This is a genomic window from Dermatophilus sp. B7861-1, from assembly GCF_058996045.1.
The window spans coordinates 1614371-1729713 of record NZ_CM180082.1 but is presented as its reverse complement, the minus strand read 5'-3'; the positions used below and the strand labels follow the sequence as shown (position 1 = coordinate 1729713).

The 115343-nt window shown below is 60.0% G+C and carries 102 protein-coding genes, 1 other RNA gene, 1 CRISPR repeat array and 1 riboswitch (2 of these 105 running past the window's edge); of the genes, 78 read left to right on the top strand and 25 right to left on the bottom strand.

Going from position 1 to position 115343, the window contains the following annotated elements:
- The 3 genes in view from aroC to aroB are tightly spaced (each overlapping or abutting the next) and all read left to right on the top strand, a layout consistent with a single transcriptional unit that may run on beyond the window.
- A protein-coding gene (gene aroC / locus AC2T9U_RS07670; protein WP_208303186.1) for a chorismate synthase crosses the window boundary here: on the top strand, positions 1 to 90 show its 3' portion. The gene continues 1131 nt to the left of window position 1, outside the view; only the last 90 of its 1221 coding nucleotides appear in the window; its start codon lies off the left edge, out of view; the stop codon is at positions 88 to 90.
- Positions 87 to 635, top strand: a complete 549-nt coding sequence (locus tag AC2T9U_RS07665) for a shikimate kinase (RefSeq protein ID WP_306746499.1) — start codon at positions 87 to 89, stop codon at positions 633 to 635. The genes aroC and AC2T9U_RS07665 overlap by 4 nt, the downstream gene beginning before the upstream one ends.
- The gene (aroB, locus tag AC2T9U_RS07660; RefSeq protein WP_115029765.1) at positions 632 to 1783 is read left to right on the top strand and encodes a 3-dehydroquinate synthase; all 1152 of its coding nucleotides are present in this window, start codon (positions 632 to 634) and stop codon (positions 1781 to 1783) included. Before AC2T9U_RS07665 ends, aroB begins: the two co-directional genes overlap by 4 nt.
- 14 nt (positions 1784 to 1797) lie before the next feature.
- On the opposite strand, the gene AC2T9U_RS07655 is transcribed toward aroB, so the two are convergent.
- The gene (locus AC2T9U_RS07655; protein WP_493695709.1) at positions 1798 to 3471 is read right to left on the bottom strand and encodes a peptide ABC transporter substrate-binding protein; all 1674 of its coding nucleotides are present in this window, start codon (positions 3469 to 3471) and stop codon (positions 1798 to 1800) included.
- Positions 3472 to 3611: 140 nt separating this feature from the next.
- Between AC2T9U_RS07655 and efp the strand changes: the two genes are divergently transcribed.
- From efp to AC2T9U_RS07640, 3 genes are all read left to right on the top strand, one after another.
- Entirely contained in the window at positions 3612 to 4172 is a 561-nt protein-coding gene (gene efp / locus AC2T9U_RS07650) for an elongation factor P (RefSeq protein WP_028327977.1), read from the top strand.
- The gene (nusB, locus tag AC2T9U_RS07645) at positions 4172 to 4672 is read left to right on the top strand and encodes a transcription antitermination factor NusB (RefSeq protein ID WP_084441436.1); all 501 of its coding nucleotides are present in this window, start codon (positions 4172 to 4174) and stop codon (positions 4670 to 4672) included. Before efp ends, nusB begins: the two co-directional genes overlap by 1 nt.
- A gap of 188 nt (positions 4673 to 4860) precedes the next feature.
- Complete coding sequence (locus AC2T9U_RS07640; RefSeq protein WP_181816005.1) at positions 4861 to 5796, top strand: LysR family transcriptional regulator; 936 nt, start codon at positions 4861 to 4863, stop codon at positions 5794 to 5796.
- On the opposite strand, the gene buk is transcribed toward AC2T9U_RS07640, so the two are convergent.
- From buk to AC2T9U_RS07600, 8 genes are all read right to left on the bottom strand, one after another.
- Complete coding sequence (gene buk / locus AC2T9U_RS07635) at positions 5786 to 6847, bottom strand: butyrate kinase (protein WP_493695708.1); 1062 nt, start codon at positions 6845 to 6847, stop codon at positions 5786 to 5788. The genes AC2T9U_RS07640 and buk overlap by 11 nt on opposite strands.
- The gene (locus tag AC2T9U_RS07630) at positions 6844 to 7743 is read right to left on the bottom strand and encodes a phosphate acyltransferase (RefSeq protein ID WP_493695707.1); all 900 of its coding nucleotides are present in this window, start codon (positions 7741 to 7743) and stop codon (positions 6844 to 6846) included. Before AC2T9U_RS07630 ends, buk begins: the two co-directional genes overlap by 4 nt.
- Before the next feature lie 40 nt (positions 7744 to 7783).
- Positions 7784 to 9196, bottom strand: coding sequence for a dihydrolipoyl dehydrogenase (gene lpdA / locus AC2T9U_RS07625; RefSeq protein WP_493695706.1), 1413 nt, complete (start codon positions 9194 to 9196; stop codon positions 7784 to 7786).
- 5 nt (positions 9197 to 9201) lie between these two features.
- Positions 9202 to 10473: a dihydrolipoamide acetyltransferase family protein gene (locus AC2T9U_RS07620; RefSeq protein ID WP_493695705.1), complete on the bottom strand. Its 1272-nt coding sequence runs from the start codon at positions 10471 to 10473 to the stop codon at positions 9202 to 9204.
- Positions 10474 to 10482: 9 nt separating this feature from the next.
- On the bottom strand, positions 10483 to 11460 hold the full coding sequence (locus AC2T9U_RS07615; protein WP_208303193.1) for an alpha-ketoacid dehydrogenase subunit beta: 978 nt from the start codon (positions 11458 to 11460) through the stop codon (positions 10483 to 10485).
- Positions 11461 to 11462: 2 nt separating this feature from the next.
- Positions 11463 to 12575 carry a pyruvate dehydrogenase (acetyl-transferring) E1 component subunit alpha gene (pdhA, locus tag AC2T9U_RS07610; RefSeq protein ID WP_493695704.1) on the bottom strand — a complete coding sequence of 371 codons (1113 nt, stop codon included), beginning with the start codon at positions 12573 to 12575 and terminating at the stop codon, positions 11463 to 11465.
- Between the two features lie 188 nt (positions 12576 to 12763).
- Entirely contained in the window at positions 12764 to 14449 is a 1686-nt protein-coding gene (pgi, locus tag AC2T9U_RS07605) for a glucose-6-phosphate isomerase (protein WP_493695703.1), read from the bottom strand.
- Positions 14450 to 14582: 133 nt separating this feature from the next.
- Positions 14583 to 14927, bottom strand: coding sequence for a GrpB family protein (locus AC2T9U_RS07600; RefSeq protein ID WP_493695702.1), 345 nt, complete (start codon positions 14925 to 14927; stop codon positions 14583 to 14585).
- 87 nt (positions 14928 to 15014) lie between these two features.
- On the opposite strand from AC2T9U_RS07600, the gene pyrR reads away from it, so the two are divergent.
- The 40 genes from pyrR to AC2T9U_RS07400 all read left to right on the top strand — a co-directional run bounded on the left by pyrR (position 15015) and on the right by AC2T9U_RS07400 (position 61442).
- The gene (gene pyrR / locus AC2T9U_RS07595; RefSeq protein WP_115029785.1) at positions 15015 to 15611 is read left to right on the top strand and encodes a bifunctional pyr operon transcriptional regulator/uracil phosphoribosyltransferase PyrR; all 597 of its coding nucleotides are present in this window, start codon (positions 15015 to 15017) and stop codon (positions 15609 to 15611) included.
- Positions 15611 to 16567 (top strand): aspartate carbamoyltransferase catalytic subunit, encoded by a 957-nt coding sequence (locus AC2T9U_RS07590; RefSeq protein WP_208303196.1) that lies wholly within the window; start codon positions 15611 to 15613, stop codon positions 16565 to 16567. Before pyrR ends, AC2T9U_RS07590 begins: the two co-directional genes overlap by 1 nt.
- Positions 16564 to 17913, top strand: coding sequence for a dihydroorotase (locus AC2T9U_RS07585; protein ID WP_493695701.1), 1350 nt, complete (start codon positions 16564 to 16566; stop codon positions 17911 to 17913). Before AC2T9U_RS07590 ends, AC2T9U_RS07585 begins: the two co-directional genes overlap by 4 nt.
- Before the next feature lie 41 nt (positions 17914 to 17954).
- Positions 17955 to 19265 carry a glutamine-hydrolyzing carbamoyl-phosphate synthase small subunit gene (gene carA / locus AC2T9U_RS07580; protein WP_493696944.1) on the top strand — a complete coding sequence of 437 codons (1311 nt, stop codon included), beginning with the start codon at positions 17955 to 17957 and terminating at the stop codon, positions 19263 to 19265.
- A complete protein-coding gene (gene carB / locus AC2T9U_RS07575) occupies positions 19265 to 22597 on the top strand; it encodes a carbamoyl-phosphate synthase large subunit (RefSeq protein WP_493695700.1) in 3333 nt (1110 codons plus the stop codon). The genes carA and carB overlap by 1 nt, the downstream gene beginning before the upstream one ends.
- Positions 22594 to 23478, top strand: coding sequence for a dihydroorotate dehydrogenase electron transfer subunit (locus AC2T9U_RS07570; RefSeq protein ID WP_493695699.1), 885 nt, complete (start codon positions 22594 to 22596; stop codon positions 23476 to 23478). Before carB ends, AC2T9U_RS07570 begins: the two co-directional genes overlap by 4 nt.
- Positions 23478 to 24497, top strand: coding sequence for a dihydroorotate dehydrogenase (locus AC2T9U_RS07565; RefSeq protein WP_493695698.1), 1020 nt, complete (start codon positions 23478 to 23480; stop codon positions 24495 to 24497). The genes AC2T9U_RS07570 and AC2T9U_RS07565 overlap by 1 nt, the downstream gene beginning before the upstream one ends.
- A 40-nt stretch (positions 24498 to 24537) precedes the next feature.
- The gene (pyrF, locus tag AC2T9U_RS07560; protein WP_493695697.1) at positions 24538 to 25404 is read left to right on the top strand and encodes an orotidine-5'-phosphate decarboxylase; all 867 of its coding nucleotides are present in this window, start codon (positions 24538 to 24540) and stop codon (positions 25402 to 25404) included.
- Between the two features lies 1 nt (position 25405).
- Positions 25406 to 25753 carry a chorismate mutase gene (locus AC2T9U_RS07555; protein WP_115029798.1) on the top strand — a complete coding sequence of 116 codons (348 nt, stop codon included), beginning with the start codon at positions 25406 to 25408 and terminating at the stop codon, positions 25751 to 25753.
- A 253-nt stretch (positions 25754 to 26006) separates the two neighbouring features.
- Positions 26007 to 26324: an integration host factor, actinobacterial type gene (gene mihF, locus AC2T9U_RS07550; RefSeq protein ID WP_028327960.1), complete on the top strand. Its 318-nt coding sequence runs from the start codon at positions 26007 to 26009 to the stop codon at positions 26322 to 26324.
- Position 26325: 1 nt separating this feature from the next.
- A complete protein-coding gene (gmk, locus tag AC2T9U_RS07545; RefSeq protein WP_208303201.1) occupies positions 26326 to 26883 on the top strand; it encodes a guanylate kinase in 558 nt (185 codons plus the stop codon).
- Between the two features lie 103 nt (positions 26884 to 26986).
- Positions 26987 to 27250: a DNA-directed RNA polymerase subunit omega gene (rpoZ, locus tag AC2T9U_RS07540; protein ID WP_028327958.1), complete on the top strand. Its 264-nt coding sequence runs from the start codon at positions 26987 to 26989 to the stop codon at positions 27248 to 27250.
- Between the two features lie 151 nt (positions 27251 to 27401).
- Positions 27402 to 28733: a bifunctional phosphopantothenoylcysteine decarboxylase/phosphopantothenate--cysteine ligase CoaBC gene (gene coaBC, locus AC2T9U_RS07535; protein WP_493696943.1), complete on the top strand. Its 1332-nt coding sequence runs from the start codon at positions 27402 to 27404 to the stop codon at positions 28731 to 28733.
- Between the two features lie 159 nt (positions 28734 to 28892).
- Complete coding sequence (gene metK, locus AC2T9U_RS07530) at positions 28893 to 30113, top strand: methionine adenosyltransferase (protein ID WP_208303202.1); 1221 nt, start codon at positions 28893 to 28895, stop codon at positions 30111 to 30113.
- Positions 30114 to 30321: 208 nt separating this feature from the next.
- Entirely contained in the window at positions 30322 to 32436 is a 2115-nt protein-coding gene (locus AC2T9U_RS07525; protein ID WP_493695696.1) for a primosomal protein N', read from the top strand.
- Between the two features lie 124 nt (positions 32437 to 32560).
- The gene (gene fmt / locus AC2T9U_RS07520) at positions 32561 to 33505 is read left to right on the top strand and encodes a methionyl-tRNA formyltransferase (protein WP_115029804.1); all 945 of its coding nucleotides are present in this window, start codon (positions 32561 to 32563) and stop codon (positions 33503 to 33505) included.
- Positions 33502 to 35082, top strand: a complete 1581-nt coding sequence (locus AC2T9U_RS07515; RefSeq protein ID WP_493695695.1) for an RsmB/NOP family class I SAM-dependent RNA methyltransferase — start codon at positions 33502 to 33504, stop codon at positions 35080 to 35082. Before fmt ends, AC2T9U_RS07515 begins: the two co-directional genes overlap by 4 nt.
- An 82-nt stretch (positions 35083 to 35164) precedes the next feature.
- Complete coding sequence (gene rpe, locus AC2T9U_RS07510) at positions 35165 to 35824, top strand: ribulose-phosphate 3-epimerase (RefSeq protein WP_208303205.1); 660 nt, start codon at positions 35165 to 35167, stop codon at positions 35822 to 35824.
- Positions 35824 to 36492 carry a nucleoside/nucleotide kinase family protein gene (locus tag AC2T9U_RS07505; protein ID WP_493695694.1) on the top strand — a complete coding sequence of 223 codons (669 nt, stop codon included), beginning with the start codon at positions 35824 to 35826 and terminating at the stop codon, positions 36490 to 36492. The genes rpe and AC2T9U_RS07505 overlap by 1 nt, the downstream gene beginning before the upstream one ends.
- A 43-nt stretch (positions 36493 to 36535) precedes the next feature.
- Positions 36536 to 36678, top strand: a riboswitch (FMN riboswitch).
- A 160-nt stretch (positions 36679 to 36838) separates the two neighbouring features.
- Positions 36839 to 37996 (top strand): bifunctional diaminohydroxyphosphoribosylaminopyrimidine deaminase/5-amino-6-(5-phosphoribosylamino)uracil reductase RibD, encoded by a 1158-nt coding sequence (gene ribD, locus AC2T9U_RS07500; protein WP_493695693.1) that lies wholly within the window; start codon positions 36839 to 36841, stop codon positions 37994 to 37996.
- Positions 37997 to 38608 (top strand): riboflavin synthase, encoded by a 612-nt coding sequence (locus AC2T9U_RS07495; protein ID WP_493695692.1) that lies wholly within the window; start codon positions 37997 to 37999, stop codon positions 38606 to 38608.
- Positions 38608 to 39909 (top strand): 3,4-dihydroxy-2-butanone-4-phosphate synthase, encoded by a 1302-nt coding sequence (gene ribB, locus AC2T9U_RS07490; protein ID WP_208304369.1) that lies wholly within the window; start codon positions 38608 to 38610, stop codon positions 39907 to 39909. The genes AC2T9U_RS07495 and ribB overlap by 1 nt, the downstream gene beginning before the upstream one ends.
- On the top strand, positions 39909 to 40376 hold the full coding sequence (gene ribH, locus AC2T9U_RS07485; RefSeq protein WP_493695691.1) for a 6,7-dimethyl-8-ribityllumazine synthase: 468 nt from the start codon (positions 39909 to 39911) through the stop codon (positions 40374 to 40376). The genes ribB and ribH overlap by 1 nt, the downstream gene beginning before the upstream one ends.
- Positions 40377 to 40436: 60 nt before the next feature.
- A complete protein-coding gene (gene pnuC, locus AC2T9U_RS07480; protein WP_493695690.1) occupies positions 40437 to 41159 on the top strand; it encodes a nicotinamide riboside transporter PnuC in 723 nt (240 codons plus the stop codon).
- Positions 41160 to 41168: 9 nt separating this feature from the next.
- Positions 41169 to 42254, top strand: coding sequence for a methylenetetrahydrofolate reductase (locus AC2T9U_RS07475; RefSeq protein ID WP_258553097.1), 1086 nt, complete (start codon positions 41169 to 41171; stop codon positions 42252 to 42254).
- Between the two features lie 212 nt (positions 42255 to 42466).
- Positions 42467 to 45277, top strand: a complete 2811-nt coding sequence (gene cas3, locus AC2T9U_RS07470; protein WP_493695689.1) for a CRISPR-associated helicase Cas3' — start codon at positions 42467 to 42469, stop codon at positions 45275 to 45277.
- Positions 45274 to 46983: a type I-E CRISPR-associated protein Cse1/CasA gene (gene casA, locus AC2T9U_RS07465; RefSeq protein ID WP_493695688.1), complete on the top strand. Its 1710-nt coding sequence runs from the start codon at positions 45274 to 45276 to the stop codon at positions 46981 to 46983. The genes cas3 and casA overlap by 4 nt, the downstream gene beginning before the upstream one ends.
- Positions 46980 to 47609 (top strand): type I-E CRISPR-associated protein Cse2/CasB, encoded by a 630-nt coding sequence (casB, locus tag AC2T9U_RS07460; protein WP_493695687.1) that lies wholly within the window; start codon positions 46980 to 46982, stop codon positions 47607 to 47609. The genes casA and casB overlap by 4 nt, the downstream gene beginning before the upstream one ends.
- Before the next feature lie 36 nt (positions 47610 to 47645).
- Positions 47646 to 48764, top strand: a complete 1119-nt coding sequence (cas7e, locus tag AC2T9U_RS07455; RefSeq protein ID WP_493695686.1) for a type I-E CRISPR-associated protein Cas7/Cse4/CasC — start codon at positions 47646 to 47648, stop codon at positions 48762 to 48764.
- Positions 48764 to 49480 carry a type I-E CRISPR-associated protein Cas5/CasD gene (cas5e, locus tag AC2T9U_RS07450; RefSeq protein ID WP_493695685.1) on the top strand — a complete coding sequence of 239 codons (717 nt, stop codon included), beginning with the start codon at positions 48764 to 48766 and terminating at the stop codon, positions 49478 to 49480. Before cas7e ends, cas5e begins: the two co-directional genes overlap by 1 nt.
- Positions 49480 to 50136 carry a type I-E CRISPR-associated protein Cas6/Cse3/CasE gene (gene cas6e / locus AC2T9U_RS07445; protein ID WP_493695684.1) on the top strand — a complete coding sequence of 219 codons (657 nt, stop codon included), beginning with the start codon at positions 49480 to 49482 and terminating at the stop codon, positions 50134 to 50136. The genes cas5e and cas6e overlap by 1 nt, the downstream gene beginning before the upstream one ends.
- Before the next feature lie 7 nt (positions 50137 to 50143).
- On the top strand, positions 50144 to 51106 hold the full coding sequence (gene cas1e / locus AC2T9U_RS07440) for a type I-E CRISPR-associated endonuclease Cas1e (protein WP_493695683.1): 963 nt from the start codon (positions 50144 to 50146) through the stop codon (positions 51104 to 51106).
- Complete coding sequence (gene cas2e, locus AC2T9U_RS07435) at positions 51100 to 51465, top strand: type I-E CRISPR-associated endoribonuclease Cas2e (protein ID WP_208303218.1); 366 nt, start codon at positions 51100 to 51102, stop codon at positions 51463 to 51465. Before cas1e ends, cas2e begins: the two co-directional genes overlap by 7 nt.
- 30 nt (positions 51466 to 51495) lie before the next feature.
- Positions 51496 to 54940: direct repeats of the CRISPR family, unit length 28 nt; unit sequence GTGCTCCCCGCGCCTGCGGGGATGAGCC.
- Positions 54941 to 55522: 582 nt separating this feature from the next.
- Positions 55523 to 56296, top strand: coding sequence for a sensor histidine kinase (locus AC2T9U_RS07430; protein WP_493695682.1), 774 nt, complete (start codon positions 55523 to 55525; stop codon positions 56294 to 56296).
- Positions 56293 to 56976, top strand: a complete 684-nt coding sequence (locus tag AC2T9U_RS07425) for a response regulator (RefSeq protein ID WP_493695681.1) — start codon at positions 56293 to 56295, stop codon at positions 56974 to 56976. The genes AC2T9U_RS07430 and AC2T9U_RS07425 overlap by 4 nt, the downstream gene beginning before the upstream one ends.
- 145 nt (positions 56977 to 57121) lie before the next feature.
- Entirely contained in the window at positions 57122 to 58072 is a 951-nt protein-coding gene (locus tag AC2T9U_RS07420; RefSeq protein ID WP_493695680.1) for an ABC transporter ATP-binding protein, read from the top strand.
- 5 nt (positions 58073 to 58077) lie between these two features.
- A complete protein-coding gene (locus AC2T9U_RS07415) occupies positions 58078 to 58827 on the top strand; it encodes an ABC transporter permease (RefSeq protein WP_493696942.1) in 750 nt (249 codons plus the stop codon).
- A complete protein-coding gene (locus tag AC2T9U_RS07410; protein ID WP_493695679.1) occupies positions 58824 to 59579 on the top strand; it encodes an ABC transporter permease in 756 nt (251 codons plus the stop codon). Before AC2T9U_RS07415 ends, AC2T9U_RS07410 begins: the two co-directional genes overlap by 4 nt.
- Before the next feature lie 110 nt (positions 59580 to 59689).
- Positions 59690 to 60103 carry a PH domain-containing protein gene (locus AC2T9U_RS07405; RefSeq protein ID WP_493695678.1) on the top strand — a complete coding sequence of 138 codons (414 nt, stop codon included), beginning with the start codon at positions 59690 to 59692 and terminating at the stop codon, positions 60101 to 60103.
- 163 nt (positions 60104 to 60266) lie between these two features.
- Positions 60267 to 61442: a SpoIID/LytB domain-containing protein gene (locus AC2T9U_RS07400; RefSeq protein WP_493695677.1), complete on the top strand. Its 1176-nt coding sequence runs from the start codon at positions 60267 to 60269 to the stop codon at positions 61440 to 61442.
- Positions 61443 to 61504: 62 nt separating this feature from the next.
- Here AC2T9U_RS07400 and AC2T9U_RS07395 read toward each other — a convergent pair whose 3' ends face one another.
- Positions 61505 to 62212, bottom strand: a complete 708-nt coding sequence (locus AC2T9U_RS07395) for a TIGR03089 family protein (RefSeq protein ID WP_493695676.1) — start codon at positions 62210 to 62212, stop codon at positions 61505 to 61507.
- Positions 62213 to 62777: 565 nt separating this feature from the next.
- On the opposite strand from AC2T9U_RS07395, the gene AC2T9U_RS07390 reads away from it, so the two are divergent.
- Positions 62778 to 63047 (top strand): WhiB family transcriptional regulator, encoded by a 270-nt coding sequence (locus AC2T9U_RS07390; protein ID WP_028327938.1) that lies wholly within the window; start codon positions 62778 to 62780, stop codon positions 63045 to 63047.
- Positions 63048 to 63078: 31 nt separating this feature from the next.
- On the opposite strand, the gene AC2T9U_RS07385 is transcribed toward AC2T9U_RS07390, so the two are convergent.
- Entirely contained in the window at positions 63079 to 63516 is a 438-nt protein-coding gene (locus AC2T9U_RS07385; RefSeq protein WP_493695675.1) for a metallopeptidase family protein, read from the bottom strand.
- Positions 63517 to 63579: 63 nt separating this feature from the next.
- Here AC2T9U_RS07385 and AC2T9U_RS07380 point away from each other — a divergent pair, with 63 nt between their 5' ends.
- The 15 genes from AC2T9U_RS07380 to secA all read left to right on the top strand — a co-directional run bounded on the left by AC2T9U_RS07380 (position 63580) and on the right by secA (position 81913).
- Positions 63580 to 64008, top strand: a complete 429-nt coding sequence (locus tag AC2T9U_RS07380) for a DUF3499 domain-containing protein (protein WP_095068594.1) — start codon at positions 63580 to 63582, stop codon at positions 64006 to 64008.
- 9 nt (positions 64009 to 64017) lie between these two features.
- Positions 64018 to 65433, top strand: a complete 1416-nt coding sequence (locus tag AC2T9U_RS07375; protein ID WP_493695674.1) for a phosphomannomutase/phosphoglucomutase — start codon at positions 64018 to 64020, stop codon at positions 65431 to 65433.
- 125 nt (positions 65434 to 65558) lie between these two features.
- Entirely contained in the window at positions 65559 to 65762 is a 204-nt protein-coding gene (locus tag AC2T9U_RS07370) for a Trm112 family protein (RefSeq protein ID WP_028327935.1), read from the top strand.
- 120 nt (positions 65763 to 65882) lie between these two features.
- On the top strand, positions 65883 to 67061 hold the full coding sequence (locus AC2T9U_RS07365; RefSeq protein ID WP_493695673.1) for an SIS domain-containing protein: 1179 nt from the start codon (positions 65883 to 65885) through the stop codon (positions 67059 to 67061).
- A gap of 42 nt (positions 67062 to 67103) precedes the next feature.
- Positions 67104 to 68483, top strand: coding sequence for a mycothione reductase (locus AC2T9U_RS07360; RefSeq protein WP_493695672.1), 1380 nt, complete (start codon positions 67104 to 67106; stop codon positions 68481 to 68483).
- A 307-nt stretch (positions 68484 to 68790) separates the two neighbouring features.
- On the top strand, positions 68791 to 69255 hold the full coding sequence (locus AC2T9U_RS07355) for an Ig-like domain-containing protein (protein ID WP_493695671.1): 465 nt from the start codon (positions 68791 to 68793) through the stop codon (positions 69253 to 69255).
- A gap of 164 nt (positions 69256 to 69419) precedes the next feature.
- The gene (locus AC2T9U_RS07350; RefSeq protein ID WP_493695670.1) at positions 69420 to 70190 is read left to right on the top strand and encodes a hypothetical protein; all 771 of its coding nucleotides are present in this window, start codon (positions 69420 to 69422) and stop codon (positions 70188 to 70190) included.
- An 8-nt stretch (positions 70191 to 70198) separates the two neighbouring features.
- Complete coding sequence (locus tag AC2T9U_RS07345) at positions 70199 to 70882, top strand: class F sortase (protein ID WP_493695669.1); 684 nt, start codon at positions 70199 to 70201, stop codon at positions 70880 to 70882.
- A 246-nt stretch (positions 70883 to 71128) separates the two neighbouring features.
- On the top strand, positions 71129 to 72580 hold the full coding sequence (gene ahcY / locus AC2T9U_RS07340; protein ID WP_115029835.1) for an adenosylhomocysteinase: 1452 nt from the start codon (positions 71129 to 71131) through the stop codon (positions 72578 to 72580).
- Positions 72581 to 72801: 221 nt separating this feature from the next.
- A complete protein-coding gene (mtrA, locus tag AC2T9U_RS07335) occupies positions 72802 to 73479 on the top strand; it encodes an MtrAB system response regulator MtrA (protein ID WP_028327925.1) in 678 nt (225 codons plus the stop codon).
- A gap of 19 nt (positions 73480 to 73498) precedes the next feature.
- Positions 73499 to 75298, top strand: coding sequence for an MtrAB system histidine kinase MtrB (mtrB, locus tag AC2T9U_RS07330; RefSeq protein WP_493695668.1), 1800 nt, complete (start codon positions 73499 to 73501; stop codon positions 75296 to 75298).
- The gene (locus AC2T9U_RS07325) at positions 75295 to 77052 is read left to right on the top strand and encodes an LpqB family beta-propeller domain-containing protein (protein WP_493695667.1); all 1758 of its coding nucleotides are present in this window, start codon (positions 75295 to 75297) and stop codon (positions 77050 to 77052) included. Before mtrB ends, AC2T9U_RS07325 begins: the two co-directional genes overlap by 4 nt.
- 36 nt (positions 77053 to 77088) lie before the next feature.
- Complete coding sequence (locus AC2T9U_RS07320; protein ID WP_493695666.1) at positions 77089 to 77874, top strand: ComF family protein; 786 nt, start codon at positions 77089 to 77091, stop codon at positions 77872 to 77874.
- A gap of 298 nt (positions 77875 to 78172) precedes the next feature.
- Positions 78173 to 78814, top strand: a complete 642-nt coding sequence (gene hpf, locus AC2T9U_RS07315) for a ribosome hibernation-promoting factor, HPF/YfiA family (RefSeq protein ID WP_493695665.1) — start codon at positions 78173 to 78175, stop codon at positions 78812 to 78814.
- 378 nt (positions 78815 to 79192) lie between these two features.
- Complete coding sequence (gene secA, locus AC2T9U_RS07310) at positions 79193 to 81913, top strand: preprotein translocase subunit SecA (RefSeq protein WP_208303232.1); 2721 nt, start codon at positions 79193 to 79195, stop codon at positions 81911 to 81913.
- A gap of 83 nt (positions 81914 to 81996) precedes the next feature.
- On the opposite strand, the gene AC2T9U_RS07305 is transcribed toward secA, so the two are convergent.
- Both AC2T9U_RS07305 and AC2T9U_RS07300 read right to left on the bottom strand, forming a co-directional pair.
- Positions 81997 to 85281, bottom strand: a complete 3285-nt coding sequence (locus tag AC2T9U_RS07305) for a S8 family serine peptidase (RefSeq protein ID WP_493695664.1) — start codon at positions 85279 to 85281, stop codon at positions 81997 to 81999.
- Between the two features lie 251 nt (positions 85282 to 85532).
- Positions 85533 to 86078 carry an Rv3235 family protein gene (locus tag AC2T9U_RS07300; RefSeq protein ID WP_115029847.1) on the bottom strand — a complete coding sequence of 182 codons (546 nt, stop codon included), beginning with the start codon at positions 86076 to 86078 and terminating at the stop codon, positions 85533 to 85535.
- 188 nt (positions 86079 to 86266) lie between these two features.
- Here AC2T9U_RS07300 and AC2T9U_RS07295 point away from each other — a divergent pair, with 188 nt between their 5' ends.
- Positions 86267 to 86872, top strand: a complete 606-nt coding sequence (locus AC2T9U_RS07295) for a hypothetical protein (protein WP_493695663.1) — start codon at positions 86267 to 86269, stop codon at positions 86870 to 86872.
- Here the strand turns inward: AC2T9U_RS07295 and AC2T9U_RS07290 are convergent.
- A complete protein-coding gene (locus AC2T9U_RS07290; protein WP_493695662.1) occupies positions 86806 to 87057 on the bottom strand; it encodes a helix-turn-helix domain-containing protein in 252 nt (83 codons plus the stop codon). The genes AC2T9U_RS07295 and AC2T9U_RS07290 overlap by 67 nt on opposite strands.
- A 239-nt stretch (positions 87058 to 87296) precedes the next feature.
- Here AC2T9U_RS07290 and AC2T9U_RS07285 point away from each other — a divergent pair, with 239 nt between their 5' ends.
- Positions 87297 to 88604, top strand: a complete 1308-nt coding sequence (locus tag AC2T9U_RS07285) for a CpaE/TadZ family protein (protein ID WP_493695661.1) — start codon at positions 87297 to 87299, stop codon at positions 88602 to 88604.
- 120 nt (positions 88605 to 88724) lie between these two features.
- On the top strand, positions 88725 to 89126 hold the full coding sequence (locus tag AC2T9U_RS07280) for a DUF6912 family protein (protein ID WP_493695660.1): 402 nt from the start codon (positions 88725 to 88727) through the stop codon (positions 89124 to 89126).
- 11 nt (positions 89127 to 89137) lie between these two features.
- On the opposite strand, the gene AC2T9U_RS07275 is transcribed toward AC2T9U_RS07280, so the two are convergent.
- Together AC2T9U_RS07275 and AC2T9U_RS07270 are read right to left on the bottom strand one after the other, a co-directional pair.
- Positions 89138 to 89626 carry a DUF2505 domain-containing protein gene (locus AC2T9U_RS07275; protein WP_493695659.1) on the bottom strand — a complete coding sequence of 163 codons (489 nt, stop codon included), beginning with the start codon at positions 89624 to 89626 and terminating at the stop codon, positions 89138 to 89140.
- 10 nt (positions 89627 to 89636) lie between these two features.
- Positions 89637 to 90281 (bottom strand): hypothetical protein, encoded by a 645-nt coding sequence (locus tag AC2T9U_RS07270; RefSeq protein ID WP_115029859.1) that lies wholly within the window; start codon positions 90279 to 90281, stop codon positions 89637 to 89639.
- A 124-nt stretch (positions 90282 to 90405) separates the two neighbouring features.
- Between AC2T9U_RS07270 and AC2T9U_RS07265 the strand changes: the two genes are divergently transcribed.
- The gene (locus AC2T9U_RS07265) at positions 90406 to 91950 is read left to right on the top strand and encodes a sensor histidine kinase (RefSeq protein WP_493695658.1); all 1545 of its coding nucleotides are present in this window, start codon (positions 90406 to 90408) and stop codon (positions 91948 to 91950) included.
- 53 nt (positions 91951 to 92003) lie between these two features.
- Here AC2T9U_RS07265 and AC2T9U_RS07260 read toward each other — a convergent pair whose 3' ends face one another.
- Both AC2T9U_RS07260 and AC2T9U_RS07255 read right to left on the bottom strand, forming a co-directional pair.
- On the bottom strand, positions 92004 to 92252 hold the full coding sequence (locus tag AC2T9U_RS07260; protein WP_028327913.1) for a WhiB family transcriptional regulator: 249 nt from the start codon (positions 92250 to 92252) through the stop codon (positions 92004 to 92006).
- Complete coding sequence (locus AC2T9U_RS07255; RefSeq protein ID WP_181816009.1) at positions 92222 to 92368, bottom strand: hypothetical protein; 147 nt, start codon at positions 92366 to 92368, stop codon at positions 92222 to 92224. The genes AC2T9U_RS07260 and AC2T9U_RS07255 overlap by 31 nt, the downstream gene beginning before the upstream one ends.
- Before the next feature lie 846 nt (positions 92369 to 93214).
- On the opposite strand from AC2T9U_RS07255, the gene AC2T9U_RS07250 reads away from it, so the two are divergent.
- Positions 93215 to 94702, top strand: a complete 1488-nt coding sequence (locus AC2T9U_RS07250; protein WP_493695657.1) for a beta/alpha barrel domain-containing protein — start codon at positions 93215 to 93217, stop codon at positions 94700 to 94702.
- Here the strand turns inward: AC2T9U_RS07250 and AC2T9U_RS07245 are convergent.
- Positions 94663 to 94851, bottom strand: coding sequence for a hypothetical protein (locus AC2T9U_RS07245; protein WP_147279174.1), 189 nt, complete (start codon positions 94849 to 94851; stop codon positions 94663 to 94665). The genes AC2T9U_RS07250 and AC2T9U_RS07245 overlap by 40 nt on opposite strands.
- A gap of 131 nt (positions 94852 to 94982) precedes the next feature.
- Here AC2T9U_RS07245 and prfB point away from each other — a divergent pair, with 131 nt between their 5' ends.
- Both prfB and AC2T9U_RS07235 read left to right on the top strand, forming a co-directional pair.
- Positions 94983 to 96089 (top strand): peptide chain release factor 2, encoded by a 1107-nt coding sequence (gene prfB / locus AC2T9U_RS07240; protein ID WP_115029863.1) that lies wholly within the window; start codon positions 94983 to 94985, stop codon positions 96087 to 96089.
- A gap of 147 nt (positions 96090 to 96236) precedes the next feature.
- On the top strand, positions 96237 to 97121 hold the full coding sequence (locus tag AC2T9U_RS07235; protein ID WP_493695656.1) for a universal stress protein: 885 nt from the start codon (positions 96237 to 96239) through the stop codon (positions 97119 to 97121).
- A gap of 83 nt (positions 97122 to 97204) precedes the next feature.
- On the opposite strand, the gene AC2T9U_RS07230 is transcribed toward AC2T9U_RS07235, so the two are convergent.
- The 4 genes from AC2T9U_RS07230 to AC2T9U_RS07215 are packed head-to-tail and all read right to left on the bottom strand — an operon-like array spanning position 97205 to position 101067.
- The gene (locus AC2T9U_RS07230) at positions 97205 to 97576 is read right to left on the bottom strand and encodes a biotin/lipoyl-containing protein (RefSeq protein ID WP_028327910.1); all 372 of its coding nucleotides are present in this window, start codon (positions 97574 to 97576) and stop codon (positions 97205 to 97207) included.
- A 41-nt stretch (positions 97577 to 97617) separates the two neighbouring features.
- Complete coding sequence (locus tag AC2T9U_RS07225) at positions 97618 to 97911, bottom strand: hypothetical protein (RefSeq protein ID WP_493695655.1); 294 nt, start codon at positions 97909 to 97911, stop codon at positions 97618 to 97620.
- 51 nt (positions 97912 to 97962) lie between these two features.
- Positions 97963 to 99522, bottom strand: a complete 1560-nt coding sequence (locus AC2T9U_RS07220) for an acyl-CoA carboxylase subunit beta (protein ID WP_208303243.1) — start codon at positions 99520 to 99522, stop codon at positions 97963 to 97965.
- Positions 99523 to 99564: 42 nt separating this feature from the next.
- On the bottom strand, positions 99565 to 101067 hold the full coding sequence (locus AC2T9U_RS07215; RefSeq protein ID WP_115029869.1) for a methylmalonyl-CoA carboxytransferase subunit 5S: 1503 nt from the start codon (positions 101065 to 101067) through the stop codon (positions 99565 to 99567).
- Between the two features lie 214 nt (positions 101068 to 101281).
- On the opposite strand from AC2T9U_RS07215, the gene AC2T9U_RS07210 reads away from it, so the two are divergent.
- From AC2T9U_RS07210 to ssrA, 6 genes are all read left to right on the top strand, one after another.
- Complete coding sequence (locus tag AC2T9U_RS07210; protein WP_115032481.1) at positions 101282 to 102001, top strand: cell division ATP-binding protein FtsE; 720 nt, start codon at positions 101282 to 101284, stop codon at positions 101999 to 102001.
- A complete protein-coding gene (gene ftsX, locus AC2T9U_RS07205) occupies positions 101998 to 102903 on the top strand; it encodes a permease-like cell division protein FtsX (protein WP_208305791.1) in 906 nt (301 codons plus the stop codon). Before AC2T9U_RS07210 ends, ftsX begins: the two co-directional genes overlap by 4 nt.
- Positions 102904 to 103025: 122 nt before the next feature.
- Positions 103026 to 103505, top strand: a complete 480-nt coding sequence (gene smpB, locus AC2T9U_RS07200; protein WP_115029871.1) for an SsrA-binding protein SmpB — start codon at positions 103026 to 103028, stop codon at positions 103503 to 103505.
- Between the two features lie 40 nt (positions 103506 to 103545).
- Positions 103546 to 105555, top strand: coding sequence for a DUF2207 domain-containing protein (locus tag AC2T9U_RS07195; RefSeq protein ID WP_493695654.1), 2010 nt, complete (start codon positions 103546 to 103548; stop codon positions 105553 to 105555).
- A 114-nt stretch (positions 105556 to 105669) separates the two neighbouring features.
- Positions 105670 to 106083 (top strand): pyridoxamine 5'-phosphate oxidase family protein, encoded by a 414-nt coding sequence (locus tag AC2T9U_RS07190; RefSeq protein ID WP_115029875.1) that lies wholly within the window; start codon positions 105670 to 105672, stop codon positions 106081 to 106083.
- Positions 106084 to 106220: 137 nt separating this feature from the next.
- Positions 106221 to 106593, top strand: a transfer-messenger RNA (tmRNA) gene (gene ssrA, locus AC2T9U_RS07185).
- 81 nt (positions 106594 to 106674) lie between these two features.
- Here ssrA and trxA read toward each other — a convergent pair.
- Positions 106675 to 107061 (bottom strand): thioredoxin, encoded by a 387-nt coding sequence (trxA, locus tag AC2T9U_RS07180; RefSeq protein ID WP_208303247.1) that lies wholly within the window; start codon positions 107059 to 107061, stop codon positions 106675 to 106677.
- A gap of 2961 nt (positions 107062 to 110022) precedes the next feature.
- On the opposite strand from trxA, the gene AC2T9U_RS07175 reads away from it, so the two are divergent.
- Positions 110023 to 112380: a DEAD/DEAH box helicase gene (locus AC2T9U_RS07175; RefSeq protein WP_493695653.1), complete on the top strand. Its 2358-nt coding sequence runs from the start codon at positions 110023 to 110025 to the stop codon at positions 112378 to 112380.
- A gap of 87 nt (positions 112381 to 112467) precedes the next feature.
- Here AC2T9U_RS07175 and hutG read toward each other — a convergent pair whose 3' ends face one another.
- Positions 112468 to 113421, bottom strand: a complete 954-nt coding sequence (hutG, locus tag AC2T9U_RS07170) for a formimidoylglutamase (protein ID WP_493695652.1) — start codon at positions 113419 to 113421, stop codon at positions 112468 to 112470.
- Between the two features lie 177 nt (positions 113422 to 113598).
- Between hutG and hutU the strand changes: the two genes are divergently transcribed.
- Complete coding sequence (gene hutU / locus AC2T9U_RS07165) at positions 113599 to 115290, top strand: urocanate hydratase (RefSeq protein ID WP_208303251.1); 1692 nt, start codon at positions 113599 to 113601, stop codon at positions 115288 to 115290.
- On the top strand, positions 115287 to 115343 hold the 5' end (the start) of the coding sequence (hutI, locus tag AC2T9U_RS07160; RefSeq protein WP_493695651.1) for an imidazolonepropionase. It continues 1134 nt past the right edge of the window; 57 of the gene's 1191 nt are visible here — the first part of the coding sequence; it begins with the start codon at positions 115287 to 115289; its stop codon lies beyond the right edge, outside the window. Before hutU ends, hutI begins: the two co-directional genes overlap by 4 nt.

The window sequence follows — 115343 nt, the reverse complement described above, 5'->3', positions numbered from 1 at the left end:
GAGAAGTTTGGTGGGGACAGCGTGGTGGAGGCGCGGCGTAATGTGAGGGGATATTTGGAGGCTATGCCTGCTGGGAAGAGGACGTGGTGACTGAGCAGATGTGTGTTGATTCGTCGCTCATTGTTTTAACCGGGCCTCCGGGGGCGGGTAAGTCCACGGTGGGGCGGCTGTTGGCTGCGCGTTTGGGTGTTGATTTCGCTGATACGGATGTTCTTGTTACCCAGCGGGCTGGCAAGGATATTGCGGATATTTTTGTTGATGATGGGGAGGCGGCTTTTCGCGCGGTGGAGCGTGAGGTGGTTGCTGATGCGTTGGCGCATCGGTGTGGTGTGTTGGCGTTGGGTGGGGGAGCGGTGCTTGATCCGGTCTCGCAGGTGTTGCTGCGGGATCGGTGTGTGGTGTTTCTTGATGTGTCGTTGCGGTATGCGGGTAGGCGTACTGGGTTTGATCAGGGGCGGCCGTTGTTGGCGTTGAATCCGCGGGGGCAGTGGCTTGCGTTGATGGAGCAGCGGCGTCCGATTTATGTGGATGTGGCGACGGTGAGGGTTGATACCGATGGCAAAGAGCCCGATGAGGTGGTTGAGGCTGTTGTTGCGTTGTTGTCTGATGAGTTGAATAGCGGGGGAGTGCAATGAGTGTTGATGGTGTGCGGTGTGAGGGTGCTCGTAGCGTTATTCATGTGGGGCCTGCTGCGGGGGCGGGGGCGTATGACGTGGTGGTGGGGTGGGGGTTGGCTGCTGAGGTGGCTGCGTTGGTGATGAGTGCCGGTGGTGGGGGTGTGGTGGCTGATCCTGCTGCGAATCGTCCTGGGCGGGCGTTGGTTGTGCATGCTGGTGCGGTGGAGGGGTTGGCGCGGGAGATTGCTGGGCAGTTGCGGGGTGGGGGTGTTGAGGTGCTTGTGGTGTGTGTGCCTGATGGTGAGGCGGCTAAGACGGTGGGTGTGGCTGCGGATTTGTGGTCGCGGATGGGGCGGGCGGGTTTTACGCGTTCGGATGTTGTTGTTGGTGTGGGTGGTGGGGCTGTGACGGATTTGGCTGGGTGGGTTGCGGCGAGTTGGTTGCGTGGGGTGTCGGTGGTGCAGGTCCCGACGACGGTGTTGGGGATGGTGGATGCGGCTGTGGGGGGTAAGACGGGGATTAATACGGCTGAGGGGAAGAATTTGGTGGGGGCTTTTCATCCGCCATTGGGGGTTTTTGCTGATTTATCGGTGTTGCGGACGTTGCCGAAGGCGGATGTGGCGGCGGGTTTGGCTGAGGTGGTTAAGGGCGGATTTATTGCTGATCGGCGGATTCTTGAGTTGGTTGAGCAGGATCCTCTGGGGGCGGTGGATCCGGAGTCTGGGGTGTTGCGGGAGTTGGTGGAGCGCAAGATTGCGGTGAAGGCGGGGATTGTGACGGGGGATCTGCGTGAGGTGGGGGAGCGTGAGTTCCTTAACTATGGGCATACGTTGGCGCATGCTATTGAGAATCTTGAGGGGTATACGTGGCGTCATGGGGATGCGGTGTCGGTGGGGATGGTGTTTGCGGCTGAGTTGGCTTGTGCTGCTGGGTTGTTGGATGCGGCTGTGGTGCGGCGGCATCGGGATGTGTTGTCGGGTTTGGGGTTGCCGGTGGGGTATTCGGGGGCTGGGTTTGCTGATGTTGTGGAGGTGATGGGGCGAGATAAGAAGACGCGGGGGTCGACGTTGCGGTTTGTGGTTCTTGCTGGTGTGGGGGTTCCGCGGCGGCTTGTGGGGCCGGATGAGGGGCTGTTGCGGGAGGCTTTTGCTGCGGTGTCGGGGTGAGGTGTGGGAGTGGGTTATTGCGGGGGGCGGGTGATGTGCGTGTAGACGGGTACGCCGGTGGGGTCGGTGACGACGCCTGTGACGGCGGAGGTGGAGGTGGTGGTGGCGTTGAATGACCATAGGGGCAGGCTGGGTAGGCCGCGCAGGATGTAGCGTTCGGCTTCTTGGTGGGCGGCCATGGCGGCGGAGTTTTTGGTTGCTGCGTTGGCTAGGCGTAGGTGGAGTTCGGCGAGGGGGTCGGTGTAGGAGTTCCAGTTTTCTTGGGCGTCGGGGGAGTAGCGGGGGACGAGGAAGGCGCCGAGGTCGCGTTGGCGCATGCGCCAGGTGCGTAGGTAGGGGCCGTTGATTTTGCCGTTGCGGACTGCGTTGGCTAGTGCTTGTTCGTTGGGGTAGGGGCGGGTGTCGCAGGTGATGGGGAGGGTTTCGACGAGGGCGGAGCAGATGGCGCCGGCGGATACGGCTTCGGTGCCGTTGCTGAGGTAGGCGATGGTGATGTTGTGGGGTGAGTTGGGTGACCAGAGGGCGCGGGCTTGGTCGGGGTCGTGGATGCAGAGGGTTCCGCAGATGTCGTTGGAGTAGCCGTCGACGACGGGGGATGCTAGGTCGGTGGCGGGGGTGGTGGCGCCGTCGTAGTTGGTTTCGGTGATGGTGTTGCGGTCTAGGGCGGCGCCGATGGCTGCTTTGCGGTTGCGTCCTTCGATTCCTTGCCATTCGGGGGTGGTGGGGAAGTCGAGGGTTTGGTTCATGCCGACGGGTTGTTGTGCGACTTGGAGTTTTGCGTCGGTGGCTTCTTGGATGCGGTTGGGGGGTAGTTCGTCGATGACGTCGAGTTTTCCTGCGCGTAGGTCGAGGTAGGCGGTGTCGAGGTTGTCGTAGGTGTGGAATTCGATTCCGGTGTTGGCTACTTGTTGGGGGCTCATGTAGGTGGAGTTGGGGCGCAGGGTGTAGGTGCCTTTGCCGGTCCAGGGTTTTTCGAGGCGGTAGGGGCCGTTTCCGGTGGGTTTGGTGGCTAGGGCGGTGGGGTCGGTGCGTTGTTTGGCGGGGAAGGGGGCCATGGTGATGTCGGCGGAGAGTTTGTTGAAGCGTGGTGTGGGGGTGGTGAGGGTGATTTGGAGGGTGGTGGGGTTGATGACGTTGAGGCCGCTGAGGGGGTCGGTGTTTTTGGGGTCGTGTTCGTCGTAGCCTTCGATGAGGGTGAGGGGGGTGGCTACTCCGGTGGTTTTGGTGCGGGTTGCGGTAAGGGTCCAGGAGGCGGCGATGTCTTCGGCGGTGATGGGTGTTCCGTCGGCGAATTGGGCGCGGGGGTCGATTTTGGCGGTCCAGGTGGTGTGGTTGCTGGTGGTCATGGTGTTGGCGAGGCCGGGGACTGCTTTTCCTTTGGGGTCGATGGAGTAGAGACCGCGGTAGATGAGTTGGGCGATGCGGCGGGTGGCGTCGTCGGTGATGTCGGCGGGGAAGAGTGAGGGGCCTGCGGCGCGGGTGTTGGTGCGGATGGGTGTTTCGGGGGCTACTGGTGGTGGTGTGATGGGGGGTTGTGAGGGTGCGGTGGGGGTGGGGCTGGGGTGGGTGCAGGCGGTGGTGAGTAGGGTGCATGCGAGCGTGACGAGGATCCGCCGGTGTGCGCGGCGGCGGGTGTGGGGTGTTGGGATGGAACTGGGTCGTTCTTGTGTGTTCCCCCGGTTTCGCATGTAGCCACCTTGCCACGGGTGGGGTGGTGGAGGTGGAGGGCGGGGTGTTGTCGGTGGAGTCTGCGAAGGGCCGGTGGCGCGGATAGACTGGTGGGCCGAGATTTATTCGGACATCATTTTCGAAGAGAGAGTCGACTTACGTGGCAACGACGAACGATCTGAAAAACGGCATGGTGCTGGTGTTGGACAACCAGTTGTGGACTGTTATTGAGTTCCAGCACGTGAAGCCGGGTAAGGGTCCGGCTTTTGTCCGTACCAAGCTCAAGAGTGTGACGAGCGGTAAGACGGTCGATAAGACGTTTAACGCTGGCACGAAGGTCGAGACCAGCAATGTCGACAAGCGCTCGATGCAGTACTTGTACAAGGACGGCGACGACTACGTTTTCATGGATGGGAAAACGTATGACCAGTTGACGGTGCCGGGCAGCGTTGTTGGTGACGCGGCGAAGTACATGTTGGAGAACATGGAAGCCACGGTTGCTACGCATGAGGGTTCGGTGTTGTTTATTGAGCTTCCTGCGTCGGTGGAGTTGGAGATCACGTATACGGAGCCGGGTTTGCAGGGTGACCGGTCCACTGGTGGGACTAAGCCTGCGACGTTGGAGACGGGTGCTGAGATTCAGGTGCCGTTGTTCCTGGAGACCGGTACTCGTGTCAAGGTCGATACGCGTGATGGCTCGTACTTGAGCCGTGTGAACTGATGTCGCAGAGCTCTTCGGAGTCTGTTCGCAGTGGTTCGGGGGCGGGTAAGCGTTCTCGTTCGGGTAAGCCTGGCCAGGGGTCGGGTACGTCTGCGCGCAGTAAGGCTCGTCGTGAGGCTTTGGATATTTTGTTTGAGGCTGAGCAGCGGGGTAAGCGTCCGTTGGAGATGCTGGCTGAGCGGGTGGCGCATCCGGCGCGGGTGAATCCTCCGCGTGCGTTTGCGGCGCAGATCGTCGAGGGTGTGGCTGATCATTGGGCTGCTATCGATGATGCTATTTCGACGTATTCGCAGGGTTGGGCGTTGGATCGTCTTCCGGCGGTTGATCGTGCTGCGTTGCGGGTCGGGACGTGGGAGGTTCTGTACCACGATGAGACACCTGATGGTGTTGCCGTGGCGGAGGCTGTTGCGTTGGTGGCTGATTTGTCGACGGATTCGTCTCCGAGCTTCGTGAATGGTTTGTTGAGTCGTATCGTCGAGGTGAAGTCCACGTTGATGTGATCAGCGTGGTGTGTCAGGAGGGGCGTGCGCTGGTAGTGCATGCCCCTCCTGGCGTGTGCTGGTGATGTTGCAGGTGGATGTGTTGGTGATGTTGCGCTCGTAGGATTGCGGAATTGTGTTGCCGCGGCAGTGTTCTTTGAGGGTTGTTGTGGTGTGGGCGTGGTCAGGATTGCGGGGAGGTTGCCCAGGTGGATATTCGTCAGTTGCGCTATTTCCTTGCTGTGAGTGAGCGCAAGTCGTTGTCGAGTGCGGCGCGTAATTTGTATGTCACTCAGCCGACGTTGACGGTAGCAATGAAGAAGTTGGAGACGGATGTGCGGGCGAGGTTGTTTGTTCGTACTCCGGGGTCGGGGTATGAGCTGACGGAGGCGGGGCGGCGTTTGTATGAGGAGGGGTCGGAGATTGTGCGGCGGGTGGATGCGGTGGTGGATGAGATTCGGGCGATGGGGCAGCAGTCGCGTCCGCAGCTGCGGGTGGGGTTGACGGTGTTGTTTGCGGTGCAGCATATGCCGGCGATTTCGGCGTTTATTGCGGGGCACACCGATGTTGAAGTGACGTTGGTGCAGAGCGGTTCGATGCAGTTGCAGAAGGCTTTGGTGGCTGATGAGATCGATGTGGCGATTGTGAGTCACCCGATTGTGGAGCCGGAGATTACTGTGTTGTCTTTGCCTGAGGGGGCGGGGTCGTACAGGGTATCGGCGGTGATGCGTTCAGATAATCCGTTGGCGGGGCGGGAGTCGGTGACGTTTGCGCAGCTGCGTTCGGAGCGGTTTTGTGCGTTGTCGGAGCGGTTTGTGTTGGGGCGGGTGTTGCGTTCGCGTGCTGCGGAGGTGGGGTTTACACCTGCGGTGGTGTTGCAGGATGACAGTTGGGAGGTGCTGTTGAATGCGGTGCGTTCGTTGAATGCGGTGGCGTTGTTGCCTTCTGAAGTGGAGAAGATGTCGGTGGTTGAGGGGTTGTCGTGGGTGCCGTTGGACGATAAGGCAAACCGTTTTCCGATTGGTATTGCGACTCATGGCGCAGCGCAGCGCAATGGGGTGGTGGATGAGTTTGTCACGATGATTCGTCAGTGTGGGCGTTCGGCTGTGCTGCGCTCGGGGGTGGGGGATGAGGTTACGGGGTGAGGGTGTGGGCGTGTTCTTCGCCGTTGAGTACGCGTAGGGCTCCGGCAGCGAGGGCGGCCATTTCTGCTTCGCCGGGGTAGGGGTGTAGTGGGGCGATGAATGCGGTGCGTTCGGCGACGAGTGTGCACAGTCGGTTGGAGTGGGCCATGCCTCCGGTGAGGATGATGGCGTCGACGAAGCCTTTCATGGTGGTGGCTAGGCATCCGATTGCTTTGGCGATGTTCAATGCCATGGCTTCGAGGATGAGGGCGGCGTGGGTGTCGCCGTTGTCGATGCGGTCTTCGAGGACGCGTAGGTCGGTGGTGTCGGCGTGGGAGCGTAGTCCGGCTCGGGAGCGGACGAGTTGGGTGAATTCTTCGACGCTCATGGTGTTCAGGAGGGTGGTGACGGTTTTGAGGGGCAGGCCGCCGGAGCGTTCGGCGGAGAATTGGATTTCGTCGTCGGAGATGAAGTCGATGACGGTGCCGTGTTGGTGGGCGCTGGCGGAGCTGCCGCCGCCGATGTGGACGACGATGATGTCGCTGTTGGGGTAGCCCTTGCCGAGTTTGTTGGCCAGGTCGATGGCTACGGCGCGCATGTTGAGGTGGTGGCCGATGCTTTCGCGGTGGATTCCTGCGATGCCGGTGATGCGGGCGACGTCGGATATTTCGTCGACGGTGACGGGGTCGTAGACGTAGGCGGGGGCGTGGGGGATACCGAAGGTGGCTGCCATGATGCGGGCGAGGGGGCCGCCGAGGTTGGAGGCGTGTTGGAGGGTGGGGCGGTTGCGGACGATGTCTTCGAAGGTGTCGTCGACGGTGATGGCGCCGGGGGCGACGGGGCCGATGAGTCCGCCGCGGCCGACGACGGCGTCGAAGTTGTTTTCGCCGCGGTCGCGCAGGATTTTTTCGATGTCGTTGGCGCGGGTGTCGAGTTGGTCGATGACGTGGGTGGTGTGTGCGAAGTGGTGGGGGTTGTAGGTGATTTCTTCGCGGAAGAGTTCGGTGGTGTCGTTGTAGACGGCGATTTTGGTGGAGGTTGCTCCGGGGTTGATGGCCAGGATGTGTTTCATGCGTGGTCTCCGAGGATGCGTGCTAGGGCGATGGAGAGGTATTTCTCTTGGGCGGATGAGCTACGTGAGACGAGGATGATGGGTACGGCGGCGCCTAGGACGAGTCCGGCCATGGTTCCGTTGCCGAACATGCTGAGGGATTTGGCTACGGCGTTGCCAGAGACGATGTCGGGGGCGAGGAGAATGGAGGCGTCGCCGCGGATGCGACCTTTCCAGCCTTTTTCTTCTGCGTGGCTGGGCAGGAGTGCTAGGTCCAGGGATAGGGGTCCTTCGATGGTGATGTCGTTGGTGGCGTGGTTGGTGGTGAAGGTGGTTTGAAGTTCGGCGGAGGGTAGTCGGGGGATGGGGGTTTCGGCGGCTGAGAGCAGGGCGACTTTGGGGTGAGGCTGGCCTAGGAGTCGCATGATGTGGACGGCGTGGTTGATCAGGGGCATCATGTCTTCTTCGCGGGGTACGGTGACCATGCCGCCGTCGGTGATGGCGATGATGCGTCCGACGGTGGGGTTGTCGACGAGCATGACGTGGGATAGCAGGGGGCTGGTGCGGATGCCGGTTTCTCGGTCGACGACGGGTTTGAGGAATGTGCCGGTGGAGATGTGCCCTTTCATGAGGGCGTCGGCGTTGCCGGTGCGGGCTAGGCGGACGCCTTCGTTGGCGGCGTGGGTGTCCTCGGCGATGTCGATGAGGTCGTATTGGTCGGGGGTGAGGCGGTGGGCGAGTGTTTTTTCGATGCTGGTTGCCTCGTCGATGAGGATGGGGTGGATGAGGTTTTTGTGGGTGGCTTGGATGATGCTGTCGAGAACGTGTTCGTCGGCTGCTTTGACGACGGCGACGCGGGCGGCGGGAGTGGTGCTGTCTTGGCTGATGTTGATGAGGTCGTTCATTGTGATCGACACGGGGTGAAGCTCCTTGTGAGTTGTGTGTCGTGTGTGGCTTTTACTGGTGGATGGGGCGCCCTAGCGCGATTTCTGCGGCGTCCATGATGGCTTCGGTGGTGGTGGGGTGGGCGTGGATGGTCAGGGCCATGTCTTCGAGGGTGATGAGGTTTTCTATGCCGAGGGTGACTTCGCCGATGAGTTCTGAGACGTTGGGGCCGACCATGTGGGCGCCGATGAGGCGTCCGGTGGTGGTTTCGGCGATGAGTCGGACGAATCCGGTGGGGTTGTTCATGGATAGGGCTCGTCCGTTGGCGGCCAGGGGGAAGGTTGCGCTGGTGGTTTCGATGCCTGCGGCGGTGGCGGTGTCTGCGGTGTGCCCGACGGTGGCGATTTCGGGGGTGGTGTAGCAGACGGTGGGCATGGCGGCGTAGTCGACTGCTGCGCTGGCGTCGCCGCTGAGCGCTTCGGCGGCGATTTTTGCTTCGTAGCTGGCTTTGTGTGCCAGGGGTGCGCCAGCGACGACGTCGCCGATGGCGAAGATGTGTGGGTATGAGGTGCGGCCTTGGTTATCGACGTTGATCAGGCCGTGCTCGTTCATGTCCAGGCCGATGGCATCTAGGCCGATGCCGTCGGTGTTGGGGGTGCGTCCTACGGTGACGACGGCGTAGTCGGCGGTGATTTCGGTGGTGGTGCCGTTGTGTTCGTAGGTGATGGTGACGCAGGTGTCGTTTTCGCTTCTTGCGGTGGCTTTAGCGCCGGTGATGATCTGGACGCCTTTGGCTTGCATGTGTTGTGTCACCGGTTGGGTGAGGTCGTGGCCGAAGCCGTTCAGGACGCGGTCCATGCCTTCAAGGATGGTGACTTTGGTGCCGAAGTCGGCGTAGGCGCTGGCGAGTTCCATCCCGATGTAGCCTCCGCCAATCATGATGAGGGAGTTGGGGACCTGGGGAAGGTTGAGGGCGCCGGTGGAGTCTAGGACGCGTGGCCCGAAGGGGACGCTGCTGATTTCGATGGGGCGCGATCCGGTAGCGATGATGCAGTGTTTGAACCGGTAGGTCTGTCCGTAGACGTCGTCGAAGACGACGCGGATGTTGTGGTCGTCGATGAAGTGGGCTTCACCGGTGACCACTTCGACTTTGTTTTTTTTCAGTAGTCCAGCCACACCGCGGGTGAGTTTGCCGACGACCTGTTCGTTTTTCCAGCGTTGGGTGGCTGCGAAGTCCAGGGTGGTTTCGGTGTTGGTGACACCGAAAAGGTCGGGGGTGCGTGAGGCTGCGTAGTGGTGCCCGGCTTGGATGAGTGCTTTTGAGGGGATGCATCCGACGTTGAGGCAGGCTCCGCCGATGGCGTCGCGTTCAACGCACACCACGCTGTGACCGAGTTGGGCTGCACGGATGGCGGCTACGTATCCGCCGGGTCCTGAGCCGATGACGATGACGTCTGTTTCTGATGCGAAATCTCCGACAACCATGGTGTTCAGCTTTCGGCGAGGAGGAGGTCTGGGTTGTGTAGGAATTCTTTGAGGTCATTGAGTGCCTTTTGGGCGTCGACCCCGTCTATGAGGCGGTGATCGAAGGCGAAGGACAGTTTGCACACGGGGCGCAGAACGGGTTTGCCTTTTTTGTCGGGGAGAAATTCGTCCTCGAAGCGGCCGATGCCGAGGATGGCGGCTTCGGGGGCGTTGATGATGGGGGTGGACCACACGCCGCTGGTGGCGAAACCACCGACGTTGGTGACTGTCATGGATCCGCCACTCATGTCGGCGTTGGTGAGGGTGCCTGCTTTAGCGCGGTTGCTGAGTTCGGTGATTTCTCGGGCGATGTCGAAGAGGGATTTTCGGTCTGCGTCTTTGATGATGGGAACGAATAGGCCACGGTCGGTGTTGGTGGCGACACCGATGTTGAAGGTGTCGTAGTAGATGAATTCGCCAGCTGCCATGTCGACGCGGCCGTTCATGAGGGGGTTTTTCTTGAGCATGGCCACGCATGCTTTAACGATGTAGGGCGTGTAGGTGAGTTTTGCTTTGCGGGTGGCTGCGGTGTCTTTGAGCCGGTTGCGGTGGGCCACGAGTGCGGATACTTCGACTCGGTCGAGGATGGTGACTACCGGCACTGTGGTCACTACTTCGGTGAGTGCGCGGGCTGCGGCTTTGCGGATTGCGGACATTTTTTCGCGGCGTTGCCCGCTGCTGACAGTGGCGGGCAGTGGTGTCGATTCTGCCGCTGGGGTGCTTTTTTCTTTGGTGGTTGGTGCTGGGGTGGCTGGTTGTATGGAGGCACCGTTGGCTAGGTAGGCGTCGATGTCTTCGCGGGTGATTTTGCCGTGGTTTCCACTTCCGGTGATGCAGGTCAGGTCGACGTCTTTGGAGCGGGCGTAGCGGCGCACTCCGGGTACTGCCAGGGTGCGTATGTCTACGCTGCTGGTGGTGGCGCTCGCCGGTGGTCGGGGCGTGGTTGTGGTTGGGGTGATTGCGGGGGTTGCGGGGGTGGGGATTCCTGAGGTGGGGGTGTTGTCGTTGGTGAGGATGTCGGCGATGACGCTGCCGACGAGTGCTTTTTGTCCTTGGGGTACGTGGAGTTTGGTGATGGTGCCGGTGACGGGGCAGGGCAGTTCAGCGACGACTTTGTCTGATTCGACTTCGACGAGGATGGAGTCTTCGGTGATGGTGTCGCCTTCGGCGACGAACCATTTGGTGATTTCGGTTTCGTGGGTGCCTTCGCCGATGTCGGGCATGGTGAATTGGTACATCGGTTCTCCTCAGAACTGGACGGTTTTGCGGGCCGTTTCGACGATGTCGGCGGCGTTGGGCATCCAGATGGATTCGGCCATGCCGAAGGGGAAGGTGGTGTCGGGGGCGGTGACTCGGCCAACGGGTGCGTCGAGTGTCATGAAGGCGCGTTCGGTGATTTCGCTGATGAGTTGTCCGGTGATGCCGCTTTGGCGTTGTGCTTCTTGGCAGGCGATGGCGCGGTGGGTTTTTTCTACTGATTCCAGGACGGTGTGCATGTCGATGGGGGAGACGGTGCGTAGGTCGATCACTTCGGCGTTGATGCCTTCGTTGGCGAGGGTGGTTGCTGCGTTGAGGGCTTCGTGGACCATGAGGCCGTAGGCGATGATGCTGATGTCGGTGCCTTCACGCACGATGTTGGCTTTGTCTAGGGGGACGGTGTAGTGGCCGTCGGGGACTTCGCCTTTGACGGTGCGGTACATGCGGAGGTGTTCGAGGAAAAAGACGGGGTCGTTGTCTTCGATGGCGGAGATCATGAGGCCTTTGGCGTCGTAGGCGGTGGCGGGGATGACGACGCGTAGGCCGGGGATGTGGGACAGGAGTCCTTCGATGTTGTCTGAGTGCAGTTCGGGGGTGTGTACTCCGCCGCCGAAGGGGGCTCGGATGACCATGGGCATGGAGCGGGTGCCGCCGTAGCGGTAGCGGAATCGGGCGATTTGTCCGGCGATGGCGTCCATGGCTTCGAAGACGAATCCGCCGAATTGGAGTTCGGGTAGGGGGCGCCAGCCTTCGTTGGCGAGGCCGAGGGCCAGGCCCATGATTCCGGATTCGGCGAGGGGGGTGTTGAATACGCGGTCTTGGCCGTAGGTGGCTTGGAGGCCGTCGGTGATGCGGAAAACGCCGCCGTTGTGGCCGACGTCTTCGCCGAAGATGAGGGTGGTGGGGTCTTGGGCGAGTTTGAGGTCTAGGGCGGCGGTGATGGCTTGGGCGAGGGTCAGTTCAGCCATGATCAGTTGTTCTCCTTGGCTTGGTAGACCGCGATTTGTTCGGTGATGTTCTGGGGTGGGTTTTCGTACATGTTGGTCAGGAAGGTGCTGACTTTTTGGGCGGGGATTTTTCCCATGTCGGTGATGGCTTGTTTGACTTCGGCTTTGACTTGTTCGTCGATGTGGTGGGCCATGTCCTCGTTCCAGAGGTTTTTGCTGGTGAGATGGGTGGCTAGGCGGGTGACGGCGCTGCGGGAGATCCACATGTCGACTTCGTCGTCTTCGCGGTAGCGTTTGGGGTCATCGGACATGGTGTGGGCGCCGGTGCGGTAGGTGAGGGCTTCGATGAGGACGGGCCCGTTTCCTGCTAGTGCGTATTCGCGGGCTTGTTTAACGGCTAGGTAGAGGGCGATGGGGTCGTTGCCGTCGATGCGTAGGGAGGGGATGCCTGCGGCGACGCCTTTTTGGGCGATGGTGGCGGCGGCGGTTTGTTGGGTCAGGGGGGTGGAGATGGCCCATTGGTTGTTTTGGACCACGACGATCAGTGGTGCTTTGTAGATGCCGGCGAAGTTGAGTCCTTCGTAGAAGTCGCCTTGGGAGGTGGCTCCGTCACCGCAGTAGGCCATGACAACGTGGTTGTCGCCTTTTTTCTTTTTTCCTAGGGCTACTCCGGCGGCGTGGGGGATGGACCCGCCGACGATGACTTGGGGTGTCCAGGCTTGGAAGTCGGGTTCGTAGGTGTTGCCTTCGACGTGTCCGCGCCACCAGAGGAATGCTTTCCACATGGGCAGGCCGTGTTTGATGAGGGGGGCGATGTCTCGGTAGGTGGGGACGAGGAAGTCGCCTTTGTCGAGGGCGGCGAGTGTGGCGAATTGGCTGGCTTCTTGGCCGCCGCCGGGGGCGTAGTTGGCTAGGGTTCCTTGCCGGTTGAGCATGGTGATGCGCACGTCGAATGTTTTGGCCCATTGCAGGTCTTTCATGAGCTGCACGAGGGTGTTGTCGTCGATTTTTTGCGCGGCTTGGGGGTCGACGATGGTGCCGGTTTCGTCGAGCACTTGGATGATGGGGAAGTCTTCGGCGTAGGTGGTGACCAGATGGGCCAAATCGATGTTGGTCAGGGAGTGGGTGGTTGTCATGGGCTGCGCATCTCCTGCTTGTCGAGCGACCTTGTCAAGCACTGTATGAGCAGGTGATGTGGCTGATCCTGGGTTGGGGCGAGGAGTTTATAGCGGTGTTTTATGTACCTATGAGTCTGGGCGTGGGCATGAGTGCGGCCGGGTAGGTGAGTTCAGGACTTGCCTACCCGGCCGTGGTGGTTGCTGGGTTAGTTGCTGCGGTGGGCTTGGTAGTACTCGATGAGGGATTTGGTGGAGGAGTCTTGGTCGGCGAGGGCTTGGGCATCGCCGCCGACGGCGGGGGTGATTTGGGTGGCGAGTTGTTTGCCGAGTTCTACTCCCCATTGGTCGAAGGAGTCGATGCCCCAGACGATTCCTTGGGTGAAGGTGATGTGTTCGTAGAGTGCGATGAGTTGGCCTAGGACGCTGGGGGTCAGGGCGGGGGCCATGATGGAGGTGGTGGGTTTGTTCCCGGTGAATACGCGTGCCGGGACGATGTTTTCGGCGGTTCCTTCGGCGCGGACTTCGTCGGCGGTTTTACCGAAGGCGAGGGCTTTGGTTTGGGCGAAGAAGTTGGCGAGGAAGAGTTCGTGGACGTCTGCGCCTGCAGCGGTGCTGTCTTTGAGGGGGTGTGCGGGGGTGGCGACGGCGATGAAGTCGGCGGGGATGAGTTGGGTGCCTTGGTGGATGAGTTGGTAGAAGGCGTGTTGTCCGTTGGTGCCGGGTTCGCCCCAGAACACTTCGCCGGTTTCGGTGGTGACGGGGGTGCCATCCCAGCGCACAGATTTTCCGTTGGATTCCATGGTGAGTTGTTGCAGGTATGCGGGGAATCGGTGGAGGTATTGGGCGTAGGGAAGGACGGCGTGAGTGCTGGCGCCGAGGAAGTTGCGGTACCAGATGTTCAGCAGTCCCATGAGGGCTGGGACGTTGCTGGCTAGGGGGGTGGTGCGGAAGTGTTCGTCGATGGCGTGGAATCCGGCGAGGAAGTCACGGAAGTTGTCTGGCCCTAGGGCGATGGCTAGGGCGGTGCCGACTGCGGAGTCGACGGAGTAGCGGCCGCCGACCCAGTCCCAGAATCCGAAGGCGTTGTTGGGGTCGATCCCGAAGGCGCTGACTTTGTCCAGGGCGGTGGAGACGGCGACGAAGTGTTTGGCGACGGCTTCGGAGCGGGAGTTCTCGGAGCCGTCGATGGCGCCGTTGGTGGTGAGGGTGTCAAGGAGCCAGGTTTTGGCTAGGCGGGCGTTGGTGAGGGTTTCGAGGGTGGTGAATGTTTTTGAGGCGACGATGATGAGGGTGGTTTCGGGGTCGAGGTCGTGGAGTTTTTCGGCGCCGTCGGTGGGGTCAATGTTGGAGATGAAGCGGCAGGTGAGGCCTTTTTGGGTATAGGGCAGGAGGGCTTCGTAGGCCATGACGGGGCCGAGGTCAGAGCCTCCGATGCCGATGTTGACGACTGTTTCGATGCGTTTGCCGGTGACGCCTTTCCAATCACCGGAACGGACTTTGTCGGCGAATGCATAGACGCGTTCGAGGGTGTCATGGACGTCGGCGGTGACGTTTTGGCCATCCACGGTGAGGCTGGTGGTGGCGGGGGCGCGTAGGGCGGTGTGTAGGACTGCTCTGTCTTCGGTGATGTTGATGTGTTCGCCTGCGAACATGGCGTCGCGTCGTTCGGTGAGGTTGACCTGTTCGGCGAGGTGGATCAGGGCGGTGAGGATTTCGTCGGTGATGATGTTTTTGGATAGGTCGACGTGTAGGTCGGCGGCGTGGAAGGTGAAGCGTTTGGCGCGGTTGGGGTCGTGTGCGAACCAGGCGCGTAGGTCGGGGGTTGCTGTTTCCTTGAGCGTGGTTAGCTCGGCCCAGGCTGTGGTTGCGGTTGCATCAACGGGGGTGGTCATGCTGTGCACCTTCCGGTCGTTTCGTTCGTCGGTGCCCAATCGGCCGCTCGAAACGGTGTGAGAGGTCGGGGGCGTGAGCCGCGCATAGATGTGGCTGCTCTCGTTCTCCAGCCTAGTTGCAGGACAGGGAAAGTTACTGAAGTGCTTCGGGGTCATTGAGCAGGAGGATGGCCTGCCGGTCTGCCGCGCTGAGGTAGACGTTGCGGCGTGGTTGTTCATCCGGCGCCCAGAAGGCTTCTCGTCCCGTTACCCCGAGATCACCGCGGTGGGTGTACCCGGCTGCTTCCAGCTTGTCGATCGCGGCAGGAATCTCCTCGTCGCTAGCGACGAGGATGTCGATGTCCAGGGTAGGTTTGGCGGCCTGGCACGGACGTGGATCCCACGTGCGCCGTCCTGTTAGCACAGCCTGAGCAGGCCTGACCTCGACTGCGACGTGACGCCAGGTGTGTGGCGTGATTTGCACCCAGAGATGCCCCATGCACATGTATGGTGGCCTCGTTGACAACCCGTTAACTGACATCCTTTAAAGACCGTCCCGTGAGGCGGGTAAGGAGGTCTGTTCGCCATGGCGTCAGACAACAAGCATGCCCTGAAACAGGGTGAATCAGATCCGGCTATCGCCGAGACATTCCGCACAGTTCTTGGGCCAGATGAAATTGCCCGCGCTTTGCGCCGCATGGCCCACGAAGTCCTCGAAGCAAACAAAGGTAGTGAGGACCTCATCGTTCTCGGTATCCGCACTCGCGGAGTTCCTTTGGCTTGCAGGCTAGCCACGTTGATGACTGAGGTTGAAGGCCGCCCAGTCACAGTGGGCAACCTGGACATCACGCTCTACCGCGACGATCTGCGCAGCAACCCGACTCGCTCCCTAGAGGGCACATCGATCCCCACCGGAGGTATCGATGACAAAGTCGTGGTTCTCGTAGACGACGTTCTCTACTCGGGCCGTACTATCCGTGCAGCTCTGGATGCGCTCAATGACTTGGGGCGTCCTCGCGCAGTCCGCTTGGCAGTCCTGGTGGACCGTGGCCACCGTGAGCTACCCATCCGGGCAGACATCGTTGGTAAGAACCTGCCCACCTCCAGCAAAGAACGCGTTGCCGTGACGGTCTCAGAAACCGATGGGATCGATGAGGTCCGCATCTACGGAGGCGAGGCCTGATGCAACTGCCACACTTGCTCGACACCGAGGGTTTAAGCCGTCAGACCATCACGACCATCCTCGACACTGCCGAGGAGATGGCGCAGGTGCAGCAGCGGGAAGTGAAAAAACTTCCGGCACTGCGTGGACGCACCATCGTCAACATGTTCTTCGAGGACTCCACACGTACGCGGCTGTCTTTTGACCTTGCCGCTAAGCGCCTGTCCGCAGACACGATGGCTTTCACCGCCAAGGGCAGCTCTACTTCCAAAGGCGAGTCACTGCGCGACACGGTTCTTACCCTTAAAGCGATGGGTGTCGATGGGTTTGTCATTCGTCACTCCGTCTCCGGGGCACCCAAACTCGCAATGGAATGGAGCGGCCTGCCGGTTCTGAACGCTGGTGATGGGCGTCACGCTCACCCCACCCAAGCACTGCTCGACGCATTCGCGATGCGGCGAGCCTTGGGCGACTTGGAAGGCAAGCACGTCGCCATCGTTGGTGACTTGCTGCACAGCCGGGTGGTCCGCTCGAACCTGTACAGCCTGGCTGCTTTGGGAGCACGGGTCACCTTGGTCGCCCCGGGCACGCTATTCCCCGACGGGGTCCGTGACTGGGAAGTGATGGGTACTCCCGGTTTCACCTGCACCACTAACTTCGATGAGGTTGTCGAAGACGCCGACGCCATCATGATGCTGCGTGTGCAGCGTGAGCGCATGAGCGGTGGATTCTTCCCCTCCGAGAACGAATACACCGACAGGTGGGGCCTGACGCGCGAGCGACTGGCCCGCATGAAAGACAACGCGGTGATCTGCCACCCCGGCCCCATGAACCGCGGACTGGAAATCTCACCGGAGGCCGCTGACGCAGCGAACTCCCTCATCCTCGACCAGGTCTCGGCAGGTATCTCCGTGCGCATGGCCGTGCTCTACCACATCTTTTCCGGCGACCAGATGAGTGCAGGGGAGTCCCGATGACCAGCACGAACAACAACAACCGCACAGTCGTTATCACGAACGCTTCCCTGCTGGGAGAACGCAGCGCCGACTTGGTCATCACCGACGGTGTGATCAGTCAGATCACCGAGCCAGGCACAGCCAACGTCTCTGACGCCTTGACCATCGACGCTACCGGTCTCATCGCTCTTCCTGGCCTCGTCGACCCGCACACGCACCTGCGTGAGCCGGGCCGCGAAGACGCAGAGACCATTCTCACTGGTACCCGCGCTGCCGCAGTGGGTGGCTACACCGCCGTCATGGCGATGGCCAACACCACCCCGGTCACGGACACCGCAGCCGCTGCTGAGTGGGTCCACGACGCCGGTGTCGCCACGCCCTACTGTGACGTGCACCCGGTAGGCGCTGTCACTAAAGGACTCAACGGTGAAGAGCTAGCCGAGCTTGGATTGATGAATTCTTCCCGCGCTGGCGTCACCATGTTCAGTGACGACGGTAAATGTGTCGCTGACCCGGTGATCATGCGTCGAGCGTTGCAGTATGTCGCTGCTTTCGATGGCGTGATCGCTCAGCACAGCCAAGACCCGCGACTAGCTCCTGGATCTTCCTGCTGTGACGAAGGCCCCGTTTCTGGCCGGCTGGGGCTGCCCGGATGGCCCGCAGTCGCAGAAGAGTCGATTATCGCCCGCGACATCATGCTCGCTAAGTCCGCGGGCGCTCGCCTGCACGTGTGCCACCTGTCCACTGCTGGGGCTGTTGAGCTGGTCCGGTGGGGTAAGGCGCAGGGAGTCAACATCACTGCCGAAGCAACGCCTCACCATCTGGCACTGACTGCTGATCTGCTTGAGTCGTATGACTCCGTCTATAAAGTGAACCCGCCGCTGCGGTCGATGAAAGACGTTGAAGCGCTGCGTGCTGGGCTAGCAGACGGAACGATCGATATGGTCGGCACAGACCACGCTCCACACGCATTGGTCGATAAGCAGCATGACTTCGCGGTTGCCGCTAACGGCATGCTTGGCCTTGAAACCGCCCTATCTGTGGTCAGTGACGTGCTCGTCCACACGGGGGCTATGACATGGGCTGATGTTGCCCAGTCGATGTCTGTGCGACCTGCTGCTTTGGCTGGCCTGTCCGATCAAGGCCGCCCCCTGGAAGTGGGGGAGCCGGCCAATATCGCGCTGGTTGACCCGCAAGCCACGTACACCGTTGACCGTGAGGAGAGCGCCAGCATTTCGCGTAACAACCCGTGGCATGGACGCACCTTGCGTGGCCGTGTCCGCCACACTCTGCTGCGCGGCGTGCCTACCTTCCTCAACGGTGAACTCGCCGACCTGCAGGTAACCCCTCGAGGAGGGTGCGCGTGAGCGAGAAGACCGCCACTTTCTCTCTTGACGCCGGGGCGGCCATTCTCACTGAATTACAGCGAAGCCCGGCCGTTCTCGTTCTCGAAGACGGCCGGATCTTTCGCGGGCGTGCCTACGGAGCTATTGGATCCACCACCGGCGAAGCTGTCTTTAACACCGGCATGACCGGTTACCAAGAGACACTCACAGACCCCTCATATCACCGGCAAGTTGTTGTGATGACGGCCCCGCATATCGGCAACACCGGCGTCAACGACCACGATGTCGAATCACGACGAATCTGGGTGGCTGGATACGTAATCCGTGAGGCCGCCCTTCGCCCGAGTAACTGGCGTAGCCAACGTCACCTCGAGGACGAATTGCGTGAGCAAGGAATCGTCGGTATCTGCGGTGTCGACACCCGAGCGATTACCCGCCACTTACGCACTCAGGGTGCTATGCGTGTCGGTATTTTCTCCGGCACCGCCGCTGAACACAGCGACACGGAACTGCTAGAACAGGTCCGATCTGCGCCGCAGATGGCCGGGTCGGCCCTCGTCGATGAGGTCACCGTCGCAGCAGCCGTGGAGTACTTTCCCGAAGGTGAACCTGCCTTTGTGGTGGCGCTTGTGGATTTGGGTATCAAAGACATGAGCATCCGTAACTTCACGCGGCGTGGCGTGAAAGTTGTTGTGCTGCCTGCGAGCGCAACTTTCGATGATGTGATGTCTGTGCGCGGTGTTCACACCGAGCATGGCCCCGATGGTGTGTTCTTTTCTAACGGTCCGGGAGACCCCGCCACCGCAGACCACCAGGTCGATCTTCTCCAACAGGTTTTGCGCCACCGCATTCCCTACTTCGGGATCTGTTTCGGTAACCAAATCCTGGGCCGGGCTCTTGGGTTCAGTACCTACAAGCTGCGGTTTGGTCACCGTGGCCTCAACCAGCCGGTGAAGGTGTGCGCTACCGGCAAGGTCAATATCACTGCACAAAACCATGGTTTCGCTGTTGATGCCCCGATTGATGAGGACGTTACCGCTGCGGCGAATGCTTCCTACGGTCGTGTCCGGGTTTCTCACGTGGGCCTTAACGACAATGTTGTCGAGGGGCTGCAATGCTTGGATATCCCAGCGTTCTCCGTGCAGTTCCATCCCGAGGCAGCTGCTGGGCCCCACGACAGCCAATATGTTTTTGACCAGTTCATCGCTCTCATGGGGCAGGTGCACGGTGTCGAAGAAGTAGCCGCCGAGACCAGGATCATTGATCCCCTTATCGCCCAGATCAAAGAGGGCGTACATCAGCAGCCTCATCACCTGAGCGCCGGTGAGGCTGGCCAGGCAGCAGCGACCACCACGGAAGGAAAGGGTCACTGATGCCCAAACGTGATGACATCAATTCCGTTCTCGTCATTGGTTCTGGGCCGATTGTTATCGGGCAGGCCGCCGAATTTGACTACTCCGGTACACAGGCGTGCCGGGTGCTGCGCGCTGAAGGGCTGCGCGTGATCTTGGTTAACAGCAACCCGGCCACGATTATGACTGACCCGGACATCGCTGATGCCACATACATCGAACCCATCGAACCGAGCATTCTCGAACGCATCATCGCCAAAGAGCAGCCAGATGCGATCCTGGCTACTCTCGGTGGGCAAACCGCGCTCAATGCAGCTATTGCTTTGCACGAAAACGGCGTCCTCGACACATACGGCTGCTCCTTGATCGGGGCGAACGTAGAAGCTATCCAGCTCGGGGAAAACCGTGAGCTGTTCAAAAGTGTGGTCGAAAAAGTCGGTGCCGAGTCCGCGGCGTCACTCATCTGCCACACCATGGACGAAGTCCTTGCAGGTGCAGAGCAACTCGGCTACCCCCTCGTTGTTAGGCCTTCCTTCACCATGGGTGGACTGGGGTCAGGCTTCGCTTACAACGAAGAAGACTTACGCCGCATCGCTGGGGCTGGTTTGGATGACTCACCCACCACCGAGGTCCTTCTCGAAGAGTCCATCCTGGGCTGGAAAGAATACGAACTCGAGGTCATGCGTGACCACGCTGACAACGTCGTCGTGGTGTGCTCAATCGAGAACGTCGACCCAGTCGGGGTGCACACAGGTGACTCCATCACTGTTGCTCCCGCGCTGACCCTCACTGACCGCGAATACCAACGCATGCGTGACATTGGTATCGCCGTCATTCGTGAGGTCGGTGTTGATACCGGTGGCTGCAACATCCAGTTCGCGGTGAACCCCGTTGATGGGCGAATCATCGTGATTGAGATGAACCCGCGTGTTTCACGGTCTTCAGCGTTGGCTTCTAAAGCCACGGGATTCCCGATCGCGAAAATCGCCGCGAAGATGGCGATCGGGTACACCCTCGATGAGGTGCCTAACGACATCACGGAGAAAACTCCGGCTAGTTTTGAGCCGACACTCGATTACGTGGTCGTTAAGGTGCCGCGTTTCGCTTTCGAGAAATTCCCCGATGCCGAAGACGTTCTCACCACCACGATGAAATCTGTCGGCGAAGCGATGAGCTTGGGCCGTAACTTCACCGAGGCACTGCAAAAGGCGCTGCGTTCCACTGAACGCCAAGGGGCAGGGTTCCATTGGCGCCCGGGCACAATTCCTTCTCGGGAACAGGCCATGTGCCTACTGGAACAGGCGGCGATCCCTCGCGATGGCCGTATCGAACTGGTCCAACAGGCTCTGCGCGCCGGAGTCAGTGTTGAAGAGGTATTCGAGGCAACCAAGATTGACCCGTGGTTCCTTGACCAGATCGCGCTGCTCAACGCGGTAGCTGATCAGGTGGCGCGTAGCCAAAATAGCAGCGGCACCATCGACCCGCAGATTCTCCGGTTGGCGAAACGTCATGGATTTTCTGACGCCCAGCTCGCCGAAATCCTCAGCACTGATGAAGCAGTGGTGCGGGGGGTGCGTCATGCCCTGGGAGTACGCCCGGTATACAAAACAGTCGACACTTGTGCGGCAGAATTTGCTGCCAGTACGCCGTACTACTACTCCACCTACGACTGCGAAACGGAAATCGCCCCCCGTGAACAACCGGCGGTAATTATTCTCGGGTCGGGCCCAAACCGAATCGGTCAGGGAATCGAGTTCGACTACAGCTGCGTGCACGCCAGTTTCGCGTTGCGGGATGCCGGATTCGACACGGTCATGGTCAACTGCAACCCCGAGACCGTCTCCACGGACTACGACACCTCGTCGCGGCTGTATTTCGAACCGCTCACTCTCGAAGATGTCCTCGAAATCATCCACACCGAACGCCAGGCTGGCCCGGTAGCTGGAGTGGTCGTTCAACTGGGTGGACAAACCCCACTGGGGTTGGCGGCTGCGCTCAAAGCTGAGGGAGTACCGATTGTTGGTACCTCACCAGAAGCTATCGACCTCGCTGAAGACAGGGGGGCGTTCGGGCGGGTTTTGGAGGCAGCAGGGCTGCCCGCGCCGAGCAACGGCATCGCCTACAGCTCAGGCCAAGCCGTGGAGATCGCTGCGGGTATTGGATATCCGGTTTTGGTTCGTCCAAGCTATGTCCTGGGTGGTCGCGGTATGCAGGTGGTGTATGACGACCCGACCCTGATTGAGTACGTCGACCGTGCCACGTTCACTGACACCGAGCATCCTGTCCTTATTGACAGGTTCCTCGATGACGCAATCGAGATAGACGTTGATGCGCTTTTCGATGGGCACGAAATGTATCTCGGCGGCGTGATGGAGCACATCGAAGAAGCCGGAATCCACTCCGGTGACTCTGCCTGCGTGTTGCCGCCGATTACGCTAGGTCCTAGCGAAATCGAACGTATCCGAGAGTCCACTCGACTGTTGGGAGAAGGCATCGGTGTACACGGCCTGTTGAACGTGCAGTTCGCGTTGACCCAAGACATCCTCTACGTGCTAGAAGCCAACCCTCGCGCTAGTCGCACGGTTCCTTTCGTCGCTAAGGCCACAGGGGTCCCGCTGGCAGCAGCTGCTTCCCGAATTATGTTGGGCGCCACTATTCAACAGCTGCGTGAAGAGGGAATGCTCCCACAGGTAGGGGATGGATCCACCCTCACCGCCAATGCGCCGCTGTCAGTTAAAGAAGCCATCTTGCCATTCAAACGGTTCCGCACCGCCCAAGGTCGAGTTGTTGACTCTGTGCTCGGGCCGGAGATGCGTTCGACTGGTGAAGTCATGGGAATTGATGCCACGTACGGCGCCGCGTTCGCTAAAACACAGATGGGGGCGCTCGCGGGACTGCCTACTGCGGGTAGGGTTTTCGTTTCGGTGGCTGATCGGGATAAGCGTGCCATGATTTTCCCGATCAAACGCCTTCATGAGATGGGCTTCTCACTTCTTGCTACTGAGGGAACGGCGCAAGTGTTGCGACGGAACGGAATCCCCACCGAACCCGTTCGTAAACACAGTGAGGGTCGTGGACCTGGCGGCGAGCCAACAGTCGTGGAGGAGATCTTGGCGGGTAACGTCGACATGGTCGTGAACACCCCTGGCAGCGGTAAGGCTCGGGCGGATGGGTACACGATCCGCACGGCAGCTACGAGTCAAGGGCTCCCTATCATTACGACGGTGCAGCAGCTCGGTGCGGCAGTGCAAGGCATGGAGGCCCTGATGGCTGACTCGATCACGATCGGGTCTATCCAGGAGCACGCGGTGAAGCTGAATCAGGCTCAGCCGGTAAGAGAGGAGCGCGCATGAGTGCGCGACGCACGGTTCACGTCGAGGCTCGACTGGTAGCGACGAGACCAGCGGGTCATTACCAGTACATGACGTTCACTGCGCCAGGCTTGCCCGATCTGGCTAAGCCTGGGCAGTTCGTTGGTATCACTGTGGGTGGGCAGATGAGTGGCGCGTTGCTGCGTCGTTCTTTTGCCCTTCATGCGGTCAGTCCTGCTGCGGATCGTTCTGAAGAAGACATTCTGGACATTGTTGTTTCCCCCGCGGGTAAGGGCACGGACTGGTTGGCCAACCTGGAGGTTGGTTCGTACGTGGATTTGGTTGGTCCGCTCGGTAGGGCGTTCCCGTTGCCGCGTGAGCGGGTCAATTGTGTGCTTGTTGGTGGCGGTTATGGCAGTGCGCCGCTGTTTTGGTTGGCGGCGGCGCTGCGCGAGCGCGGTTGTCATGTCGAGTTCATTCTCGGCGCGGCCACGAATGACCGTCTGTTCGGAGCGGATAAGGCTGAACGATATGCCGATGGCGTCACCATCGTCACGGACGATGGTTCTCGTGGGCAGCAGGGGTGGGTTTCTGATCCACTTCCTGAGGTTATTCGCCGTAGTGATGCGTCGGTGGTGTACGCCTGTGGCCCGATGGGCATGCTTGAGTCGGTGACGCGGGTTGCTGGCGAGATGGGTGTGATCGCGCAGGTCTCTGTGGAAGAGGCCATGGCGTGCGGTATCGGTGTGTGCATGACCTGCACGATGCCGGTGACTGGGTCCGATGGGTTGACGCGGATGGTGCGTAGCTGCGTGGAAGGGCCCACTTTCCGCGGGGATCGGGTTCGTTGGGATGCGTGGAATGACGGGTACTGCCAAGTTCCTGCTGATGCGGTTGGTGCCCCAGGAAATGGAGGTCACTGATGTTTTCACGCAAACGTGACGCTGTGGTTGTTGATGAGACACCGGTCGCCGCGCGGGAGGCAGCCACTGAAGTTGACCTGACTTCTCAGCTGGGGCCATTGACGCTTGCGAACCCGGTCATGACTGCTTCTGGGTGTGCCTCTAACGGGCGGGAGTTGCACAACTTCTTCGACGTCTCCGCACTGGGGGCGTTTGTCACCAAGACAGTCCTTGCTGACCCGCGTTCGGGGCGGGGAACACCGCGCATGGCTGAGACTCCTTCAGGCATGCTCAACTCGATTGGTTTGCAGGGCCCGGGCATTGAAGCGTTTTGTGAGAAAGATCTTGCTTGGCTTGCCTCAGTGGGAGCACGGGCGTTGGTGTCGGTTGGCGGCAATGATGCCCGTGAGTACGCGCAGGTAGCCCAGACTCTGCTTGCCTGTGAGCACGCTGGAGCGATTGCGGGTATTGAGCTGAACATTTCGTGCCCCAATGTTGCTAACCGTGGGCTCGTCTTCGCTTGTGATCCAGTTTCTGCTGCCGAGGTTACTGAGCGGGTGCGGCGCGTCGTTGGTGAGACTGTTCCGCTGTTCGTCAAGCTCAGTGCCGATGTCACTGACCTAGTTGAGATAGCGCGCTCTGTGGTGCACGCTGGCGCCGACGGCTTGACCATGATCAACACTCTGCTCGGTATCGAAATCGATACGGTGCGGATGCGTCCCCACTTGGCTGGTGTTACGGGCGGGCTCTCAGGCCCGGCTGTGCGCCCAGTAGGAGTGCGGGCAGTGTGGCAGGTCGCTAATGCCATGCGTGATGGCCGTATACCTCCTCGTCCCATCATCGGAGTCGGTGGTGTGCGTACAGGCGCCGATGCGCTTCAGTACCTTGCTGCGGGTGCTGCGGCTGTTCAGGTCGGTACGGCCGTCTTCAATGACCCTCATGCGCCGGTGCGGGTGATTGAGGAGTTGGCGGCGGAGTTGGATGCGCGTGGATACACGACGGTTTCGGAGGTTGTTGGCGCCGCTCTTCCGCTTTCGTAATTGATCTGCCTATCTGAGCCCTATCTGCCCCGGAGAGTAAATGATGAGCACCACCGCTTCTTTTGGCGTGCGCTTGCGCGCAGCAATGAAACAGTACGGCCCGTTGTGTGTCGGTATTGATCCGCATCCGGGGCTCCTAGAGAAATGGGGCCTGAGCGATGATGTGCACGGGTTGGAGGTTTTTGCCGCGACGTGCGTTGAGGCTTTTGGTGGTTACGTCGCTGCGGTTAAGCCCCAGTCTGCGTTTTTCGAACGGTTCGGTAGTGCAGGTGTTGCCGTTCTGGAAGACACTTTGGCTGGCTTGCGCCAGGCGGGGACGTTGTCGATTCTCGATGTCAAGCGTGGCGATATTGGGTCGACGATGGCTGGATATGCCCAGGCGTATCTGGGTGAACAATCTTCGTTGCGGGCTGATGCGGTGACGGTCAGCCCGTACTTGGGGTACGAGTCACTGCGTCCTGCGCTGGATTTGGCTGAGCAGACCGGTCGGGGAGTGATCGTGTTGGCGTTGACTTCGAACCCGGAAGGTAAGTCGGTGCAGCATGCCAGTACTGCTGATCACAGTGTTGCTGGTGCCATTGTTACTGGTGCTGCTGCCGATAATGCCGCGGCGCGTGACTGTGGTGAATTGGGTCGAGTTGGTTTGGTTGTTGGTGCCACGGTCGGTAACGCTGTTGCCGATTTGGGCATTGATTTAGCTGCGGCGAATGCTCCGATTTTGGCTCCTGGTATCGGGGCACAGGGGGCTACTGGTGTAGATGTGCAGCGGGTGTTTGGTGCAGCTTGTCCGAATGTGTTGGCTAATTCCAGCCGCGGTGTGCTCTCTGTAGGCTCTGATGTGAAAGCTTTGCGCAGCAAAGCTATTGCGACCGCTGAGGAGCTTGCTGAGACGTTGCGGGCGCAGTGAGATGACCCAGGAGTCGTGTTCTGCCGCGAGTGAACCTGTTGGTCCTGCTGCTGACGGTGAGGGGCTCCCTCCTGAGCTGCTCGAGATTCGCCATTCGATTGACAATATTGATGCGGCGATTATGTATTTGCTGGCAGAGCGATTTAAGTGCACGCAGCGGGTAGGTGTTCTCAAAGCCGATTTCAACCTTCCTCCTGCTGATCCAGAGCGGGAGAAAGTGCAGATAGAGCGGTTGAGGGCCTTGGCTGTGGCTGCCAAGTTAGACCCAGGTTTTGCTGAGAAATTCCTCACTTTCGTCGTTGATGAGGTCATTCGGCACCATAAAGCCATCGCCGCAGGTGAGGCGTGAGGGGGTCTAGATGGCTTATCTCCTTGCGCAGGTCGCGGGGCGTCGATAAGTTTCCTTGTGATAGACAGCCTTGTGCGGGTGTGAAGTCGCTCGGTTTGGGGAAATCCGACCGGAAGGCTTTCCGCACATGGGATTGTATGTACAAAATTTGCATACAATCGCGCCGGAGCCGGTCACAGACTCCGCAGTGCCAGTCAATGACAAATCACCCCTCACCTGATGAACGGTGGGGGCTTCAGTCGAGGAGAGACACGTGGCTCTACCCCAGCTCACCCCCGAGCAGCGCGCCGCAGCACTCGAGAAGGCCGCAGAGGCCCGCCGGGAGCGCGCCGAAGTTAAGCACCGCCTGAAGAGCTCTCAGGGGTCCCTGACCGAGGTTATTAAGGAGGGGCAGACCAACGAGATCATCGGCAAGATGAAGGTTTCCGCTCTGCTCGAGTCCATGCCTGGAGTCGGGCGTGTGCGCGCCAAGCAGATCATGGAAGAGATCGGCATTTCTGAAACCCGTCGCGTCCGTGGACTTGGCGCCAACCAGGTCACGGCCCTGCTGGACCGCTTCGGCGAGAGCTGAGGTGTCAGACAGGCGGCGTCTCGTCGTTTTGGCGGGGCCGACAGCAGTAGGTAAGGGCACCATCGCGGCCTATATCCGCGAGCATCACCCTGAGATTCTGCTTTCGGTTTCCGCCACCACCCGCCCTCCGCGTGAGGGCGAGGTGGACGGCGTTCACTACCACTTCCTCGATCAAGAGGATTTCGCCGCTCGAGTCGAGGATGGGGAGTTCCTCGAGTGGGCGGTGGTGCACGGTCAGGCAAGCTACGGAACCCTGCGGGGGCCAGTTGAGGAAGCCCTCGATGCTGGTCGGCCGATGCTGTTGGAGATCGATTTGCAAGGTGCGCGCCAGGTGCGCGCCACGATGCCAGATGCGTTGTTTGTTTTTCTGGAGCCGCCGAGCTGGGATGAGCTTGTTGCTCGTCTTGTGGGGCGCGGCACTGAATCTCCAGCCGAACAGGAAGCCCGACTCGCTACAGCAAGGGTCGAGTTGGCAGCGCGCAGCGAGTTTGATGTGTCGATTGTCAACGACACGGTCGAGCGAGCGGCTGCAGAACTCGTATCATTGATCGATCCCTGATTCCGACGCGCCCTTCTCAGGCGTGCGTGATCTTCACGGTCAACTTTTGATGAGCGGCCACCGTGCGCTCGAGTTGGCCCCATCAGCGATGAAAGGACACTGCGTGGCAGGCACCGTTGCCGATCCAATCGGTATCACCAACCCGCCCATCGACGATCTGCTGGATGTGGCGGAGAGCAAGTACTCTCTGGTCATTTATGCATCCAAGCGTGCACGTCAGATCAATGCCTACTACAGCCAGCTCTCTGAGGGGCTGCTGGAGTACGTGGGTCCGCTGGTCGAAACCGAGGTCCGTGAAAAGCCGCTGTCAGTGGCTTTGCGTGAGATTAACGAAGGTCTGCTGACGTCGACTCCGGTCGAGGCCTGAGCGGTCGAACGAACCGTTCGTCGCGAGGAACGTGGAACGTCTAAAGGCGCGCTTCTCTGATGAGAGGCGCGCCTTTTGACGTCTGTGCTGTGGGTGCACAGTGTTGCGTTGAGAACATGGGATGCGGGGCAAAGAGGAATTGGTGACTGGTATGGACAGCAATGTTGGTGCTGGCCGGCGCGTAGTGCTCGGGGTAGGTGGGGGAGTTGCTGCATATAAGGCAGCTTTGTTGCTTCGCCTATTCACTGAGTCTGGTTTCAATGTGACGGTAGTGCCGACAGATTCGGCACTGCGGTTCGTGGGAGAGCCAACATGGTCAGCCCTGTCAGGAAACCCGGTGTCCTCGCAGGTGTGGGATTCGGTGGAGCAAGTGCGGCACGTGCTACTGGGGCAACGCGCTGATCTGGTGGTGGTGGCCCCAGCTACGGCTGACCTCTTGGCGCGCGCCGCGCACGGCATGGCCGATGACCTGCTGACTAACGTTTTACTCACTGCTTCGGGCCCCGTTGTGATGGCCCCAGCCATGCATACAGAGATGTGGGAGCATCCAGCAACGACTGCGAATGTGAACACCTTGCGCTCCCGAGGGGTGCATGTGCTTGATCCGGCTAGTGGTCGACTCACAGGTAAAGACACAGGTAAAGGACGTCTGCCAGACCCAGAAGACATCTATGCCGCGGCGCTAGAGGTCCTTGAGGGGGCTGAATCGGCAGCTGAGCAGAAACAGCAGCCGTTGCTTGCTGGGCTGCATGTCCTGGTGACAGCGGGCGGCACCAGGGAAGCGATCGACCCGGTGCGTTTTATCGGTAACCGCAGTAGCGGAAAGCAGGGGTATGCCCTGGCGGAGGTCGCTGTGCGCCTAGGTGCGCAGGTCACTGTGGTGGCAGCGAATGTGGCACTGCCTGATCCAGATGGGGCACGCGTCATTTCTGTCGAGTCGGCTGCACAGATGCAAGAGGCTGTCTTGGGGTGCACTTTCGGGGTTGATGAAGCCTCTGGGGGCGACGTTGCGCATGGAGTCGATAACCCGATCGACGTCGTGGTAATGGCAGCAGCAGTCGCTGACTTCCGGCCGCGTTCCATCTCTGAGACGAAAATTAAGAAAACCGATGAGACTGACCCCGCCGCGCAAACGCCCGATGCGCCCACCATCGAGCTCGTACGCAACCCTGACATCTTGGCTGGACTCGTCGCCGAAAGGCGTTCTCGCCGAACCGGACCTCTCCTGGTGGGATTCGCTGCAGAGACAGGTGACAGCGAAGGCACAGTTGTGGATTACGCCCGCGCCAAACTCCGCCGTAAAGGCGTGGACCTTCTCGTGGCTAACGAAGTGGGACACAATCTCACGTTCGGGAAAGACAGTTCCACAGTGCATCTGCTCGCCCCGGACTCAACCGGTGTCGTTACTATCGGACCCGCTGATAAACACGAGATAGCTCACGCTGTCTGGGCTCGGGTCCGTGAGATCCTGAACCAGCCGTAAACTCGAAACAGCGACGTTCGACCGCCGCGAGGGCCAGGTCCCACACCCGCTCTTATGCGGTACGGTACGGCCAGCCATCGCCGTTCGGCCGTCAACCGACGACAACTTCCAGGCGCAATCGACGCCGCCGGAGAGCCGGTGGCAGCAAGGAGAGCATTCGTGTCTCGACTGTTCACGTCCGAGTCCGTCACCGAGGGACACCCCGACAAGATCTGCGACCAGATCAGCGACTCCATCCTCGACGCCATGCTCGAGCAAGACCCCCGCGCTCGCGTGGCGGTTGAGACCATGGTCACAACCGGTCTCGTGCACGTCGCAGGAGAGGTAGCCACCAGCGGCTACGTCGACATCCCCAACTTGGTTCGCCGCACCGTTTTGGGCATCGGCTACGACTCCTCCGTCAAAGGTTTCGACGGTAAAAGCTGTGGCGTAGAGATCTCTATCGGCGAGCAGAGCGCCGACATCGCTCAGGGTGTCGACACCGCCTACGAGACCCGCACCAGCGGTGGCGAAGACCCCTTCGACCGTCAGGGCGCTGGCGACCAGGGCTTGATGTTCGGTTACGCCTGCGATGACACCCCCGAGCTCATGCCGCTGCCGATCTTCCTCGCGCACCGTCTGGCTGAGCGCCTCACCGACGTCCGCAAGTCCGGCAAGATGGAGTACCTGCGCCCCGACGGCAAAACCCAGGTCACCATCGACTACGACGGCGACAAAGCCATCAGCCTGGACACCGTTGTTGTTTCCAGCCAGCACGCCGAAGACATCGACCTCGAGAAACAGCTCCAGCCCGAGATCGAAGCAAACGTCATCCAGCCCGTCCTGGCTGAACTGGCTGACTCCGGCGTAAACCTGGACTGCTCGGACTACCGCACCCTGGTGAACCCCACCGGCAAGTTCGTTGTTGGTGGCCCCATGGGTGACGCTGGCCTGACCGGCCGCAAGATCATCGTCGACACCTACGGCGGCATGGCCCGCCACGGTGGTGGCGCCTTCTCCGGTAAAGACCCGTCGAAGGTTGACCGCTCCGCCGCATACGCCACCCGCTGGGTCGCCAAGAACGTTGTTGCCGCTGGCCTGGCCAAGCGCTGCGAGGTTCAGACCGCCTACGCCATCGGTAAGGCTCAGCCGGTCGGCCTTTACGTGGAGTGCTTCGGTACCGAAACGGTCCCGGTTGAGAAGATCCAAGCTGCGATCACCTCCGTGTTCGACCTGCGCCCGGCCGCCATCGTCGAGCAGCTGGACCTCCTGCGCCCGATCTACCAGGCCACCGCCGCCTACGGTCACTTCGGTCGTACCACCGCTGATGGCGTCGACAACCCCTTCACCTGGGAAAAGACCAACCGCGTCGAAGAGCTTCAGCGCGTCATCCGCGGCTGACCTTTTCGCCGCACAGCCCGCCTAAACCGGGCACCAAACAACGCCGGGAGCCGGTGGCCAGCACGCGACGCGTCAGCCACCGGCTCCCGCGCACACCCTCCAGGTTTTGTGACGGTGCACAACCCAGCAGAGGGCAACACTGACAGTGCAATGCGGTAAAAACGAGATAACACCCACAACCATGCCGATGTGACCGAAGGGGGTGTTTATGGCCAGCGAAGACGCAGCCCCAGATCTGCTTCACATGGGCCTGGACCTGGACACCGGGCCGGTCACAGTCACTAAAAAGACCCACGGGGGCGTTCCCCTTGCGCCTGAAAATCCAGTCGCTCGCGTCGTCGTCAGCCTTGGCCTACCGCAACTAGACCAAACCTTCGACTATCTCGTTCCAGCAACGATGGACCACAGTGCCCAACCAGGTGTACGAGTGTGCGTTCCCTTCTCCGGCCGAGAACTCAACGGATTCCTCATCGAACGCACAGACACCAGCGATCATCACGGCAGCTTCTCTCTCATCCGCCGTGTAGTAGGCAGTGAACAGGTCCTCACCCCTGAAATCCTCACACTCGCCCAAAAGATAGCCCACGCCCACGCAGGCACACTTGACGACGTCCTACGTCTAGCGATCCCACCCCGCCATGCCACCGCAGAACGCGACCTGCCCCTGACAAGACCAAACGACCTTGCCCCGTTACCGCCACCTACCAGCCAACCATGGCAGCACTATCCAGCGGGAGAGCATTTACTGCGGCACCTACGCGAAGGCGACAACCCTGCAGCGGCCTGGGTCGCCTCACCTGGCCTACCACATGACGAAGACTGGCCATACGCGTTCGCGCACCTGGCCGCCGCCACACTCAACTCCGGTCGCGGGGCCCTCATCGTTGCCCCAGACCACCGTGACGTCGCCACCCTGGACACCGCCCTAACCGCCGTTCTCGGGCCAGACCAGCACGTATGCCTCACCGCAAGTCAAGGCCCATCAGCCCGATACACGGCCTGGCTGAAAGTACTCCGCGGCCACGTCCGCTGCGTAGTCGGCACCCGCGCAGCAGCTTTCGCCCCCGTAACCAACCTCGGACTCGTTGCATGGTGGTCCGACGGTGACCACTGCCTAGCCGAACCACATGCTCCCTACCCGCACGTGCGCGACATCCTCCGCACCCGCCGCGAACTCAACAACTGCGCCCTGTTCGTTGGCGGCTGGACACGCACAACCCATACCCAAGCCTGGATCGATGACGGATGGATCCACCCCATCAGTGAAGACCCCACCCAGCGCCGCCACCGAGCCGCCCCCATCACCATCGCCGGTGAACATGCACAAGAAGAGCGCTACGGCCCCGGAGCCCACGCCCGCATCCCCTCACTAGCCTGGCGTGCTGCTAAAGCAGCACTGGCACACGGCCCCGTCCTAGTTCACGTCCCGCGACGCGGATACGTCCCGTCCATCCGATGCACCTCATGCGCGCTGCCTGCCCGCTGCCCCGACTGCCACGGGCCGCTGTCTTTTCCCACCGCTGACGCGCCGCCCACCTGCCGCTGGTGCGCCACGACAGTGCCGCGATACCAATGCCCGGACTGCCACGGCTTTCGACTACGGGCCACTGTCATCGGCAGTGAACGCACCGCTGAAGAACTTGGCCTAGCGTTCCCCGGCGTGCCCGTTCGATTCTCCGTCGGAGCAGACATAAAAGACTCAGTACCCCCCACTCCAGCCTTGGTTGTCGCAACACCAGGAGCCGAACCAGCTGTTGATGGTGGTTACGCAGCCACCATCATCCTCGACGCATGGTCCGCACTTGGGCATGCCTGCCTCGACGTCGGTGAAGAAGCGCTATCCCGATGGATGAGCGCCGCAGCACTCACCCGGCCACGCAGCCGAGGGGGGCGCGTCATACTCGCAGGCGTTCCCGACAGCACTGCACTAACTCCAGTAGAAGCTTTCGTGCGCTGGGCGCCGGAATGGTTTTCCAGTAGAGAACTAGCCGACCGCTGCGGCCTGGACCTGCCTCCGCTCATGTGGCCAGCCAAACTCACCGGCAACTACGGTGCCCTCACTGATGCGTTAAACACCATGCAAACAGACCTCCGTGACACTAATGCCCGCGTTTTTGGCCCCGCCCTGTTAGCCACGGGCGAGAGCAAAGATGAAGACACTCCCGTCTCGGAACGACCCGCAGTTGCCCTAGTAACTTGCGACCTCGAGCATCGAGAGCGTCTGGCTGTCCTCTTGGCTGCGATGCGCGCCACTCGAGCAGCCAGACAGGAACCACAGGTACGTGTTCGCGTTGGGGATGCTGACCTCGAAACCCTGGCCTGAGCGGCGAAGCATCGAACACAACCCCCGTAGACTGAGCGATCGACCTGACCGCCACCAACAACACACGACGCGACCCAACAGCGTGCCGCACCCCGTAGAAACACAGCAGGAAAGCAGGAATTTGATGCGACTTGTCTTCGCTGGCACGCCTGAAGTGGCAGTGCCTTCACTCCAGGCACTCTTGGAATCTGGTCACGAAATCCTCGCCGTTGTCACCCGCCCTGATGCCGCCGCAGGTAGGGGGAAAAGACTCCGCCCCAGTCCAGTGCGGGAAGTCGCTGAAGCTGCCGGTATCGAAGTACTGACGCCTGCCACTCCTTCAGAACCCGAGTTCGTTTCCCGCATGCGTGATCTCGCCCCAGACGCAGCCCCCGTGGTCGCTTTCGGGGGCCTTATCCCACCGGAAGTGCTTTCCATCCCCACACATGGCTGGGTAAATCTGCACTTCTCACTGCTGCCAGCATGGCGCGGAGCCGCCCCGGTGCAGCAAGCCATCATCGCAGGAGACACCGTCACCGGAGCCAGCACCTTCCTCCTCGAAGAAGGCTTGGATACAGGGCCAGTCATCGACACGCTGACTACGCAGATCGGGGAACATGAAACTTCCGGTGAACTGCTGGAGCGTCTTGCTCAGGAGGGAGCTGCTCTACTGGTGTCCTGCCTCGATGCCATCGAGGCAGGAACAGCCACGCCTGTCCCGCAACCAGAGGAAGGCGTCAGTTACGCCACCAAACTCTCACACGAAGATGCGCGACTGGACTGGTCAGTCAGCGCCATCGACCTGGACCGTCGGGCACGGGGCTGCACACCTACCCCTGGGGCGTGGACCTTGTTCCGTGGTGTCCGTTTGAGGGTGGGACAGATGCAGGTCGCGGCCCCTGGCGCTGTCGAAATTCCCGAAGGAGCCGAACCGGGGCGGCTTGTGGTGAGCAAGAGATCAGTCCATGTGGTGACTGGCGATGGAGTTGTTGAGCTGCAGCGGGTTCAGCCAGCTGGAAAGAAAATGATGGTGGCCAGTGACTGGGCGCGCGGCGTCCGTATCGAGGATGGGGAGTTGGTAGGACGATGAGTGACGCGCGTGGTCAGGGCAGGAACGGGGATCGGGGCTTTGAAGGACGAGGGCGAGTGAGGTACGGGGGGCGCGCCCGGGTCAATGATGCCTCGCGTCGTTCTGCGCAGCGCCCTTCGCAACGGTCTCGTCATGGCGATAAAGCACGTTCGGTGGCTTTCCAGGCGATGCGCGCCATCGATGAAGGGGCGTACGCGAACCTGGACCTTCCGGCGCGGCTACGTCGAGCAACGCTGCATCGGCAGGACTACGCGTTTGTCACGGAGCTTGTCTACGGCACTACGCGGATGCGGGGGTTTTATGACGCGGTGATCAGCGTGGCGGGTAGTCGTCGTGTTGAGGAGGTGGACGCGGATGTCTTGGCTGCGTTGCGTTTGGGAGTGCACCAGATTCTTGACATGCGTGTCCCAGTGCATGCGGCAGTCGATGAGACGGTTGCGCTGGTGCGTGGCGAGGTCGGTGTGGGAGCGAGCAAGTTCGCTAATGCGGTGTTGCGGCGGGTTAGTGAGCGCTCGCGGGAGCAGTGGTGCGAGCGTGTTGTTGAGGGGGTGGCGGATGAGGCTGAGCGGTTGGCGGTGTTGTATTCGCATCCGGCGTGGGTGGTGCGTGCGTTGCGGGCTGCGCTGATTGCTCATGGAAGTGTCTCTGGTGTGGATGCTGGGGATGAGGCAGGTGGTCGGGAGACTGTTCAGCAGGCGTTGGTGGAGCTGCTGGAGGCTGATAATGCTGGGGCGAAGGTGGCTTTGGTGGCGCGCCCTGGTTTGGCTGATGTGCAGGAGTTGGTGGAGGCCGGGGGTAAGCCGTTGCCGTTGTCTGCGTATTCGGTTGTTCTTGATGGTGGTGACCCTGGTCGTATTGCGGCGGTGCGTTCTGGGCGTGCGGCGGTGCAGGATCCTGGGTCGGTGTTGCTGCCTCCGGCGTTGGTAGGGGTTCCGGTGGATCCAGTTGCCGGTGGTGGTGAGCGTTGGCTGGATATGTGTGCTGGTCCTGGCGGTAAGGCGGGCTTGTTGGCTGCGTTATCGATTGGGTATCCGGGTGATGTGGCGGTGTTCGCTAATGAGGTGAGTGAGCATCGAGCTGAGTTGGTGGAGCAGGCGGTCTCGGCTGCGCAGGATGCTGGCGCTGAGGTGTTTGTTGGTGTTGGTGATGGGCGTTCTTTGGGTGTGGAGGAGCCTGGTGGGTTTGATCGGGTGTTGGTGGATGCCCCGTGTACGGGGTTGGGTGCGTTGCGGCGCCGTCCGGAGGCGCGGTGGCGGCGTGCTCCGCGGGATGTGGCGGAGTTGGCGCAGTTGCAGGGACAGTTGTTGGATTCAGCGATTGCTGCCACGCGTGCGGGGGGTGTGGTGGCGTATGTGACGTGTAGTCCGCATCCGGTGGAGACGGTGGATGTGGTGCAGGGTGCGCTGGGTCGGAATGCGCATGTGTCTGTGTTGGATGCTCAGCAGTGGGTGCGTGGCGCTGATGGTGAGCAGATTCGGGGGTTGGGTGCGGCACCGTATGTGCAGTTGTGGCCGCATGTGCATGGCACGGATGCAATGTTTTTGGCGTTGCTGCGGGTGGGTGATGTTGCTGGGTGAGGGTGTTGATGGTGGTGGTTGTGTGATCTGAGCGGTTGCGCGAGCGATGGAGCCTTGGGGGTGGGGGTTCTATCGTGGATTTGTGCAGATTTCACCGAGTATTTTGTCCGCGGATTTTGCTCATTTGGCTTCGGAGTTGCAGGCGATTGCGAATGCTGATTGGGCGCATGTGGATGTGATGGATAACCATTTCGTCCCGAATTTGACGTTGGGGTTGCCCATTGTGGAGTCGTTGTTGAAGGTGACTCCTGTTCCGTTGGATTGTCATTTGATGATTGAGGATCCGGATCGGTGGGCGCCGCAGTTCGCGCAGGCCGGTGCGCAGAGTGTGACGTTTCATGCGGAGGCTGCTGCTGATCCGGTGACGTTGGCGCGCGCTATTCGTGCTGCGGGTGCGCGGGCGTCGATGGCGATTAAGCCGGGTACGGATTTTGGTCCGTATGAGGATTTGTTGCCGGAGCTGGACATGGTGCTGGTGATGACGGTTGAGCCTGGTTTTGGTGGCCAGAAGTTTATGGCTGACATGATGCCGAAGGTGGCGCAGGTGCGTGAGGCTGTGCGTCGTCATGGTGGCGATATTTGGGTGCAGGTCGATGGTGGTGTGTCGGCGTCGACGATTGAGCAGTGTGCTGAGGCGGGCGCGGATGTTTTTGTGGCTGGTTCTGCCGTGTATGGGGCGGAGTCTGCGGCTTCGGCGGTGGATGAGTTGCGCGCGTTGGCTAACAAGCACAGGCATGTCTGATGCCTGAGGTTGTGGGGGTTGAGGAGGCGTTGGCTCGGGCGTGCCGGTTGGGTTTGGGGGCTTCGGCTAGTGGTGAGCGTTTTGTGTTGGGTTTGGTGGGGCCGCCGGGGGTGGGGAAGTCCACGTTTGCGCGGGCGTTGATGGAGTCGCTGTGGGGTGATGTGGATGCTGCGTTGTGCGGGATGGATGGTTTTCATCTGGCGCATGAGGTGCTCGCGGCTCGTGGTGATGTGGGTCGTAAGGGGGCGCCGGAGACGTTTGATGCTGAGGGGTATGTGAATTTGTTGCGGCGGTTGCGTGCTCGTGATGAGGAGGTGGTGTGGGCTCCGGTGTATGAGCGGGCGTTGCATAACGGGGTTGCGGGTGCGGTGGGGGTGCCGGCGTCGGTGTCGTTTTTGGTGACGGAGGGGAATTACTTGTTGTTGGATTCGGGGGCGTGGGCGAAGGTGCGTGGTTTGTTGGATGAGGTGTGGTTTGTGCAGGGGGATGAGTCGGTGCGGGTGCAGCGGTTGGTGCAGCGGCATCAGTTGCATGGTCGTTCTGCTGAGGCGGCGTTAGAGCGGGCGACTCGTGGGGTGGATGCGCAGAACGCGGTGTTGGTTGCGGCTACGCGGGATCGGGCGGATTTGGTGGTGGATGTGCGGGGTTGGGAGTGCACTGTTTGTTGAGTGGGTGGGGTGTGGCTGGGTGGGTGGTGGGATAGTGTGATTTGTACGTGCTCCGGGGTCGGTGTAATTCCGAGCCGGCGGTGAAAGCCCGCGAACCGAGTTTCTGCACTCTGTGTGCAGGGTCTTGGCCGATCTGGTGAAATTCCAGAGCCGACGGTGAAAGTCCGGATGGGAGGCAGTGCGTGCGGTGACGCTTGTGGCGCCTGTGTGGTGTCGTTGTGGTGTTGCTGTTGGCGGTTGATGCCGTGCGTGGTCACGTTGGTTGTGGCTGCGTGTTCGGTGCTGGGTCGACTCGTCGTGAATCCCGGAGTGCTGTGTGCGTTGCAGGCTCATCCGGGAGGTTTAGATGGTTGCGGCCGTGGTCGGGGCGCGTGATCTGGTTCATTTGCGTGCCGCGTTGGATGCTGCCGTGTTGGGGCCAGCTGCTGATCCGAATCCTCGTGTGGGTTGTGTGATTACGGATTCGGCTGGGGTGCAGCTGGGGGTTGGGTATCACCGGGGTGCTGGTACGGCGCATGCTGAGGTGGATGCGTTGCTCCGGGTGCGGGAAAGTGGCGTTTCACCGGTGGGGGGGACGGCGTATGTGACTTTGGAGCCGTGTAATCACACTGGCCGGACGGGACCGTGTGCGATGGCGCTGGTGGAGTCAGGTGTGTCTCGGGTGGTGGTGTTGCGTCACGATGCGGGTGTGTTGTCTGGTCGGGGTGCGCAGACGCTGCGTGCTGCTGGGGTGCGGGTGGATAGTGTGCCGCAGTGGTGCCGGGATGCTGGGCAGAGCGATGAGGCGCGGTGTGCGCGGGAGTTGGTGGCTCAGGCTGGTGACTTGGTGCGGGAGTGGGAATTTGCGGTGCTGCAGGGGCGCCCGTGGGTGACATGGAAGTTCGCGGCGACGTTGGATGGGCGTTCGGCAGCGGCTGATGGGTCGAGTAAGTGGATTACTGGTCCGCAGGCACGCGCGGATGTGCATGTGCGGCGTGCAGCGGCGGGGGCGATTGTGGTGGGTACGGGCACGGTGTTGGCTGATGATCCGGCATTGACGGTGCGTGATAGCTCCGGTGGGTTGGTGGGGCGGCAGCCGTTGCGGGTGGTGGTGGGGTGTCGTGATGTTCCTGGTGATGCGCGTGTTTTTATGACTGATCGGTCGGCGCCGTCGTTGTTGCCAGCGCTGCACCTGCGGACGCGGGATCCGCAGGTGGTGGTGGCGCAGTTGCATGCTCGGCAGGTGCGGCATGTGTGGCTGGAGGGTGGACCGACGTTGGCGGCGGCGTTTGTGCGGGCTGGGTTGGTGGATGAGGTGGTGGCGTATGTGGCACCGGCGTTGTTGGGCTCTGGGGTGGGGGCGGTGGGTGATCTCGGTGTTTCTTCGATGAGTCAGGTGCGTCGTTTCGAGTTGTGTGAGGTGGAGCGCGTGGGTGCAGATGTGCGCTGTGTGTTGCGTGTTCCGGGTGCGGTCCACGAGGAGCGAGTCAGTGGTGTTTCGGTTCCGGAAAGGTCGGTTGCGTAGATGTTCACGGGAATTGTTGAAGAGGTTGGTCAGGTCGTTGCGGTGCAGTGGTTGACGGATTCGGCTGTGCTGCGGGTGCGTAGCGCGTTGGCGACTTCGGATGCGTGTCCGGGTGATTCGATCGCGGTCAGCGGTGTGTGCTTGACGGTGGTTGAGGTGGATGGGGACACGTTTTCGGTGGATGTGATGCGTGAGACGTTGCTGCGTTCTTCACTTGATGGGGTGGAGCCGGGGGCGCGGGTGAATGTGGAGCGGGCGATGCCAGTCTCGGGTCGTTTTGGTGGGCATGTGGTGCAGGGGCACGTGGATGGGGTGGGGACTGTGCGTTCGCGCGTGCCGGGGCAGAGATGGGAGGTGGTTGCTTTTGATCTGCCGCAGCAGTTGCAGCGGTATGTGGTGCATAAAGGGTCGATTGCGTTGGATGGGGTGTCGTTGACGGTGAGTGCGTTGACGGCGACGGGGTGTGAGGTGTCGTTGATTCCTACAACTTTGGAGGCGACCACGTTGGGTCAGGTGGAGGTTGGGGACAGGGTGAATGTGGAGGTTGATGTGGTGGCCAAGCATGTCGAGCGGCTGTTGGGTCCGTGTGGCCAGGGTGTGGTGGGGGCGTGATGAGCGTGTCGGCGCAGTCTTTGGTTAATGGTGCCGCGGGGGAGTCCGTGGAGGGTTTGGCTTCTATTGAGGAGGCGCTGGAGGCGCTGCGGGCGGGGCGTCCGGTGTTGGTTTTGGATGACGCGGATCGGGAGAACGAGGGGGATGTTGTTCTAGCTGCAGCGACGGCGGATGCGGCGTGGGTGGCGTGGACTGTGCGGCATTCGTCGGGGTATTTGTGTGCGCCGATGACGCAGGAGCGGGCTGATGCGTTAGGGCTTCCCGCGATGGTGCAGGATAACCAGGATCCGCATGGCACTGCGTATGCGGTGACGGTGGATGCTGCTGTGGGGGTGAGTACGGGTATTTCGGCGGCGGATCGTGCGTTGACGGCGCGGTTGTTGGCTGACCCGCAGGCTGGTCCGCAGGATTTCACGCGGCCGGGGCATGTGGTTCCGTTGCGGGCCCGGCCGGGGGGTGTGCTGGTGCGGGGTGGGCACACGGAGGCGGCGGTGGATTTGTGTCGGTTGGCGGGGTTGCCTGAGGTGGGGGTGATTGGTGAGTTGGTGCATGATTCTGGGGAGATGATGCGGGCTGAGGCGGTGTTGGCTTTGGGGCGTGAGCATCGTCTTGCGGTGATCACGATTGAGGATTTGGTGGCGTATCGGCAGCTGCATGACCGGGTGCGGCCTGGTTCTAGGACGGTGTTGCCGACGGTTCATGGCACGTTCGACATGGTGGGGTATTTGGATGTGTTGACTGGTGCTGAGCATGTGGCGTTGATAGCGCCAGGTCCTGGTGGGGTGGGGGTTGATGCGCAGGGGGTGAGTACGGTGCGGGTGCATTCGGAGTGTTTGACCGGGGATGCGTTTGGGTCGCGGCGCTGTGATTGTGGCCCGCAGTTGGAGGCGTCGATGGCGCGTATCGCCCGTGATGGGGGAGTGGTGGTGTATCTGCGTGGCCACGAGGGCAGGGGGGTTGGTTTGTTGTCGAAGTTGGAGGCGTATGCGCTGCAGGATGAGGGGGAAGACACTGTGGATGCGCAGACGCGGCTGGGGTTGCCGATTGATGCGCGTGAATATGGTGCCGCGGCGGCTGTCTTGGCCGATGTGGGGGTGGACAGGGTGCGCTTGTTGACGGGTAACCCTGCAAAGGTGTCGGCGCTACGGCAGGCAGGTTTTGATGTGGTCGAGTCCGTGTCGGTAGCTACGCCTGTGACCAGTGAAAATGTTCGCTATTTGGAAACGAAGGCTCGCCGTATGGGCCATGACGTGATGGGCATACCGGAGGGCGCAACCTCCGAGGCCGGAAAGGATATGTGATGGCAGGTTTTGGGTCACCAGATTTGGATCACATGGATGGAGCAGGCCTGAAGGTCGCGATCGCCGCAGCCAGTTGGCATGACCAGTTCATGGATGCCCTCATCGCTGGCGCACAGCTGGCATGCGAAGAGGCCGGGGTGGCGGAGCCAACCGTGATCCGTGTGCCCGGAAGTTTCGAACTACCTGTTGTGGCAGCCAAACTCGCGGAGAACCACGACGCAGTCGTGGCGCTTGGGGTAGTGATTCGTGGCGGCACACCACATTTCGAATACGTCGCTCATGCGGTCACGACAGGGCTGACCCGAGTGGCGCTAGACAGCGGAACCCCGATCGGGTTCGGGGTTCTCACGTGCGACAACGAAGCCCAAGCCGCTGACCGTTCCGGCTTGAGCACCTCACATGAATCGAAAGGACACGAGGCCGCGCAGGCAGCAATTGCCACCGCCGTGGCATTACGTGACCTGTAAGCCTTCCCCCGTCAACACATATGGCGGGTTCCTCCTGAAGAAAGGCACGGCGAGACAGCTGTGAGCGACGTTTTACAGTCGATCTACGAGGCACAGATCGACGTGGCCGGTTACCCCCTGTACTGGCGAGAAATCATCGGCAACGGGTTCGGTTTAGCCTCGGCGATCGGCGGTATGCGCCGACGCGTATGGGCCTGGCCGGTCGGGATCTTCGGCAACATGATCCTGTTCACGGTGTTCGTTGGCGCCGCTGTCGGGTTCGCTGACGGCCGCCAGCCTCTGCTCGGGCAAGCGTTCCGGCAAGTGTTCTTTGTTCTCACCAGCGTGTACGGATGGTGGATGTGGCGCCGCCGCTCTGCAGGAAAAGCAAAAGACGCCCCAGCGATCGTGCCGCGCTGGGCCACCACTAAAGAACGCGCTACGTATGTCGCCACATGGGTCGTTCTCGTGGTGATCTGCCAGCAAATGTTCGCAATGATCGGAGCGGGCTGGCCCGCGCCGCGCTGGTATTACTGGACAGACGCATGGATTTTCGTTGGCTCATTCATTGCCACATACGCCATGGCCCGCGGATGGGTGGACTTCTGGCTGGCATGGGTGGCCGTAGATGTGGTGGGGGTGCCGCTGCTATGGCACAGCCAGTACTACCCATCAGCAGTGTTGTATGCGGTGTATGGCGCCTTCGTCATCGCTGGTTTCGTGGTGTGGCTGAACGCAGCCCGCAACGAACAAGCCACCGTCCCCCCACAAACCGAACTGGAGACCACCAGCGACGGAAGATAACCTTCGCGAGTGGATCAACCCGAGAACAACAACTCTCCTGCACTGACCGACGACGTAGCCGTGCGCCGCATGCTAGGCGACGCAACCGAACCCGAGCCAGGCCGACCCCCACGAGTACGGCCCGGCGCAACAGCCACAGCAGGCCCCGTCGCAACAATGTCAGAAGTCGGGGTAGCGCGAGTGAAAGAAACAATCGCTCACGCCAAAGGAGAACTGCTGTTCTTCGGCATCACCCCACCACGGCGCTCCACTGATCCAGAAAAACTGCCAGAAATCGCCGAACGCACCCTGGCCCGCCTGGACGGCCTCGCGCTGGACTCACTGATCCTGTACGACCTCGCCGACGAAAGCAGCCGCACCGAACAAGAACGCCCATTCCCGTTCTCCGAAACACACGACCCAGCCTCCTACCAAGCCGAATACCTACAAGCCTGGGAAGGGCACAGCATCATCTACCGTTCAGTCGGTAAATACACCCCAGAACAGCTACGCAGCTTCTTGCACACCGCACCTGCAGAAGTGTCCACCGTGTTCGTGGGGGCACCCTCAAAAAACACCCCCGTAAAAATGACCCTGCGGGACGCCTACGAGGTATACCGACACGAAAACTCACCGACGCGACTAGGGGCGGTTGCCATCCCCGAACGTCACGCTCGCCACGGAGATGAGCAAGATCGCCTCGTCATGAAACAACGACAAGGCTGTTCCTTCTTCGTCACCCAAGTCGTCTACGACCGAAGGTCCGCCAAAGACATGGTGTCCGACTACGCCCGCGCCTTACGCACCGAAAAAGACCTCCGCCCCGCCCCCATCATCTTCACCCTGTCCGTCTGCGGATCCCTGAAATCACTCGAGTTCCTACGCTGGCTCGGCGTAGACGTACCCCGATGGCTCAGCAACGAACTCGAAGACACCGACAACCCCCTGGCTCTGTCTGCCGCACATGCCATCGGAGCCGCACAAGAACTATCCCAATACTGCCGCCACCTAGGCATCCCCTTCGGATTCAACGTCGAATCAGTCTCCAGTCGAAAAGTAGAAATCGAAGCCTCCGTGCAACTCGCCCACGAAGTCTCCCAACTACTTCGACGCTAAAAACATCACCCAACCGTCAGCACATATCAACCCCTGCGTGCCCCGAACTGATGCCATATCCACGCAGGGGTGAGTGCGGTATCGGATACGCAAGCGCCAAATCCAAAGAAGAGCATCAGCGCAGGTCAGATGTAGCTAACCCCTAAAAATTTTAGTTAGATCCATCAAGGCTCCTGGGTATCCTTCACATAGGACCCACGCAAAGGAGCGCCATGGAGTCACAGCAGCCATCGCATGCATGGAGCACAGCCGTGCAAGCGATCTGGGGAAAAACAAATCCCCAACAAGACTCATGGCTGCCACTATGGCGCCACCTAGAAGACTCCGCCCACGTCGCAGAGCTCCTTTGGGATAACTGGCTCCCCACCGCCATAAAAAACACCATCGCCTCATCCCTCCCCGGCGGAAACATAGACGCCAAAATTCTCCTGAGCTGGCTCGCAGGCATCCACGACATCGGAAAAGCCACCCCCGCCTTCGCTGTCAAAGCTCCCGACATGACCGGCCGACTACACGCCGCAGGCCTGGACCTCAACGTCCCACTCACAGAAACACGCGCAGCCCCCCACGGCGCCCTCGGATACCTCATCCTCCGGGACTGGCTAGAGCAACAATTCGCGGCAACACCACGCGCCTCCGCCGCGCTCGCCGTTCCCGTAGGTGCCCATCACGGGGTACTTCCCAACTCCGGTGAATTAGAAACACTCCGGCAGCGCCCCGACTACCTAGGCGGCCCCGCATGGAAACAAGCCCGCACAGAAATTCTCAACCACATCACCGCACTGACCGGCGCTGACAAACGCCTCAACGACTGGGTAACCCGTCCCCTACCCGCCACAGTGCAGGCACTCGTAGCATCGACTGTAGTCGTGGCCGACTGGCTCGCCAGCGACGAAAATCGTTTTGGCTACGGCGACCGCTCTAACTGTGAAATCAACTGGGAGCTACTCGCCCTTCCCTCGCCATGGAGCCCAGTAAAACCCCCTAGCAACCCGATAGATCTCCTAACGCGACGATTCCCGTCCTTAGCTGGACACGAACCCACCCCAACCCAAACCGCAGCCATCCATGCCGCCTGGGCTGCCGAACGCCCCCCACTCATCATCCTTGAAGCAGAAATGGGCAGCGGTAAAACCGAAGCAGGTTTAGCAGCCGCGGAAATCCTCGCATACCGATTCGGTATGCAGGGCGTCTTCATGGCACTGCCCACAATGGCCACATCCGATGCAATGTTCGGCCGAGTCCGCTCCTGGATCGATTCCCTACCTGGCAACGGTGCCTTGAGCATGTTCCTCGCGCATGCTAAAGCCGGACTCAACGACGAGTACCAAGGTTTGATCGACGATCGGTGGATCACCGAAATACATGACGACGATGAGCCACAAACCCACGCGCTCGCTGCAGTGAACTCCTGGACCAGAGGACGCCGAAAAGGAGTACTTGCACCTTTCGTGGTCGGAACTATCGACCAGATACTTTTCGGTGCCCTGCGGAGTAAACACTTAGCACTGAGGCACCTGGCGCTTGCTGGAAAAGTACTAGTTATCGACGAGGTTCATGCCGCTGACACGTATATGCGTGAGTACCTAGCCGCAATACTCGTGTGGTTAGGCGCATATGGAGCCCCTGTCGTGCTCATGTCGGCAACCCTGCCTCAAGCCCAGCGCACGCAATTAGTGAATGCATATGCCAAAGGCGCTGCTCGAAGCACGCCGACATACCCTGTTCCTTCACCCACTCCAGACTTGGTCATACCGCAGGGATACCCGCGCACACTATTGCTGGACTCCTCTTTGCGAGAGATGGAAACCCCGCAAAAGTCGCATCGACCCCGCACCATCACAGTTGAAGAATTCTCCGACGACCCACAGTCTCTAGCGGCTCGGCTCACCAATGAGCTCGTTGACGGGGGATGCGTTGCGGTGATCCGAAATACGGTCAACCGGGCGCAAGCAACATGGCAATCCCTCCATAAGGCTCTGCCAGATACAGAAGTTCTGTTGGTGCACAGCCGCTTCCTGTCCGTTGATCGCGCTGCCCGTGAAAATGATCTACGCGCTCGGCTTGGCCGCGGAAGTTCCCGCATAGCTGGAACACGACCCCACCGTCTTGTCCTGGTCGGAACTCAGGTGCTTGAACAATCACTTGACATCGATGTTGACCTGATGGTGAGTGACTTAGCCCCAGTCGACTTACTGCTCCAGCGAGTAGGGCGCCTGCACAGGCACGCACACGGCAGCGATGAAAAAGACCGCCCACCACTCCTGCGAACCCCCCGACTTCTTCTCACCGGCGCTGATTGGCAAAGCATCCCTGTTAAAGCAGATGCAGGTTCAGAGCGGGTATACGGCAGCATCCAACTACTTAGAGCTGCGGCAACTATCCAACAACACGGCAACAAAATCCTTCTCCCACGAGACATCCCCACACTCGTTGACCGGGCCTACGCGCCGGATCTCACGCCTCCGCAAGGGTGGGAAAACGCGTGGGCACTAGCTGAGCAGCAAGAACTAGAGCGCGTCGAAAAAGCCAAAAGTAAAGCGGCTGCTTTCTTGCTCGGCCCCCCTACTAGTCATGAGGGTCTTCTGGCTCGCTCCGGATTCTTTGTCAAAGGAGACCCCGACGACGGCAATGGTGGCCGTAGTCAGGTTCGAGACAGCGAAGACAGCTTAGAGGTAGTCGTTGTGCAGCGTGTCAACGGGTCTATTAGGCCTATGCCAGGATCCGGTCTGCCCGAGAACACGACACTTCCACTCGATTTTCCACCCGAACCACGCATAGCCCGTGCCCTCGCTGGATGCACAGTCCGATTACCAGCATGGAGCACCGCCTCCGACATAGACAGCATCATCGCCGCCCTGGAAGACATGTCATTTCCCGGATGGCAACAGGACTGCCCATGGCTTCAAGGACAGTTGGTGCTTGTTCTCGACGAGCAGGGACGCGCACGTGTAGCGAACTTGGACGTCGCATACAAACCGGAAACAGGTCTCACCGTCACCATGTCCAGGGAGAACACATGACCATTGCGCCCACGACATCACCCACGGAATCCAAGAAAGAGCGCACATCCTTCAGCCTCCTCACCGAGCCGTGGCTCCTGGCCAGAAGCCAGTCAGGTGAAGTCGAACAAGTTAGCTTGCTGAAAGCATTTGAACGCGCCCACGAAATCACAGGCTTGGGTGGAGAAATCCCCACCCAAGAGGCAGCCTGTCTGCGCCTCATGTTGGCCATTCTCTACCGAGCCATCAACGTACCCGAAGGCGAGGAGATGGCAACGTGGGAACAGCTATGGGAACAACGCCGCCTACCTGTTGAACAGATCCACTCCTACCTACTAGGTCATGCTGATCGATTCGACCTGATCCACCCGCACACACCGTTCTATCAAGTAGCCGAACTACACACCGCCTCCAACAAAACATCAGGTCTGGGAAAAATCATTGCGGAGGTCCCAGATGGAGCACAGTTCTTCACAACCCGAGCAGGTCAAGCCATTGACCGGCTTTCTTTTGCTGAAGCCGCCCGCTGGCTTGTCCACGTCCACGCCTACGACTGCTCCGGAATCAAGTCCGGCGCAGTCGGTGACGATCGCGTTAAGGGTGGCAAGGGATACCCCATCGGGATCGGATTCACTGGCTGGCTCGGGTTGATCATCCTTGAAGGAAGAACTCTCGCCGAAACGCTACTCCTCAACCTTTCGCTGCGATTCTGGCGAGCTAATGACCTTCCACCTTGGGAACGTGAACCAAACAGCGCCGCGACAGATTTAACCCATCCACAACCCCAAGGGCCCGTCGAAGCTGCCACATGGCAAGGACGCCGAGTCAGACTCATTCACAACGGATTCGACGTGGTTGATGTTGTCCTGGCCAACGGCGACCCATTGATGCCGCAGAACCGTCAAACCGTAGAGCCGATGACGTCATGGAGATTCAGCGAACCACAAACAAAAAAAGCCAACGGAATAACAACGTATATGCCGTTAACACACCAGCCTTCGCGGGCCCTATGGCGCGGACTGGGAAGCGTCCTAGGAGAACGGACGAGCCAAGCCGCTACCAAAGCAAATGCTGCAGCTTTCCTGCGCGCCGGCAGCTTGGAATGGCTCTCCGACCTAGTCGATGACGGCATCGTCAAACGAGACTTCCCCATGCGGTTCCGAGCTATCGGCATGGAATACGGCTCACAAAGCGCGTCGGTTACTGCAGTGATTGATGACCGACTAGAACTCGCTCCCGCCGTCATTGCAGACCCCCTCGTGAGACGCCAAGCAATTGACGCTGTCGACGCCGCTGAGGAAGCAGTCCGAGCCCTAGGACGGTTGGCGACGAATCTCGCAGATGCCAGCGGGCGGCGTCTCTTGCCCGGCATGGAGGATGGGCCCCGGTCTAGGGCAGGAGAGATGGCCTACACCCTCCTTGACCTCCCATACCGAACATGGGTGGGGACATTAACAGCCACGAATATCGACGAACGTCGACAGGCATGGCAACAAACAGTCTGGCGCATCACCAATCGAGTAGCAGGCGAACTTGTACAGGCAGCAGGAACCCCAGCCTTGGTGGGGCGAACGGTTAACAGCAACTACCTCAATACACCTATCGCTGAGAACTTTTTTCGCGCAGCCCTCAAAAAAGCCCTCCCATACGCCTTCCCACAGGGAACACAAACCGACGAACCAGAACCAAAAGCTGAGCCATCGTCGGAGAACAAGGAGCAGCAATGATCGAGCCTCACTCATCCACACTTCAGGAAGAACCCGTCACCGCTGCACGGGACAAACCTTCTGAGCTAAGAAACTCCGTCGGCAAAGTCATTGCGCGCCTGCAAGCCGAGTACGCACGGCCCGGATCTCAACCATCGGCGTGGGCTGCAGCATCAATAGCAACCCTACGCAAAAGCGACCCCGGAAAGATCGAAAATGACCGAGGAGCATGGCCTCTCATCTACGCCTCTCTCCCAGAGCCGCTGCTCGGTCACGCAGATTCGGTGACACGTGAAGAAAGAGCTATGCATGCAACCTTGGTTTTATATGCCATCCACCAAAGTTCCCAACCAACAGGCATGCACTGCGCAGGCGTCCCCCTAGGACGAGCACTCCGACAACTCCCCGGAGCTGACGACGAACGAAGCCCCATCCTCAAACGATTCACCTCACTACTCTCTGCCCCCAGTTTTGAAGCCGCGATGTACCACCTTCGCGGACTGATCACGCTGCTCCGCCGAGAAAGAATCGGCCTGGATTACGTCGCGCTCTGCCAAGACCTGAGCAAGCTACAAACCCCTTCTAGCACGTCCACAATTCGCCGCCGCTGGGGACGAGATTTCTTTAACAACCGATCTGCCCAATAACACACCCCAACCTTCCCAACCTGACAGGAGATCAGCATGTCCACTATCTACGTCGATATTCACGTCCTTCAGTCCGTTCCACCGAGCAATATCAACCGTGATGACACCGGCACCCCCAAGAATGCTTTCTACGGCGGAGTGCAACGCGCACGAGTCAGCAGCCAGGCATGGAAAAAAGCCACACGCCAGGACTTTCGCCAGCACTTAGAAGCCAATCACCTAGCTTTACGCACTAAACGCGCCGTGCAACAAATCACTGAACGGCTCGTTAAAACGCATGGACTAGAGCACGAAGATGCAACCAGCCGTGCCGTCGAAGCCATCAGCCTCCTCGGATTCAAATTAGAAAAAGGACGGACTAAAAAAGACGACACCGCAGAATCGAATCTCACTGAGTACCTCACCTTTTTCAGCAACGCACAGCTAAACCGTTTCGCTGAAATCGCCGCCGCAGCTACCCCCGGGGAAAAGCTCGACAAGAAAGCACTCACCGAGGCTGCACGGGCACATCACGGCATCGAAGTTGCCCTTTTTGGGCGAATGGTCGCTGACGACAAACAACTGAATGTCGACGCTGCCTGCCAGGTGGCCCATGCCATCTCTACTCACGCCGCCACAGTGGAACACGACTACTACACCGCAGTCGATGACAAAGCACCGGCTGATAACGCTGGCGCAGGCATGCTAGGCACTGTCGAGTTCACATCCGCAACTTTCTACCGGTACGCAACCATCGCAATCGATCAACTCGTCACAAACCTCGGAACAGAGGAAGCAGCATTAGCAGCAACACGGGCATTCATCGATGCTTTCGTACGCAGCATGCCAACAGGAAAGCAAAACACGTTTGCCAACCACACCCCGGTCGATGCTGTCCTAGTGCAAGTGCGTAAAGCACCGACTAACTTTGTCGGTGCCTTCGAAGAGGCAGTCACCTCCGCCAGTGGCTACGTTGAGCCCTCTGCCCAAGCCCTGGCCGACTACGCGCATGAAGTAGAAACTCACTACGCAGAAAAACCCTTGGCCTCTTTCGTTGTCCGGGTGTCTCCCAAGGCAAAACCCCTTGATGACCTCGGTACGCGTTCCACGTTGGCTGACCTGGGCTCTGCCGTCATTGCGCATATCGCACAGCACACCGAGAACGGTGACGCCTGATGGCAGTATTACTGCTTCGCCTAGCTGGCCCCTTGCAATCGTGGGGGGATTCCAGCCGGTTCACGCAGCGACTCACCCGAAGCGAACCAACAAAAAGCGGTGTTATTGGGATGCTCGCTGCCGCGCAAGGAAGACGACGCAGCGACCCAATCGAAGACCTTGCACATTTGTTGTTCGGCGTGAGAGTCGATCAGCCGGGGCGCATCGTCCGGGATTTTCACACGGCAATTCGCTGGCAAGAGCAAAAACGAACGTCAATGCCACTGTCATATCGCTACTACTTGGCAGATGCCATGTTTGTAGCTGGCGTCAGCGGAGACCGAAGCCTTCTTGAAGGACTCAACGATGCGCTAAAAAATCCATCATTCCCGCTCTACCTCGGACGGCGCTCCTGTCCTGTAACAGGCCAGGTGAGCCTTGGCGTCCATGATGCTGATCTGGAAGAAATGCTGAGAGAAGTACCTTGGCAAGCCTCTACTTGGCATCGCCGCAGGCAAGGAAAAGAAGTTGATCTGCCTCTCTATCTAGACGTGGGGGCAACAACAGTCACAGATGACACGGTGACGGAAGTTGTCCGCGATGTCCCTGAATCATTTAACCCAATTCGCCGCGAATATGGCTGGCGCGAAGTGGTGCGAGTCCAGCCACAACGGGTTAAAAACCAGATCGGCCACGACCATGACATGGATTTCATGGCTGTACTTGGAGGTGCCTGATGTTTTTGACCCGATTTGGGATTAACACATCACGGCGCGGAGCGCGATATCTCCTCAGCGCCCAACAACGAATGCACGCGGCTGTGCTTGCAAGCTTCCACACACAAACCCCAGGCCGGATCCTATGGCGTATCGATTCCAACCCGATCAAAACTGATCTATTCATCGTGAGCCCACAACGCCCAGACCTCACTCACCTAGTCGAGCAGGCAGGATGGCCAACCACCGCTACCTGGGACACAGCTGATTACGCACCGTTCCTTGAACGCTTAGCAACAGGACAACAGTGGGCGTTCCGGCTCACAGCCAACCCAGTGCGCAACATAAACGCAGGCCCAAACGAGAGAGGAAAAGTAAAGGCACACGTCACTCCAGCACAGCAACAAGAATGGCTGACACGCCGTGCAGGCAAGTTCGGTTTCTCCATCGCTCAGACAGGAACCGGGGAACCAAGCCTGATAGTCAAAAATCGCAATACCGCTAGGTTCGAGCGCCGCCACGCCCAAGAAGGACGAAACGTCACGATCGCTATGGCGACATACGACGGCCTACTCCAGGTCACTGACGCTGATGCGCTACGAGAGGCATTAACCGAGGGGATAGGGCGGGCGAAAGCATACGGATGCGGCTTGATGACCCTGGCTAAAGCCCAATGAGGCTCATATGAAACCCATACCGGGTATGCCGCCACCTGACCTTACTCAGCTACAACGAGCCGAAGATCGACTTAGCTTCATCTATGTGGAACGGTGCACGGTTCACCGCGACGGCAACGCCGTAACAGTGACGGACGAGCGAGGAATCGTGCACATCCCATCAGCCACCCTGGGTGCTTTGCTACTCGGCCCAGGTACACGCGTAACTCACCAGGCAATGATGCTGCTAGCAGAGAGCGGCTCCACAGCTGTCTGGGTTGGCGAGCGAGGAGTCCGGTACTACGCGCACGGGCGCTCTTTAGCACGATCGTCACGACTACTGGAAGCGCAAGCAACGCTGGTAACTAACCAGTCTTCTCGCCTAGCTGTAGCAAGGCGCATGTACGCCATGCGTTTCCCAGATGAAGATGTGACTGGCTTAACAATGCAGCAGTTACGTGGCAGAGAAGGTGCCCGAGTGCGTCGCGCGTACAGGGAAGCTTCAAAAGCCACAGGAGTCCCATGGGGCCGACGTGACTATTCCCGGGAAGACTTTTCCAGCTCCGACCCCATCAACCAGGCCTTATCGGCAGCGACAACATGCCTGTACGGGATAACGCACGCTGTCATCGTTGCATTAGGTTGTTCACCCGGCCTGGGATTCGTTCACACAGGCCATGTCCGTTCTTTTGTATTCGACATTGCTGATCTCTACAAAGCAGAGATCGCGATTCCCACCGCTTTCGCAGTGGTAGCTGAAAAACCAGAAGACATCCCAGGAGAAACTCGACGTGCTGTCCGCGATGCCGTCTACGACGGAAAAATCCTCAACCGATGCGCACGAGATATCCGTTCCCTTCTCCTTCCTGATGACCCAGTCGACACAGCACAAGACTGGGACGACACCTCTTTCCTTTGGGATGGCGGTAACCGACAAGTAGCTGGCGGCACGGCATACGGCTTAGAGGACGAGGTTGACGTGCCGTGGTAGTCCTAGTCCTCACTGCCTGCCCAACAGGTTTACGCGGCTACTTAACGCGTTGGCTCCTCGAAATCAGCCCAGGTGTTTTTGTCGGGCACGTGAATTCACGGATTCGGGAAACCATGTGGCTGGAAGTTGTTGAACATGCCAAAGACGGAAGAGCACTCCTCGTTTATTCAGTGAAAGGAGAACAACACATCGAGTTCAAGGTGCATCGCCACGACTGGAACCCCATCGACTATGACGGCATCCAACTTATGAGACGCCCCACCGAACCAACCCAACTAGGAAGTGGCCTTCGCCATGGATGGAGCAAAGCCAGCAGATACCGGCGAGCTCAGACACGAAAACCAAAGCTGGAACCCTAAACACATAAAAGAATATGCTGGTCACGAAGTGTGCTCCCCGCGCCTGCGGGGATGAGCCCCGTTGGTGTTGGATACATCTAGCCTGCCGGAGGTGCTCCCCGCGCCTGCGGGGATGAGCCGTCAGGGGCGCGGCGTTAATGTCGTACACGGAACGTGCTCCCCGCGCTTGCGGGGATGAGCCCGCCAGGGTCGCCGGAGTGGTCACGTGTGGTGAGTGCTCCCCGCGCCTGCGGGGATGAGCCGCGAGCGCGACTTCGCCTGCCGGTAGTGTCCATGTGCTCCCCGCGCCTGCGGGGATGAGCCGCGTCAAGTTTTTTCTGCCCGGGGGTTTTCTTAGTGCTCCCCGCGCCTGCGGGGATGAGCCGCCCCTTCTGGCGGTAGGGATCTCGCTGCTGTGGTGCTCCCCGCGCCTGCGGGGATGAGCCGGCTGCCCCCATGAGTTTAAGTAGTGGGGTGAGGTGCTCCCCGCGCCTGCGGGGATGAGCCCCTGCGAGCAATGCGGTAATGAGTATGAAACCCGTGCTCCCCGCGCCTGCGGGGATGAGCCGCGTGGTTTTGGTTTCCCGTCGATGCCTGGCCAGTGCTCCCCGCGCCTGCGGGGATGAGCCCTAGTCACCACCCCGCAAGTAGCGGCGACCGCAGTGCTCCCCGCGCCTGCGGGGATGAGCCCGCAGCATCGCTAGGCGCTGACCCGGACGCCCTGTGCTCCCCGCGCCTGCGGGGATGAGCCCAAGGCCGTCGGCGGTAGATTCGACAGTACCCTGTGCTCCCCGCGCCTGCGGGGATGAGCCGGAACAAACCCGGAAGGGAGCAAGAAAATGAACGTGCTCCCCGCGCCTGCGGGGATGAGCCAACCTTTCAGAATCCGAGGATGCGGAGAGCTTCGTGCTCCCCGCGCCTGCGGGGATGAGCCGGCCTTGGGGTCCATGATGGCCCAACCGAAGATGTGCTCCCCGCGCCTGCGGGGATGAGCCCCAGCTATGACAAGCCGTCCACTACCCCGTGGGGTGCTCCCCGCGCCTGCGGGGATGAGCCTGAACCCGGCCGTGACCTGCTGAAGCTTGGCGGGTGCTCCCCGCGCCTGCGGGGATGAGCCCATCACCAGGACGAACACCCAACAGCTGACCGAGTGCTCCCCGCGCCTGCGGGGATGAGCCCACGGTGCTGGCTTGTGTCTGTGTCCCGGTTTCGTGCTCCCCGCGCCTGTGGGGATGAGCCCCTCACGATAAACAACAGCCTGGTCATTGATCAGTGCTCCCCGCGCCTGCGGGGATGAGCCGGCGCATCAGGAGTACATGAAGCGCCAGGACACGTGCTCCCCGCGCCTGCGGGGATGAGCCTGCCGCGTCCGCGTCCATGTCTAAACTCAGTGCGTGCTCCCCGCGCCTGCGGGGATGAGCCGGGGATTTCCGTCAACACCCGACTAGCTGGTTGGTGCTCCCCGCGCCTGCGGGGATGAGCCGCGCCACCTGCCTGCGTTGGTGGTGGCGCCCCCGTGCTCCCCGCGCCTGCGGGGATGAGCCGGACGCGAAGCGCAAACTTAAAGATCTTAAACGGTGCTCCCCGCGCCTGCGGGGATGAGCCCGCCGGTGTCGTTGATGATCTGGTCTACGAACCGTGCTCCCCGCGCCTGCGGGGATGAGCCGCGCCACACCGAACCTCATCGCAGCGTTACGGAGTGCTCCCCGCGCCTGCGGGGATGAGCCCTACAACCTAGCCCCCGGCAAGAGTGACACGGTGTGCTCCCCGCGCCTGCGGGGATGAGCCTGTCGGGGTTGAGGCGCTGACCCGTCGAGGGGTGTGCTCCCCGCGCCTGCGGGGATGAGCCGATGAGTTCTCCGCTTTGGACGACGACGATCTGGTGCTCCCCGCGCCTGCGGGGATGAGCCCCACCACCGGCACCCTCTGGTGGGTGACGATCCGTGCTCCCCGCGCCTGCGGGGATGAGCCGCCTTCGTTGCATACGAAGATAAGGCCTGATAGGTGCTCCCCGCGCCTGCGGGGATGAGCCCCGTGCAGAAACTCACCTACGGACTGATCGAAGGTGCTCCCCGCGCCTGCGGGGATGAGCCGTGGGATGGCGTGCCGCGGCTAGAGGAGTGCCTGTGCTCCCCGCGCCTGCGGGGATGAGCCCTCCAATGTCGGTGCCTTGAGCGGGCTTTCGAAGTGCTCCCCGCGCCTGCGGGGATGAGCCTGCTGGCTATCGATGATCTCAAAGCAGGCGAGCGTGCTCCCCGCGCCTGCGGGGATGAGCCGCCCCATACCTGAGAGGGGTAGGTATGGGGCTTGTGCTCCCCGCGCCTGCGGGGATGAGCCGTCTTCGATTTGGGTGTTGACGTATCCGGTCCCGTGCTCCCCGCGCCTGCGGGGATGAGCCCTGTAAAGGCCTGTACCGCACAACATTCCACTCGTGCTCCCCGCGCCTGCGGGGATGAGCCCTCGAGGAACGGACCCAATAAAACCACGTACGCGTGCTCCCCGCGCCTGCGGGGATGAGCCCGCTGAGTCTGGATTTAACCCTCGTGCTGTGTCGTGCTCCCCGCGCCTGCGGGGATGAGCCCGACGGTAGTCAATACGCTGCGTTACCAACCGAGTGCTCCCCGCGCCTGCGGGGATGAGCCGTTCATCGTGACGCGCATTGATGTGTACAGGTGGTGCTCCCCGCGCCTGCGGGGATGAGCCGAACACGTCGGAGTGGGTTGAGGAGACGACTGCGTGCTCCCCGCGCCTGCGGGGATGAGCCGGGTCTTGTGTGTGAGACCGGGCTTTCGCCGTCGTGCTCCCCGCGCCTGCGGGGATGAGCCCTAATGCCACGCTCTCTCGCCGCTGGACGCCGCGTGCTCCCCGCGCCTGCGGGGATGAGCCTGATCAGGCTGTTGTTTATCGGGAGGTTCGGGGGTGCTCCCCGCGCCTGCGGGGATGAGCCCTAGCAGGAGTACATGATGAAATCACTCACAGCGTGCTCCCCGCGCCTGCGGGGATGAGCCCGCCGGGCTGCCGGAACTCTTGACCGGACGTCCGTGCTCCCCGCGCCTGCGGGGATGAGCCCGTACGTGGATCCCCAAACCAAACCCAAGATAGGTGCTCCCCGCGCCTGCGGGGATGAGCCAGCCGCCAACTATCACGACGATATTGCACAGGAGTGCTCCCCGCGCCTGCGGGGATGAGCCCGGGATTTGGCCACGTCACGCGACCTTCGGTGGGTGCTCCCCGCGCCTGCGGGGATGAGCCTTAACCCGCACCGGGTCGCCATACTTATCCCGCGTGCTCCCCGCGCCTGCGGGGATGAGCCGGATGAGGTCGTAGTTTTCGCGATGTTCATTGAGTGCTCCCCGCGCCTGCGGGGATGAGCCGAGTCCTCGGAGATTGCTGAGGCGATCAGCGAGGTGCTCCCCGCGCTTGCGGGGATGAGCCGGCCTCGGCCGCGTCAAACGGGCTAGGGGCGCTGTGCTCCCCGCGTCTGCGGGGATGAGTCGACAAACCAGGAACAAGCGCAGTAGCCGTGTCACCTGTGAATCTGGTGAGTAGGTATGCGGGGCTTAGCTGGAGGGCCTTTCAAGGGATGTATAGCGGGATGATTCATACTCGGGGATGATGCCTGGTGCCGCCGAGGTGCCGTAGCGTCGTGGCTGATAGGCCCAACAGGGTTTTTCCGGGTTTGCCGAAGGGGAATCGAGGTGGCCTTGGCCCTGGAAAACGTGCGGTGTGGGTTTTTGGGTCCGGGCCGGAGTCTTTGGGGGAGGCGTCGATGCTAAAGCGAAAGCGTTGGCCTCTGCCGGATGTGCTCCTGGGGCTGGCAGTCGCAGTGGCTGGGCCCCCTTTTGCTGTCGTTTTCCAGCCTGCGCTGTGGGTGACGGTGCTCGTGTTTGTTGTATTCGCTGCCCTCGTGCCTGTGATTGCTATGCGCAGGAAACGGGCAAGTCTGTGCGTTGTGGCGGGGCTGGCGGCAGCCGCTGTGCTTGTGGCGATAACGCCGGTGATGTCACTGCATGTTGGGCTCGTGGTAGCGGTCACTGTGCACTCGGCTGCGGCTCGTCTTTCGTCCAGGTGGATGTGGATGACCCTCAGCCTTGTCACCTCGGTGATCGTTATCGCCGTGGCTCTTCGTCCCCACACCCCTGCTCTGATTATCGGTGCTGTGGTCACTCTGGCCATAGCAGCGGTCGCTGCGCTGACGGGGTTACTCAACCGGCGAGAACGTGAACATAACGAACAGGTTCTGGCCTTACAGCGTTCTGAAGAGCGAGCAGCTGTTGCGCGCGAACTTCACGATATTGTCGCCCATTCGCTGGGGGTCATTGCTGTGCAGGCAGAAGGTGCCCGGTACGCCGGGGGTGACAATCACCAGCTTGAACAGGAAACTCTCGAACGGGTTGCTGTTGTTGCGCGCACATCATTGCGCCGAGTTCGTGCGTTGGTTGTGGCGTTGCGCTCGCAGGATGAGCAATTGGCTTTGGTTCAGGGGGGTTTTGACCAGATCGAGGAGGTCATCCGGAACACCCAAGCGGCTGGCCTCGACATCTCCGCCGCCTTGCCGCAGCCGTGGCCAGTGGCCGACATGCTGGTCCAGGCGACTGTTAACCGCATCGTTACTGAGGGGCTAAGTAATGCTGCGCGCCACGGCTGCGGGCCAGTGAGCATCGATGTGCAGGTATTGGGCGCAACGATGGTGGTTGAAATCTGTAACCCCTGTAGCGGGTCATCGAAAGAACCCGGTATCGGGTTGGCGGGGCTGCAAGAAAGGGCACAGTTGATCGGCGGGTGCTTGAACAGTGCACCAGACCCCACGGGTGAGGTGTGGCTGCTCACTGCGGAGATTCCGCTGTCATGACCGTAATCAAGGTTGGGCTCGTCGATGATCAAGAGCTGTTTACTAGCGGTCTGGCGTTGATTCTTGATTCTCAAGAGGACCTTGAGGTGTGTTGGCGGGCAAGGAACGGGCGAGAAGCTTTGGATTGCCAGGGTGCAGTACGGGCGGATGTGACTCTTATGGATGTGCGGATGCCTGTGATGAACGGGATTCAAGCAATCAAGCAATGGTTTGGTGGCCGCGTGATCGTGCTAACCACCTTTGATGACGAGGACTACTTGACCGAAGCCTTGGCGCACGGGGCCAGTGGCTTTCTTGTTAAAGATTCTGCACCCAGAGACATTCTGGCTGCGGTGCGCACTGTGCACGCTGGTGATGCAGTCATTTCCCCGCGCTCAACGCGTCAGCTCCTTGCTCGGGTGCAGCCTGCGCTGCGTTCTTCAGCTGGTGTCACGGAGGCTACGCAGCGGGTTGGGTTGACGGCACGTGAAGTAGAGGTACTGACGCTAGTGGCGTCGGGGCTCAGTAATGCTGAGATCGCCGAAAAGCTCTGGATTTCTCTACCAACGGTCAAAACACATGTGAGTCAGGTCTTTCACAAAACGGGTAGTCGGGATCGTGTGCAGGCTGTGTTGTGGGCTTGTGCGCATGGGTTGATCGACCCGAGGCAGGCTCTGCGTGGCTCGGGCAGGAACGGATGAGATGTAGATATAAGCGCTGTGGTGAGTGGTTGTTCTCATCCTGGCGATGAAAGAACTCATGCTTGCGACTGATGTGCCGCTCTAGCCTCCGGATCAAGATGACAGGGAGGGAATTCCGGCAAACAGGCACATCGGAGATGCATCTATGAGCAGTGATTTAAGGGTTCAGCCCCGCGCGGACTTCACCGCAGGCAGCTGCGCCCAGGCAGCGATCCGAACCCAATCTCTGGTGAAGGAGTACCGAGGTATTCCTGTTGTGGACCGCGTATCGATCACGGTGCCCGAACGCAGTGTTTACGGCTTCCTTGGCCTGAATGGGGCAGGCAAGTCCACGACGATGAAGATGTTGCTTGGCCTGGTCAAGATTTCGCGTGGCCGGGCCACTGTGCTGGGGCGTGACATTCGCGCAGATCGCTCAGAGATCCTGGCCGCAACTGGTTCGCTGATCGAGGGTCCATCTTTTTACGGGCATCTAACCGGGGCGCAGAACATGGAAATTGTTCAGCGAGTCCGCGGCGCTAGGTCGGACATTTACGGGCTGCTTGCCTATCTCGGTTTGGAAAAAGCTCGCGATAAGAAAGTGCGCGAGTACTCGTTGGGGATGAAACAGCGTCTGGGAATCGCGATGGCTCTGGTAGCCGAGCCCCGACTTCTTATCCTCGATGAGCCCACCAACGGCCTAGATCCGGCTGGTATTCATGAGATCCGTGAGATGATCCGGCGTTTCCCGTCTGATCACGGTCTTACGGTGCTGATGAGCAGCCACATTCTCAGTGAGGTGCAGCAGGTCGCTGACAATATCGGCATCATCCACCGTGGCCGTCTGCTCTTTGAAGGGCCACTAGAGGCATTGCGTGGTGCCTCGCAGCTGCGGCTTCGGACCAGCAATGACAGTCTTGCCCACGCCTATCTCCGTGCGAACGGGGCCCTGCTGCAACCGGACTCCTTGACATTGCCGTGGCTGGATGACGCAGCAGTGGCCACGATAGTGCGCGACCTGCTCAGGCAGGGGATCGATGTATATCGCGTGGAGGGGCATGAGGAGACGCTAGAAGATGTGTTCTTGCGCATCACAGGTGAGGCGCAAGAGGGGTAGTGGTGATGATCTCCGTTGAACTGATGAAGTGGCGGGGTCGTCACATTTTGTTGATCAGTGGGCTGCTGACTCTTGCGCTGCTGACATGGGCGGGAATGGTAATTGTCAAGCTGCAGCGTGCTTCGATAACTCCCGCGGCTGGCAAAGTGGCAGCGAGTACGGCGCAGACCGGCACCCAGCTGATGTCGTCGCTGTTGCCAGTGCTAGTTGCGATTATTGCTTCTCGCATCGCCTCGATCGAGCACGAAGACCGGATGCTTCAGCAGTTGCGCAGCCTTGGGTGCTCCTCCTGGCAGAGCGCGGTGACCAAAACCATGCTGACGTGGGGGTTGGTGTCCGGTTTCCTGGGCATCTATTGGGTGCTGGTGTGTGTGATCGGTAGTGTCTTTGGTGCTGGTCCTTCCCTGGCACAACTGGTGTCTGTGCTTGCCTGCCTGGTTCTTGCAGGTTCAGCCCTCTCAGCGGTTCACCTTGGCCTTGGACTGGCATTCGAGAATCAGTGGGTCACTCTGGGCGCAGGGATTGTCGGTGGATTGTTAGGGAGTGCCTCGGCGCTGATGCCTGCGGTAGTGGCTGCGCTCACCCCGTGGACTCTTATCGGTGGCGCATCTCCGGTCCGGTTGACCATGATCGATGGGCATGCCCAATACAGCCATGTATCACCAGTGGCGCCATTGCTTATCGGTTTAGCCGGTGTGCCCCTGTGGTGGGGAGTATCTGCTGCGCTTATCGCCTGGAAAGCAGAAGAACAGTGATTGCTTCAGCCGTTGCGGTGTGGGGCACCGAGATGACCAAAACACGGGGATTGCTGGCCTATCTCGTTTCAATAGCTGTGTTTGCTGCCTTCAATATGGCAGGAGCAGCTGTCCACTACAGCAACAACCGAGCCCTCTTCGAGGCGCAGGAAGTCACCTACCGTGTGCTGTGGGGTCAGTCAGGAGTCATGTACGCCTACCTATTTCTGCCTATCGTGCTGGCATCCTGGGTGGCGATGGCAGTCAAGGTTGAACATGATGACCGCAATATGCAGCGCATGGCTGGGTACGCGGCCCTGTTCCGGCACGTGTTACCAGGCAAGCTGCTAGCAATCGCTGGGATAGCTGTGATCGGAACTGTCATCTATTGGGTGACCATGGTTGTGGCCGGCCTGATGCTGGGGTTTGGTCTCAACAGTGAGCTGGGAACAACTTTTCTGGCCGCTCTGTCTGGAGCTTTGGGGGCCGCTGCGGTCATGACAGTGCTGCTCTACGTTGCCATGCGAGCGCGGAGTTTCCTCACCCCTGTGGTGGTGGGGGTTATTGGTTCGGTGGCTGGCCTGGTGCTTGTTCTTGTGGCGCGGCCTCTATCGGTGTTTTGGCCGTTTTGTCTACCTGGCAATTTAATGTTCGTGCGTTCCGCTGGGCAGACCTGTCTGGCTGGCGCGGTTGGTAACGTAGCGATGGCGTTGCTGTGGATGGCAGCTGCGATTGCTGTGCTGGTAGCGCACCTGAGGTGGCGAGAATTCTGAGCCGCAGAGATAAGCATGCCCAGATGTGCTGAGCTGTGTGCGAGAAGGAGAAGGGAGAGGCGGTGGATCCGTATGCGACGTTCCGCCCGGTGCGGGGCAGGTGGGTTCCCGTGGCCGTTTCCGTCATCGTTTTTGTGTCGTTCACGTTCGCGGCGATAACGATCCAAGGTGCGCAATGGACACTGGTAGACCGCTTGTTCGTGTTTGCGTTGGGGGCGGGGATCGCATGGTTTTGCTCAAGATTCGTTGGGGTACGGGCGGTGCCTACGGAACAGGGGCTTATGGTTCGGAATCTGTTCCGTAAGAGACATTTTGAATGGGCGGAGATTTTGCGGGTCCAATTCGGCGGGGGAGGGCCCTGGGCATACCTGGATGTCATGGATGGGGAAGTTTTGGAAACAGTGAGTGTGATGGCGATCCAGAAAGCTGACGGCGCCAAGGCAATCAAAGAAGCCTCACGCCTGTCAGCGCTGGTGCAGTTCCACTCCAGCGCTGAACCACACCGGGACACCCCAGGGGCCTAGCCGTCACGCGGCTGGCTCCGCCAGTTGCAGGAAAGATGATTTCTGAATAGTTAAAGGGCTGCACACGCCAGCCGATGGGTCGAATGTGACTCGTACAACGCATAATTCTGTCCGTTTTCGACGACTCGCGGTCTCAGCTACAGCGGCAGCCATGCTGTTGCCGATGTCCGCTCCCGCGCATGCCGCCACCCGAGACACCGTAAGCCGCCCCACTAGTGGCGGCTTTGTTATTTCTGGGCAAGGGTTCGGTCACGGCCGCGGAATGAGCCAGTGGGGCGCATATGGTGCAGCAACCGCTGGGCTTAACTGGAGCCGGATCTTGGACTTCTACTACCCGGGCACCGTGCGCTCTAAGCTCCCCGAAAGCACAATGCGTGTTTGGCTGAGCGCAGATAACGACGGTGACACCCGCATCGCGCCGGCACGCGGAATGTCCCTCACTGTGGGAGCAACCCGAAGGGCACTCCCATCGGGTAACGGATACCGGGCATGGCGCGCAGTCCGCTCCGGTAAAACTCTCAACGTCCAGTACCTCAACAACGCAAACACCTGGCGGCCATACACCACAACCACGGGTTCAGCTGTCATCTTTGCCACAAATTCAGGACTCGTGGACGTTCTCCTGCCAGGTGGAAATGTCAAACGAGTACGCGGATCGGTTTCTGCCGTCAGTGACCGCGCCGCCACCTCGGGGATGCGCACCGTCCTGAACTCCAGCATGGAGTCCTACCTGCGCAGTGTCGTCCCCAACGAAATGCCCGCCTCTTGGCACCCGAACGCTCTGGCTGCACAAACGGTCGCTGCCCGCACCTACGCGGCCGCATACCGCACTAACCAACGAGCCAGGAAAGCTACCTGGGATATCTGCGACAGCACTACCTGCCAGGTTTTCAAAGGCGTCGCAAACACGAGCAGACGCGGAACTCGCACGCCCGGTGAATACACCTCAACCGACGCCGCGATCAAAGCCACAACGGGAACGGTGCTACGCACCCGAAACAAAAACTTCGCTTTCGCTGAATTCTCTGCCAGCAATGGCGGATGGACTGCCGAAGGTGGCCCGTATTACCAGGTATCAAAAGCAGACCCATACGACGGTCGAATGAAAAACCCGAATTCCAGCTGGTCTGTCACCATCTCCCCAGCGAAAATGGACGCAGCATTCGGGGTAGGGACAGTGCGCTCGCTGCGGATCACACAACGCGATGGGCACGGCGCTCGCGGTGGGCGGGTGTTGAGTGTCTTGGTGTCTGGTTCACGGGGAACGAAGACTGTTTCTGGGGATTCGTTCCGGTGGGCGCTTAGGTTGCGTTCTGATTGGGTGTCGTTCGCTGGGTGATTTTTCAGTGAATAGATGTTGTTGCCGGGAGCGGGCCATGTGGGGCGCTCCCGGCAATGGTGTTACAGGTGGTGCAGGTTGGCTCGTTCGATTGTGGCGAGTCGGTTGAGGTCTTCTGTGGTGTCACTGGTGACGATGGATCCTCCTGCCGCTAGAACTGAGGTGATGAGGGTGAGTGTCTGCATTCGGGATGTGTCTGCTGACAGGGGGAGCAGGAGTCGTTCTGGTGAGTGGGGGCTGATGAGGTCGTTGTAGGTGACTTCGTAACCGTGGTCGGAGCAGGCGGGGTCGTGGGGGTCGGCGATGGTGGCCAGGTCTGCGTTGTCGGGGTAGGAGGAGATTTCTGCGGCTTCGTCAAGTGCACCGGCGAGGTCGCTGTCGAAGCTGCGTGCTAGGGGGGCGGTGGAGACAGCGATTGTGTCTAGGGGCAGGTGTGTCCACTTGGTGGGACGGTCAGTGATGGCTAAAAGGGGCGACCCAGTGGATGTTGTGACGGTGGCTAGGTCGGTTTCGGGGTCGATGATGTGTAGGTGCGCTCCGCATGCCCAGGTTGCCAGGGCCCAGTAGAGAGTGCGCCAGTGGCCTGCGGGTAGGTCGAGTGCGATGACGTCCAGAGGTTGGGGGTCGTATTCGGTGCGAAGTAGGTTTGTGGCTTTTGCTACCCAGTTGCCCAGGACGCGTCCGGATAGTTCGATTCGTCCCCAGGAGTCGTAGCGGGTGATGCGTGGGTCGGTGGTGAGGGTGTTGAGGAAGCGGTGGGTGTCAAACACGAAGGTCAGCCTAGGTGAGGTTGGGTGTGCTTGGTGTGGATAGGGGGAGGTGCCTGGTGTTTGTGGCGAGTAATCGGTGTGGGAGATGGTGGCTGGAATTCATGAGTCAAGGGATCGCAAAATCTCTGTAAGACGCGCACAAAGTGGGGTCTGTGTGATTGGTGTGCACGGTGGGGGATTTGTGGATGGAATGGGGTGTTGTTTTTTGTGGAGTCGTTGTGAAAGCGGTGATGGAGTTCCTGGTCAAGGGTTCGTTTTAGGAATTGTTAGATGCCCGATTCGGTGATTGAAAAACTTTATTTGCACTTATGACCAAGACGTTTGTTTTGGACGAGTGTGCAGGTCCAATTATCAAATTCGAGCTTGACGGCTGCATTCGACACGCGTGTAATTTCGTTGTCGTTGCTTCTCTGACGCATCCGAAGTTTGGGTGCCAGGGAACATGTTCTGGCAGTAGGTATTTCCGAAGTTGATCTTGCAGGCTGTGAATGCTTCCGGGAATGCCCGTTTATGTGGATATTAAGGCGCGAGCTCGTATAGGACCTCGGGCTAGGAGGCGTTTTAAATGAATGAGCTGCAGCTGGTTGTCGAAGAGCTAATGGTTGAGGAGACCGAGCTTTCGTGGCAGGACCGCGCATTGTGTGCCCAAACCGATCCTGAGGCATTTTTTCCCGAGAAGGGCGGATCGACACGCGAGGCTAAGCGCGTCTGCACCGGGTGTGAAGTCCGAGCCGAATGTTTGGAATATGCGCTCGAAAATGATGAGCGTTTTGGAATTTGGGGTGGTTTGTCGGAGCGGGAGCGCAGGAAACTGCGCAAGCGTGCAGTGGTGTGATGTGTTTTAACTTTCCCCTTGGTGGTGAAAGTTAGTCCCAGTCACGGGGACGGTTGGGATCCAAGGTGAGTGGATCCATGCCCAGTGCGTTGGCGACTTGGTCTACGACGAGATCGAATACCACGTAGCGCAGGTCGTCGGGGGACTCCAGGCCGGTTTCGATGGGGCGGCGGTATAGGACGATCTTGCCGGGCAGTGACTGTTCTGGCGGGAATAGTCGAGATAAGGGAACTCGTTGCTCTTCCCATGGGTTAGGGTCGGACGGAGGAACGAGTTCTACTGCGATCTCGAGGTTTTCGATATGTCCGCCGAGTCGGCGTTCGATGCGTTCGAGAGCGTCGAGGACAGCTTCGTCGAAGCGGTCGGAACGAGATTTCATTGCTGGCACTGCGGGCCAGGCGAGCGGCCCGCGGATACCGCGTCCGCGGCGGTCGCGACGACGCGGTGTGTGAGGGCCGGTTGCGTTCATAGGACATGACGATACGGCGTGGTGAGCGTGGTCGGTTGTTTGAGGGGGTTTAAAGTCGAAATCGTGCCTTCCATGCGACGTTGTACCCGGACCGCGTGTGGGCGGCGGGCGGTGGCCACGCTGACCTACAACTACGCCGACTCCACGGCGGTGCTTGGCGCGTTGTCTACCTACGCCGAGCCACACAGTTACGACCTGTGCCCCAAACATGCTGAGCGGCTGACTGCTCCGCAGGGCTGGGAGGTCGTGCGGCTTATTGACGATTTTGAAAGCCTTCCTGACCCAACGGATGACCTGACAGCTGTTGCGGATGCTGTTCGAGATGCGGATGTGTGGGAGCAGGCGACGCGACACGCAGCACAGGAGGAGCGCGCGTTGTCACGTTATGGCCGTTCGCGCCGTGACGTTGCGGTAGGGGGCGAACCGTTGACGTCGAGGACTCCTCGTCTTCGTGTGCTTCGAGACAGCGACGTTCCGGACTCCGGCCGTTAGGCTGTGAACGTGAGCTCCCGTAATCTTTCCGATTTCATCAAGGCATATGACGTCCGCGGTTTGGTGCCCTCTCAGTTGGATGCCGGGGTTGCGCGGGCAATCGGTTCTGCTTTCGCGCAGGTGGTAGCGCATCCGGACGGGGCTTCTTCTGTAGTTGTTGGGCACGATATGCGCCCGTCGTCGCCTGAGTTGAGTCAGGCTTTTGCTGAGGGCGTGGCAGCTCAGGGCCTGGATGTGGTGATTATTGGCCTGTGCTCCACCGACGGTTTGTATTTTGCGAGCGGGTCGATGGGGTTGCCGGGGGCGATGTTCACAGCTAGCCATAATCCGGCGGAGTACAACGGGATTAAGTTGTGCCGTTCTGGTGCCCGTCCGGTGGGGCAGGACACGGGGTTGGCGCGGATTACTGAGGTTGCGCAGCGAATTGCGGACGGGGTGAGCCCGTTGGCTCCGGAGGGGATTGCTCCGGGGGCGATTGGTACACGGGAGACGGTGGAGGACTACGCCCGGTGCGTTCGTGATCTTGTTCCTTTGGGTGATATTCGTCATCTGAAGGTGGTGGTGGATGCGGGTAACGGCATGGGGGGCTTCACTGTTCCGGCAGTGTTGGAGGGGCTGCCTTTGGATGTTGTTCCGTTGTATTTCGAGTTGGACGGGACGTTCCCGAACCATGAGGCCAATCCGCTAGATCCGAAAAACTTGGTGGATCTGCAAAAAGCTGTGGTGGAGCATCGAGCCGATGTGGGGTTGGCGTTTGATGGGGATGCGGATCGGTGTTTTGTGGTGGATGAGAAGGGCGATCCGGTTTCGGCGTCGGTGATCACTGCTTTGGTGGCGGATCGGGAGATTGCTAAAGAGGTCGCGCGGGGTGCTGATCCTTCGGATATCACTGTCGTGTACAACGTGATTTCGTCGCATGTTGTTCGTGAGGTGGTCAGCGAGGCTGGTGCGAAGGGGTTGCGCACTCGGGTGGGGCATTCGTTTATTAAGGCGCAGATGGCTGAGCACGATGCGGTGTTTGGTGGGGAGCATTCAGCGCACTATTACTACCGGGATTTCTGGTTCGCGGACACGGGCATGCTGTCGGCGTTGCATGTGTTGGCTGCGTTGGGGTCGCAGAGTGAGCCGTTGTCGGCGATGGTTGAGCCGTACGTTCGGTATGTGCCCTCTGGTGAGATCAATTCCACGGTGTCTTCGGTTGAGGATGCTGTGCAGCGGGTGTGTGAGTGGGCGCAGGAGCGTCCGGTGACGATTGACCGCTTGGATGGCATTACGGTGGAGAGCACGAGCACGGAAGCGCCTATGTGGTGGTTTAATCTGCGCCCGAGTAATACGGAGCCGTTGTTGCGGCTGAATGTTGAAGCTGCGGATGTGGCAACGATGGAGAAAATCCGGGATGAGGTTCTCGGGATCGTGCGTGCGTGAGGCTGTGCCGTACCGGCAGGCTGCACACAGATCTGGCAGGATCAGGGAACGCGTTGTCCGTGCGCCCAGAGCCCGGGCTACAGCTACCGTTCCTCGTTGGGGAACGAGATTCAAGGAGATAGAGAATGAGCACCACCGGTATCGAGCCTTGGCTGCGCGAGATTTTGCGTTGCCCTGTGACGCAGAGTGAGTTGGTTGACGGCACTGGGCCTGATGGGCAGCCTGAGCTGCAGGCGAAGGATGCCGACGCGCAGGGGCGTCGTCGTGCTTACCGTGTTGAGGGTGGCGTTCCTGTCCTCATTCCGGAAGAGGCTCGTTTCATGGACTGACCTCTTTCTGGTTGGTTTTTCGGGGCGTCGCGTGTCCGCTGCGGGGATGCGCGACGCTGTCGTGTATTCGGCGTTGTGTGAGTGTTGTGGTGTTGGTGCGAACTGAGTTCGGGAGGTGGCATGCCGTATATCGACGAGGGTTGTCTCGATGATGCGGGGTGGTTGGCACAGCAGGATCGGGCTGGGACTTTGCGTGCTTTGGCTAGCGCGGGGGCGCAGGTGCGCGAGGCGCGTTTTCTTGCTGATGAGGCGGGTGTGGAGCGGCTGCGGTCGTGGGATCGTCCACGGTCGGTGTTGGTTGCGTCGGTGGGTGTGTCTGCTGCGGTGGCTGCGGTGTTGGAGATGTTGGCTGAGCCGGCTTCTCCGGTTCCTGTGACGGCGCGCCGGAATGTGCCGTTGCCGGGGTGGGTTGGGGCTTTGGATTTGGTGGTGGCGGTGTCGTTGTCTGGGCGGTCGCCGGGGGCGTTGGCGTTGGCTGCGGAAGCTGCGCGTCGGGGTGCGTCGTTGTTGACGGTGGGTGCTGTTGATTCACCGTTGGAGGCGGTGACTAGGCAGGCCCGTGGCGTGCATGTGGGGATTGGTCTTGGTCGGGTTTCGTCGCGTACGTCGTTATGGTCGTTGTTGACTCCTGTGTTGATGGGGGCTCATCGGCTTGGGTTGGTGTCGGTTCCAGATAGTGATTTGGATGCTGCGATTGCGCGTTTGGATGAGGTGGCTGAGGCTGCTCGTCCGAGTTCGGAGTCGTTTGTTAATCCGGCGAAGTCGTTGGCGTTGGGGTTGTCCGAGTGTGTGCCAACTGTGTTGGGGGATAGCCCGTTGAACGGGGTTGCTGCGCAGCGGGCAGCGTCAATGTTTTCGCGAACTGCGCGGATTTCAACCACTTTTGGGGAGATCCCAGATATGGCTTCGCAGGTGGTGGCTACGTTTGATGGGCCTTTCACTGCTGGTGGGGGCCAGGGGGTGGGTGTGAGTGCGGCGGATGACATTTTTGCTGATCCGTATTTGGATGGCCCGGCCCAGCCGCGGTTGGGGTTGTTGATGTTGCGGGAGCCGAATCGGCCGGCTTCTACTCCTGATGAGGCGCAACGGTTGGCGTTGGTGGATGGGATTGTGGAGACTGCGCAGCAGGCTGGCGTGTCTGTGCATGAGGTTTTTGCTGAGCCTGGGCCAGCGGTGGCGCGTCTTGCTGGGCAGATGGCGTTGACGGATTTTGCAGCTACGTATCTTGCGTTGGGTATGGGGGCGGATCCGTCGTTGTCGCGTCATGTGTCGGTGTTGAGGGATTTCACGGGTCGCTGATTGGGTGCTGTTCTGTGGTGTTCTCGCGCCTAGTCTGGTGCAATGGCAGATTTCGACCTTGCGATCATTGGTGCTGGTTCGGGTAACAGCCTTGTCACGGACGACTTCGCGGATGCGAAGGTGGCTGTGGTGGAGCGTCACCTGTTTGGTGGGACGTGTCTGAATGTGGGTTGTATCCCTACGAAGATGTTTGTTTATGCGGCGGAGGTCGCGGGAACAGCTCGGTCAGCTGCGCGCTATGGGGTGGATGCGCGTGTGGATGGTGTGCGGTGGCGGGATATCCGGGATCGGGTTTTTGGTCGGATTGATCCAATTGAGGAGAGTGGCCGGAGGTATCGGGTAGAGGGTGAGAACACGACTGCGTTTTTGGGTAGCGCGCGGTTTGTGGGTGACCGTCGTCTGCGGGTGGAGCTGAATGAGGGTGGTTCTAGTGAGTTCACTGCTGATCAGGTGGTGATTGCTGCGGGGGCTCGTCCTCGAGTTCCGTCAGTGGTCGCTGATTCGGGGGTGCCTTTCCAGACTTCGGATTCGGTGATGCGTATTGATGAGTTGCCTTCTCGGATTGTGATTATGGGTGGTGGGGTTATTGCTGCCGAGTTTGCGCATGTCTTCTCTGCTTTGGGTGTGCAGGTGGATGTGGTGATTCGTGGTCCGCGGATGTTGCGTGCGTTTGATGAGGAGTTGTCGCAGCGTTTCACTGAGTCGGTTAAGGCGCGGTGGAAGGTGCATGCAGGGGTGGATGTGGTTGCTGCGCGTTCGACGTCTGCTGGTGGGGTGGTGTTGACGTTGGATGGTGGTGGTGAAGTTGCTGGCGACATGTTGTTGGTTGCTACGGGCAGGGTTCCGAATTCGGAAGATTTGGATGCTGCTGCTGGTGGTGTGGAGTTGCGTTCAGATGGTCGGGTGCGGGTGGATGAGTTTGGGCGTACTAGTGCTGAAGGTGTGTGGGCGTTGGGGGATATTTCTTCGCCTTTCCAGTTGAAGCATGTGGCTAATGCGGAGGCGAGGGCGGTGGCGCATAACCTCACGCATCCGCAGGATTTGCGGTCGATGCCGCATGAGGTGGTTCCGGCGGCGGTTTTTTCTGACCCGCAGGTGGCGTCGGTGGGGGCTTCTGAGGATGAGTTGCGTTCGGCTGGGGTTCGGTATGTGTCGAAGGTGCAGTCGTTTGGTGATACGGCGTATGGGTGGGCTTTGGAGGATTCTGAGTCGTTTTTCAAGGTGCTTGCGGATCCGGCCTCTGGTCGGATTTTGGGTGCGCACAGTATGGGGCCGCATTCGTCTACGTTGATTCAGCCGGTTGTGATGGCAATGTCGTTGGGGTTGGATGCGCGGCGTGTGGCGCGTGATCAGTATTGGATTCATCCGGCGTTGGCTGAGGTTGTGGAGAATGCGCTATTGGGTTTGGAGTTTGATAAGTAGCAGATAGAAACTTCAATTAATCACCCGAATTGATCGCTTGTTCAATTCGGGTGATTAATTTTTTGAGTATTTTGGGAGTAGTGTCGCGTTTTAAACGGTTAAAAATAGTGAGATAGTTGAATTGCCTGGGAGTGAAAGCCGGTGGGGGAGTTGTAAATGTGGCCGGCCTCGGGGATCCGGGCGTGACGGGTCTCCTCATGCCCCTTCGCTAATGCGCGGGGCTGTTTAGCAAGTGGTGGCCGTTGTCACTGGTTTGCGTTCAATGCTCGAGTGGCATTGTGTGCATCTTCGATAAGAAAGGCCACTCATGGTTTCGCGGGCTCTGTCTTCTCGCTTTCCGTTTTCTCTCCTTGCGGGGGCTGCGGGTGCGAGTGTTTTTGCTGCTTCTGTTGTATTTCAGGGTGCTGCGTATGCGGCTGTAATTGATGATGCGGTTAAGCGGGTTGAAGTTGTGGAATCTTCTGCTTCCCCTGGCAGTGACGTCACGGTTGTTGTGGACTGGGCGGTTCCGGATGGGGCGCGGCGTGGTGATACGTTCACGCTTACGTTGCCGACCATGCTGGTAGCGGATGTTCTTGATGGTGTTCATCGGGATGTGAAGGCCCCTGATGGTGCAGTGGTGGCGCATTATGAAGTTCATGGCCAAACTGTCAATTTCACAATGACAGAGTTTGCTGATGAGTATGTGGGCGTGCACGGAACGGTGCGTTTCGGTGTGCGTTTATCACGTTCTATTCAGCCTGGAAGTAGTAGTGAACTTGTTTTTTTGTAAATGGTGTTGCTTTTTCTCATCAGGATGAGATTGTTGCCGTCGCTCCGCCTGCTAAAAATGACTATTCAGAGTCGGCGACTAAGTGGCAGACCTGGAAGAGTGTTGGGGAAGATAAACGAGGCAGAATTCAATGGGGGATCACTGGCCCTAGAGTGCCGCGTGGGATGGTGACGGCTTCGTATCGGATTGTTGATGAGGCTGGTCCAGGGCAAGCTATTGATTGTTCGTCGTTGACATTGTGGTCTGGGTCAGCGAATGAGGCGGGGGGTCTCAAGGAAGCCAGGTGGGTGCCGGTAAATCTGTATTCGAAGTCCTGTGATGAGAAGTCGGCTAGCGTAGTTGTGACTCCGGATGCGAGTTTGTTTGGTCGTGTCTTGATGCTGATGGGTGGTTCGCGAGTAACGGATCGGGCTTTGAATGCCTATCGGAACAGTGGCTACGTCAGCGTGTGGGACACCGCCCCGCTCCGTGTGAGCGACACCCTGCTGGTGGAAGCCACGGGGGAAGGGACGGGCACGCCAGCTGCGGTTCCTTCGGTAACTATCACCAACCCGGCGATCCCGCCTGCTGTGACGGTCACGGTTCCACCTACCCCACCCACGGTGACGGTGACACCTATTGCCCCCAACCCGCAAGAGCGTCCTTCGACGCCTTCAACAGCCCCGATAACGGGTGCTCCTGTGAAGCCTATCCAGAATCCACAGGCTTCAGTGACTCCTTCATCGCCCAGCTCGTCCACCTCAAAACCAGCGGCGGTTTCAGTTGTTAATCGTGGGGTTTCGTATGCGGATGCTTCGCCTTCACGCATTGAGACGGGGCAGCCTGGCGATGGCCCGAATGTGCCGATGCTAGCTGCAGGTGGAGTGTTGATCGCTAGCTCAGTTGGTGTGTTGGCAGCGGCGTTGCGTTCGATGGTGCGTCGCCGGCGTATCTGATTAAGAAGATGCGCGCGAAGCTCCCTGATGTAGGGATGGGGCGGATACGTAATTTTCTTGTGGCTAGCGGTGCGGTAGGCGGCGCGGTAACGGGGGTTTTGTTGCTTTGGGGAGGCCTGAAAGGTTCTCCTCCGGATGCGGCGCCGCTGCCTGCCCGTACGTTTTCTCTCAAGGTTGAAGATGCTCGTCGTCTTACTGCTGTGCGCCACGATGCACGAGCAGCTGGGGTACGTCGGCTCTCAAGGATTTCTCCGTCGCGGGTTGTCATTCCCTCGCTGGGTGTGGATGCGCCGATAGTGGATGCGCCTGTGCGCGCAAGAGAGCTCGTCGTCCCTGGTGATGTGAAAGTGGTTGGGCGCTGGGGTGCCGGTGCGTCACTGGGAGCGGATCAGGGAGACACTCTTCTTGCTGGGCATGTTGATGTCAGGGGTGATTTGGGTGCGTTGCATCAGCTTTCGCGTATCGAGCCGGGAGCTGAGGTGTATACGAGTGATGCTGTTGGACGAGTACAGTTTTGGACCGCGGCTTCTTTGATTGTTCGTGCGAAAGACCATTTGCCTTCGTGGCAGGCTAGCGGTCCGCGTCGTCTGATTCTTGTCACCTGCGGAGGGCCGGTCCAACGCCGTGAGGGGCGCTGGAGTTATCGCGACAATATTCTTGTGACGGCTGTCCCCGCTGCCCTAAAGCACTGATGTGTTGGTTCTAGGGAAAACCCCAGCGACCTTATTGTGCGGACGCGGGTAGGATGTTTTGTGGAGGTCGGCGTGTGTTCGGCCTGTGAAGCCGCGTGGAACGCGGTTCGTCTTGCAGGGGAGCCCCCCGAGCTTATTGATCGTGTCTGCTTTTGCGGGCGCGTATCCGTCGACCGTGACCGGCCATAAAGGCCGCACCCATCGGCGTCTGTGCACCAATTGCGTTTATCAACGAAAGAGGAATTCATGACGTTCGACTACAAGATTCGGGACATCAACCTGGCGGCTGCTGGCCGTCACCAGTTGCGTCTGGCGGAGGCCGAGATGCCCGGTCTGATGTCGCTGCGTGAAGAGTATGCCGAGCAGCAGCCTTTGAAGGGCGCCCGTATCGCTGGTTCGTTGCACATGACTGTTCAGACAGCTGTGCTCATTGAAACTTTGACAGCTCTGGGTGCCCAGGTGCGTTGGGCTTCGTGCAACATTTTCTCGACCCAGGACGAGGCTGCTGCTGCTGTTGTCGTCGGCCCGAACGGAACCCCTGAGAACCCTCAGGGTGTGCCCGTCTTCGCCTGGAAGGGTGAAACCCTCGAGGAGTACTGGGACTGCGCTGAAGCAATCTTCACCTGGCCTGAGGGCTCCGGGGCGAACATGATCCTTGACGATGGTGGTGACGCCACCATGCTCGTACACAAGGGACGCGAGTGGGAGCTGGCTGGCGGTGTTCCCCCCACCACTGAGGAAGACTCTGAAGAGTTCACCGTGTTTAAAGCTTTGGTGCGTCGCACCATGGAGCAGAACCCGAACAAGTGGACCGAGATCGCTAAGCAGATCAAGGGCGTCACTGAAGAAACCACGACGGGTGTGCATCGCCTGTACGAATTGGCCCGCAACGGCGAGCTGCTCTTCCCGGCCATGAACGTCAATGACGCGGTCACCAAGAGCAAGTTCGACAACAAGTACGGATGCCGCCACTCCCTCATTGACGGCATCAACCGCGCCACTGACGTCCTCATCGGCGGTAAGACCGCTTTGGTGTGTGGCTACGGAGACGTCGGTAAGGGCTGCGCTGAGTCGCTGCGTGGACAGGGCGCCCGCGTCATCGTCACCGAGATTGACCCGATCTGTGCACTGCAGGCCGCGATGGACGGCTACCAGGTTGCACGGTTGAAGGACGTCGTTGACCAGATCGACATCTTCGTCACCACAACGGGCAACAAAGACATCATCATGGCCGAAGACATGGTCAAGATGAAGGACAAGGCCATCGTGGGCAACATCGGCCACTTCGACAACGAGATCGACATGGCTGGCCTGGCCAAGGTGCCTGGTGTCAAGCGCACCGAGATCAAGCCGCAGGTGCACGAATGGACCTTCCCCGCTGATGGCGAGCGTGGTGAGCGTTCGATCATCATCCTGTCTGAGGGCCGCCTGCTGAACCTGGGTAACGCTACGGGGCACCCCAGCTTTGTGATGAGCAACTCTTTCGCTGACCAGACCATCGCGCAGATTGAGCTGTTCACCAAGCCGCAGGAGTACAGCAACGACGTCTACGTGCTGCCCAAGCACCTTGACGAGAAAGTTGCACGCGCACACCTGGCTGCGCTGGGTGTTGAACTGACGGAGCTGACCAAGTCTCAGGCTGACTACATCGGTGTTGATATCGCTGGTCCTTACAAGCCGGACAACTACCGCTACTGATTGTCGGTAGATTCTGCTTACGGGTGATCCGTGCGTCCGCGATCAAGGACGCACGGATCACCCGTAGCGGGGTGGAAGTGTGCGCGCCTGGCGCAGTGATTTTCGGGCTGCGGGTAGCATGGCGGCGTTGTGAGAGCCGGTGGGGTGTGTGTCCTATGTGGTGCAGGACCCGCGGTTTTGGCAAGTGGCATGTGCGCTTGTGTCGTTTCTGAGGAGGTCTTGTGAAAGCTCACGTCCTGGTCGTGGATGACGATCTTGCGCTAGCTGAAATGCTTGGGTTGGTGCTGCAGAACGAGGGTTTTCATGTGACCCATTGCCCTGATGGTGTTTCAGGGTTGAAAGCGGCGCGTGAGCTGAAGCCGGATCTGGTGTTGTTGGACGTCATGATGCCGGGGATGGATGGCATCGAGGTGGCTAAACAGCTTCGGGCCGAGTCTGGAGTGCCAATCGTGATGTTGTCTGCGCGCTCGGACACGATTGATGTCGTGGTGGGTCTGGAATCTGGTGCAGATGATTATGTCGTTAAGCCGTTTAAGCCGCAGGAGTTGACTGCTCGTGTGCGGGCGCGGCTGCGTCGCGGTACGGATACCAATCCTGAGACGTTGCGGATTGGTGATGTGGTTATCGATGTTGCTGGTCACTCGGTAACAAAGAATGGTCAGGTCGTTCAGTTGACGCCGCTGGAGTTTGATTTGTTGGTGGCGCTGGCGCGTAAGCCGTGGCAGGCGTTTAGCCGGGATGTGTTGTTGGAGCAGGTGTGGGGTTATCGGCATGCCGGAGATGCGCGGTTGGTGAATGTTCACGTGCAGCGACTGCGGGGCAAGATTGAAGATGATCCGGAGCACCCGAAGATTGTGGTGACGGTGCGTGGCGTGGGGTACAAGGCGGGGACGAACTGAGCAGATGCCAGGTGACGTCGTGAGGTCTGCACCGATGGATGGGGTGGCCTCCGTCGAGGTGGGGGAGGTTGTTTCTCCCGGCGGTGAAGAGGCGTTGGGTGTTTCGACTCCTGTTTCTCAGGTGCAGGAACATCGTGGCTGGAAGCAGCGCGTGAAGTCGGGGTGGAGGAACGCTCGGGCAGAGCTTGCTAAGCGGTGGCGGACAAGTCTTCAGTTCCGCACCGTTGTGATCACGGTTGTTTTGGGGGCCGTGATCACTGTGTTGTTGCAGTCGTTTTCGTATAGCCGAACGGCGGCGGCTCTGGTAGAGGGCAAAGTGGAGGCTTCGAAAGAGGACGCTGCTTATCGGGCTTCGGGTGTGCAGAGAAATTTGGATGCCACGGATCGTTCGGACGCTGAGTCGATCCGGCAGTTGACGTATGACTTGATGCAGCAGCAAACGTCGCAGGCTCCTGATCAGGCTCGTGAGGTGATTTTGACGCACGGGCCCAAGAAGTCGCCGGGCAGTATCCCGACGATGTGGACGGCTTTTGGTCCGGAGGTGTTGCCGCAGGCGTTGCGTGAGGCGGTAGTGGAGGATCCAGGGCACCAACAGGTGCAGATTGTGCCGGTGCGGGGGCATGACGGGTCTGAAGCTCAGGCGGTGGTTGTGGGGCAGCAGATCCAGATTCCAGATTCGGATGCGCATGAGTTGTATTTCGTGTATCCGATGGAACGTGAAGCCTCGACGATGGATTTAATGCTGCGTACGTATTTGCTGGGTGGTGTGCTGCTGACAGGGCTGATTGCTTTGGTGTCGTTGGCTGTGACGCGGTTGGTGGTGGATCCTGTGCGTGAAGCTGCCCAGGTGGCAGAGCGGCTGGCCAACGGTCGGTTAGATGAGCGGATGCAGTTGCGCGGTGAGGATGATCTGGCGCGGCTTTCAGGGGCGTTTAACCGGATGGCTGATAATTTGCAGAGCCAGATTCGTCGGTTGGAGGAGCTGTCGCAGGTTCAGCAGCGGTTTGTTTCAGATGTGAGCCATGAGTTGCGGACGCCGTTGACGACTATTCAGATGGCTAGCGAGATGCTTTTTGCGGATCGGGATGCGTATTCGCCTACGAGTCGGCGCTCTGCTGAGCTGTTGCACGGTGAGGTGGAGCGGTTTGATGAGATGTTGTCGGGGTTGTTGGAGATTAGCCGTCATGATGCTGGGTCGGTGGTGTTGGAGACGGACAAGCATGATGTGGTGGCTGTAGTTCAGCGGGTGATTTCGGCAGCGACCACGTTGGCTGAGACCAAGGGCAGTGAGGTCACGGTGGTTGAGTTGACGCCGGGGCCGTTCGTGGCTGAGATCGACCCGCGTCGTATTGAGCGGATTCTGCGCAATCTTTTGGTGAATGCGTTGGAGCATGGGCAGGGTGAGCCGGTGCAGATTGAGGTAGGCGCGAACGAGGAGGCTGTAGCTGTTGCGGTTCGTGACCATGGAATTGGTTTGGAGCCGGGGCAGTCTTCGTTGGTGTTTAACCGTTTTTGGCGTGCGGATCCGGCTCGGACGCGTACGACCGGTGGCACGGGTCTTGGGCTGGCGATTGCTCTGGAGGATGCGCGTTTGCATCGGGGTTTGTTGCAGGCGTGGGGTGTTCCTGGGGAGGGCAGTAGGTTCAGGTTGATTGTGCCTAAGGATGAGACGGTCTCGATTAGTGAGCCGCCTATTCCGTTGGCTGATGGCGAGGGTGTGGTGAGTCATCACGATACGGGGACGTTGCCTGTTGTTGATGGGGTGGTGCCGGGGGCCACGGTTGTTCCGGTGGATTCAGATTCTCAGGGGCAGGTGTGAGGTCGCGGCGCTGGTTGGGTGTTGCGGGGGTGGTGGTCTCGTTGTCGTTGGTGGCGGCGTGTGGTTTGCCGAGTTCAGGGAAGGTGGAACAGGGGTTGGCAGTGCAGGATCGGCCGCCGCCGCCGATCAAGTTGCAGTTTGAGGCTCCGCGGGCAGGGGCGTCTCAGGAGGAGATTGTTCGGGGTTTTTTGGCGGCGCAGTGGTCGGCTGATGATGATTATCGGGCGGCTCGGGCGTATCTGACTAAGGGTGTCTCTGAAAAGTGGTCACCTGATTCGGTGGTGGTGCATCCGACGGGTATGCGGCCGCAGACCGTGAAGTCGAAAGACGGTAGCTCGGTGACGGTGACGGTTGTTGAGATAGGGGTGTTGGATTCGGACGGTCGTTTTCATGCTTCAACGGCTGGGACGACGCGGCAGGTGGAGATTTCGCTGGCCAAGGTTGATGGTGAGTGGCGGATTTCTTCATTGCCCAAGGGGTTCGGCTTGTGGCTCTCGGAGTTTTATTTCGATTCGACGTATCGTCCGTTTCAGGTGTCGTATGGCTCGACGGTGGGTAGCACGTTGGTGCCGGATTGGCGTCGTTTTGCGGTGGGGCCTGGGTTGACGACGTCGTTGGCGCGGGCGTTGTTGGGGCCTGTTCCTTCGCATTTGGCTGGTGCGGTGCGTAGTGGTTTTCCTTCGGGGACTACGTTGGCTGTGGATGCGGTTCCGGTGGGTAATGGTGTGGCCACGATGGATTTGACTGGTCGGGCCTTGGCGATGAATTCCTCTGAACGTCATACGGCGTGGGCGCAGACGTTGCGGACGATGCGGCAGGCAGGCACTGTTGATCGGGTGGCGATGACAGCGGAAGGGCGGCCGCTGGAAGTGATGGGTTTGGGTTCGTTGCCTGAGCGGGTGGGGGATGTGGGCTTTTCGGGGGCGCCTGCGCGTTCTCCGGTGGTGGTTCGTCGTGTGGGTGATGTGTTGACTCCGTTGTCCTCGGCGTCTTTTCCTGCAGAGGTGGGTAAGGCGGCGTTGCCTGCGTTGCCGAAGGTTCCGGAGGAGTGGTCGCGTGCGGCGATTTCTTTGGATCTGCGTGATGTGATGGCTACTAATGAGTCGGGTACTGCGTTAGTGCGCTGGGTGGATGGGCAGCGTGCGTCGGTGCAGAGTCCGGGGTCGGGGATGAGCGCGCCGGCTTATGACGTGATGGGGCATGTGTGGTTGGGGGGCCAGGATGCCAAGAGTGAGGGGGCGGTGTGGGTCTTCCATCGGGTGGGGGATGCGGGTGCGGTTTCTGAGCCGCGTCCGGTGCGGGTTTCAGCGCCGTGGTTGCGTGATCGGCGGGTGATTGATGTGCGGCCTTCTCCGGAGGGGCATCGGGTGGTGGTGTTGAGTAAGGATGCTGCTGGGGTGATGCATGTGGATGTTTCTGGGGTGGTGTCGTCTTCGGGTGTGCCTTCAGCTTTGCCTGAGCCGTTGGCGGTTGCGCAGGATGTGGTGGATGCAACGTCGGTGATGTGGGTGAATGACAGTACGTTGGCGTTTGTGGGGTCGCGTAATGCGGGGCAGCCGTTGGTGCCTTTGGTGGCGCCGTTGGCGGGGGTGACACAGGAGTATTCGGGTGTGGCTGGTATTTCGAGGTTGATTTCGATGGGTGGTGAGCGTGGTTTGGTGGGGGTGGATCAGGCCAATCAGGTGTTGCGTAAGGTTGGCAGTCGGTGGCAGCGGATTGGTACGGCTTCGGATTTGTTGGTTCCTGCTCGCTAGGGAGTTGTCCGCAACCGTGGTGGTGGTGGTTCGGTGGTGGGGATAACCCGCTTTGGGGTGGGTGGGGTGGTTGAGGCTGTGGGGATGGATTGGTGTGTGCGTTGGTGGCGTGGATGTGTGGCGGCGGTGCTGGCGCTGTGTGAGTTGGTGTGGCCGGTGGTGTGTGCTGGGTGTGGTCGGCATGGGCAGTCGTGGTGTGCGCAGTGTGCAGATGTGGGGGCGTTGCCGGATGCGGAGCCGTTTTCGGTGGTGGGGTTGGGTGAGGGGTTGGTGGTGTGGTCTGCTGCGGAGTTTGTTGGGCCGGTTGCTGCTGCTGTGGTGGCGTTTAAGGACGGTGGGCGTCGGGATGTGGGGAGTGTGTTGGGGGTGGGGTTGGCACGTGCGGTTGAGGCGGCTGTGGGAGTGGAGGTGTTGCGGGGTGGGCCGGTGGATGGTCCGGTTGTGGTGGTACCGGTTCCTTCGCGTCCTTCGGCGCGGCGTCGGCGTGGTGATGTGCCGTTGTTTGAGTTGGTTGATGTTGCGTTGGGTTCGGGTGTGTTGTCTTTTCAGGTGGGTACGGTTGAGGCATTGCGGTGGGCGCGGCGGGTGCGAGATCAGCGTGGTTTGGGGCGGTTGGGCAGGGTAGTGAATGTGTGGGGGTCGATGGGTGTGGTGGAGCGTTGGGGTGGTGAGGTGGGTTCTTGGGGGTTGGTGGTGTTGGTGGATGACGTGTGTACGACGGGGGCGACGTTGGGTGAGGCGCAGCGGGTGTTGAGGAGGTGTGGTGCGCTTCGGGTGGTGGGTGCGGTGGTTGCGGCGACTCCGGGGGGTTCTGGGGTGTGATGTGGGTCACTGGGTGGGGGTGTTGGCTGAGTGGTGGATGCAAGTTGGCTGACAAATATGCCGGGTTCCTTCCTCCTGGTCAGAGTTTCCTCTACCGTTCTTTTATCGGGTGTTCACCCCATTGGGTGGTCGCCGGGATCCGATGTTTTGCGCGTTGTCGCGCATTGAAAGAGGTGATGCCTCACTCGCGTTAGCGAGTTGATTTCCGGGCCCGGTGTGGATTGCCTGTTTCCCAGGGCCCATCTCAGCCCCGTAGTCCGGTTCGGGCCGTTCGGGACAGCGCTTCCAGGAGGAACTGATGGAACTCACCGTCACTGCACGTCACGTCCAGGTGTCTGATCGTTTTCGCTCCGTGCTGGAGGAGAAGATAGAGAAGATTGAGCACTTGGCGCCTAGGGCGCAGCGTGTTGAGGTCATTGTGGGGCATGAGACGTCGCGGAATGCTCCGAAGGGCAGTGTGCGTGTGGAGATTACGTGCATTGCCAAGGGGCCGGTTCTTCGTGCTGAGGCTTTTGCTGACGATCCGTATTCGGCATTGGATCTTGTTCTTGCGAAATTGTCTGAGCGGTTGCGTCGGGCGAATTCGAAGAAGAAGGTGCGTCGGCACCGTGGGCCGGATTTGGCGACGGCGACGGCTGATCTTGATGTGGTGGAGGCTATGCCGCAGGGTGGTTCTTCAGGTGGCGGCGGTGAGGTCAATCCGTTGGAAGCCAAGCTTGGTGTGACGGGTGATTCGCCGGTGCAGGTGCGTGAGAAGGTGCATGCTTCCTCGCCGATGACTTTGGATCAGGCTCTTTATGAGATGGAGCTGGTGGGGCACGATTTTTACCTCTTCCATGACAAGGATTCGGATAGTCCGTGCGTGGTGTATCGGCGTCGTGGTTGGGATTACGGCGTGATCCGTTTGGAAGTTTCTGAGGCGGAGGATGTCGCGCAGTAGTTGCTTGTTTTGACCCCGCGGCATCGATGTTTTTGGTGTTGCCGTGGTGGTTGTGAGTGTGTGGGGCTGTCGTGGTGTGTTGCGGCAGCCCTGCACTGTGTCTGAAGCGTCATATCCTGTGTGAGCCCGGGTTTGGTTATCCGTGTGGGCGCGCCGCGATGAGGTCGGGGAACGCGTCGACGGTTGTAAGCGTTTAGCCTGGGTCTGGGGAGTGACCGGTGGCATGTCCTCATGTGATCTCGTTGTGGGGTCGGCGTGAGGGCGCGGAGTTCGCTGTGTTGGCGTTTTCCGGCTGGTGTCGTTTCCTGGGTGCCCAGTCGATTACTAGGTGTTCGAGGGCCGGTTTTCCGGTTCTGCGTTACACAACGAGGAGTGTCCGTGCCGAAGATCATCGATCGAGTCCTGCGAGCAGGTGAGGGGCGTGTGCTGCGTCACCTAGAGGGCATCGTTGCTCAGGTGAACGCGATCGAGGAGGATTTTCTGTCGCTCTCTGATGCGGAGTTGCGGGCAGAGACGGACAGGTTTAAAGCGCGTATCGCTGATGGTGAGTCGTTGGATTCGCTGTTGCCGGAGGCATTTGCCGCGGTTCGTGAGGCGTCTTCTCGAACGATTGGTAAGCGTCACTTTGATGTGCAGGTGATGGGTGGAGCGGCGTTGCATATGGGCAATGTTGCTGAGATGAAGACCGGTGAGGGTAAGACGCTGGTCGCGACTTTGCCGAGTTATTTGAATGCCTTGTCGGGTAAAGGTGTTCACGTTGTCACGGTGAACGACTTCTTGGCTAAGTATCAGTCTGAGCTGATGGGTCGTGTGCACCGCATGTTGGGGTTGGAGACGGGTGTGATCTTGTCGCATCTGACGCCGGCTCAGCGTCGGGCGGAGTACGCGAAGGACATTACGTACGGCACGAATAATGAGTTCGGCTTCGATTACCTGCGTGACAACATGGCGTGGCAGACCGAAGAGTTGGTGCAGCGGGGGCATAACTTCGCGATTGTGGATGAGGTGGACTCGATCCTCATTGATGAGGCGCGTACGCCGTTGATCATTTCTGGTCCGGCTGATGGTGTGACGCGGTGGTATGTCGAGATGGCGAAGATGGTTAAGCATCTTGAGCGGGGGCGTGGCGCGGATCGTCTGCGTGGTATCGAGGCCGAGGGTGACTACGAGGTCGACGAGAAGAAAAAGACGGTTGGGATTCTTGAGCCGGGCATCGCCAAAGTGGAGGACTACCTCGGTATTGACAACTTGTATGAGAGCAACAACACGCCTTTGATCGGGTATTTGAACAATGCGATCAAGGCTAAGGAGTTGTTCAAGCGGGACAAGGATTACGTGGTCATGGACGGTGAGGTGCTCATCGTTGATGAGCACACGGGCCGTATCTTGGCTGGTCGTCGCTATAACGAGGGGATGCACCAGGCTATTGAGGCCAAAGAGGGGGTGAAGATTCAGAACGAGAACCAAACGTTGGCGACGGTGACGTTGCAGAACTATTTCCGCCTGTACAACAAATTGTCGGGTATGACGGGTACGGCTCAGACGGAAGCAGCTGAGCTGCACCAGATTTATAAGGTTGGGGTGGTGCAGATTCGGACGAACCGTCCGATGGTGCGTCGTGATCAGCCGGACTTGGTGTACCGGACAGAGGTCGCGAAGTTTGACGCGGTGGTCAAGGACATTGTTGAGCGTCACCGTAAGGGCCAGCCGGTGCTGGTGGGTACGACCAGCGTGGAGAAGAGCGAGTATCTTTCGCAGCAGTTGGATGCTCATGGTGTGCCGCACGAGGTGCTGAATGCGAAGTATCACGAGCGTGAAGCGGCCATTGTGGCTGAGGCTGGCCGTCGAGGTGCGGTGACGGTTGCGACGAACATGGCCGGTCGTGGTACCGACATCATGCTGGGTGGTAACCCAGAATTCCGTGCAGTGGATGCATTGCGCCGTCGAGGGCTGTCGCCGGAGGAGACGCCTGAGGAGTACGAGGCGGCTTGGGATCAGGCTTTGGCTGAGGCTGAGGCTGCGGTGAAGTCTGAGCACGACGAAGTGTCGTTGCTGGGTGGTTTGTATGTGTTGGGTACCGAACGGCACGAGTCGCGTCGTATCGATAATCAGTTGCGGGGTCGTTCTGGCCGTCAGGGCGACCCGGGGGAAAGCCGTTTCTACCTGTCATTGCAGGATGATTTGATGCGGTTGTTTAACGCTGAGCGTGTGAACCGCTTCATGGTTGCTGTGAAAATGGACGATTCGGTTCCGATCTCGGCGAAGATGGTTACCCGCTCGATCCAGAGTGCGCAGACGCAGGTTGAGGGCCGTAACTTCGATATTCGTAAGAATGTTTTGAAGTACGACGATGTTTTGAACACTCAGCGCAAGGTTATTTACGGTGAGCGTCGTCGTGTGCTTGAGGGTGAGGATCTGCATGAGCAGATGCGTTACTTCATCAACGATGTGGTGACTGAGTATGTGCGTGCTGCGACAGAGGAGCAGCTTCCGGAGGATTGGAAGCTGGAGCAGTTGTGGTCTGATGTGGCTGAGTTGTTCCCGGTGTCGTTGTCGTTGGCGGATGTGGAGTCTGCTGCCGGTGGCCGTAGTTCGGTGACTCGGGAAATTCTTGTGCAAGAGCTGATCTCGGATGCTCAGTTTGCGTTGGATGCACGGGAGGCGCAGTTTGGTCGCCGTGCGATGCGTGAGGTGGAGCGTCGTGTGGTTCTCAGCGTTCTGGACCGTAAGTGGCGTGAGCACTTGTACGAGATGGATTACCTCAAAGAGGGTATTGGGCTGCGTGCGATGGCTCAGCGTGACCCGGTGGTGGAGTACAGCCGTGAGGGTCACCACATGTTCCAGGCGATGATTGAGGCCATTAAGGAAGATGCTGTGCGTCTTCTGTTCAATGCCGATATCAAGGTGGATGAAAGCCAGTTGCCTCCGGAGGAGTCACCGGAGCAGAGCTCGGGTGAGGCTGTGCGTGGTGAGGGTGTCGAGCATCCTGATGCGCGTCGCTTTGCGTATTCCGGCGGCGGGGACACTGTGGGTGAGACTGAGCAGCGGGGTAATCGTCGTGAGCGTCGTTCGCGCAGGTTGCGTCGCCGTGGACGTTGATGTTGTGTTGTCCGTAGCGTTGTGAAACGTACCTTAAGGCCCGCACGGAACACCGTGCGGGCCTTAAGGTACGTGCTGGTGGGTTACTTGGTGGTGATTTTTTCGATGCTGACTTTGGCAGAGCCGATGGCGGCGTTCTCGGAGTTCATGATTGTGAGTTCGCCGAACATGTGGCGCCCTTCGCCTGGTTGGGTGTTGGGAGTGATTTCACCCGTGATGGGCAGGGTGGCTCCGTGTTCGAGGGCGTGCAGGGGGCCGTTGTTGATGGTGAGTTTGCCTAGCGTGCTGCTGTAGTAGACGTCTTGGTAGTCGTAGGCCATTTTGCCGCTGGGGATTGTGTATCCGTCGATCTCGACTGTGTAGGTGCCCGCGGTGGGGTGAGCGAGGGTGACGGTTTCTTCAGCGGAGGAAGTTGCGGCGCGGCCTACTTCGGTGCCGGAGGCGTCACGGACCACGATGTCTAGGTCAGAGTTGATGTCTGCTGGTTTACCGGTGGAGATTTCCAGTCGGTTGGTTCCGGCGGGTACGGCTACTTTGTAGGTGTGTTTTTCGCCTTGGCTGATGCTGGGGCGTTCTTCGTGTGCGGAGCCTAGGGGACCGCCGGTGCCGCGTACGGGGGTGTTACCGAAGTCGTTTTTGACGTTCCAGTTGATTTCGGTTGGGCTGCCCACTGATGCGGTGGGGATGGTTTTTTCGGCGGGGTCGACGGTGACGCCTTGTGCTGATGCGGTAAGGCGGAAGGGGTTGGATGTGACGGGTGTGCGTCGGCTGGCGTCGACGACGATTTCCCATACGCCGGGGCGTGGGTTTGTGTATGCCCGTGAGGTGGGTGGGCAGACTTTGGCGTCACCGATGGATGTGTAGCAGCGGTTTTGGATTTTTTCGCTTTCGACGGGCATGCCCAGTGGGTCGATTGCGAGGAAGCGCACGGCAGATCCGTGTGCGATTCCGGCGAGGTTGACCTGGAGTGCTTGGGTTTTTTCCGGGACGGTGACGAAGATGCTGCGTGCTCGGACGCGGTCGATGTTCCCGGCCATGGAGGCGGTGTATGGGGCGGAGTCGAGTGCGTTGGATGTGATGATGTCGGCCATCATGCGGGTGCCGCGGATGGTGTTGTCACGAGGTGTGATGTCCAGGATGGCGGCGTGGGTTCCTAGTGTTTTGGGGGTGGCGATCACCGGGATGGTGACGGGTTTTCCTAGGGGTAGTTCCACGGCGTTGGTTGAGGAGTAGGTTCCGTCGTTGCCTATCCAGGTGAGGGTGTGTGATGTGGTTTCTTGGGGGCCAGCGGTACGGGTGATGGTCACGTTGTATGTGCGGCTTTGGCCAGCTTTGTGTCCACCTTTGGTGGCGTCACAGCGGTTGTAGATGCCTTCGCCTTTGTTGGGTGTGGCTAGCAGGTGGGCTAGTGGTGTGCACACGGGGGCGGAGATGGCGTATTTGTTGGAGGCTTCGGGGGCTTTGCGCAGTATTGGCCAGGCACGGTCGATGCGGATAAGGCCGTTGCCTTGGGCAGTGGGTTCGAGTCCGGGGATGAATCGTGTTGTTGATTCTAGGGATGCGCGTAGTTGTGCCGGTGTGACGGGTAGGTCGTTTTGGCGTGCTGCGGACAGCAACAGTGCTGCTGCGCCGGTAGCTTGTGGGGAGGCCATGGAGGTTCCGTTGAACATGGATAGGCCAACAGGAAGTTTGTAGCTGACCTGCGGGATGTCTTCGGGGTCCATGAACATGGGGACAGCGCTGATGGCTGACCCGGGGGCCATGATGTTGGGTTTGAATCCGCCGTCTTCGCGGGGTCCGCGAGAGGAGTAGTTCTGTGCCCAGTATTCTTCTTTGGCTTTAGCGCCGTAGTTAGCTAGCCAGGTTTCTTTGGAGGCTCCGGCGGCGACGCTGACGGCATCGGTTGCTACGGAGGGGTCGCCGATGGTGTTCGTGCCTGCTCCGGAGTTGCCTGCGGAGATGAAGATTTGTACACCGTATTCGTCGATGATGCGGTTGTAGAGAGCAGATCGGGTGTTGTTGCCGTCGTTGAGGGCGGGGAGGCCGCCGATGGACATGTTGACTATGTCGACGCGTTGGTTGGCAACGAGTTCGATCATGCCTTCAGTGAGGGCGACGGAGGTGCAGCCACCTGCGTAGACGCAGGCTTTGGCGGAGACAATTTTTGCCCCGGGGGCTGCTCCTTGCATTTTCCATCCGGGCATGTTTGCTGCGGCGATTCCGGCGACGTGGGTGCCGTGGGCGCTGGCTACGGTGCCGATGTTGATGACGTCGGCCGTGGTTCCGGCATGGCCGATGGGGGTGAGGTCGACGTTTGTGCGGTATTCGACGACGAAGGGGACGTTTTCTTGGACGCGTGTGGAGGGGTTGTCTTTACCGAAGTGTCCGACTTGGTTTTTTTCGGCGTATGGCCGCATGGGGGTGTTGTTGGTGAAGTCGTGGTCGCCGTCGGTGTCGATCCAGATGTCGTGGGTTCGGTAGTCGTACAGGATTCCCCAGCTGTCGTCGGTTTTCCCGTTCCTGTCGATGTCTCCCTTGAATTCGCTTTCCGCAGAGCTTGATTCGCGGAATATGTCGATTGAGTATTGGGCGTCGTCGCGGTGGGGGAGTTTCCAGCTTGTTCCGCGGAATGTGGCTGTTTCGCCGGATACGCGGTTGAGCATGACTCGCCAGGTGGGGTCTGATTCCAGAAGTGGATCTGTTGCGGTGATCCAGTTGCTGATTTTGCGTTCACCGGTGGTGGTTGTTGCCAGTGCTGGGTGTTCTAGGTCTACGCCTGAGTCCAGGACGCCGATGGTGATTCCTCGCCCGTCGTAGGTGGGGTTTTTCTTGGTGAAAGCAACTGCGCCGGTGTCAGCGGTGGGGAGGTAGGGGTTTTCGGCGGGGGTTTGTGGTGAGGGGCCGGTCCAGGGGCTGGAGCCGGTGCTGGTTCCTGGTGTGGGGTCAGGTTTGGGTTCGGAGACGATTTCATCGAGGTCTACGTATTTGACCTGCGGGATTGTGGAGATGTGTTCAGCTTTGCTGGTGGGTACGGATGCGCGTACGTATCCGAGTTTGTCGTGGACGTAGCCGATGGTTGCCCCAAGTGAGGTGAGGTGTTTGACGACTTCGGCTGTTTTTCCTCGTTCAGTGGCGGCCATTACCGTGACGCGTGATTTGCCTGCGGCTTCTGCCTCGACGAGTAGCTCTTGGCTGTGGCTGCTCATTTTTTCTTTGTCGGGTGCGCCTTTGGCTCCGTCGGAGACCTCTCCTGTGGTGGAGGCAGGTGGCAGGGGTTCTGCGCTTGCGGGGATGGCGGTGGGTCCGCCGAGTGTGAGTGCCAGGGCGAGGGTGGCTACGTTGCCGATCCTCGACGTGCGTGCACGCATGGGTGTTGTCCTTTCGAGAGGGGGCGAAGTGTATGGCCTTCGATCCCCCCTGGCCGCTCCGCTGTGCACACTCTCGCTGGAGGGGTGTTCTTTGGTGCGACATTTCGACGTGGTTTTTTCTGGTGTCGCGGTGAATTCCCAGGTGAATGGGTAGGTCTGTGGTTTTCGTGTCGTGTTGTTGGGGTAGCGGTAAGGCCGTGCTGGCCACTGTGATGGGTGGCTGGCACGGCCTTCTTGAAGGGTGCTGAGGGTTAGTCGAGGTAGAGCTCGGTGACGATCCAGCGCCCCCGGTTTTGGGTGATGCGTAGGGCCATAGTGTGGATGACACCTTCTTCTTCGAGGATGACGGCGGCGTCGTAGATGCCGTTTTTTGGGGTGCTGCCGACGACGGTGCGTAGTCGGACGGGTTTGATTTTCATGGTGCTGCCTGCGCGGTGGCGGCGTCGGTCGAGGGATCCGTGGATTTTGGGGCTGACGAATCGGGCGAGTGTGGAAAGGGGGCGGCGGCCGCGGAGGACTTCGAAGAGGGTGACTGCGAGGCGGCCGACGTAGTTTTCGGCAGGTGGGAGTATTTCGGGTTCGGTGGGGCGGGTGGCAGTGGTGCTGCGGGCGGGGGTGAGTTGTATGTCGAGGCGGTCTTGGGCGTAGGGGGTGGGGTTTTCCGGTTCGAGGGTAGTGGGGCGGGTGCGGGTGATGACGGTGGCGTGGGTGGGGATGTTGCTGGGGGAGGGGTAGATGCGCCATGAGCCGATGGTGGTGCTGGGGATGGTGGTGCTGTTGGTGGCCGAGTCGGTCATGGCTGTCTCCGAGGGGTCGGTGAGGGTGCTTTTGTCGGGTGGGCTACAACCTCACCTTAATGCAGTTTGGTGCAGTTTGATCTCATTTGTGGGTTTAAGGGTCTCTTTAGATCTTGTTGATTTGTTGGGGTGGTTGCGGTGGTACGTAGCGGGTGTGTTGGCTTGGGGCACGTTTACAAGGAGGACGAATGCGCTGGGAACGACTGTTTTCCGATCTCGAAGGCATGGCTGACGAGCAGGATCGGGCGTTTCTGGAATCCGAAATCGCGGACCGTGTTCGTCGCGAGCTCGCTCGAGTAGAGCTTTCGGATCGTCTGCGGGCCAACGATGGCCGCATCTGTCTGGTGTTACGCGGAGGCCGAATGCTCTCCGGTGACCTCATTGATGCAGGTGCAGACTGGCTGCTGATGGAGAACCGGGAGCAGGTTCTTGTTCCTCTTCATGCCGTCATGGAGATCAACGGTCTAGGTAGGGCTGTTGCCGCGCCCTCTGATATGCGTAAGCGGTTGTCTATGTCACACGCTTTGCGTGTGATTGCGCGGCATCGAGTTCCGGTGGCTGTTGAGGATGAGATGCGGCGGGTGCGCACCGGCACGATCGATATCGTGGGTGCAGATTTCTTCGAGTTGGCCGGGCACGCCCCTGACGTTCCGCGCTCGGCGCGTTACGTCCAGGGGGTGAAGATCGTGCCGTTTAGTGCCGTGGTAGCTGTGACGACTCTGGCTAATCAGCGCAATTCATCAACGCGTTCATCAGCGGAGTCATCTGCGCTTTGGGGAGATTCGGCGAGGTAACGGCGCGTTTCGGCGTACATGCGTTGGATGTAGTTCTCTAGTTCCACCGATTCGACGCGCCATTGTCCGCGTCCTCCTACCCGAATGGCGGGTAGTTCGCCGCTACGCACGAGTGCGTATGCCTGGGCAGAGGAGATATTGAGGACCTCGCAGACATCGGACAACAGCAAGAAGCGTGATGTCATCGCTGGTCTCCTTCGTGGTTGCTGTGCAGGTGTGTCGACGTCAGAGATACCGGCACCTGGGTGTGGGTGGAGCCAGCGCCCGTACAGTCAACGGTCGACCGAGTTTAACCGCAGGTTGCGAGGCAAGTCGTATCGACTGTGGGCCCTGTGGATAGCTGACGTGGCGTGCGGGGAGCTGTTCGTGGCGGCGCTGTAGGGGGAGCTGCCGCGAGGGGCATTGAAGATCAAGGGGATTCGTAATGCGGGCTGCGCGTGTGCGAGTGATAGTCGGGGGAAATATCGGCCTTTTGCGTGAGGCGCTGGCTATCTCACGTGGTGTCGACGTGGTTGCTGAGGAAGAAGAAGTCGCCGGGGTGGCGGCTGCGGCAGAGGCAGCCCTGGCAGATGTGGCCATCGTGAATCTCACAACCGTGAGGCTGCAACGATCTCTGGTGGAGAAAATGCGTCAGCGGGGTGTGGCAGTGCTGGCTGCAGTACCACCAGGAGCAGCTGATGAGGCCCAAACCGCGTTGCGGATCGGGGTTGACGGGCACATGTTTATGAATGCGAGTCCCACCGATGTGCCTCCACTCTTACGACAGGCCTGTGAGCGCGTTGCCTGTGATGATCAGGCACGCACACAGCGACTGCGGGGGCGAGGCCCGCGAGGGCGTGAACTCCAGGCCACCAAAACCGGAGAACTCAGCGCAGCTGTGGAAGGACAGCTGGGAAGCGTCATTGCGTTGTGGGGTCCTGCAGGCGCTCCGGGACGGACAACGATTGCTGTGGGGGTGGCGGCAGCGTTAGCTGGGCGCGGTGTGCGCACACTGCTCATCGACGCCGACACTTACGGCGGCGCAGTAGCTGGTTCGTTAGGTCTTGAACAGGAATCTCCGGGACTCGTGGCGGCGCTGCGGCTAGCCGATCGGGGGCTTTTGGAGCCTGTCGATGTTGAGTTGCTTTCGGTGCAGGCAGGGCCGCTGCTGCAGGTGTTGACCGGCCTGGATCGCGTTGACCGGTGGCCAGCTTTGGTTCCTGAGTTGATTGGCCCGGTTTTTGACGTGGCACGCCGGTATGCACAAGTAACGGTTGTTGACTGTGGTTTTGCGTTGGAAGATGACCCGGAGTTGAGCTATGACACGTATGCTCCGCGCCGTAATGGGGCAACTTTAGCTGCGCTTGAGGCAGCTGATCACGTAGTCGCGGTGGGGTGTGATGATCCGGTTGGGCTGTCGCGTTTAGAGGATGGGTTGTTGGAGTTGGCCGCTGTGGGTAGCCCAGCGGAACGAGTTGTGGTTAACCAGGTCCGCACGCCGTTGCCCAAGATCACGCGAAGCGGGGTGCAGGAGGGGGAGTCCGGGCCAGTAATGGCGCGATCTGCGGCGTGGCGGCGATTGTATTTAGGACACACGGTGCATTTGGTTCCAGCTGACCCCGAAGGCGTATGGGCTGCGCGGATGAAGGGAGTACCGGTTACTGCTCTACAGGAGCGTTCACCTGCAGGGGCGGGCATTGATCATTTGGCGCAGGGACTGCTGGAGCAAGTGGCACAGTACTCGTCGGTGTAAGGCCAGGCAGCTAGTTACCTGGCCTTAATCTCTGCTGGCAAGGCAAGAAACGTACGATGACAGTGAAGGCGTGATTAATCGGTCACGTTATATGCGTTGCTGAAGCTGTGGAGGGTCCGGATGGGTGAGGTGAGGGTGTTCATCGGGGTGGGGCAAGAGGTGCCTGCTGCAGTGGCGCAGGGAGGTGCATTGCTTGCTGCTGGGGGGCGTGCGCACATGCTCACGCCGACGTTGTCTGCGGTTTTTCCAGAGCATGATGAAGAAGACCTGGAGTATGAAGCGCTGTGGGAGGCAGCGGCAGATTGTCCTGGCCGGATTGCTGTTGCAGCTGCAGATGTTCCAGCGGCATGGGTGAGCGAACAGCCAGAAGAAGACGCACCGGGGCATGTGGTGGTATCGGCGGAAATCCCACTTTCAGCTGTGGTGAGTTGGCATATCGAGTTAGCTGAAGATGGCCCTGACGATGAGCTCTCCTGGTACGACGTGACAGAGACGCATGAGGTTGCCCGGCTCATGGCGTGAGCCTCGCAACCTCATGCAGGCGTCCCTATTTCCTGGGCGATAGCCCGAATTGTCTCTACCAGTGCTGGGGCAGCTGCTTTTTCGATGCTGGGGCCGAACAGTGGTACGGCGGCGGTGATGTCCGCGTCGAGTTCTAGCTGGCAGCTGTCGGGGTCGGTGGGGCGCAGGTTCAGGGTTCCGATTCCGGTAACAGGGGTTCCCGGGGCGGTGATGTTGACAGATGAAGTGCGGGTTCCCTCAGCTGTGGCTGCTTCCCAGTGTTGGGTGAGTCGGACAGTCAACGTGGGGCCAGCTAGCCGCGCTGCTGCTGAGGGCATGCCTGTTGTGGGTAGAGCGAAAGTAGCTTCGACGTTAAAAGCGTCTTCCTGTTGTGTGATGTGCACGTCTGCGTTATGGGCGCCGATGTGTTCGGCGCCGCGGTGATAGATCGCCTCATCAGTAAGACGACGACCAGCCTCTTCCGCGGTTGTTGCGATCAGAAATGTCTCGTGCACATGCATGGGCGACAGGCTACCGGGTTCCTGCTTCCTGGCCGGGGTGGGGGCGTGAGGCGTTTATGTGAGGTAGTTCTGGTTCGGGGCATCCGTGCCGGAGGCGTTCGGTGGCCAAACGTAGGCGGTAGCGCGCTTTACCGGTGGCGGTGGCGTGGCGGTGGCGGCGAACATCGTCGTCAGATTCGGTGCTTGTTGGGCGAAGCAGGTCGGCGCGTAGGGCGCGCATGTTTTCTGTGAATGCGTGTAGGGCTTGTCCGAGAAACTCAGCGTCGGTGGCAACCATGAGCGAAGAGGGCATCGCATCGGGGGAGTGGGTGATTGTTGCGGCGTAGGCAAAAAGTTTGCTTGCGAGCGCGGCACAGGAGTCTACGTCTGCGTGGCATTCCAGGGATGGTGGGTTTTCGTCGTTGTTGGTGCTGGTGTGGCAGCGGCGACTGGTGCGTTCGGCGATGGCGCCAGGGGTGGGGATAGGGGCATTTTGGGTTGCGGCGCGGACGTGTTCGCTTGTTGGGTGGGCAAGGGTGGCGCGTCTGGCGATGGTGGCCAGGGCATCGAGTAGGTGTTCTTGAGTGTGGTGGTCGCCAACGTCTACACAGGTTGTCGCTGGCAGTCTGGCGAGGGCGTGAAGGGCGATTTCGTGGGGGGTGGGGTGGTTGGTCACGGGAACACCCTAGGGTGCGGGGGCGCTGGGAGGGGTGTTGCGATGTGTGCCTGTGGATGGGGTGTTTGTGGTGGGTGTTGTTGGGGATGAGTTGGTTGTTGTTGGGCGGCGCTAGTCTGGGGATATGGCGACGTTCAGCGAGAAATTGCAGTTCGTTCCAGGGCTGCGCAGTAAGGACGTCGATTGGTTGCACATGCTGGTCGGCGATTGGCAGTTAATCGCTGATTTGGCGATCGGTGATCTTGTTTTGTGGGGGCTTGCTCGTGATGAGGAGCAGGTTTGCCAGGGTGGTTTTGATCAGGCTGCGGATGAGGCGGCGTTGTTGGCTGGTCGTCGTCCTGAGGGAACGAAGTGGACGGTTTTGGCGCATGTGCGGCCTAATACGGGGCCGTTGGTGTTTTATGACGATTTGGTGGGGGATCAGGCGAATGAGGCCAGCACTTTGATGTTGGATCAGGCTGTTGCTGCGCGGGCGATTGTGACTGCGGGGCAGTGGCCGCACAGTGTGTTGCGGCGGGTGGAGGCTACGCCGGTGGTGCATCGGGGGGCGGCTATCGCGGTGGTGACGCGGCATCAGTCTGTGGCGCAGGTGCGTGCTGCTAGTCAGCTCGAGCGGGTGTATCAAGCGACCGCAGATACGTTGATGGGAATGATTCGTGATGGTGGTTTTCCGTTGTCAGGTCAGCCGAAGTCGCAGCGTCATGGCACTCCGCGGGCTGGGGATGGGGTTATTCGTATCGACAATGACGGTGTTATTGAGTATTTGTCGCCGAATGCCACGAGTGCGTTGTTGCGATTGGGGCATGAGGGCCCTTTGAAGGGTGCGTATTTGTCGAAGGTTGTGATTGACCTTCTGCAGGGGCATACGAATGTGGATGAGACGTTGCCGTTAGTGACGATGGGGCGCGCGGCGTGGCGCACTGATGTTGAGGCTGATGGCGGCGTGATGGCTATGCGGGCGGTGCCGTTGCGGCAGGGCAAGGAACGTTTGGGGGCGTTAATCCTTGTTCGTGACATCAGTGAGTTGCGGAGGCAGGAAGAGCAGCTTCTTACAAAAGATGCGACTATCCGCGAGATTCATCATCGGGTGAAAAACAATCTGCAGACGGTTGCTGCGTTGTTACGTTTGCAGGCTCGTCGTGTAACGGATACCTCTGCGCAGGCTTCGTTGGCTGAGGCTGGTAGGCGGGTGTCAACGATTGCGTTGGTGCATGAGACGCTTTCGCGCAGTTTGGATGAGAGCGTGGGGTTCGATGAGATCGCTACTCGGGTGATTAACGCGATTCTTGAGGTGGCCGGTGGGACGGTGTCGTGGTCGCGGCAAGGCAGCTTTGGTCATCTTGATGCTGCGGAGGCGACACCGATGGCGTTGGTGCTAGCTGAGCTAGTGCAGAACACGGTTGATCACGCATTTGGTCCTGATGGGGGTCATGTGGTGTTGAGTGTTGCTGAGGCGGATGCTGGGGTTTTGCGGGTGGATATTTTTGATGATGGGGTCGGCTTGCCGGAAGGGTTCAAACCGGGGCGTTCAGGGTTGGGGACGCAGATTGTGCGTGCTTTTGTGCAGGACTTGCGGGGGAAAATCACGTGGGAGGCGCGCCCTGAAGGGGGAACGAAGGTGACTTTTACTGCGCGTAAACGCCTCACGGCGCACTCCCGCGCTGGGTGAGCGTGGTGAGTGCGCCGTGAGGTTTCGCCGGTGGTCGACCGGCGGGTGTGAAGTTAGCTGGCGCGGCGGGCGCGGGCGTTGCGGCGCTTGAGGGCGCGGCGTTCGTCTTCAGACATGCCACCCCATACGCCGGCGTCTTGGCCGGATTCGATGGCCCACTGCAGGCAGGTGTCCATGACTGCGCAGCGGCGGCATACGGTTTTGGCTTCTTCAACCTGGAGCAGGGCGGGGCCGGTGTTTCCGATGGGGAAGAAAAGCTCGGGGTCCTCGGTCAGACATTCTGCTCGGCTGCGCCAATCCATGAGGAGTTCTCCTTGAAGTACGTAACGGGGAAAGTGGTTGGTGGACCGATTGAGTCGTCGAGTTGTTCACCGAGGTGTGGTGTGGAGGCCACATCTCGGACATGTGCTTCCGGCATTCTGTGGAACAGGTGGGCACGTGGTGGGTGTGTCTGTTCCGTTGAACGTGTGACATCACAGGAGGATGCGTGTTCGTTAGCCGGTGTGCGTGACGCCAGGGCGTCGCACGGCAACATCCACTGACCTGTGGTGGCCAATGGGCCGCTGCCCTACGACGTCGAGAGCGATCATGCTCGCGATGTTTGGGTCCGGTCTGTTTCACGTGCGTCTTTGCATCCCTCGTTCTGGAGGAGGAGGGCGAGTGAAACAGGTTGATCCTGTGCGCAACTCAAGATGAGTTGACCGTGGTGTGAGGGATTGATCAGTGCTTTGGAGCAAAGCGTGGTGAATGACCGCCTTCACCGCGGTGCTGTAACAGCGAAAGTTGCGGGTGGAACTGCTCAAGCATCACAGTGTGACCCGCTTTAGGGAAGAGATCTCTCAAAATTTGCGCACAAAAACTACGTCCGTTGTATACGGACGCTGCGTCAAAGTACCGCTATGCATCACGGATGGATGCCTGTGGGCGGCAATTACGTCAGGAAGGCGTGCGACCCATAGAGGAACGCTGCATATCAGCGGCTCACTGATAGAGCCTGGCCCTGTGGGTCGCCTTGACTGTCCAGACATTGCTGACTCTAACCCCAGTGAGTCCATATCGATAAATCGCGCACCATGCGACGCGATTTGCAAATGCCCACATCGCATGCTCTTGCCGTCGATCAATACATCTAGCGAGGGGTCTAGACGAGAAAGTTTCGCTACCGTAACCTACGAAACCGTAACCTAAAGTTACGTAACCGTAGGTTGCGGTCATTGCGGCCGCCCACACACACGTGCACCACCACTGCACGGAGAGGACGGCAATGAACACTTCGCTACCAACAGTCATTCAAGGCGGCATGGGAGTAGCAATCTCCTCATGGTGGATGGCGCGCAAAGTTGCCCAAACCGGCCAGCTTGGTGTCGTCTCAGGAACAGCCATGGACTCAGTCCTAGCCAGAACCCTCGAAGACGGAGACCCCGGCGGCCACTACCGCCGCGCACTCCAACACTTCCCAGACCAAGACATGGTCAAACGCGCACTCCAGACCTACTACCGCCCCCATGGACGCAACGGAGCCCCCTACCGGCCCAACCCAAAAATCACCATCAACATCTCCCGCAAAGCAATCGAACTGGCAGTTCTAGGTAACTTCGCCGAAGTCTGGCTCGCCAAAGAAGGCCACGACGGACCCGTCGGCATCAACTTCCTCGAAAAAATCCAAATGGCCACCCCCAGTGCAGCACTGGGCGCCATGCTCGCCGGAGTCGACTATGTCCTCATGGGTGCAGGCATCCCCCGCGAAATACCATCCCTACTGCGCAACTACGCAGCACACAAACCCGCAACCCTCACCATCGACGTAGCCAACGCCACCCGCACCCACACCACAACTCTCGACCCCACCAGCATCCTGAGCACCCCTCTACCACCACTAACCCGCCCCCACTTCCTCGCCATCATCTCCCTACACTCCCTAGCCACCTACCTGCATCGCGATGAAGAAATCCGTCCCGACGGATTTATCGTCGAAGGTGCCACCGCCGGCGGACACAGCGCACCCCCACGCGGAAAACTCACCCTCGACCACCACGGTGACCCCATCTACGGCCCCCGCGACACCCCCAACCTCACCGCCATCGCCCGTCTAGGCCTACCGTTCTGGCTCGCCGGAGGAGAGTCCACCCCGCAGGCCCTCCACCAAGCCCAACAAGCCGGAGCCACCGGCGTCCAATGCGGAACAATCTTCGCCCTGAGCAACGATTCCGGCCTTGATCCCCACATCCTGGCCACCCTGCACCAGCACCTACGCACAAACACACTCACCATCCGCAACGACCCCCGCGCATCCCCCACCGGATTCCCCTTCAAAATCGCTACCCTTGCCGACACCCTCTCCGACCCCAACGTCTACGAACAACGCCCCCGCATCTGCGACCTCTCTTACCTACGCACCCCCTACGAACGCCCCGACGGCAGCATTGGCTACCGATGCCCTGCCGAACCCCAAGACGCATACATCAAAAAAGGCGGAGACATCGCCGAAACCATCGGCCGCAAATGCCTCTGCAACGCACTCCTGACCAACCACGGCCGCGGACAACGCCGCAAAACCGGATACGAAGAACCACCCGGCGTCACCCTCGGCCAAGACCTCACCGGCGCGCAACGCCTACTCGACCTCTACCCCAACGGCTGGAGCGCTCAAACCGCCACATACTGGCTACTCAGCGCAGCCCACACCCCACACAACGCCAGCGGTAATCACCCTCAACTGATCTCAACCCGACGCCACTCATCAGAACGATAAAAACGCCGAACCTCCTCAAATACCCCTGCCCGTACATACGCGACAAGCAACACCCCCGAAAAATCATCCCGCCGCGCCGTCCACTGCCCATCCCGCGGATGACCAAAATCCTCCCGACGACCATCACGCAACCACACCCGCACCCCCACCGACCCTCCTCCTGACCCGCAACGACAAACACCACCCCCCACCCACAACAATCGGCCCCCACCAGGGCACAGTGAGCACAACAACCAACATGGTGAGAAGCAGCCACAAGCGTCGCGTAACCTTGACCATTGTGGCTGTTGACTTCGAATCCGAACTGACCGACCTCCGGACGACTATGAAGTCGGTCCGTGACGTGACCGACGTGGACGCCCTACGCGCCAAAATCGCCGACCTCGAAAAACAGTCCGGCGCCCCAGACCTGTGGGACGACGTCGACCACGCACAAAAAGTCACCTCAGCTCTCTCACGCGCCAACGCCGAACTAGAACGCGTTGAAAGCCTCGACTCCCGCATCGAAGACCTCGAAGTACTCATTGAACTCGGCCGTGAAGAAAACGATGCCGATACCCTCGCCGAAGCCGAACAAACCCTCGAACGACTCAAAAAATCCGTTGGAGAACTCGAGGTCAAAACCCTCCTCGCCGGCGAATACGACGAACGAGAAGCTGTCGTCACCATCCGCGCAGGAGCAGGCGGCGTCGACGCAGCCGACTTCGCTGAACAACTCATGCGCATGTACCTACGTTGGGCCGAACGTAACGACTACCCAACCAAAGTCATGGACACCTCCTACGCTGAAGAAGCCGGCCTGAAATCCGCGACCTTCGAAGTAAACGTTCCTTACGCCTACGGCCACCTATCTGTCGAAGCAGGCACACACCGCCTCGTACGCATCAGCCCCTTCGACAACCAAGGACGACGCCAAACATCATTCGCCGCGGTTGAAGTTGTTCCCCTCATCGAACAAACCGACCACATTGACATCCCCGAAAACGAACTAAAAATTGATGTGTTCCGCTCCTCCGGCCCCGGTGGACAAAGCGTTAACACCACCGACTCCGCCGTCCGTATGACACACATCCCCACCGGCATCGTCGTGTCCATGCAGAACGAAAAATCCCAGATCCAAAACCGCGCCGCCGCATACCGCGTGCTCCAATCCCGACTCCTACTGCAAAAACAGCAGGAAGAAGCCGCCGCAAAGAAAGAACTTGCCGGAGACGTCAAAGCCACCTGGGGTGACCAGATGCGTAGCTACGTCCTCAACCCGTACCAAATGGTTAAAGACCTGCGCACTGGCTACGAAGTTGGTAACCCTGACTCGGTCTTCGACGGCGACATCGACGCATTCATCGAAGCTGGCATCCGTTGGAAACGAGCAGCTGAAAAAGAGTGACCCCTAGCGAGTGTGCTGCCTTTCCAACACACTCAGCAACGGAACATGTAATCCGCTCAGCACGCTTCTAGACTCGAAAAATCGGGTGTCAGCGAACGCACCACGGCCGCGGGTGCCTGCCCACCCAGACGAGACCTGGAGGCCACCATGACTGACGAGACTCGTGCCTACACCAACCGCATCGTTGTTGGCTACGACGGCTCACCCGTCTCCCAACGAGCTCTCACCTGGGCTGCCGACGCCGCCGAACACAGCGGCGCCGGCTTAACCGTCCTCACCGCAGTCCAACTCACCGCACCCACCATCGGCGACGGCAGCTGGTACGAGCCAGCCACCGACGTATTCCTCGATGTGGCTCGCCGCGAATGCGCCGAAGGTGTCGAAACAGTACGTGCACACCACCGCGAACTTGACGTACACGCAGTGACAAACACCGGCTCACCTGCCCACCTACTCATCGAAGCCTCAAACCACGCCCGCATGACCGTTCTGGGGTCACACGGGCGCGGCGAAGTAAGCGGACTGCTGCTCGGCAGCGTCTCCAACGCCGTGGCCGGACACGCACACGGAGTAGTGACCGTCGTACCCGAAAGCACTACCGCAGATAAGAGCGCTCCGGTAGTTGTTGGAGTCAGCGACAGCCCTGATGGTCGCGCCGCAACACGCTTCGCCGCCCAAATGGCATCTGACCTCAACGTTCCACTCATCGCCGTGCGCTGCTGGGGCGCGCTGCGCAGCTGGACCATGACAGACGAAGACCATGCACGTTTCGCTACTGCAATCGAAAACTCATCACGAGCTGTGCTCGAGGAAATCATTGCCACCGAAACCACCACCCACCCACACCTGAAGGTGGAAAAACGCCTCATCCACGGCGGCCCGGAACAAGCTCTACTGGCTACAGCCCAGAACGCTCAACTGATTGTTGTCGGATCACGCGGCAGAGGCGGATTCCACGGGCTACTCATGGGATCCACATCCCGCAGCATCCTGCATGCCGCTCCTGTGCCAGTGACAGTGGTGCACGCCTAACCGCACCAGAACCCCATACACGCCACAACTAACAGGGGTGGTGTAGCCAGCTGACTACACCACCCCTGAACAGCGAAATATGTTTAGCTTTCCGCCCACTGTAGGAGCACCTGACCGTTCTGCACGGCCTGCCCTACAGTGACCTCAACGGAAGCAACCACGCCATCCTTGGGCGCGGTCACTTCCGTTTCCATCTTCATCGCTTCCAAGATGAGCAAAGTGTCACCGGACTTGACCTCGGCACCATCTTCAACAAGCACTTTGACAACCGTGCCAGCAATGTTGGCCGTCAAAGCACTCGCCGAGGAGGCAGGAGCTTTCACCGCGGAGGTAGCAGGAATACCACCACCGAAACCGCCAACCTGGATCGCGCCGAGCTGTTTCTGTTTACGCGTGTCCTCGACCTCGACCTCGACGTCGTAGACCGAGCCGTTGACTGTGATCTTGAGCTTCATATCTTCCCTCGTATGGCTCTTGCTGGTCATTCACCGGCTGATCATCGAACGTTCGACGACTGCGGTCGGATGGTGTGCGAATGCTGAATATCACTGCGGCCTTGGTCAGCCCAGCCCGATCCGGACTTCGAGGCGAAGTGGATCTGTTTGATGGTGGCGCGCTTGCCCAGTGCCGCGGCCACCGCCGCAGAGATAGCGAGAATGACGTCCTCGCTGATCTCTTCGGGGTCGTGAAGTTCAGCAACCCTGCTTTCTAGACGTTCTACGCGGGCGCTGAGGTCTTGCACGAGTACGCGCAACTGTTCGAGCTCAGAAGGCTCAGTCACATCACTCATGGTGTGTTCTCCGTTCTCGTCGACGTGTTCGTCGTGGTGAAACGTCGCCGATCACATCGGGATGAGGCCGTGCTTCTTGGGCGGTCGGATATCGCGTTTGTTCGCGAGATACTCCAAGGACTGCGCGATCATTCGGCGGGTGCTGGCTGGTTCGATGATGTCGTCGACTTGGCTGCGCGCCCCGGCAACGTAAGGGGTGGAGAACGCTTCGCGGTAATGCTGGACCAGTTCGGCTCGTTTGGCTTCGGGGTCTTCAGCGTTGGCGATTTCTTTGCGGAAGACCACGCCTGCAGCGCCCTCAGCACCCATCACAGCGATCTCAGCGGTAGGCCACGCGAACACCCGGTCCGCGCCAAGGTCTTTAGAACACATGGCTAGGTAAGAGCCGCCGTATGCCTTACGGAGAACAACAGTGATCTTAGGAACCGTGGCCGAGCTGTAGGCGAAGAGCATTTTTGCGCCGTGGCGGATAATGCCGCCGTACTCCTGCTCAACCCCAGGCAAGAAGCCGGGAACGTCAACGAGGTTGACTACAGGAATGTTGAAGGCGTTGCAGAAACGTACGAACCGGGCAACTTTGTCGGAGGCGTTGATGTCTAGAGAACCAGCGAGGAAGTTGGGCTGATTCGCGATGATTCCCACAGATCGACCAGTCACTCGTCCGAAACCGATGACAACGTTCATTGCCCAACCAGCCTGCACCTCGAGGAAATCCGAATCATCAACGATGAGCGAGATGACCTCGCGGATGTCGTATCCGCGCTTGGTGTCTTCGGGAATGATGTCGTTGAGCTCAGGGATGTCTTCGACATCGTCGTTGCCATCGACGATGGGGGGCATTTCGGAGTTGTTGCTGGGCAGGAAGCTCAGGAGTTTCTTCGCGATGAGCATGGCTTGAGCGTCATCGTCGGCAACAAAGTGCGTGACACCGGAGCGGGTCATGTGCGCGCCCGGGCCGCCGAGATCTTCAGCGGATACTTCCTCTCCCGTGACCTGCTTGATCACACCAGGACCGGTGATGAACATGCGAGATTCTTTGGTTTGGATGATGAAGTCGGTTAGTGCGGGGGAGTAGGCGGCACCGCCAGCGCACGGACCAGCGATGATAGAGATCTGTGGCACCACACCGGAGAGCGCGACGTTCTGGAAGAACACTTTGCCGTATCCGGATAGCGAATCGATGCCTTCTTGGACGCGGGCTCCACCGGAGTCGTTGATGAAGATGAAGGGCGTCCCGTTTTCCAGTGATGCTTTTTGAACGACCGTGACTTTTTCGGACTGTTTTTCACCGGCGGAGCCGCCCATGACGGTGAAGTCTTGGCTGGCGATGTGAACGGGGCGCCCCAGCACGGTAGCGGAGCCAGTGACGACGCCGTCGGCGGGAGCTTTGGCTTTGTCCATGCCGAACAAAGTGGTGCGGTGTTGAGCGAAGAGCCCTAGTTCAGCGAAGCTGCCTTCGTCGGCGAGTTCGGTGATGCGTTCACGGGCTGTGAGTTTGCCTTGCTCATGCTGCTTTTCGATGCGGGCTTCGCCACCGCCAGCTTCGAGTTCTGCGCGGCGGGCGCGGAGTTCTTTGATCCGCTCCGCCATGGTTGCGGGTTTGTCAGCCATGTGTGGTCCTTAAGAATGTGTGGAGGCGGTTAGGGGCTGTGGTCAGGCCGGTTTAACGGTGACGGAGTGGCTCTTGCCTCCGACGGTGACGTTGTAGGTGATGGGGACGCGGATGGGGCCGTTTTTGGTGTCTCCGGCTTGGGCTGCGCGTTCTGCTTCGAGCTCTTCGGGGCTTTGGCCGACGTTCTTGGGGCCTTCGGGCCGGGTAGCCCAGAAGCCAGGGGCGACTTTGGGGAACATGGCGTAGGTGAGGACGTCTTCATCAGTGCCGTCGAAGCCGGGGATGTTGGCTGCTTCCTCTTTGAGCTTGTCCCATTCGGGTTCGATGAGGTCGGCAGGCCGGACAGTGATGGGCTCTTTGCCTGTTTGTGCTTTGGCTTGTTCGACCACTTCGGGGTTCATGTCGCCGATGGTGGTGCCGTAGTAGCCGAGCATGAGGTCGGCGAACTCGGCGGTGAGGACTTTGTATTTGCCCATGAGGACGTTGAACACCGCTTGGGTGCCAACGATTTGGCTCGAGGGAGTCACGAGTGGGGGGTATCCGGCGTCTTTGCGGACGCGGGGTACCTCTTCGAGTACTTCTTCAAGGCGGTCGGCAGCTCCCTGTTGTTTGAGCTGGGACTCCATGTTGGAGATCATGCCGCCGGGGATTTGGCTATCGAAGATGGCGGTGTCGACGGTGTAGCTCGACATGAACTTCTGGTAGCGGGGTTTGATTTTGGCGAAGTGCTGTTTGACGTTTTTTAGCAGCTCTTTGTTGAGGTCAGCGATGTAGCCGGTGCCTTCGAGCATTTCTTGGAGGGATTCGGTGGGGTTGTGGCCCGGCCCTAGGGACATGGAGCTGATGGCAGTGTCGACGACGTCTGCGCCTGCCTCGATGGCTTTCATGAGGGAGACCAGGGTTACTCCGGTGGTGGAGTGGCAGTGGATGTTGATCTGCATGTCAGGCAGTTCATTTTTGATGGCTTTGACGATGTCGTAAGCCGGTTGGGGTTTGAGTAGGGCTGCCATGTCTTTGAGGGCAATAGAGTCCACACCCATGTCGGCTAGCTGTTTGGCGAGTTCGACGTAGCCCTCAACGGTGTGCAGCGGGCTGGTGGTGTAGCAGACGGTGCCTTGGGCGTGCCCGCCGGCGCGTTTAACAGCAGCGATAGCGTGTTCGAGGTTGCGAGGGTCGTTGAGGGCATCGAAGACACGGAAAACATCCATGCCGTTTTCGACGGCTTTTTCAACGAAGTGGTCGACGACATCGTCCCCGTAGTGGCGGTAACCCAGGAGGTTCTGCCCGCGCAGCAACATTTGTGTGCGCGTGTTTGGCATGAGTTTGCGGAAGGTGCGTAGGCGCTCCCACGGGTCTTCGTTGAGGAACCGGATACAGGAGTCGAAGGTGGCTCCGCCCCAGCATTCGACGCTCCAGAAACCTGCTTGGTCCAGGTCTGCGCAGGCGTCGACCATGTCCTCGAGTGCCATGCGCGTTGCCATGAGGCTTTGGTGTGCATCGCGGAGTGCGAGTTCGGTGACGCCGATCTGTCGCTGCGTGGTCATGGTGTGAGGTTGTCACGGTCTTGGTGGGATGCGCGCAACCTTTGGAGAAACCGGGACCAGAGTCACATGGAAGGTGTGAGCTGGGTTACGGGCTAGTGGATGGGGTTGCGACGCGCCGCTGCAGGAACGGGGTTCGTGTGGGCGAGGCGGCTAGGGTGCTGTGGCGTGTAGCCGGGGTTTCTTGTTCGTTTCGTGTTCTGGGAGGGCAGGGGTTGTGATCTCGTTCACGGATGTGGTCAAGACGTATCGGCGTGGTGTGAAGCCGGCGTTGGATGGGGTTTCTTTTGAGGTGGGGGCCGGTGAGTTTGTTTTTGTGGTGGGTGCTTCGGGGTCGGGTAAGTCGACGTTGATTCGGTTGCTGTTGGCTGAGGAGAAGGTTTCTTCGGGGGAGCTGTCGGCGTTGGGGTGGGATGTGGTGCGGCTGCCGCGTCGGCGGGTGCCGCAGTTGCGTCGTCAGATTGGGGTTGTTTTTCAGGATTATCGGTTGTTGCCGGATCGGGATGTGCAGGCGAATGTGGCGTATGTGCTGCATGTGTTGGGGTACAACCCTGCGGATGTGGATCGGTTAGTGCCAGAGACGTTGGATGTGGTGGGGGTGGGGTCGTTAGCGCGGCGGTTGCCGCATGAGTTGAGTGGTGGGGAACAGCAGCGGGTGGCGTTGGCGCGGGCGTTGGTGAAGCGGCCGTCGTTGTTGTTGGCGGATGAGCCGACGGGAAATCTGGATCCGGAGGCGACCGAGAGCATTGTTGAGTTGTTGGGGCGGGTGAATGCGGAGGGGACGACGGTGTTGATGGCTACGCATGATGATCGGGTGGTGGATATGGCTGGTCGGCGGGTAATTGAGCTGTGTGATGGGGTGGTTGTTCGAGATGAGGTTGGTGGTAGGTATCGGGTGGTGGCTTCGGGTGAGGGGCATGGGGGTGAGCTGCTGTGAGGCCGACGTTTTTGGTGCAGGAGGTGGGGGCGGGTTTGCGTCGCAATCTGGGGGCGTTTGTGTCGATTGTGATTGTGGCGATGGTCAGTGTTGTGTTTTTGGGGGTGGGGATGTTGTCGGGGCGGCAGGTGGATGCTGCGAAGGGGTATTGGTACGACAAGGTTGAGGTGTCGATTTTTTTGTGTACGGCATCGTCGCCGGATGCGGGGTGTGGGGGTAAGCCGGTGACTGCGGTGCAGCAGGCGGCGGTGCGGGAGTTGCTGGATGCCTCTTCGAAGGTGGTGGCGTCGTATGAGTTTGAGTCTCAGCATCAGGCGTATGAGCGGTTCCGGGCGCAGTTTGCGGGTAATCCAGCGTTTGCGCGTACTCCGGCTTCGGCTGTTCCGGCGGCGTTTCGGGTGAAGTTGGTGGATCCGAGTGAGTATGCGGTGGTTCATCAAATGTTTGGTGGGATGCCGGGAGTGGCGGCGGTGAAGGATATTCGTCAGGTGGTGGATCCGTTGATTCGGGTGTTGGACTTTTTACGGGTGACTGCGTGGGGAGTTGCTGGGGTGATGTCGGTGGCGATGGTGTTGTTGTTGGTGACGACGATTCGTCAGGTGGCGTGGACGAGGCGTCGTGAGACTGGGGTGAAGCGGGTGGTGGGGGCTTCGAAAGGGGCTTTGCAGTTGCCTTTTATGGTGGAGATGGTTGCTGCGGTGCTGGTGGCGTGTGTGCTGGCGGTGGGGGTTTTGTGGGGGGCGGTGCGTTTTGGGGTGGCTGAGTTGGCTGCAAAGTTTTCTGATTTTGGGTGGATTACTCCGGTGGATGTGTTGGTGGTGGCGCCGGTGTTGGTGGGGTGCGGGGTTGGTGTGGCGGTGGTTGTGTCGTGGGTGGCGTTGGGTCGGTATGTGCGGGTGTGAGTCGGGGGTTGGGTGTTGTTGGGGTGCCTGTACGGTGGTGGAGTCTGAGCGTGAGCTATGGAGTGGTTTGCGCGGTAGTTGTGTGACCAGTGGGAGCACTGGGTTGAGGAAGGCAGTGGCAGATGGCCAAGGAGTCGGGTGTGAAGGTGATCGCGCGTAATAAGAAGGCGCGTCACGATTATTTGATTGAGGACACCTATGAGGCCGGTCTGGCGTTGATGGGTACTGAGGTGAAGTCGCTGCGGTTGGGGCGGGCTTCGTTGGTGGATGGGTTTGCGTCGTTTTCGCGTTCGGGTGAGGTGTGGTTGGAGGGTGTGCACATTCCGGAGTATGTGCAGGGGACGTGGACGAATCATTCGGCTCGGCGGCGGCGCAAGTTGTTGTTGCATCGGGCTGAGATCGAGAAGTTGGAGTCCAAGGCCAGGGAGGCAGGGCACACGGTGGTGCCGTTGTCGCTGTATTTCAAGGATGGTCGGGTGAAGGTGGAGATTGCGTTGGCCAAGGGTAAGCGGGAGTACGACAAGCGTCAGGCGTTGCGTGAGCGTCAGGATCGTCGTGAGGCGGAGAGGGCGATGTCGGTGGCGTTTAAGCGGGGTCGGTGAGGCGCGGCTGTTTTTTCGTGAATGGGATTGGGGCGTAGTGATGGGGTTATTGATGGGTGTGGCTCGGGTAGGGGTTGCCTCGGGGATGCGTCGGTGGGTGGGGCGTGGCGTGTCGGGGCTGTGTGTGGCTGTGGTGTTGGTAGGTGTGGGTGTTGGTGGGGCGTGGGCGCAGCAGGGGGACCGTATCGCTGATTATCGGGTGGAGTATTCGCTGCGTCCTGATGGTGAGGTGTGGGCGCGGGAGACGGTGGATTACGTGTTCGGTGGTGGAAAGGACCGGCACGGCATTTTTATGGACTGGACTGTGCGGCGGAATCTTCCGGAAAGTCCGGGGCATTTCCGTGAGTACGAGATGTCGATTGTGAATGTGACGAGCCCTACGGGTGCTTCGACGGTGTATGAGAAGCGGGATCGTGGTGGTGTGTTGCGGCTGCAGATCGGGGATAAGAAGCGGTCTGTGTCGGGGCGGCAGCGTTACGTGGTCGAGTATCGCGTTAAGGGCGTGGTGAACCGGATTCCGGGTAAGGATGGCGCTGCCGATACGCAGGAGTTGTTCCTGAACCCGGTGGCGACTCATTGGGAGGCGCCGATTGATCAGGCGACGGTGACGGTGACAGGTCCGGTTGGTTCTGAGCGTCGGGAATGCTGGGTGGGGGAGGAAGGATCCAGAGATAAGTCTGGGTGTGTTGGGGAGTCTGTGGGGGGTACAGATACTTTCACTGCGACAGGGTTAGGGATGCAGGGTGAGAAGCACCTGGGCATGACTGTGGTGACGGGGTATCAGGGTGGGACGGTCAGTAATGATCAGCCGATCATCCGGGAGGGTGATGCTGAGGGTGGGCGTGCGCTGACGGAGTTTGTGCCGCAGTGGGTGGCTACGGCGATGGGTGCGGGCAGTGTTGGTGTGGGTGGGTTGGCGTTTGTGGGCGCGGTTGTGGGGATGGGGGCTGCGTATCGGCGTCGTGGTCGTGATGAGCAGTTTGTTGGGTTGACTCCTGGGGTGTTGCCTGGTGGTGAGGATGCGGCGACGGAGGCGGTGCGGTTGTCTGCGTCTGCTCCGGTGGCGGTGCGTTTTGAGCCTCCGCAGGATTCGCTGCCGGGGTTGATTGGGACGTTGCAGGATGAGTCTGCAGACATGGTGGATGTGACGGCCTCGATCGTTGACTTGGCGGTGCGTGGGGTTGTGGCTATTGAGGAGGTTCCGCGTCAGGGGAAGGATTCGGATTGGCGGATTCGTCGCGGTGAGAACTTTGATGAGGGTCAGCTGCTCAGGTATGAGCGGACTTTGGTGCAGGCGTTGTTGGGGTCTTCGGAGACGGCGTTGTTGTCTTCTCGTCGTCGGCAGATGGCTACGCGGGTTGATCTGGTCAAGTCGTATATGTATGACGAGGTGACTGCGCGTGGGTGGTTTAGGCAGAACCCGAAGCAGACACGTTCGGCGTGGGCTGGTTTGGGTGTGATTTTGCTTATCGCGGGTGCTGTTTTGGCTGCTCCGTTGCTGTTTATGTCCGGGACTGTGGCGTTGACTGGTGCGCAGTTTGGGATGTTTTTGTGTGCTGGTGCTGGGGTCGCTGCCGCTGGCGTGGTGGTGTTGTTGATGGCGCGTTCGATGGTGGCGCGTACGGCGGCAGGTACAGCTGTGTTGCATCAGGCTCGTGGTTTTAAGGAGTACTTGGTGACGGCTGAGGCTGGGCAGATCCGTTTTGAGGAGGCGGAGAAGGTTTTCAGTCGTTATTTGCCGTATGCGATTGTTTTTGGGGTGGCAGAGAAGTGGGCGAAGATCTTCGATGAGGTTGTGGCTGCGGCTAAAGCTGAGGGTGCGGTAGTGGATTCGCCGTCGTGGTATTCCGGTGGCGCTACGGCGTGGGATTACGTGGTTTTCACCTCGATGCTGCGTGATTTTTCGGGAAGTGCTGAGAGCGCTTTTTCTGCCCCGATTGACAGCGGTAGCGGTGGGGGGTCTGCGGGCGCTTCAGGGCAAAGCGGTTTTGGTGGAGGCGGTTCAGTTGGTGGTGGTGGTTTTGGTGGAGGTGGTGGTGGTTCGTGGTGAGGTGGTGTTTGAGCACCGCTGGCCGTGATGTGGGGTTAGCGTGGTGAGGTGGGCGCTGCGTGCAGTGTCGGGTGTTTCGTTGTTGCACAAGGATGTACGAGGACAGGAGCGGCTATGGGTGACGAGATGATTCATGAGATGACCAAGGAAGAAGCCGTCGAGGTTCTGGAGTCGTTGAGGTTTGGGCGGCTTGCTACAGCGGTAGCTGGAGTCCCTTTTATTACGCCGTTGAATTATGTTGCGCGTGATGGTGCTGTTTATTTCCGGACGGCCGAGGGAAACAAATTAATGGGTTTGACCATCAATGCGGATGTGGCTTTTGAGGCGGATCGTTTCGTTGATGGGTGTGCTGAGAGCGTGATTGTGATGGGGCGCGCTGAGGAGGTGGTTGCGGGGCAGGAACGAGAGTTTGCTGAGTCGCTGCCGCTGCAGCCGTGGATTGAGACCGATAAGCAGCATGTGGTGAAAATCGCGGTGGGGGAGATTTCTGGGCGGCGGTTCCAGCTGAATGAGTTTGCGCAGCTGTGATGGGTGCACGGTGGTAGCGGTGTGTTTCTGGTGAGGGGTTTCGCTGCTGGAGCGCGCTGAGCTATCGTTGGTTTCCCGGTCTGTGGTGTACAGGCAGGGCGTGTTACTCGATAACAAAACAGTGTGAGACACCCCATGGGGGTGATCGGTTTCGACGTCGATAGTTCGGCCAGGGGAAGCGGGCCGAGGATGCAGGGTTATCTCGTTAACGCTCCCTGTAAACCAATAGGTGCCGATTCCAAGCGCACCGACTTCGCCCTCGCCGCCTGAGCGAGCGCATAAAGAAGTCCGTCAGCCTAGGTTTGATTCCGGCCTAGTTCCTGGCGTCATCTAGGAATCTTGCTGCAATGTCATGTCGGGGGGCATTGCGGGACTTTTACTCGACTGGGCCTGTGTTCGGGAACGTGTGCGTGCGTGCCCGAAGGCTGAGAAACACCTAAGCGCACTGCGCCCGGAGAAGTCCTGGTCTTTCATCGGCGGACGCGGGTTCGATTCCCGCCACCTCCACCATTTGTGTGTCTCGCACTGGTTATCTGTGCGCGTGAAGGCCGGGCCCCATCAGGGGCCCGGCCTTCACGTTATGGGTGGGTTTTAGTTGCTGTCGCCAGCTTGTTCGTTGCCCTGGCGTTCTTCCATTTCTTTGCGTACCTGTTCCATGTCCAGGTTGCGGGCCTGGGTGATGAGGTCTTCGAGGGCAGGTGCTGACAGTGCGCCGGCTTGGGAGAAGACTGGGATGCCTTCTTTGACGATCATGATCGTGGGGATGGAGGTGATGTTGGCGGCGGCGGCGATGGACTGTTCGGCCTCAGTGTCGAGTTTGGCGAACGTGATGTCTTCGTGCTTTTCAGATACCTGTTCGAAGATGGGTGCGAACTGGCGGCAGGGGCCGCACCAGGAGGCCCAGAAGTCGATGAGGACGATGTCGGTCGCGGAGATCGTCTGCTCGAAGTTCTGTTCGGTCAGTGCCACTGTGGTCATGATGGCGGCAACGTCGGGCAGGGGGTGTTTGATTCCTTAGTCGATGAATCTGTGTGAATCGATTCGACGCGACCCTGCTAAATCCTGCAGACGTGTCGCACGCTGTATCCGGGGGAGTTGTGTGATGAGTTAGCAATCAGCAGCTGGGTGACAGCGGTCGTCGTGCGCAGGGCGACTTCGCGAACGTGGAGGTGTGAGTCGTGCAGACCGTGATTGCTTATGCAGGCGGGGGGGGGGCTCCTCGGAGCGTGTGCAGCAGGGGTTGCTTCGGGTGGAGCGAGCCTACGAGGGCAGGTGGGGTGTTAGACCTAAGTCGCATGCGCATCACTCTGCAACGTGCGGGCTAGTTGAGTGGTCGCGTTGCCCGTCGACGTTCCGCTGGCCTGCATGGGTGCAGCAAGGGTCGCAGGCTGTGGCCTCGGTAGGCACCCCGTTGGGTGTTGAGCGCATCACGCAGAAGGCGCCTGCAGATGCGGCGATCGAGGTGGCGCGGGTTCTTCGGAGCGCTCCTCGCAGGATCTTGGATCTTACTCCTCCGTTCGTCCTCGGATGCATCGATGCTGACGCGGACCGGCTTGACCTTTTTACAGACGCGCTGGGTGTCGGGCGGCTATTTGAGGTGCGCACTGCGTGGGGATGGGTGTGGAGCAACCGGCCTGTAGCGGCCATCAAGTTCGCTGGGCTGCCGCTGGTGCCAGACCCGCTCGGTTGGTCACAGATGGCAGTGGCGGATGAACTCTTTGGCGAGGTAACCCCGCTGAGAGGAGTCCGGGTTGTTGGGCCGGCAACGAGGGTGAGTTGGCGGCGCTCACGTCTAGCAGTTCAAAGCTTGGACACCGTGTCGAGTCAGCTCTCGTATGAAGGGGAGCTGGATGATCTGGTTGAGGAGGCGGCTGCGGACCTGAAGGGCACAGTGTCCTCCATAGGTCGTTGGTTTGATGGGACCCCCACGGTGGACTTGAGCGGAGGGCGGGATTCCCGTCTGGTCGCGGCCGCGTTCCTCGCTAGCGGAACGGCTATCACACTTCACAGCCACGATGCCGTCCCGGGAGACCTCGTCATTGCCAAGGAGTTGGTTGGACTCCTGGGGCGAGAAGTCGAACACCGTATCGAGCACACGAAGGCAGGGGGTACTGGGGCTGTTCAGATGCCCCCCGGGATGGATGCTGCCTATGCCTGGCATGAATACGCAGAAGGACTGCGCCCCTCATCGTTCTTGCTCCATCGCACCCCACGAACTTTGGATGTTGAGACCAACGTCGTCGTCGGCGGTGTTGGCGGAGAAGCGGCCCACTCTTATTACGGACCCCTTGGAAGAGTGGGCGAGCCGCAAGGGCTGCAGAGTGAGCTCCTGAGAGGAATCGAACGCGCATCTGAAGAGGAGGATGTGCTCAAGGCGTGCGCTGATCGGATTGTCCGGCGTCACTGCACTGGCGAGGCAGTCTTGGATCCTTACCGACAAGACTTGTTCATGCATGTCTTGTCAGTTCTCCGGAGGGTCAGCCGTTCAGGTGTCCCTAGCTCGGCTGTTCTGGATCATTACTACGTGCTCGAGCGGATGCGCAGGTGGGGTACAACGGGCGAAAGGAATGGTGTTTGTTCGCCCTTGCTGACGCCCAGTTTTCAACGAGCAGCTCTTGCTCTCGATCCTGGGCAACGCCGTGCAAACATGCTCCATCGCAGGCTTACTGAACGACTGGTACCTGAGTGGATTGGGGTTCCTTTCTTCCCTGGGGAAGTTCCGCAAACTTCCCCGCGGCACGGCGCTCCTCCCCGAGTCTTGCGCATGGCGGAGTGTCCTGATGCTGCTGCTATTGAGCAGGTCCTTGCTTCCGGGGATGAGGAGCAATATCCGTTCGACAGGGAAGTTGTGGCGCGGTTGTGGCGGCGGTCGGCTGCGCAAGAGACCACTGCTGACGAAGAGCTCATTATTCGAAGGGTTATTTGGCGAGCGGCATTCCAGGATTTTTTGGCAGATCTCGATGGCTTGCCTCGGTGTGAGAGGACCGGGGGTCTTCCTGTTCGGCAGGCCCCGGATGACGCGCCAGATCACAACCAGCCGGTTAACAGAATGAGCCGCATTTCAAAATCGCTCACGGCTGCGAAGGCAGCGGTGCGGCGCTCTCACCTAGCGAAGGCGGTCGCAGCGAGCAGGCTGTGGAGGTACTACCGGAGCACGTGGTGCGGTCGAATGGTTCGGAGGATGCTGGCCACTGGGTAGGCGCTCTATCGCTGCCTCGTCTACCTGCCTTCCCTACAGTAAGCATTGGCGTAGCCTGACCTGGTGGCGCCGGTGGGGCGCTGATAGGGACACAGTCCACGACTGCGCTGCTCGCGGGCAGGATCAATGGGTTACCGGGTGGGTGGGGGGCTTTTCGCCTGATCATTCGGGTACGGGCATCGTCTTCTTTGGGATAGAGTTAGTCACGGATGCCTGTGTTTGTGCAGGAACGATCTGTGTGTCATGTAGTTGCTGACTCCGTATGTGCGTGTGCGCATGGGATGTGGGACATGGTGGACGGTATCGGGAAGAAGTAGGCCAGCAGCACATACGCGGCGGTCCTTTGTGACTGCTGCACTTAGTGGCCTGTCCAAAGATTCCTCGGTTGCCGAGGAATTGGTGTTGTCCGGTTCGTTATGGATACGGGCGATAGCCACAGACAGGCAGTAACGGCCCGCTTGACAGGTTGCTCACCTGAGTCAGCCGGCCGAACAGCATCCGTTCTGCACGCAAACGCAATGTTGTGCCGTGCATACCAGCAGTCGTTCACATGCGCGGACTCCTCTAGCACGTTGCGTCCACGTCCCCGAAGACTGCTCATGAGATCGGTCCGACGAGGGGCCGAGCACGCGGCGATGTGACGCGTGCATGTGAAAACGACGTATGGCTCGTTCTCGACAGCGCATTCGATGTGTGCCCGGGTGAACGCGCCTGCCCGAGAACGAGAAGCGAGAGAGCAGATGCCAGACTTTCAGCAGGAAACCAACTCCGACAGCGGTACTTCTAGCCGTTCCGAACGCCACTCCGGCCCTAAACAGCGCTGGAGCCCAGCCCGCAAGGCGCAAGCCCGTAAAGCAAAAGAAAAACCGTTAAGCCCGCGTGAGCAGCGCCGAGCAGCCGAGTTCGGTAAAGATCGTCGTGATGGTGACCGTGGTGGGTTCCGTGGTGGTGACCGCGGTGGCTTCCGTGGTGAACGCGGCGGCTACCAGGGTGGTCGGGGCTTTGACCGGCCTGGTCGTTTTGATGAGGACCGCCGTGATGAGCGTCGCGGGGACCGTGATGACCGTGGCGGGTTCCGAGGGAACCGCCGGGACTTCCGTGGTGGTGACCGGGGCGGTTTCCGTGGTGAGCGCGGTTTCGACCGTGGCGAGCGTGGTGGTTACCGTGGTGATCGGGACAACCATCGTGATGGTGACCGTGGTGGGTTCCGTGGTGGTGACCGCGGTGGCTTCCGTGGTGAACGCGGCGGCTACCAGGGTGGTCGGGGCTTTGACCGGCCTGGTCGTTTTGATGAGGACCGCCGTGATGAGCGTCGCGGGGACCGTGATGACCGTGGCGGGTTCCGAGGGAACCGCCGGGACTTCCGTGGTGGTGACCGGGGCGGTTTCCGTGGTGAGCGCGGTTTCGACCGTGGCGAGCGTGGCGGTTACCGTGGTGATCGGGACAACCGTCGTGATGGTGACCGTGGTGGGTTCCGTGGTGGTCGGGATTTCCGTGATGGTGACCGCGGTGGCTTCCGTGGCGAACGCGGCTTCGACCGCGACAACCACCGCGAAGAGCGCGGTAGCTACCGTCGCAACGACGAACACACGCACCACGAAAAACGCGAATTCCGTGGCCGTGACGAGCAACGCCGCACCCACAGCGGCTCCGACTTCGCTCGGGACAAGCACCGCCGCCCCCGCTCATACGACCCAGCCCGCGTAGAAGAAGCCCCCCGCGAATACGAAGCCGAGCGGATGCGCCGCGCCGAACGGCCCCGCCGCGTGGAAATCCCCGAAGACCCAACCCAGGGCTTCCAGGGCCTGGGCGTACCGATGCCTATCGTTGAGCGCCTCGCCCGGGATGGAATCGCTGAACCATTCCCCATCCAAACCGCCACCATTCCCGACGCCATCGCTGGCCGTGACGTTCTAGGTCGCGGGCGTACCGGCTCGGGAAAAACAATGGCATTCGGGATTCCCGTACTGACCCGCCTGGCAGGACGCAGCAGCGAACCTCGCTGCCCACGCGCCGTGATCCTCTCACCCACGCGTGAACTCGCGATGCAAATCGGGGACGCTATCGGCCCACTCGCTAAAGAGATGAACCTGCGCCACAAACTCGTCGCTGGCGGCATGCCCTACGAACCCCAAATCAACGCCCTCGAGCGCGGCGTAGACATCCTCGTGGCAACCCCCGGGCGCATCAACGACCTCGTCGAGCGCGGCGCAGCCTGCCTAGACAACGTGGAAATCTTCGTCCTTGACGAAGCAGACCTGATGGCAGACATGGGATTCCTCCCCGACATCACCACCCTGCTCGAGGCAATCCCCGAAACCGGTCAGCGTCTGCTGTTCTCCGCAACCCTCGACAAAGGTATCGACGACGTCGTCGAAAAATACCTCCACGACCCGGTCGTGCACTCCACCGACGAAGCAAAAGCCTCCGTCGCGACGATGTCACACCACATCTTCCTCGTGGACCCCAAGTACAAGAAACCCATCACCGGTGACATCGCTAACCGACCGGGCCGCACCGTAGTGTTTGTCCGCACCAAGCTCGGCGCCGACCGTGTCGCCATGCAGCTACGCGAACAAGGCGTGTTCGCCGCTGCCCTGCACGGTGGCCTCAACCAAGGCATGCGAACCCGCATTCTGGCCGCCTTCAAAGACGGCACTCTCCCGGTCCTTGTCGCTACCGACGTCGCATCCCGTGGTATCCACGTCGATGACGTCTCAGCAGTACTGCAGGTCGACCCACCCCGTGACCACAAGGACTACCTACACCGCGCAGGCCGCACCGCACGCGCCGGCTCCAACGGTGTTGTTGTCACCCTGGCGTTGCCGCACCAACGCAAACTGATGAAGCGCATCGCCAGCGACGCCGGCCTTGAGGTAGAGCCACAGAAAGTCGACCTCGGTCACCGTGAAATCATCGAAACCACAGGCGCATCACGCCCCAGCGGTGAACCGATTTCCGAAGAACGCCTCCGCGCAATCACCGACCCGCCCCGCCGCCCCCGCGGCGGATTCAAAGGCGGCCGCGGCGGCTTCAAAGGCGGTCGCGGACACGGCCGCGGCGGACACGACCGCCCCCGTCGCCGCTACGAGGACTGAGAACCTCCCACACTGACTGACCACGCAGGGGCCCAACCGATTGTTCGGTTGGGCCCCTGCGTGGTCAAATACCGCAGCTGCGGCTGCTCAACCACACGGCAGCGAATGCACACACGTAGTGATCAACCGTGCGGCCGTCCTGGCAGTGCGCCCATCAATATCCAGCTGCGGACACAGCTCCACAACATCAAGCACAACTAACTTGCCCGTAGCCGCCACCCGACGACACAACGCCTCAACTACCTCCACCGGCACACCAAATCCCGCAGGTGCGCTCACCCCCGGCGCAACAGCAGCAGGAAGCACATCCAAATCAATTGACAAATGGATAGCATCAACACGGGCAGCCAGCTCATCTACCAGCTGCTCCAATGCCGGAAGATACGCAGCCGTCGCCGCGGTATCCAGCACATACCTCACCCCCAAAGCATCAGCAGTGTCGAAAAGAACCCGCGTGTTCGACGCCTGCGCAATCCCCACCACCGTGTAATCAAACACACGACCAGCGGCGGCATCAGCAGCTGCCATCTGCAAAAACGGTGTACCCGACGTAGGCCCATCAGCCTGACGAAGATCGAAATGGGCATCAAGATTAAGCACCCCCACTCGAGCATCACCCCACCGCGAAGACCCAACCCGCCCTAAATAGCTGCCCCACGCCGTCTCATGACCGCCACCGAGCACCACCACCAAACGATGCGAATCCACAAGCCCAGCCACCCGCTGACCTAACGCAGCCTGACCAGACTCCAAATCCTCATCGAAGACCGCGACAGTACCGCCATCAAACAACGGCACCTGCGTATGCACCGCCATAGGCGCTAACGCAGCCCGCAACACATCAGGCCCAGCAGCAGCACCAACCCGGCCACCATTACGACGTACCCCTTCATCGCTAGCGAACCCCACCAGCGCAACCCCACCAGCATCAGTAACGGACATCGAGGCAGCACAAACCCGCTGATGCCACCGCCAATGTTCGCGGCCATGCCCATCAAACCGCCCCTGCCACACCGACGCCCCCGCCTCGCTATCGCTCATGCGCTCGACTCTAAAACCACACGCTGCGGTTGTCCTGCACAGCAGCAACAGATACCAGACACCCCACCCAGGTGTCTGGTATCCCAGACACAAACTGCCCCATCCGCGCTGACCCGACTGTGCCCGAAGCGTTCTCATGGTGACCAGATCCATACGCAGACAAAGGAGTCACCGGATATGGCACTGCCCGGAGCACGCGAAGTCCGCGCCCCACGCGGACCCGGCATCACCGCAAAAAGCTGGCAAACCGAAGCACCCCTACGCATGCTCTGCAACAACCTCGACCCCGAAGTTGCCGAACGCCCCGACGACCTCGTCGTATACGGAGGCACCGGACGCGCCGCCCGCTCCTGGGAAGCCTTCGATGCCATCATCGCCACCCTCACCGACCTCGAAGACGACGAAACCCTCCTCATCCAATCCGGCAAACCCGTCGGCGTATTCCGCACCAACACCTGGGCACCACGCGTACTCATCGCCAACTCCAACCTCGTCGGCGACTGGGCAACCTGGCCCGAATTCCGCCGCCTCGAAGCCGAAGGCCTCATGATGTACGGCCAAATGACCGCCGGATCCTGGATCTACATCGCCACCCAAGGCATCCTCCAAGGCACCTTCGAAACATTCGCCGCCGTAGCCAAAAAACGCTTCGACGGAACCCTCGCCGGCACCATCACCCTCACCGCAGGCTGCGGTGGCATGGGCGGAGCCCAACCCCTAGCCGTCACCCTCAACGGCGGCGTAGCCATCGTTGTCGACGTCGACCGCACTCGACTCCAACGCCGCGTCTCCAAGCGATACCTCGACCTCATCGCCGACTCCCTCGAAGAAGCCATCACCAAAGCCAACGCCGCCAAAAACGACAAAAAAGCCCTCTCCATTGGCCTCGAAGGCAACGCCGCCGACGTATTCCCCGAACTACTCGAACGCCACAAAAACGGACAGATCCACATCGACATCGTCACCGACCAAACCAGCGCCCACGACCCCCTGTCCTACCTACCCAGCGAAATCCCCATCGACGAATGGGCAGACGAAGCAGCAGCCGACCCCATCGGCTTCACCAAAAAAGCCGAAGAATCCATGGCCCGACACGTTCAAGCCATGGTCGAATTCCAAGACACCGGCGCAGAAGTATTCGACTACGGCAACTCCATCCGCGACGAAGCCCGCAAAGCCGGATATACCCGCGCATTCGAATTCCCCGGATTCGTCCCCGCATACATCCGCCCCCTCTTCTGCGAAGGCCTGGGCCCCTTCCGATGGGTTGCCCTCTCTGGAGACCCTGAAGACATCAAAGTCACCGACGACGCTCTCAAAGAGCTCTTCCCCCACAACGAACACCTCCACCGATGGCTCGACGCCGCCGAAGAATTCGTCGAGTTCGAAGGCCTACCCGCCCGCATCTGCTGGCTCGGATACGGCGAACGAGACAAAGCAGGAAAACTCTTCAACGACCTCGTCCGCGACGGCAAAGTCAAAGCCCCCATCGTCATCGGCCGTGACCACCTCGACTCCGGCTCCGTAGCCTCCCCCTACCGCGAAACCGAAGGCATGAAAGACGGCTCCGACGCCATCGCCGACTGGCCACTACTGAACGCCCTCACCGCCACAAGCTCCGGAGCTACCTGGGTCTCCATCCACCACGGCGGCGGTGTCGGCATCGGACGCTCCATCCACGCAGGCCAAGTAGGTGTCGCAGACGGCACAGACCTCGCCGCAGAAAAACTCACCCGTCTACTACTCAACGACCCAGGCATGGGAGTGATCCGCCACGCCGACGCCGGATACGAACGCGCACAACACGTAGCCGACGAACGCGGCGTGCGCATCCCCATGCACGAACACAACAAAAGAGGCGAAGCGTGAGCGAACTCATCACCGGCATCACCGAACTGCTCACCAACAACCCTGACCACCCC

What these genes read in the sequence shown, in the direction of transcription:
- aroB (WP_115029765.1), top strand. Translation starts at nt 632, where the DNA reads ATGAGTGTTGATGGTGTGCGGTGTGAGGGTGCTCGTAGCGTTATTCAT.
- AC2T9U_RS07655 (WP_493695709.1), bottom strand. Translation starts at nt 3,471, where the DNA reads ATGCGAAACCGGGGGAACACACAAGAACGACCCAGTTCCATCCCAACA.
- nusB (WP_084441436.1), top strand. Translation starts at nt 4,172, where the DNA reads ATGTCGCAGAGCTCTTCGGAGTCTGTTCGCAGTGGTTCGGGGGCGGGT.
- buk (WP_493695708.1), bottom strand. Translation starts at nt 6,847, where the DNA reads ATGAAACACATCCTGGCCATCAACCCCGGAGCAACCTCCACCAAAATC.
- lpdA (WP_493695706.1), bottom strand. Translation starts at nt 9,196, where the DNA reads ATGGTTGTCGGAGATTTCGCATCAGAAACAGACGTCATCGTCATCGGC.
- AC2T9U_RS07620 (WP_493695705.1), bottom strand. Translation starts at nt 10,473, where the DNA reads ATGTACCAATTCACCATGCCCGACATCGGCGAAGGCACCCACGAAACC.
- AC2T9U_RS07615 (WP_208303193.1), bottom strand. Translation starts at nt 11,460, where the DNA reads ATGGCTGAACTGACCCTCGCCCAAGCCATCACCGCCGCCCTAGACCTC.
- pdhA (WP_493695704.1), bottom strand. Translation starts at nt 12,575, where the DNA reads ATGACAACCACCCACTCCCTGACCAACATCGATTTGGCCCATCTGGTC.
- pgi (WP_493695703.1), bottom strand. Translation starts at nt 14,449, where the DNA reads ATGACCACCCCCGTTGATGCAACCGCAACCACAGCCTGGGCCGAGCTA.
- AC2T9U_RS07600 (WP_493695702.1), bottom strand. Translation starts at nt 14,927, where the DNA reads ATGGGGCATCTCTGGGTGCAAATCACGCCACACACCTGGCGTCACGTC.
- pyrR (WP_115029785.1), top strand. Translation starts at nt 15,015, where the DNA reads ATGGCGTCAGACAACAAGCATGCCCTGAAACAGGGTGAATCAGATCCG.
- AC2T9U_RS07590 (WP_208303196.1), top strand. Translation starts at nt 15,611, where the DNA reads ATGCAACTGCCACACTTGCTCGACACCGAGGGTTTAAGCCGTCAGACC.
- AC2T9U_RS07585 (WP_493695701.1), top strand. Translation starts at nt 16,564, where the DNA reads ATGACCAGCACGAACAACAACAACCGCACAGTCGTTATCACGAACGCT.
- carB (WP_493695700.1), top strand. Translation starts at nt 19,265, where the DNA reads ATGCCCAAACGTGATGACATCAATTCCGTTCTCGTCATTGGTTCTGGG.
- AC2T9U_RS07570 (WP_493695699.1), top strand. Translation starts at nt 22,594, where the DNA reads ATGAGTGCGCGACGCACGGTTCACGTCGAGGCTCGACTGGTAGCGACG.
- AC2T9U_RS07565 (WP_493695698.1), top strand. Translation starts at nt 23,478, where the DNA reads ATGTTTTCACGCAAACGTGACGCTGTGGTTGTTGATGAGACACCGGTC.
- pyrF (WP_493695697.1), top strand. Translation starts at nt 24,538, where the DNA reads ATGATGAGCACCACCGCTTCTTTTGGCGTGCGCTTGCGCGCAGCAATG.
- AC2T9U_RS07555 (WP_115029798.1), top strand. Translation starts at nt 25,406, where the DNA reads ATGACCCAGGAGTCGTGTTCTGCCGCGAGTGAACCTGTTGGTCCTGCT.
- coaBC (WP_493696943.1), top strand. Translation starts at nt 27,402, where the DNA reads ATGGACAGCAATGTTGGTGCTGGCCGGCGCGTAGTGCTCGGGGTAGGT.
- AC2T9U_RS07525 (WP_493695696.1), top strand. Translation starts at nt 30,322, where the DNA reads ATGGCCAGCGAAGACGCAGCCCCAGATCTGCTTCACATGGGCCTGGAC.
- fmt (WP_115029804.1), top strand. Translation starts at nt 32,561, where the DNA reads ATGCGACTTGTCTTCGCTGGCACGCCTGAAGTGGCAGTGCCTTCACTC.
- AC2T9U_RS07515 (WP_493695695.1), top strand. Translation starts at nt 33,502, where the DNA reads ATGAGTGACGCGCGTGGTCAGGGCAGGAACGGGGATCGGGGCTTTGAA.
- AC2T9U_RS07505 (WP_493695694.1), top strand. Translation starts at nt 35,824, where the DNA reads ATGCCTGAGGTTGTGGGGGTTGAGGAGGCGTTGGCTCGGGCGTGCCGG.
- ribD (WP_493695693.1), top strand. Translation starts at nt 36,839, where the DNA reads ATGGTTGCGGCCGTGGTCGGGGCGCGTGATCTGGTTCATTTGCGTGCC.
- AC2T9U_RS07495 (WP_493695692.1), top strand. Translation starts at nt 37,997, where the DNA reads ATGTTCACGGGAATTGTTGAAGAGGTTGGTCAGGTCGTTGCGGTGCAG.
- ribB (WP_208304369.1), top strand. Translation starts at nt 38,608, where the DNA reads ATGAGCGTGTCGGCGCAGTCTTTGGTTAATGGTGCCGCGGGGGAGTCC.
- ribH (WP_493695691.1), top strand. Translation starts at nt 39,909, where the DNA reads ATGGCAGGTTTTGGGTCACCAGATTTGGATCACATGGATGGAGCAGGC.
- cas3 (WP_493695689.1), top strand. Translation starts at nt 42,467, where the DNA reads ATGGAGTCACAGCAGCCATCGCATGCATGGAGCACAGCCGTGCAAGCG.
- casA (WP_493695688.1), top strand. Translation starts at nt 45,274, where the DNA reads ATGACCATTGCGCCCACGACATCACCCACGGAATCCAAGAAAGAGCGC.
- casB (WP_493695687.1), top strand. Translation starts at nt 46,980, where the DNA reads ATGATCGAGCCTCACTCATCCACACTTCAGGAAGAACCCGTCACCGCT.
- cas7e (WP_493695686.1), top strand. Translation starts at nt 47,646, where the DNA reads ATGTCCACTATCTACGTCGATATTCACGTCCTTCAGTCCGTTCCACCG.
- cas5e (WP_493695685.1), top strand. Translation starts at nt 48,764, where the DNA reads ATGGCAGTATTACTGCTTCGCCTAGCTGGCCCCTTGCAATCGTGGGGG.
- cas6e (WP_493695684.1), top strand. Translation starts at nt 49,480, where the DNA reads ATGTTTTTGACCCGATTTGGGATTAACACATCACGGCGCGGAGCGCGA.
- cas1e (WP_493695683.1), top strand. Translation starts at nt 50,144, where the DNA reads ATGAAACCCATACCGGGTATGCCGCCACCTGACCTTACTCAGCTACAA.
- AC2T9U_RS07430 (WP_493695682.1), top strand. Translation starts at nt 55,523, where the DNA reads ATGACCCTCAGCCTTGTCACCTCGGTGATCGTTATCGCCGTGGCTCTT.
- AC2T9U_RS07425 (WP_493695681.1), top strand. Translation starts at nt 56,293, where the DNA reads ATGACCGTAATCAAGGTTGGGCTCGTCGATGATCAAGAGCTGTTTACT.
- AC2T9U_RS07420 (WP_493695680.1), top strand. Translation starts at nt 57,122, where the DNA reads ATGAGCAGTGATTTAAGGGTTCAGCCCCGCGCGGACTTCACCGCAGGC.
- AC2T9U_RS07415 (WP_493696942.1), top strand. Translation starts at nt 58,078, where the DNA reads ATGATCTCCGTTGAACTGATGAAGTGGCGGGGTCGTCACATTTTGTTG.
- AC2T9U_RS07400 (WP_493695677.1), top strand. Translation starts at nt 60,267, where the DNA reads ATGTCCGCTCCCGCGCATGCCGCCACCCGAGACACCGTAAGCCGCCCC.
- AC2T9U_RS07390 (WP_028327938.1), top strand. Translation starts at nt 62,778, where the DNA reads ATGAATGAGCTGCAGCTGGTTGTCGAAGAGCTAATGGTTGAGGAGACC.
- AC2T9U_RS07385 (WP_493695675.1), bottom strand. Translation starts at nt 63,516, where the DNA reads ATGAACGCAACCGGCCCTCACACACCGCGTCGTCGCGACCGCCGCGGA.
- AC2T9U_RS07370 (WP_028327935.1), top strand. Translation starts at nt 65,559, where the DNA reads ATGAGCACCACCGGTATCGAGCCTTGGCTGCGCGAGATTTTGCGTTGC.
- AC2T9U_RS07365 (WP_493695673.1), top strand. Translation starts at nt 65,883, where the DNA reads ATGCCGTATATCGACGAGGGTTGTCTCGATGATGCGGGGTGGTTGGCA.
- AC2T9U_RS07360 (WP_493695672.1), top strand. Translation starts at nt 67,104, where the DNA reads ATGGCAGATTTCGACCTTGCGATCATTGGTGCTGGTTCGGGTAACAGC.
- AC2T9U_RS07355 (WP_493695671.1), top strand. Translation starts at nt 68,791, where the DNA reads ATGGTTTCGCGGGCTCTGTCTTCTCGCTTTCCGTTTTCTCTCCTTGCG.
- AC2T9U_RS07350 (WP_493695670.1), top strand. Translation starts at nt 69,420, where the DNA reads ATGGTGACGGCTTCGTATCGGATTGTTGATGAGGCTGGTCCAGGGCAA.
- AC2T9U_RS07345 (WP_493695669.1), top strand. Translation starts at nt 70,199, where the DNA reads ATGCGCGCGAAGCTCCCTGATGTAGGGATGGGGCGGATACGTAATTTT.
- ahcY (WP_115029835.1), top strand. Translation starts at nt 71,129, where the DNA reads ATGACGTTCGACTACAAGATTCGGGACATCAACCTGGCGGCTGCTGGC.
- hpf (WP_493695665.1), top strand. Translation starts at nt 78,173, where the DNA reads ATGGAACTCACCGTCACTGCACGTCACGTCCAGGTGTCTGATCGTTTT.
- AC2T9U_RS07305 (WP_493695664.1), bottom strand. Translation starts at nt 85,281, where the DNA reads ATGCGTGCACGCACGTCGAGGATCGGCAACGTAGCCACCCTCGCCCTG.
- AC2T9U_RS07300 (WP_115029847.1), bottom strand. Translation starts at nt 86,078, where the DNA reads ATGACCGACTCGGCCACCAACAGCACCACCATCCCCAGCACCACCATC.
- AC2T9U_RS07295 (WP_493695663.1), top strand. Translation starts at nt 86,267, where the DNA reads ATGCGCTGGGAACGACTGTTTTCCGATCTCGAAGGCATGGCTGACGAG.
- AC2T9U_RS07290 (WP_493695662.1), bottom strand. Translation starts at nt 87,057, where the DNA reads ATGACATCACGCTTCTTGCTGTTGTCCGATGTCTGCGAGGTCCTCAAT.
- AC2T9U_RS07285 (WP_493695661.1), top strand. Translation starts at nt 87,297, where the DNA reads ATGCGGGCTGCGCGTGTGCGAGTGATAGTCGGGGGAAATATCGGCCTT.
- AC2T9U_RS07280 (WP_493695660.1), top strand. Translation starts at nt 88,725, where the DNA reads ATGGGTGAGGTGAGGGTGTTCATCGGGGTGGGGCAAGAGGTGCCTGCT.
- AC2T9U_RS07275 (WP_493695659.1), bottom strand. Translation starts at nt 89,626, where the DNA reads ATGCATGTGCACGAGACATTTCTGATCGCAACAACCGCGGAAGAGGCT.
- AC2T9U_RS07265 (WP_493695658.1), top strand. Translation starts at nt 90,406, where the DNA reads ATGGCGACGTTCAGCGAGAAATTGCAGTTCGTTCCAGGGCTGCGCAGT.
- AC2T9U_RS07260 (WP_028327913.1), bottom strand. Translation starts at nt 92,252, where the DNA reads ATGGATTGGCGCAGCCGAGCAGAATGTCTGACCGAGGACCCCGAGCTT.
- AC2T9U_RS07255 (WP_181816009.1), bottom strand. Translation starts at nt 92,368, where the DNA reads ATGCCGGAAGCACATGTCCGAGATGTGGCCTCCACACCACACCTCGGT.
- AC2T9U_RS07250 (WP_493695657.1), top strand. Translation starts at nt 93,215, where the DNA reads ATGAACACTTCGCTACCAACAGTCATTCAAGGCGGCATGGGAGTAGCA.
- AC2T9U_RS07235 (WP_493695656.1), top strand. Translation starts at nt 96,237, where the DNA reads ATGACTGACGAGACTCGTGCCTACACCAACCGCATCGTTGTTGGCTAC.
- AC2T9U_RS07230 (WP_028327910.1), bottom strand. Translation starts at nt 97,576, where the DNA reads ATGAAGCTCAAGATCACAGTCAACGGCTCGGTCTACGACGTCGAGGTC.
- AC2T9U_RS07225 (WP_493695655.1), bottom strand. Translation starts at nt 97,911, where the DNA reads ATGAGTGATGTGACTGAGCCTTCTGAGCTCGAACAGTTGCGCGTACTC.
- AC2T9U_RS07220 (WP_208303243.1), bottom strand. Translation starts at nt 99,522, where the DNA reads ATGGCTGACAAACCCGCAACCATGGCGGAGCGGATCAAAGAACTCCGC.
- AC2T9U_RS07215 (WP_115029869.1), bottom strand. Translation starts at nt 101,067, where the DNA reads ATGACCACGCAGCGACAGATCGGCGTCACCGAACTCGCACTCCGCGAT.
- smpB (WP_115029871.1), top strand. Translation starts at nt 103,026, where the DNA reads ATGGCCAAGGAGTCGGGTGTGAAGGTGATCGCGCGTAATAAGAAGGCG.
- AC2T9U_RS07195 (WP_493695654.1), top strand. Translation starts at nt 103,546, where the DNA reads ATGGGGTTATTGATGGGTGTGGCTCGGGTAGGGGTTGCCTCGGGGATG.
- AC2T9U_RS07190 (WP_115029875.1), top strand. Translation starts at nt 105,670, where the DNA reads ATGGGTGACGAGATGATTCATGAGATGACCAAGGAAGAAGCCGTCGAG.
- trxA (WP_208303247.1), bottom strand. Translation starts at nt 107,061, where the DNA reads ATGACCACAGTGGCACTGACCGAACAGAACTTCGAGCAGACGATCTCC.
- AC2T9U_RS07175 (WP_493695653.1), top strand. Translation starts at nt 110,023, where the DNA reads ATGCCAGACTTTCAGCAGGAAACCAACTCCGACAGCGGTACTTCTAGC.
- hutG (WP_493695652.1), bottom strand. Translation starts at nt 113,421, where the DNA reads ATGAGCGATAGCGAGGCGGGGGCGTCGGTGTGGCAGGGGCGGTTTGAT.
- hutU (WP_208303251.1), top strand. Translation starts at nt 113,599, where the DNA reads ATGGCACTGCCCGGAGCACGCGAAGTCCGCGCCCCACGCGGACCCGGC.